This is a genomic window from Paenibacillus sp. FSL M8-0228 (genome assembly GCF_038007385.1).
GTDB classification, from domain to species: domain Bacteria; phylum Bacillota; class Bacilli; order Paenibacillales; family Paenibacillaceae; genus Paenibacillus; species Paenibacillus polymyxa_D.
Window position 1 is genome coordinate 4,803,700 of record NZ_JBBOXA010000001.1, and the last position, 115,343, is coordinate 4,919,042.

The window sequence follows — 115,343 nt, forward strand, 5'->3', positions numbered from 1 at the left end:
CATTCAGGGTGAGCATATCTCCTTACAACGTGGGTATTTCAAGCTGGTCGATGTGAATATCACCTTGCCTGCTGGTCAGCTCACCGCGATCGTCGGGCCGAACGGTTCAGGCAAATCCACGCTTTTGCGGATTATGACCCGGTTGCTCAAGCAGGATCAGGGTCAGGTTTCCGTATTGGGCAAGCCCGTGCAGGAATACAAGCGGCGTGATTTTGCCCAGACGATTACAATGCTACCGCAAATGAAGGATATGCTGCCGTTATTGACGGTCCGCGAGCTGGTCGCTTACGGAAGATCTCCTCATGCCAAGGGCTTGAAGGTACGCTATACCGGACAGGACCAGCAAATCGTGGACCATGTCATGAAGATCACGGGTATCCAGCCCTATGCGGATCGGATGTTCCATACTCTATCGGGAGGTGAACAACAAAAAGCGCGAATTGCAATGGCCTTGGCCCAACAAACGGGTATTCTTTTGCTCGATGAACCGACCACTTTTCTGGATATCGCCCACCAATTTGAAGTTATGGATATGCTGCGGCGTATCAATCACGAGTCCGGCTTGACGATTGTTATGGTACTACATGATTTGCAGCAAGCTGCGGCCTATTGTCATCATATGATTGCGCTTAAAAAGGGACGAATCGCCGTTGTCGGCGAACCCCATGAGATTTTGACGTCTGCTTTTCTTCGCGACATTTATGAAATGAACGCTACCATCAAATTTGAGGATGGCTATCCGGTTATTATACCGACCATACCACATCATTCAGGAGGAATTTAATATGGTTATCGTAACAAATACATCTAAAATCACACCGGGCAATGCACATCTACTCATCGAAAGATTTAACAAAGAAGGAAAAGTTGAAAAAATGGAAGGCTTTCTCGGTCTGGAAGTGCTGCTGACTGAAAACACGGAGGATTATGAGGAAGTAACGATCAGTACACGATGGAAAGAAAAAGAGAACTTCCAAGGCTGGACGAAAAGCGAAGCTTTCCGCGAATCCCATAGCCATCGTCAAATTCCGGACTATATTATTGAAAATAAAATCACGTTCTATGAAGTTAAAATCGTTCGTCATCCCATCGCCAACAGCGATTCCTCTTTGGCAAGTGATTCCGAAGCAGTTTAACCCTGCATTATAGCTAAAAACCAAAAAAGGCGGCTCGGCAGGCAAAGTTAATTGTCCGCCGAGCCGCTTTGTTTATCAGGATTTTGCAAAATCCTCTTATATAAGGATGATGTCGAATCTCTCAGATTGTAGTTGAACAGCGACGTCCAATTTTCAGCGTCTCTCCGTGCCCTAGAACATGAATGCGTTCCTTCGCAATACCCATACGCTCACGCTCCGCTTCGAGACGATCCAGCGCCTCTCTTGGCGTATCATCCGCTAGTTTGAAGGCTCCGTAGTGCATCGGAATCATCTGATCTGCGCCGCAATCTACAAACCCTTGCAATGCCTCCTCCGGTGTCACGTGCTGCGAGGTCATGAACCATTCCGGTTCATACGCGCCAATCGGCATAAAGGTCAGGTCAATGGCAAAGCGCTCGCCAATCTCCTTAAACCCACGAAAATATCCAGTGTCTCCCACAAAATACAACGTCGGTGTATGCTCTGAATCTGTATTCGAATGAGGATGAGATTCCGTGACGGACGTGGCAGAGCCAATCACCTGCTGTTCACTTTGCAGAACGTATCCACCCCAATGCGAAGTGTTCGTATCAAACGGCGTGCGTCGTGTCCAATGCTGGGCTGGAACAAATGTAAATCGTACCCCTCCTACCGTAAAATGCTCCCACCATTGCAGCTCATGACAGTTACGAAAACCTTTGCGGATCATTTTTGCCTTTAACCCTGTGGGTACAAGCATCAGCGTATTTGCACGATATAATTTCCGTAAGGATTCTAAATGTAAATGATCATAGTGTGAATGAGACAGCAGAATGATGTCTAGTGGTGGTACATCCTGGATGCGAATGCCGGGCGGGGCCAACCTTTTATCAAAAGCCATACGCTCTGCCCACACCGGATCGGTGATGATATTCAGCCCAAGATACTGGATGAAAAAGGTGGAATGTCCCACCCAGGTGGCTGTCGCCATCTCCCGATTGCTATGCAGAAACTCCAGCTCCGGGGGATGGTTTGGCACAACGAACGTATAATCCTTTATTTTGCTGCGTCGCTCCTGCCGCCATTGTCTGAATTGCTTGATGGTTTTATCGGTATTTACATGATCCATATTGTTAAAGCGAACTTTGGGCATGATGCAGCTCCCTCCCTGATGAACCCGTTCTCCAAAAAACGCAGCGGTTCAATTTAACTATATATTGTCATTCGAGTGTGAACATAAAATGATGCAACATCCTGATCTATGTAAAGTATAATTCAATCACGTCTGTAAAGGAAATTCTGCGATAATACAGCAAAAACAGACCTCCCGGATCAATCAGGAAGGCCTGTTCCACCTGTTGTTGTCAATCTTGTGGATTTTTAAAGCGTGCCGAATAAATAAACAAAAACACAATCGCCACGACGATAATGATAGGTGACTCATACATAATCGTAAAATGCTCGAAAGCAGCCACTCTAACTCACCCTTTCTTCCCTTCATGTCCGCGCACATATTTTGCATCGAACAGAAACAATCTTAATATCAGGATCAGCGAAGGGATCAGCACCAGCAGACCCGCAACAAACGCCGTAATCAACGCATACGCCATCGTAGAATTTGTAAAGCTGTCGTAGACATTAATGTAGGGATACAGAACATACGGGAGATGCGAGCGGCCGTAGCCATACCAGGCAAATGCAAATTGCAGCATCACCAATATGAACGAAACCCCTAGATGCCGCCGCTGCCATACCAGATAAACTGCTCCCGCAAAGCATATGAAGGATGCGACAAACATCCAGGCTATGTTCAGCATATTGGTAAAATGATCTGGATTTTGTTTGTTAATCTGAAAAAATGCGAGCAGACTCGCAACAATCGTTGGACCGCTCCAAAGCAGTGCATATCCTCGTACGATTTCAAAAGCGACCTTGTCTCCTGCCCTTTTGGCATAATAGGCCAAAAACATCGCCGAGATATACAGTACGCTTACCAACGCCAGAAAAATAACCGCCCACGTGTAGGGATTGCTTAATAGCTGCCCCCATTGCAGGTGCACACCTGTACTGTTCTCCACAATAATGCCGCCTTCCGATATAGCGAGGACCGTCGACAGTGCCGCCGGAATCAGTAACCCTGTCGCACCGTACAACGCCATGTAGACGATATTATTGGTGCCGGAATGCCCATACGTATTGTATGCATAATACACTCCCCGGATGGCGAGAAGTACAATCGCAATACTGCCGGGAACGAGTAACGCCGTACCATAGTAATATGCCGCATCCGGGAAGAACCCGTTTAATCCCACCACAAAAAAGATGAGAAATACGTTTGTTACCTCCCACACCGGGGATAGATACCGTTGAATAATATTGTGGATTTTGTTCTGGTGGCCTGTTAACACACTGTAAAAGCTGAAAAACCCTGCACCAAAATCAATAGATGCTATAAGCAAATATCCGAACAGGAACGTCCACAAAATGGCGATGCCTACAATTTCATAGCTCACTTACCATCAGCCCCTTCCAGGCCGAGCTGTCTTATCTCTTCCACCGCATCCTTATTGCGAAATAGCTTGCTGAGTACCTTAATGGCCGAGAAGCACAACACCAGATACAAAATAACAAACAACACCAGCATCCACCCAACACTCGTAGAAGTGGTTGCTGCTTCGGACACCTTCATATATCCGCGTAAAATCCACGGCTGTCTACCGACCTCCGCGAACATCCATCCGAGCTCAATAGCTACCATCGCCATCGGCCCCACCAGAATGAGCGCCAACAGCAGCCATCTGGGGTATGGTTTGCGACCTGGCAAACGCTTGCGGATCAGATACAACAGCGGAATGACGAGAATCAGCACCCCTGTGGTGATTTTGAGGTCAAACATATAATGGATAGACAGGGGCGGACGCTCATCTACGGGATAATCATTTAATCCCTTGACCTCCGTACTGGGCAGGTTCCCGGCCAACACACTAAGTGCATAAGGCACTTTCAGGGCATATTTGATTTCACCGTTCTTATCCATGTATCCGCCATATACGAAGGGCGCGTGCGTCATCGTATCAAAATGCCATTCGGCGGCGGCCAGCTTCTCCGGCTGATATTTGGCCAGAAATTTACCGGATGCATCTCCAATCATCACTGTACTGATGGCAAACACAATGGTACAGGTGGCAGTGAGCTTCAGCGCCTTTTTAAAATAAGCGTGATTACGTCCCCGCAGCATACTGTAAGCAGCCAGTCCCATCAGCACCCCAGCGCTCAATGTATACGAGGAAGCCAGTACATGAGAAACTTTGGTCGGCGTAGCCGGATTTAGCATGGCCTCGATGGGATGAATATTTGTCATGACTCCATTTTTGAGTGTAAAGCCTTGAGGTTGGTTCATGAACGAGTTCACAGTCGTAATAAAAACCGCTGATGCAGATGAGGCAATCGCTACCGGGATGAGCAGCATCAGGTGAAAATATTTGCTTTTAAACCGATCCCAAGTATACAAATAGATGCCCAGGAATATAGCTTCGATGAAAAAAGCAAACGTCTCCAAAAACAGAGGCAGTGCAATCGCTTGTCCAGCCACCCGCATAAAGGTGGGCCAAAGCAAGCTGAGCTGCAAACCAATGGCGGTACCTGTAACGACACCCACGGCAACGGTAATGACAAACCCTCGCGCCCACCGTCGGGCCAGCAGGGTATAATGCGGATCACCAGTTCGCAGCCCGCGCCATTCTGCTAGTGCAATCATTAAGGGTACGCCGACGCCGATAGATGCAAATACGATATGAACAAACAGGGTAATTCCGGTCAGCATCCGGCTTAGTAATACAGGGTCCAGTGAAGACAAATGGGTTTCACTCCTTCATTTCACATTTTAAACATCGCGGATCACTCTGGATTACCAACTAAGGAGTCAAGCGAGCTATGCTTTTAATTACGGCATATAGCATAATGGCCGCAATTACTATACATACAATAATGAGCGTTCTTTCCTGCTTGCGGAACATAGGAACGCCTCCTTCACTTATCTATTGGCGCATTTTGGTAACCTATTCACAGTTTGGTTCATTCTGTCGAGTTTTAACCCTGCTTCTGCATTGAATGTAGCAGTATTTCTTTTTAGATATTGTTTTATGCATTTCAATACGCTATATTGATATATAGTTAGATAACCTAATTATATGAAAAGAGTGAATGTATGCCACCAAAACAAAGTATGCGGGACACCGTCCAGCAACCTCTTCCCCGTCTGGGTCCAGAACCTTATCTGGAGCTAATGGATCAAACTGCTCTTGCAGAAACGAATCGACAACTCGCCCGTATTGGTCTCTTCTTGCTATGGACGGGTGATAATACGCTCGACGCAATAGATTTGGATCTAGCTGCTTATGGCCTGACAGAGAGTAAGCTAGATTTATTGTTGCTGTTGACACTACACCAATCCCAGGCTCAGATGAGCCCTTCAATGATTGCCGACCGTCTGGGAATTCGTCGTGCATCTGTTACATCTCTCCTAGACTGGACAGAGCAACGAGGCTGGATTATCAGAGAACATAATTCCTCAGATCGACGCAAAATTCATGTGCGCATTACAGAAGGGGGATCTCATCTTGTACAGCAAGTGCTTCCTGTATTTTGGTCTTCCTGTGCTTCTCTAGCGAGTATTTTGGAGCCTGAGGAGCAGGTCGTTTTTTCGCGGATTATAGAAAAAATCCATCATCATATGGAAAACAGATTGGGGGTGGGCAGATAAATTTTTTTTAAACATATAATTAGGTTACCTAATATATTTAATTTCGTGTATTACCAAGCCACTTATTTTATGATCAAGGAGTGTTCAATTGATGAGTAAATTACGAACCAATCATACCGTTATACAGAAAGAAAATGTGGCTCTCCCTTATGCATGGATGACTGTAATCCTATGCTGGTCAGCGGTTGCCGTTATGTCCAGCCTGTATGTGACGATCCCTTTGGTCCCTCTTTTTGCTAAAGTGTTTGGAAAAACGCTTGCCGAAGCAGCCCTACCGGGCAGTATCTTTTCCTTAGGCTTTGCGGCGGGATGTCTTGTTTATGGTGGATTGTCTAACCGCTTTGGACGAAAGCAGGTTATCGTCATCGGACTGCTCGCATTAACGATTATTTCGTTATCCATCAGCTTAACCAGTCAATATTCTGTATTAGTTACACTGCGCTTGCTTCAAGGTTTGGCTGCAGCCACCTTTTCCCCCGTTGCTCTCGCATACGCCGTCGATATGTTTCCGGCCGAAAAACGGGTAACAGCTATCGGCTTTATCAGCACCGGTTTTCTAGTAGCGGGTATTGCTGGTCAGGTATTTAGTATTGTCATTAGCGAACAAATGGGGTGGAATACGGTATTTCGGATGCTAGGCATTTTGTATGCAATTACCTTCCTAATCGTCCTTTTTTTCCTACCTAAAACCCCCTCCCCTCAACGAGATGTTCGCATTTGGGCAGCTTTCAGTCAGTTGGAGACCGTTCTGCGCTCGTATCCTTTATGGTTAAGCTACACGGTTGCTTTTGTTCTCCTGATGTCCTTTGTGAGCATGTATACGGTTTTGGGTAACTATCTTGGCGGCCCTGAATTTGGCCTGAATAGCCGACAGATGCTTTATGTCAGATCCGCTGGTATCATCGGCATGCTCCTTTCACCATTCGCAGGAAAGCTAGCCCAGAAATACGGTGTACACCTTATATTACGTACAGCTCTTATTCTTTCCATTCTGAGTTTGGCGCTGATGGGAATGACACACTCTCTTATGACTATCGTGGTGTTGAGTGTATGCTTTGTCAGCGGCATTGCCCTGAGTGTTCCTTCACTCATAGCAATCGTCGGCCAGCTCGGCGGTGCAGCGAGAGCTATAGCTGTCTCACTATATACCTTCATCCTGTTTGCCGGTACAAGTCTAGCTCCTATGCTCTCCATTCGTTTGATGGGGAATGGCGGCAATCAGATGACTACATTTATGCTGCTGGCGGCAGTTCTGTCTGTGGGATTTATCGCCTCCCTGCTCATTCGCAGCCACCAGAACGATCCGCTGAGGCGGAATGCATAAACAGCATCAAACTATAAACCGAATAAAGATACCTATAGTGCCACTGCGCATTCGGATGCTACTTCCCATCGCCACCGCCCCCGGATTTCTAGAATAAGGCCTATGATTAGGGTAAAAATCCGGGGACCAAAGCGACCGCTACGCTTGTACAGCACCATTCCGCCTACTCCGTTTTCATGTTAATTTTCCGAGTTCGGCTTATATAGCATCCTGTTTTTATTAAAAAACCTCCATATTCATCAGACATGTTTACCTGAATTAGTGTGAGATATGTCATTGTGTTTTCCTCGGAAACGCCAACTTCTCTTTGGAGAGATTCGCAGAATGAGTTACAATACAGATAAGATATATATGGAGAACTTTTGAACAGGAGGCTGTACTGAGCTATGAAAATAACATCTATCGAGCCAACTCCCAGTCCGAACACCATGATGCTGCATCTGGATGAGCGACTGGAAGCGGGTATCCGCAGAACATATACACGGGACAATGAGCGTTCCGCTCCCCCATTTATCCGGAGCATGTTGGACATTGAAGGGGTCAAAAGCGTGTTTCACACAACCGACTTCGTAGCCCTTGACCGCAAAGGGAATGCAGATTGGTCCACCATTCTGGGTCAAGTCCGGGATCAGCTAGGCGAGGAAGGCGCTGACGCCAATTGGGATTTGCCAGAGGAAACCTCTGGAGAAGCATTTGGCGAAGCACAGGTCTTTGTGCAATTTTTTCGCGGCCTTCCTATGCAAATCCGAGTCAAGGCAGGGCAGCAGGAGGAACGAATTTCCTTGTCCGACCGATTCGTGCAGGCCGTTACCCGTGTAGCGAGTGCAACGCTGATTAAGGAACGCAAGCTGAGTGATTACGGCGTCCGCTATGGTGAACTGCCGGACATTGCACGTGAGGTTGAGCAGGAACTGGAGGCAGCCTTTCCACAAGAGCGGCTGGAGCAGATTATCCAACAAGCGATTGCCCACGGTGCAAACAACAGCGAATTCGTGGAGGAACGCCGCGAGTGGAGTGATGCCGAGCTGGAGCAGGCCCTGCAGCACGGGGATTGGCGCACACGCTACGCTGCGCTGGATCGGCTGGAACCGACGCCCGAGCATTTGCCGCTTATCCGGCAAGCGCTGCATGACGATAAAATGCAGCTGCGGCGGCTGGGCGTGGTCTATCTGGGCGATATTCGCTCTCCGGAAGCGATGGAACTGCTAGCCGAGGCGCTGCGCGATCCTTCAGCGGCAGTACGCCGCACCGCAGGCGACACGTTGTCGGACATCGGCGATCCGGTCGCTACCAGTGCAATGATCGGAGCCCTGTCGGATAGCAGCAAGTTGGTACGCTGGCGGGCGGCACGTTTTTTATACGAGGTGGGAACCGAGGATGCGCGTGATGCGTTGGAGAAGGCGGTCGATGATCCCGAATTCGAGGTCAGTCTACAGGCTAAAATGGCGCTGGAACGCATCGAATCAGGCGAACAAGCCGCGGGCACAGTTTGGCAGCAGATGGCCAAGCGGAACTCTTAATTTAAGATTCTACGAGTGATTTTCAAAAAATTGTCGATTGTCAGAAGATGTACAGGTACGATATACTGTAATTCGCTATACAATAAAATATCATGTCATACACCTCATCAACCCTGTTTTATGATGAGGTAGAGGTCGCGGATGTAATCGGTACACCGGAGGAGACGATAAGAGCCGTCTGAGATTCCAGTGGAAAGGTACACCCGCCGAAGTATGCGGAGCTGACTCTTTGTAAATACTCCGAATGCTGGGGCTGCTAACCGAAAGGAGCAGAACTGTCACACGCTGTCCTAACACAGACACGTGTGTTGAGCTATCTTGTTATAGAAGAAGGTATGGTGCGGAATGCATAGACAAAACCGCAGGCGTATTCCCTGCGGTTTTTTGATTTATATACTCCCCCTCCTTCTAGCTCTTGCCCTGACATGAAATACAATTTCATGAAGGAGTGTTTGAACGTGCAACACAGAGCAACATCTGACGGAACCTTGCGTAAAAGTCTCAAAGCCCGCCATATGACGATGATCGCCCTCGGCGGTTCTATCGGAACAGGTCTGTTCCTCGCCAGTGGAGGCGCAGTTGCCGAAGCTGGACCCGGTGGTGCCCTGCTGGCTTATGCAGCAGTTGGCCTCATGGTCTACTTCCTTATGACCAGCCTCGGTGAGTTGGCTACATTTATGCCTGAATCCGGCTCTTTTAACACCTATGCAGGTCGCTTCGTCGATCCGGCTTTTGGTTTCGCCATGGGCTGGAACTTCTGGTACAACTGGGCGGTGACGATTGCTGCCGAATTGGCAGCAGCGACCGTGCTGATCAAATACTGGTTCCCGGAAAGTCACTCTGCCTGGTGGAGTCTGTTATTCCTGGCCGTAATCTTCGCACTGAACGCGTTGACCGTCAAAGGCTACGGTGAGTCTGAATACTGGTTCGCCATGATTAAAATTGTGACTGTGGTCATCTTTTTGACTGTAGGTGTGCTGATGATCTTCGGCATTATGGGTGGTCCTGCGGTCGGCTTTGCCAACTTCACGGTAGGAGACGCCCCGTTCCATGGTGGATTCTTTGCTGTACTGGGTGTATTCATGGCAGCGGGCTTTTCCTTTCAGGGAACGGAGCTGATTGGGGTAGCCGCAGGAGAGAGCGAAAATCCGCGTGAAAATGTGCCGCGCGCCATCCGTCAAATCTTTTGGCGCATCCTGTTCTTTTATATTCTCGCAATTCTCGTGATTGGATTGATCATTCCGTACACCAATCCGAATCTGCTGCGGGGAGATATCAGTGATATCGGGGTCAGCCCGTTCACGCTCGTATTTGAAAAAGCAGGGCTTGCGATTGCTGCCTCTGTTATGAACGCCGTTATTTTGACTTCCGTATTGTCGGCAGGTAACTCGGGTATGTACGCGGCCACTCGGGTACTGTACGCTTTGGCACGAGAAGGTAAAGCCCCGCGTTTCCTCGGACGTATCAATAGACGCGGCATTCCTATGAACGCGCTGCTGATCACGACCGCTGTCGGTATGCTAGCCTTTCTCGCCTCCCTGTATGGAGACGGTGTAGTCTATAACTGGCTGCTGAATGCTTCTGGAATGTGCGGATTTATTACGTGGGTCGGAATTGCAGTCAGCCATTATCGTTTCCGCCGTGCCTTTAATGCACAGGGTCACAGTCTGAGTGAGCTTCCATACAAAGCCCGTTGGTTCCCATTTGGCCCGTTGTTCGCCTTCGCTCTGTGTATCATTGTCATTATCGGGCAAGGGGCGGATGCCTTCACCGGACAGGAGATTGACTGGAAAACGATGATCGCTACGTACATGAGTGTGCCGCTATTCCTTCTGCTGTGGCTCGGCTACAAATGGACCAAACGTACTAAAATCGTGCCATTAAAAGAATGTGATTTGAGCCCGGATGCTTCTTCGGATAAATAATAGAAGACATTAAAAAAAGCCCGTCTCCACATATCAGGGAGAACACGCTGGTAAACCTGGTCCAAGACTGTTTATCCGCATGTTCACCTGTATATGCCCGGAGACGGGCCTTTTCTTTTTCTTTTTCTGTTTATTTGGAAGAAGCAGCTACTTCAGCTGATAAAGACATAGATAAGGCACGACGACTAAAAATACCGTATATGACAGCAATCAGCGTCAACCCTGCTGAAAACAAGTACAAATTAACGATACCCAAATGATCTGCAATCCAGCCCATTAAAAGCAGCGAAATACAAAACGTTAGGCTTGTCAGCGTAGCCTGGGCGGACAGCACCTTAGGCAAATCATGTACAGACACACTCATTTGCATCATCGTACGGCGGGATACGACGGACATTTCCGCAGGTAGTCCCATCAACAGCACGATAAGCAGCGTTAGTGGCGGTAATGTGTTCAGTGCATACCAAGCTGTCAGCAGCCCATAACCTGCCATCCCCGCCAACATGGCGGGCAGCAGTCTGCGCTGCAAATACTTGACGCAGGCGAGGACCACGATACCGCCGCCAATCGCTCCTGCAAAATACGCTGCATTGATGTATCCCCACCATGCCTCACTTTTGTGCAAGACCTGCTGAGCGAAAGCAAGCGTGAACGCGCCTACCCAAACCGAACCCCCTAGAAGGTCAATCATATCCATAAAAATAAGAGCTTTCAGTCTGCGACTGGCTCCGATGAGGCTCCAGCCTTCACGAAGTATTTCCTTTTTACGCTTGGGAGGTAGTGTGGGGCTCTCAGATTCCGGGCCATATAGTGTATCTTCCAACTGTGCAGGAGGCAAGTCATGATGCCCTTGCCCGGGTTCAGTTAGAGCTTCGAAAACTGAGACATCTCCACCTCGCACCCTTGTTCCAGGTTGCAGCAAATAATGAGCTTTGCCCTCTAGTGGATCTCGAATCAGGCTGGTGAAGATCATGGCTATCATATATAATCCGCCAGCAACCAGTAGTGTTTTTTCCGAACCTAGCATGGCTACGAGCACACCACTAAGCCCCCACCCCGCTAATTGCACCGTCTGATCGCTGACCGATACCAGACTGTTTGCCCGCATAAGTCCTTCCCCGGACGCAAGGCGAGGAATCAGCGCATTACGCGCAGGCGTAGTCCATCCGTCCAGAAAGGACATGGCTGCCACCAACGTAAACACAATCACCCATATCGGCTCCGTGCCTGCTGACCACAAGTGGCCCAGCAGAACAGCAAAGAAAGCCAGTTGCCCGAACTGAGAAACGAATAAAATAAAAGGAAGCTGGAATCGGGCCAAAATGAGCGGTGCTAAAAAGCCGCTGATCATCTGTGCCCCCATTCGCAGCAACGGAACGAGCACCGAAGAGAAGATGGAGTCTGTTTCATGAAAAACCAAAGACACAAGTGCCATAATATAAAGAATGTCGGCCGCATTGGACATGGTCTGCGTGCCAAGCAAATAGGTAAAGGAACGCCTGTGCATATAAATAAAATACTCCTTTGTTAATGTAGCTTTTTACAGCAGATGATTAGGTCCATTTCAGGGTTACCCGAAGATTGCCGGTACTTCCAAGGTCCGTAATCTGATAAGAAATGGATTTTAAGCCGAGTTGATATAAGGACTGTAAATCCTCCTTGAGACTTCGCTCTGTTCCCTGATAGGCGAAGGTAAGCGTCGTCCCTCCCTTATTTACAATCTTACGCACCTGTTCCTTGATGTCGGCGGATGATTTAACCAGACCCTTACCATCTTGCAGCGGATATTCGAGGGTATTGTACAGTTTTTGATACACAGCAGCCTTTAATCCTCCGGCAGCTACCAGTGCTGATAAGGTTTCCCGATACGATGTATTCGCCTGAGGATACGGTTTCACCCATGAGTGATCCCGCCGCATTTCGGTATCCGTCAGCAGATAATATGAAGTGCTTACTTCGTTCGCGCGATCTGGGGTTGGATCATCCCATGTCGTATCCATGTGATACCATCGACCATCTAATAAAACAAGATTCCATGCATGCAGCTGTCCCCCTGCTCTACCTTCCACAATCCGATTCGTAATGCCTGCACGTTCCAGCATTTTATAGGCTAGCAGTGAATAACCCTGGCAGACCGTGCTTCCCGTTTTCAGGCCATCGTAGGCTGTGTACTTTTGCTGTGCTTCATCATACTTCAGGCGAACGACGATCCAATCATGGATGGCCTTCACCTTCTCATGATCCGTCATTCCCTTCGTAATAATATCCCCCAGCACCGCTTTAACTGTGCTATCCACATAAGCTGTCTGTTCCTTCGTCTCCCGGTAGCTTAAACGAATCGTAACCTGAGCGGAGGTCGTTGTGCCTGTATAGCTGAATGCGTAGCTTTTGATCGTATAATTCACATACGGATCGCTCTCCATGGCCTGTTGGATGGCCGTCTGTAATTGCTGTTTGAGACCGTTCACTCGCCCTTGATATGTAAAGGTCAGCGTTTCACTCCGCGTAGCCATTGCCTGTAAAAGCTTGTTCTGAAGCTGCTGCGATGATACCGATGGAGCCGGCTTGATCGACGCCGCATACACATTGCTGCCCCACTCCACAGCCTGCGGCAGCAACACAGCCAGCGCTGCACCCGCAACCAGACATTTTACAAGCCTAACCCCGATTTTTCTGTTCATACAGAGCGTTCCTGCCCTTCTTAGCATAGTTATAAACAGCTCTATCTTACCATAAAAACAGTTGCCCCAAGCGCTCTAGTTTTGTCGGTTGCAGACGAGTAATGGGACAGTTAAAAAGACAGGTTGCGACACACATACTCGGCGATATAACAGATGGGAGCAAGGGGCAAACATGTCGTTCGCAGCGAATTTTATCACAGCAATCTAAGTATCCTCATGATATGGTACTGGCATCGGAAGTAAATGATATTGATTCTCATTCTAGATCAGAAAGGCTGAACACCATGCCAGAATGTATTTCACTTCTTCGTACGCCACTAGGTCAGACTGTGCGTTTGCAATCCCTTGACCCTCTTCATCCCTCATTGCGCCGCCGCTTGACAGACATGGGCATCAACGAAGGTTCCATCATACGCTTAAAAAAAATCAGTTTATTGGGCGGCCCGATCGTCATTGAATGCAACGGCCAACTGGTCGGCCTCCGTCAAAATCAAGTGAAACAACTGGAGGTCGTTCCGACATGGACATGATCGCTCTATTTGGCAATCCCAATACAGGAAAAACCTCATTATTCAACAAGCTGACTCGTACGTATGCAGAAGTAGGGAACTGGTCCGGCGTCACCGTGGAAAAGAAAACAGGGCTCCTGCGTGACAAGTCTGCCGTATTGGTGGATTTGCCAGGTGCCTACTCTTTACTCCCTCTTTCGCTGGATGAAGGTGTTGCAACCCGATATTTGCTGGAAGAGCCGCCTGCGGCCCTGATCAATATCGTGGATGCCTCCCAGCTCCAGCGTAATCTCTATCTGACCGTACAACTACTGGAATATGGCCGTCCCCTTGTACTTGGCTTAAACATGACTGACGTAGCTGATGCCACGGGTCTTCGCGTAAACAAGGAATTGTTGGCTGAACAATTGAACGTTCCCATCATTCCTATGGTGGCGCGCACAGGTAGTGGAAGTAAGCAAATGCTCGCATCTCTTCGAGAAGTAAGACATGCATCCAATACTTTTCAACTGGATTACGGCCCAGCCGTCGAAGCGGCTATTCATGATATTTGCAACTTACTGCCGGATGCATCTGTACCGCAACTCCGGTGGGCCGCACTGCAATGTCTGGAAAACAATCCTGTCGTCATGGAATGGATGACGGATGAGGTGCAGCGTGAACAAGTAACTGCGCGTATTCGCCATTGCGAAGAAGACCTGCTCAGTGAAGGCTGTGCCATCACGCCTGCTCAGCATATTCGTTCTGTACGAACAGCATGGATTGCTGATCTGTGTACCAAGGCACTCGACACCTCCAAGCTCAAGCCGCACAGCCTAACGGATAGGCTAGATGCACTATTAACTCACCGGTATCTGGGGATTCCGATCTTTTTGCTGCTGATGTACGCTACCTTCAAGTTCACCTTCGATTGGGCGGGTACGATCCTTTCAGATATGCTGGATGGATTTTTTTCAGGTGCACTCAGCAGTTGGATTTCTGAATTACTCGTTCACTTGAACGCGTCTGCCTTTACGCAAAGTCTAGTCGTGGACGGCATCGTGGCTGGAGTCGGGGGTGTGCTTGTTTTTCTGCCTCAAATTGCTATTTTATTTCTGATTATCTCGGTGATCGAAGACTCCGGGTATATGGCACGGGTCACGATACTAATGGATCGTCTGATGCAAGCCGTGGGCTTGAACGGGAAAAGCTTCATTCCCTTCATCATCGGATTTGGCTGCAATGTCCCTGCGATTATGGCAGCACGCACCATTGAACAGCCCAGAGAGCGTCTCATTACCACGTTGCTGGTGCCCTTTATGTCGTGTTCGGCCCGCCTGCCGGTATATGCGTTGTTTGCGGGTGTGTTTTTCCCAACACATGCGGCAAGCATCATCATGCTGATGTATGTGTTAGGAATCGTCGTTTCACTTATACTTGCCAAAATTTTTTCCAAAGTATCCATTTTGTCGGGTGAGCCCTCCCTCTTCATCGTGGAACTTCCTCCCTATCGAGTGCCGCAGGCTCTTACACTATTCCGCAGCACATGGGAGAAGGTTAAAGGCTTCGTCCGTAAAGCCGGAACCATTATTCTTGCAGGTTCCGTTGGCATCTGGCTCTTGTCCAATTTCGGTCCGCAGGGCTTCGGGGTAGAAATGGATGACAGCCTGCTTGCCACCGTTGGAGGTTGGTTCGCTCCATTACTAGCCCCTCTCGGTTTTGGCACCTGGCAAGCAGGGGCTTCCCTGCTCACAGGCTTTATGGCCAAGGAAGTTGTCGTATCAACGATGAATATTATTTACCACGTTCCTGATATGCAGGGACTTGAACTACAAGTCAGACATGCCTTTACACCGCTTGCCTCTCTTAGCTTTATGGTGTTCATTCTGTTGTATGTTCCGTGTCTGGCTACGGTAGCGGTCATTCGTAAAGAAACCCTTTCGTGGCGTTGGACCGCATTTTCTGTGATCTATCCTTTGGCCGTTGCATATATCATTGCCGTCTTGATCTATCAATGCGGCAGATTATTAGGTTGGGGTTAAAGTCAGGCCCTATAGTAAATAAAAGGAAGTGAATTCCATGATCAATATCATCATTTTATTGGCGATCCTCGGTTATAGTGCGTGGGTGCTGGTACGATTTTTGCGAAAAAGCCGTCAAGGCGCCTGTGCGGGGTGTTCGTCGAGCAAGTCATGTCCGGGTTGTGCAGCCAGCTCTATGCATGAAGATTATGCGAAAATCAAGAAAAGTATTTAATTCCAACTCATCATCACATGAAAAGCGGCTTCGGGGGTTTCTTACACCCGAAGCCGTTTCTTATTTACGCTTAAAGCTCACCGTATTCAGCGATACACTGCCAAATGCTCATTTAGCTCTCGCGTGTGCAAGTAAACTTCACGATACAGCTCGTATAGACCTTCATACTGTGCCACACGGTCCGGGTTCGGCGAATATCTCGCTGCTTCATGCAGAAATGCTTCAGCACACGCTTGCAGAGATTCAAACCAGCCACTACCATAAGCAGCCAGCATGGCCGCCCCCAAGGCAGGTCCCTGCTCGCTTTCCAGCTTGATGATATCCGCGTTAAAAATATCTGCCTGCATTTGCAGCCATGCCTCATTACGCGCACCGCCGCCGATGGAAATCACTTCATTCACCGTTTTGCCCGTCCCTCTAAGAATATCTATAGATTCCTTGAGCGAAAACGTTATTCCTTCCAGTACCGCTCGTGTAAAATGCGCAAGCTTATGTCCCGCATCCATCCCGATAAAGCTGCCTCGAATGGTTGCATCTGGATGAGGTGTACGCTCGCCGACGATATAAGGCGTGAACAGCAGCCCTCGGCTGCCTGGCTCAATAGAGTTCACATCTGCCAATAGTGCATCAAAAGAATGCTGTGGTGCAAAGGTATCCTTAAACCAAGTCAAGCTGTATCCGGCCGCGAGCGTAACCCCCATAATATAATAAGCATCCTGCTCACTATGATTAAAAAAATGCGCCCGCCCCTGCACATCAATATCCTTGCGTTCCTCATAAGAAAGTACAACCCCTGAGGTGCCGATGCTGCATAGGGTGCGGCCTTCACTCAAAATGCCGGCACCAATCGCGCCACATGCGTTGTCCGCACCACCTGCAAAGACCTTCGTTTCAGGCGAAAGCCCGCTCTGCTCCGCAATCTCCGGCAAGAGCGTACCCGTCTGATCAAAGGATTCCACCAGCGGCGGGAACAGCGACAACGGTAGATCAAACGCGGCAGCGATCTCTTCGCTCCACTGCTTGTTCGCAGTATCCAGCAGCAGCGTGCCCGCCGCATCCGAATACTCCGTCGCCAGCTCTCCTGTCAGACAGTAGCGCACATAATCCTTGGGTAGCATAAAATGTGCCGCACGGGCCAGCACGTCTGGCTCATGCTCCTGCACCCACAGCAGCTTGGGCAGCGTGAAGCCTTCCAGCGCGCGATTACGTGCGATATTCAGCAGGTCCGACCCGAGCTGTTCTTCAATACGACGGCATTGTGCTGTCGTACGCGTGTCATTCCACAGAATAGCCGGACGAAGCACTTGGCCTTCCTTGTCAGTCAGCACAAGCCCGTGCATCTGTCCCGAAAAGCTAATACCGTCTACGGCATCTGTGCCGCCGATTCCGGCCTTCTCCACAAGCTGTTTCAGTGATGCTAACGTGCCACTGACCCAGTCCTCAGGATGCTGTTCGCTATATCCTGCCTTCGGCTGATGGAGTGGATAAGACTGGGAGGTTTCATAAGCCACCTGACCCTTGAGGTTAACCAGCACCGTTTTGACCGCGCTGGTACCCAAATCTACGCCGATGACATAGCGTTCCTGCTCCTGATTTAGCTTCTCCTGCATCGGAGTTCCTCCTTCCCTGTTATCGTGTATTCCTTATTTTATATATGCTTAGTCAGCCAAAATGTATTGATTTAATGTTGCTTTCAGATATTCCTGGCGACCGGATACGTTTTTACGTGGTGTTTCGTTCGCCAGAGCATATTCAGCCAGAGAAGCAAGCGTTGCTTTTCCGGATACGATGTCTGCTCCAATACCTTCTTTAAAGCTGCTGTAGCGCTTCTCAATAAAGTCCTCAAACACACGATCCTCAATCAGTTTGGCAGCTACCTTCAGCCCCTTCGCATACGTATCCATACCTGCGATGTGCGCGAGGAACAAGTCTTCTGGCTCAAACGATGCTCTGCGTACCTTGGCATCAAAGTTGATACCACCACGGCCCAAGCCTTCATTTTGCAGCACTTCATACATCGTCAGGGTCGCATCATACAGATCAACCGGGAATTCGTCCGTATCCCAGCCCAGCAGCAAATCTCCCTGATTTGCATCCAGTGATCCCAGCATGCCGTTAATCCGTGCTACACGCACTTCATGATCAAAAGTATGACCCGCCAAGGTGGCATGATTAGCTTCCAGATTAAGCTTGAAATGTTGATCCAGATCATATTTTTGCAGGAAAGCAATCGTCGTCGCAGCATCAAAATCATACTGATGCTTCGTTGGCTCCTTCGGTTTTGGCTCAATCAGGAACTGAGCGTCAAAGCCAATTTCACGCGCATAGTCTACGGCCATATGGAACATACGTCCCAAATTGTCCTGCTCCAGCTTCAAATCCGTGTTCAGCAGTGTTTCGTAGCCTTCACGGCCTCCCCAGAAAACATAGTTATCTGCGCCCAGACGTTTGCCCACTTCCAGTCCTTTTTTAATCTGAGCAGCTGCGTGTGCGTATACATCTGCATTGCAAGTCGAGGCAGCACCATGCAAATAACGTGGATGGCTAAACATGTTCGCCGTGTTCCACAGCAGTTTTTTCCCCGTAGCTTTCATATGGTCCTCAATCAGATCCACGATGGTATCCAGATTGCTGTAAAATTCCTTCAATGACGCGCCTTCCGGTGCAATATCCACATCGTGGAAAGCGAAATAAGGTAAATTCAGCTTATCCAGCAGTTCAAAGGCAGCTTCCACACGTGCCTTCGCCAAATCCAGCCCGGTAAACTTGGACCATGGACGTTCCGCTGTTTCTACACCAAAAGGATCGGAGCCGCCTGCAACCAGTGTATGCCAGTAGGCCATGCTAAAACGTAAATGCTCCTCCATCGTTTTTCCCGCTACAATTTCCTGTGGATTATAAAATTTGAACGCAAAAGGATTGTCGGATTGCTTGCCCTCAAAGTTAATTTTAGATACCTGTTCGAAATAAGCCATTATAAGTTCCTCCTTTATAGTAAACGTTTACAAAAACGATTCTAGCACAGCCAAAAGACTTTGTCTATTGCTTAAACTAAGTTTGTTTTTATGATATAATATCAGGAATTACACCAACAGGAAGTGAATGAACCATGAATGTCACTGGCGATCAGGCGCTTGTCAAAAAGCTGAATAAATCCATTGTGCTGGAGCGTATTCGCCTTCATGCTCCGCTATCCCGGGCACAGTTATCCAGTCAAACTGGATTAAACAAGGCAACCGTTTCCAATCTGGTGGCAGAGCTCATTACCGATGGACTTGTGTATGAGACAGGATTAGGGGAATCCAGCGGCGGGCGTAAGCCTTTAATGCTGCTGTTCAATAGCCGTGCAGGCTTTGTACTCGGTATTGAGGTGAGCGTACAGTACATCAAAGGCGCTCTAACTGATCTGTCAGGTACCATTGAAACTGAGCTTACCCTTTCCCTAAATCAGCATGATCCCGCCTTTGTTATGGAACAGATTCGAAAGCTTGTTCAGGAGCTCATGCAGGCCACTCCTCCATCCCCTCATGGTATCGTCGGCATTGGGCTGGGGGTGCCGGGTATGGTGGATGAAACCGGAACCGTTTTGTTCGCACCCAATCTGGGCTGGGAAGAGGTTCCGCTGCGGCAGCAGCTTGAGGCCGAGCTAGGTCTGCCCGTCGTAGTGGATAACGAAGCTAACGTCGGCGCACAGGGCGAGTTGTACTATGGTATGGACGGCGATCACCGACAGCAGGTGCGGGATCTGGTCTACATCAGTGCAGGGTCCGGGATCGGGGCCGGGATTATCATTGATGGCAAACCGTATCAAGGAGCTTGGGGGTACGCCGGAGAGACGGGTCATATGACTATTGATTGGAACGGACGACTCTGCTCCTGCGGTAGTCGCGGTTGCTGGGAGCTCTATGCTTCAGAGAAGGCGTATGTAGCATCCACATTGAAACTACCTGCACATAATACAGCGGAATTACTGCCGTTTGCTCAGCAAGGTGAAGTAAGTACATTAAGCGTCCTTGATGATATTGGGCGATATTTGGGTGTGGGTATTACCAACATTGTGAACAGCCTCAACCCCGGAATGCTTATCATCGGCGGTCCACTGGCGGAAGCCAGACCTTGGTTGGAGCAAAGTATGCGTGATGTGATTGACGAACGTGCCCTGCCCTATCATCGTCGGCAACTACAGATTCGTTTCTCCACGCTTGGCAGCCGTTCGACGATGCTAGGTGCCGCCTATGCGGCAACCGCTCCTTTTCTCGGGCGAGTACGTGTGTCCTTATAAGTAAAAAGGCACCCATTGCAGTATTAGCTGCGATGGGTGCCTTTTCTTAACCATATAACGATCATAGGACCGTCGTCTGCTGTTAGGTTGGATTAAGCGTTCAACACTTTTTCAAACTTGGTTTTGTTCATACCGGAAATACGTTCTTCCCCGATCAGCGTCAATGGAACGGCACGAATACCCATATCCCAAACCTCTTGCGCATAAGCTTCATTCGTTTCGATGTTGCGTTCTTCGTACTCTACGCCTTTTTCACTCAAGTAGCTCTTTACTTGACGGCAATGCGGGCAGTTTGTAGATGTGTATACGATTGCTTTTTCCATGAATATCACCTCATCATTTATTTTGTTACATCATATTTATTCAAACTTGCGTGGATCATTACAGGGCCAGTGCGCTGTGCTCCAGGCTTTCGATGTATTTCTCGCTGTCCATAGCAGCCATGCAGCCACTACCTGCTGCGGTAATTGCTTGTCTGTAGCGTGTATCCTGTACGTCGCCACAAGCGAATACGCCAGGCACGTTTGTTTCGGAAGTACCCGGATTTACGACGATATAACCGTTCGCATCCGTTGTAATTTGTCCTTCGAGGAAGCCCGTATTCGGATGATGACCAATCGCCACGAATACGCCGCTAACCGTAATAACTTCCTCTTCACCTGTTGCATTATTCAGCACTTTCAAGCCAGTGACTCCGTTCTCGTCCGCAATCACTTCTACAGGAGTACGATTAAGCGCCCATTCAATTTTGTTGTTCGCACGAGCACGATCCTGCATAATTTTGGAGGCGCGCATTTCTTCACGACGATGCACCAACGTTACTTTAGAGGCAAAACGAGTCAGGAAATTGGCTTCTTCCAGTGCAGAGTCTCCGCCGCCGATGACAACAATTTCTTTGCCACGGAAAAAGAAGCCGTCGCATGTTGCGCAAGTGCTTACGCCACGTCCGATATTATCCTGTTCACCGGGAATACCCAGGTACTTGGCAGTCGCTCCTGTGGAAATAATCAGCGTATCAGTAACCAGTTCACCCAAACCCTCTACATCCAAAGTAAATGGACGAGCAGTTGTGTCTACTTTGTTTACCCAGCCTGTGCGGAATTCAGCGCCAAAACGCTCCGCTTGCTTACGCATATTATCCATCAAATCGGGTCCCATGATTCCTTCAGGAAAGCCTGGGAAATTTTCGACTTCTGTAGTCGTGGTTAATTGTCCGCCTGGCTGTGGTCCTTCGATCACCAGTGGGTTCATATTGGCACGTGCCAGATAAATTGCAGCGGTCAAACCGGCAGGACCGGTACCTATAATAATGGACTTGTACATATCTTGGTTCCTCCTAAAATATCATAAGTATTATATAACGAGTTTTCGGAACCGGGCGCTGGGCAGCTGCATATACTTCTAAAAGTAATTCTGCCAGAAGCTTATCCCAAAATGTGGACACCCGGATATTACAAAAACGAATCACTTGTTTTGTAGCTTTTTATGACTTAGACTGATTCTAAATCCTAATTTCATTATGCGGAAATAGCTGTAAACAGTCAAATGAAGTTTTCATGAAGCGAAGCTTAAAGATAAATCAGGTATGGAGGGATTATCCCGATTATGAATGACGTTTTTGTAGGTAGCTTTATTTCTGCCCTGTCCACTGGGCTCGGCGCCGTGCCCATACTGTTTATGCGCAATATCACGCATCGTCTTCGCGATGTTCTGTTGGCTTATGCCGCAGGGATTATGACCTCTGCCTCCGTGTATAACCTGATTCCTGAAGCTATTCAGCATTCCAATTGGTTCGTGCTGACTGCGGGAATCCTGCTCGGCTGCCTCGTATTACTGGTGATGGAGATGTACATTCCCCATGCGGATTTGGAGGACCCAGATTCTAAGACCTTTCACCTGGAGTCCAAATCTTTTCTCATCATCGCAGCTATTACATTGCACAATTTGCCGGAAGGGCTCTCTGTTGGGGTCAGCTATGCGAGTGAGACTCAAAATCTCGGCAATCTGATCGCCTTCTCTATTGGTCTGCAAAATGCCCCGGAAGGCTTCATCGTAGCACTATTCCTTGTGAATCAAAACATCGGCCGTTTCAAGGCATTGGGCATTGCTACCCTCACTGGAGCCGTGGAAATCATAACGAGTCTGATCGGCTTTTATTTGAGCAGCTGGGTGAACGGACTGGTACCTTATGGCCTTGCTTTTGCCGCCGGAGCCATGATGTTTATCGTCTACAAGGAACTGATTCCCGAGAGTCACGGGGATGGCAACCAGCGGATCGCTACATTCTCCTTTATTCTCGGCTTGATTACCATGATTGGCCTAACCGAGTGGCTATAGCGTGCAACACAAAAAGGCTGCCTTCTGCCTGTAATCCAGACAGATGAGCAGCCCTTTTGGCGTGTTCACATGGAGATACCTCATTTTTTTTGGTTCATGGAGCGCAATGCTTCACGATACTGCTCGTCCTCACTTTTGTGAGTCTCCTTCTCTCCATTGGATATTGGGGAACGTCTATCCTTTTCTTCGTCCTTTTTGGCAAAACCACGTAAAGCCGCACGATAATCCTGATCTCCATAAGCATCTTTGATATTCTCGTGATCTTTTTCCACCTTCTTATCCGTCTGGATATCAGGCGCCTTATGTTGTTCCTCCGCATGATGTTCTTCAACGTCGATATCCTTAGGAGGCATATCTTGCGTAGGATCTTTCCATTCACGCGCCTCGGGTTCCACCTGCACAGGATAAGGACGTTTGCTTCTTTGCCGTGAGTCCTCTTCGGTAGAGCGAGTCTTGGAAGAGGACTTGCGCGTCATCTTCGTATTAAATACCAGCAAAAAAATAAAGGCAACCGCAGCTACTACGATAAAAGCAATGGTCATCGGTAGCCTCCTATTCTCTTTCAGCGCTACGGTACCGTCCCGCTATTTCAGCGACCCGTTTGCCCAAAGAGCGGCCTAGTGCAAGATCATCACCCGTTGGAAGATTAGGTGGTCCATTGGGTTCAGTCTCCACCGGACATGTTATCCCTACGCCGTAATAGGAGCCGTATAATGCATTTTCCGTAATATTGGCGGGCAGTCCTACAATAATCATGCCTTGATGAAGCATTGGAGTAATCAAATTCAGAAGTGTGGATTCCAATCCACCATGAATGGTAGCGGTTGTGCAAAACACAGCGCCGATTTTGTCCACCAGCTTGCCCTGCGCCCACAGATACCCCAGCTTATCAATCCAGCTTTTCAGACCGCTGCTGATCGTACCAAAATGCCCCGGACAACCCCATAGGATCGCATCCACACTCACTAGCTCATTCACATCGGCCTCATTTACATGCTTTAACAACACTTCCGTGTGCTCAAGGTGTGCTCCTTCTGCAATTGAGCGTGCGAGACGTTCGGTATGCCCATTTTCACTGTCATATACAATCATGATTCTGGTCGTCGTCATTATGCGCATCATCCTTTGTCAGCAAAATCATCCTTTTCGCATGCGCTCTTAACCTTGCCCAAAATCCATCTGAATATTATGAATCGTTTGACGCATACTTTGAAAATCCAAGAACTAGGGAGGCATGTTAACACATGAATTCACGCGCCATATTAGTCAACTTGCTAGTTATTATCATTATTCTGGCAGGAGGTGGAGCCGCCGCCTATTACTACAATCAATCCGCCAACTACATAAAAACCGATAATGCCCAAGTGAGTGGACAAGCGGTTACCGTTGCCTCTCCAGGCGCTGGCAAGCTTACAGGCTGGAATGCTGAAGTTGGTAAAACCTACACCGCTGGAAGCACACTGGGTAATGTAGAAGGAGGCGGAAGCCGAATTAGCGTTACGATTCCAACCGATGGTACCATCGTGCAGCAATCTGCGGTCAACAACTCAATTGTTGGGGCAGGCACGCCTTTAGCGAAGGCTTTTGATCTAAACAATTTATGGATTACCGCCAATATAGACGAAACGGCTGTACAGGATCTTCAAGTAGGACAAACCGTAGATGTATATATTGATGCTTACCCGGATACGTCCCTGAGCGGTAAACTCGAAAAGATCGGCCTGGCGACCGCATCGACTTTTTCACTACTGCCCACTTCCAACACCACTGCCAACTATACCAAGGTGACGCAGGTCGTGCCTGTCAATATTTCCATTCAAGGTTACAAGGGGCTGGGTATTATCCCGGGAATGAGTGCGACTATCAGAGTTCACAAGTAGGGGGCTGTCATGGATCAAAAAATGTCCGTCGGACGTATTCTGTCCGTGCTGCTGCTAGGCGCCTTCATTTCGATTTTGAATCAAACGCTGCTTAACGTGGCCATTCCACACTTGATGAATGATTTCAATGTGTCTGCCACGACCGTTCAATGGCTATCCACCGGATATATGCTAACCAACGGGATTTTGATTCCTATCACCGCTTTTCTGATTGAGTCATTCGGAACACGTGCGCTATTCATCTCCGCGATGGGGTTATTTACTGCGGGATCTGTCGTCTGCGCTGCCAGTACCGGCTTTGCGCCTATGCTGGTTGGACGCGTTATTCAGGCCAGCGGAGCAGGCATTATCATGCCTGTAGTCATGAACGTGTTCCTGACTGTGTTTCCTCCGGAAAAACGGGGCGCCGCCATGGGTACCATGGGGATCGCCATGATGTTTGCCCCGGCGATTGGACCAACTTTATCCGGCTGGATTGTGGAGCATTACAGCTGGCGACTGCTATTTTTACTCGTTATTCCGCTGGCAATCATTGATATTCTGTTTGCCATACGCTGGCTCAAAAATGTATCCAAGCTAACAAAACCGAACTTTGACCTGTTGGGAACCATCTTTTCCACACTGGGCTTTGGCTTCCTGCTGTATGGCTTTAGTTCAGCTGGGGACAAAGGCTGGGGTAGCAATACAGTAATACTCACACTCGCTGCCGGGATTGTGTTTATTGTATTGTTTATCGTGCGCGAGCTGAACATGCTACAGCCGATGCTGGAGTTCCGTGTGTTTAAATATGATATTTTTACTGTATCAACCTTAGTCGGGGCTACCGTCAACATGACGATGTTTGGCGGTATGCTGCTGCTGCCAATCTATTTGCAAAATATACGCGGCTTTACACCGTTGCAATCCGGTCTGCTGCTGTTGCCGGGTGCACTGCTGATGGGTGTGATGTCACCCATATCAGGGGCAGTATTTGACCGTATAGGCGCAAGGCCGTTGGCGATCATTGGGCTGATCATTACGGCAGTCACGACATGGGAGTTCAGTCTGCTAACCGACGCCACCACCTACGGACATATTATGATCATCTATACGATTCGCAGCTTCGGAATGTCACTGCTGATGATGTCCGTCCAGACGGAAGGGCTAAACCAGTTGCCTCCCCATCTCGGTAGCCATGGTACAGCCATGTCCAATACAGTACGGCAAATTGCCGGGTCTATCGGTACCGCTTGGCTCATTACTGTAATGAGCAGCCGGACCACGATTCATGTAGCGGATTATGCGAATGTCGCTACCACCGCCAATGTTCCTTTAACCGAAGGGGTAGCACAGTTGGGACAAACCCTCGCGCAAACGGCGGGTATTTCAACAGAAAGTGGTTCATCGTTGGCGCTACAACAGGTGTACCGAAATGCTGTTACGGAATCGACGATCCATGGCATTAATGATGCCTTTATCATTGCTACAGGGATTGCGCTGGCAGGGCTATTGTTTTCCTTGTTCTTACGACGGTCTACGCCACGCCGAAGATAGACGTACAGCGTTGCGAGGCTGCAAAAGAAGGAGCATTCACCCCTTGAATTTTTAAGAGGATGAATGCTCCTTCTTGTGATTATTAGCCCTATGACCGTAATAAGCGCAGGCCATTCAAAATAACCAGTAATGTGCTACCTTCATGCCCAATAACCCCAAATGGCAGGGCTATATCTTGCACAAAGTTGCTGATCACAAGCAGCAAAATGACACTTACCGCAAAGATCATATTTTGTTTAACCACCCGCTGCGCCTTGCGGGCCAGTGCTACCGTCGGAGCAATCTCCTCGATTCCATCGTTCATCAGCACAACGTCTGCGACCTCCAGTGCGGCTCCGCTGCCATGCATCCCCATGCCTAGTCCTACGGTTGCCGCTGTCAACGCAGGAGCGTCGTTCACACCGTCGCCGACCATGACGACATGCCCGTACTGCTCCCGCAGCATGCGAATATGGCTGACTTTGTCCTCCGGCATTAAGCCAGCATACACGGCGTCAACTCCGGCCTGCGCCGCGATCACAGCGGCCGTTTCTGGACGGTCCCCGGTTAGCATGACAACCCGGATACCCTGCGCTTGCAGTCGTTTCACGGACTCTTGGGCCTGCGGACGCAGCTCGTCGCGTAGTGCCAGCATTCCGGCAATCCGATCATTCGCGAGGATGATGGATACGGTTTTGCCCTCAGCTTCCAGCCGGGCCCGACTCTCCATCCACTTTGGCTCTGCCAGAGAACCAGGTTCATCCAGTACATTTGTACGCCCAATTTTCCACTTCACCCCACCTATGATGCCTTCCATTCCCCATCCGGTGAGTGCCTGCACTTCTTCGGTTGGAAGAAGATCTCTCTGTCCCAAATCAGCTTCGGCTTTGGCTACAATCGCTCGCGCCAGTGGATGCAAAGAATAGCTTTCAATTGTGGCGACCATATGCAATAACTCATCGGCATCGTATTCTGCGGCGGTAATCCAATCCGTGACGACAGGTGACCCCATCGTTAACGTGCCTGTTTTGTCAAAAGCAACAACAGAAGTCAATGCCATATTCTCCACATGTGCACCACCTTTGAACAGGATGCCCCGTCGGGCACGGTTGGAAATGGCCGATAGCATTACTGGCATAATGGATGATACGAGCGCACAGGGGGAGGCCACGACGAGGAACACCATAGCCTTGTAAAACGCTGCTGCCCACGTCCAGCCTAATGCTATGGGTGCACCGGCAATGACGATCAGCGTGACAGCAACAACAATTCGAGCGTACACCGATTCGAACGTTTTAATAAAACGCTGGGAATCAGGAACTTCGGTCTGAGCCTCTTCCACCATACGAATGATTTTCGAAAATAAAGTGTTCTCTGAGGACTGACTAACCTCCACATATAGCACCCCTTCTCCATTAATGGTGCCCGCATATACCTCGTCACCTTCCACCTTATTTACCGGAATAGATTCACCGGTAATCGATGCCTGATTCACTGCCGAAACGCCCTTAGAGATTCGGCCGTCCGCCGGAATCAGTTCGCCCGGCTTCACCAGCAGCAGGTCGCCTGGCAACAGCTGCTCAATGCCGACCGTTTCGGTCCCCTCGCGAGACAAGCGCAAAGCCGTTTCCGGCTTCAACGCCATAAGCTCAGAAATATCCTTACTACTACGCTCGGTGGTATAGCTCTCCAGCGCACCGCTGAGTGCAAAAATAAAGATCAGCATGGCTCCTTCATTCCAATAGCCAATGGCCGCAGCTCCTAGGGAGGCAGCAATCATGAGCAGGTTAACATCCAGATCATGTTCTCGGATCAGTGTTTCGACTCCTTCCCTGGCTTTGGACCAGCCCCCAAGGGCATAGGACACCACATACAGAATGACCGATAGCCATTGCCACCAATGTGAGACTCCCCATGCCATCAACATCAGCAATCCACTACCTAGAGCAGCTTGCATCTCCTTGTTTTTCAGCATACTTTTAAGCTGAAATTGCGGCTTACGATTCGGACCGGGTCGTCCGCTGCCACTGTTTTTTGAAAGGGTTCGGTTAGAGGGAGACAATGTATCTTGTAATCGTTGAACAGCTTGCATCATGTCACGTTCCTTTCCATATTTTGTTCCTTGTACTAGCATCTCATTGAGAATGATATCCATTGTTAAGTGCCCTAAAATAGCACATGCTGCTTCGGGAAGCCCGAAGCAGCATGTTTAGCAAATGAGAATGATAATCATTTTTGCGTCTATACAATTATTTTGGTTTAGAGAAACTTTTGTTTTATTATATACCTTTTCTTTTCCACTTGTAAACCAGCAATGGTCTAAATAAAAAAAGATACCCGCGCAAACACTGCAGGTATCCTCCATATTTAGAGCATCCGATTCAGGATTTGCAAAAGTCGATTCCAGTCGCTCCAAAGTGTAATATATAGACGAACTAGGCCATTTCGATCTATATTTTGTTCTTTGAAAATCGCTTATTGGATTTTTGCAAAATCCTCTATTACATGAATTTAGGTTATCTTCAGGCTAAAGGAAACTTCCACGCATGGTTGTGTGCAGCCCCAGAAGTGCGCTGACGATCTGCGAGCTGTTGCAGTCCCAAACGCGCAGCTGCAAGGCGTGCGGCGGGAACTGCTGTGTCCGGGCAAATGACCCCCGTCAGCTCATTCTCCCAGATCGAAATCCCATCCAGAGACTGGTTAATTTCATCTATTGCTACCCATAAAGGAAGCTCGGGCTTTACACGTCGAACAGCTTCCATTATGCATTTTATCGTATCACTAGTATTCTCATGACCATCGACACCGGGTGGAATCAACTGATCCTCAGTCCTAATATCATCGGATGGAGTTGGTATGACTTCTAAAATGACCGTATCGGCAAAACGTGTCAGATCTGCAGCTTGAGCCACCTGCTTGATATGTCGTGCACCCACTTTGGATATGTTATTGGGGTTGGCTGACTCCTCCGACCGTGCGGCTTCCTTGTTCCATGTTGGGCTTATGTTAGGCACCAAAGACGGGGCAACTGTCAAAAGCACGCCTACCCGATATGGAATGCACCGAAGACGTCCGCATAAGGTCTGCTCCGCAACGCCGTCAATCCAGTCTCGGGTTGCCCGGAATTCGTCCACGTCAGCCGGATTGCGTACCATAATCTCCAGCTTGGGTTCTCCCCCCTGCCGCACGCTCCGCAACGCCGCACGCAGTAATGCCTCCAGCTGCATATCTTGCAAGCTGCCAATACCCACTGCATTGTTCTGCTCCATTAGGGCAACAGTGAGTGGCGATCCGTTCAGAGACTCGAATAAGCCTTCATACTCTGTTTCCAGCAAGCTGATAATCCGGCGGGACAAATGCTCACACAATCCAGGCAGGCCAGATGCCTGGTTAAAGGTTTTGTACGTGTCAGATGCACGAGAGCCGGGAATAAGGATGGGGTCGGGCTCCCCGTCAGGGGCATGAATCGTCTGTCCAGACTCAGCTACGTCCAGATAGGCATAGCATAATTCCCCAACGCGGCCAGAGGCCTGTGACAAGGGGCCATGCAGAAGACTATAACCGTCGAAACTGCCTATTTCTGATGCTGTCTCTGTACTTATACGACTCATACTTGTAGGAGCATCGGCATAAATCCGTATGAAGGTACGTCTGTATTCATCGCTCCATTTTAGGAGTGTACCCATTGCTTGCCCAATATCGTTGCCGCTATTCAGCATCGTTTCCCCAAGTAATTCGGGATTCGCAGCCATCAAAGCCTCCGCTCGGCTGATTACGCCCTGCTCAGCTAAACCAACCAGCCAGCCCAACGGATCTTCCCCCTGCGTAGCAGATACTTCATGGCTGCCTGCCCTTAGCGTCTCCATAGCCAACCTCTGTGCAGCAGTCTCCATAACCGACTCTGGATCTTTGAGATCCCGGCTGTTTTTGCCGCCCAACAGCTCTGCGAATACATGCATCAGTTTAGCCTCCATGCTATTAATCCATCCTTTCTTCCGTCAGCAAGTTGGCACACACGAATTTGAGTACCCCTCCAAATAAGGAAAACGCTTACTCATAATGGAGCAACCGAATCTTACATGGGCCTTACTTGTAAAGCCCCTACCTTAACGTATTAGGCACGCCACGCATTTATACATCTGGGCACAGCTCCCCTACAACCCACAAGTAATCTCTATACTGCTGGTACAAGACCACTCGAAAAAGGAACCTATAAAATAAACACCCCCGGTTTTCACAGGATGCCTACATCCGATGTTAACCCGGGGGTGTTTATTTTTTACTCGTAAGAACGAACCTTCAATACACGCATCACATTCAATACGGCTAGCAATGTTACACCTACATCGGAAAATACAGCCTCCCACATCGTAGCAATACCGAATGCTCCCAGCGTAAGAAACACAGCTTTGACACCTAGTGCAAAAATGATGTTTTGCCATACGATACGACGTGTGCGCTTGGCGATATGGATGGCCGTAACCAGCCTTGAAGGCTCGTCGTTCATGATTACGATATCTGCCGCCTCAATCGCAGCGTCCGAACCCAAGCCACCCATCGCTACACCGACATCGGCCAGCGCCAGTACGGGTGTATCATTGATTCCATCGCCCACGAACAAAATTTTGTCGCTCGTTTTTTTACTTGCAGACAACTGCTCGATGGCTTCGGCTTTGTGCTGAGGTAACAGCTCTGCCCTTACTTCATCCAAACCCAGCTGTCGTCCTACAGCCTCGGCAACTGTCCGATTGTCACCCGTCAGCATGATGGTTTTCACCACACCCAACTTTTTCAGTGAAGTAACCGTTTGGGCTGCGTCTTCCTTAACCTCATCTGAAATCAGAATGCACCCGGCATACGTTCCGTCTACCGCCACATGTACGACCGTTCCTTCATCCAGCGTCCCTGCTTGCTGCGCCACGTTAAAAGCAACATGTTCCCGCTCCATCAGCTTGGCGTTCCCGGCTGATACCAGACGACCATCTATTTGTGCCTGAATCCCGTGACCGGATATTTCACTATACTGCTGAACCCGTTCTGCTCTGAGTTCTTTACCGTAGGATTCACGCAAAGATGCAGCAATAGGATGTGTCGAATGCAGCTCCGCCAAAGCGGCGGTTTCGAGCAGGGTTTCGTTTGTAAAATCCCCGGCAGGATAAATCCCTGTTACACGGAAAACACCTTTGGTGAGTGTGCCTGTTTTATCAAAAACAGCGTATTTTACATGATTCAGAGCTTCAAGATAATTCCCGCCCTTGATCAGAATACCTGAACGGGAGGCTGCCCCGATTCCCCCAAAGAAGCCCAATGGAATAGATACTACCAGCGCACATGGACAAGAAATAACGAGGAAAACAAGCGCACGGTACACCCAATCTGCAAATTGTGCACCTGGCACAACAAGCGGTGGAACAACCGCCAACAACAGCGCTACAATAACCACTACGGGAGTATAGTATCTGGAAAATTTCGTGATAAACTTTTCAGTCGGCGCTTTTTTGGCACTCGCATTTTGCACTAATTCCAAAATTTTAGAGACCGCGGATTCACTAAACTCTTTGCTAACCTCTACCGTTAGAAGCCCGTTCGTATTGATAAATCCACTCAACACGCTACTTCCCGGCTCCACAGTACGAGGCACCGATTCACCAGTCAACGCAGAGGTATCCACATGCGATTTACCATCTACAACTTTACCGTCCAGCGGGATCTTCTCGCCTGGCTTAATCACAATCAAATCCCCAATGCGAACGTCTTCTGGAGACACTCTCCGTACGGACTCAGCCGTCTTCAGGTTCGCATAGTCCGGTCTAATATCCATCAGATCACTGATGGATTTACGTGAACGGTTAACTGCAACACCTTGAAACAGTTCTCCGATTTGATAAAAGAACATGACAGCTACGCCTTCCGGGTATTCCCCAATCGCAAATGCACCAACAGTAGCCAGCGTCATCAGGAAGTACTCGTCAAAGGCCATTCCACGCACCAGACTGCGTGCAGCCTGCAAGACAACATCACCGCCAACGATGATATATGCCAGTAAAAATAGGGCCAGCTTGCCTACACCTTCGACAGGTAACCACCAGGCAACAGCCGCAACGACCGCACCAATAGCCAAACGCGCAATCATGCGGCGCATACCGTCCGTACCGTGATCATGCGTATGCCCAGCGTGGCTATCATCTCCATGCGAATGTGAATGAGCATGGGTGGATTCACCATGTTTGTGCTCTGCATGGTGGTTGTGATGCTCGTGTGTATGTCCTTCACCTTCATCATTATGCTCATGACCGCATGCACAATCCTCTACGCTATCTGATTGTACTGCACCAGCATGGCTTCGACTGTCTTCATGTAGGTGGCCCCGGGCACTTTTTACCACCATCCGAACATGTGGCTCAAGTCTATGAACCTTCCGTTCCGTCTGGCGAAAAACCTCTTCTTTTTGATCCGAACTTGTGGTCATCGTCAACGTTTTCGTAACAAAATTGACCGAGCAATCCATGACCCCTTCTATTTTACTGACTCCATTTTCAATCTTGAGCGCACAGTTGGCGCAATCCAAACCTTCCAAAATCCATTCATGCCGTTCCGTTCTTTTTAGAGCATCCATAATCATTGGCCTCCAATTAACTATATATGAGCAACTGTTCATATATTATTTATTAAGGTCATTATATTCAGGATCAGGGTCAAAAGTCAATGACATCTAGCCCTTTTTAACAAAAAAATCGACTTCAACGGACAAACGCCAAAAGAGCGCCAATCGCTTGGCGCCCTCTGTTGTTTTATCCCAAAAGATTATTGATGTGATATGTGTTGATGGGTTTGCAAAAAGATCTGCTCCACATGATTATCATCCAGTGAATAAAACACCGTTTTGCCTTCTTTGCGTCGTTTGACAATACGCAGGTTGCGCAAATAACGAAGCTGGTGGGATACCGCAGATTGTCCCATATTGAGCACCTGGGTCAGATCATGAACACACAGTTCTTTTTGTGCCAGGGCATAAATCAGCTTGATTCGTGTCGGGTCACCCAAAGCTTTAAACAGCTCCGACATTTTGTATGCGATGGAATCCTCAACAAGGGAAGATTTTATGCGCTCGATTTCCTGATCTGAACCGTGACAAGCCGGCTCGCAATCCAAAGCTTCCGTTTCAGAATTCATCCTTTTCACCCCGTGTATTTCGACTTGATGCTCCTATTATAGCAAATTCGTAGAGTTTACGAATAGCTTATATTACAGCTTGCCCTGTAACAGAAGACTTCCAAGTCTCAAATGCTTGCCTAACGCTATAGCTTTACAGTACATAAAGCTTAATTCAGCGTCTTTAATACTTCATCACTGTAAGGAATAATTTCTTCTATTTGTTGATCACGTAACTTCACCGCAAACGCTGGATCAACCAGCAAAGCACGTCCAACCGCAACCAGATCAGCTTCCTCTCGTTCTACTTGCCCCACGAGTTGTTCTAATCTTGCCTCTACACTACTGGATTGTTCGGTTTGACGATTATTATTTTTTTCAAAATCACTCAAAAACGCCTTCTCCAAGCCAATGGAGCCTACAGTAATAACTGGCTTACCTGTTATCTTTTTCGTCCAAGCTGCCAGGTTTAGATCGGACCCTTCAAATTCCGGTTCCCAAAAACGGCGGCTTGAGCAATGGAATACATCCACTCCTGCCTTCACTAATGGAGCGAGAAACTGTTCAAGTTCCTGAGGTGTCTGTGCCAGCTTTTCTTCATAGTGGTACATCTTCCACTGGGAGAATCGCAGTATAATTGGGAAATCCGGCCCTACTGCACGACGACAAGCCTCAATGACCTCCACCGCAAACCGAGTACGCTGGACCAGATTGCCTCCATATTGATCGGTACGCTTATTCGTTTTGTCCCAGAAAAACTGATCAATTAAATAGCCATGTGCTCCATGGAGCTCAATACCGTCAAAACCCACTCGCTGGGCATCGGCAGCGGCCTGAGCATAGGCTGCGATAATATCAGCAATCTCGGTCTCGGTCAACGGCTCAACTACCTTTTCACCGGCAGGAGAAATACCGGACGGACCGACAGGCAATGCCTCGGGATTCGGTTGGTTATCCGCACCTATTTGGCGAGCTGTACCCACATGCCAGAGCTGCGGTATAATCTTGCCACCTACCGCATGAACCTCCTCGACTACCTTGGCCCACCCCTTTAATCCCTCACCATAAAAATTAGGAATGCTGGTGTGCTCTACAGCTGCGGGATGATTAATAGCAGTTCCCTCCGTAATAATCAAACCAACCGCATTTTCTGCACGCCGACGATAATACATCACCACGTCAGGCCCTGGGATACCTTGAGGAGAAAAATTTCGTGTCATTGGCGCCATAACAATCCGATTGGGAAGAGTTAAATTACCTGCCTTAAAAGGTTTAAACAGTAATTCTGTGTTCATTACTTTTCCCTCCGCTCTCCACTAGTATTATCGTTTTCACTCTACTGTTATACAATTCCATTTTACACATATGTAAACTTGAGTTCAAGAAGCCACAGTTTTAATTTTAATAAGCAACACAAAAAAAGAAGAAGCGGTTCTAAGTCCGCTCCTTCTTTCCTAATTAGTTTGTACTTGTGTGATTTTTAGTGTGCTACCATGTTGTATTCCATAATCCATACTGAACCACCAACGACGGTCAACAGGATCACTACACCAAGAATCAAGGTCATAACATTCCAACGTGGTCCATTGCTTTCACGGATGTGCATGAAGAAGAAAAGCTGAACCAGAAATTGCAGCACTGCCGCGGCTAAAATAACAACCATGGTCGAAGTGCGGCTCAACATATGATTCATCACCACGAAGAGAGGAATGATGGTCAGTACGATGGACAGAATAAACCCGATAACATAGGATTTCACTGAACCGTGAGAATCATCATGACCATGCGAACCCGCTCCTGATTGATGCTGTGCCATCTACATCACCCCCATCAAATAGACGACTGTCAGCAAGAAGATCCAGACAGCGTCCAAAAAGTGCCAGTACAAGCTCAATGCCGAAACTTTCCCCTTCGTCTCTGGTGTAAGCCCGCGTTTTTTCAACTGGAACATGAGTCCAATCATCCAAACCAGACCTAACGAAACGTGAAGTCCGTGCGTTCCGACTAGAGTGAAGAATGCCGACAAGAACGCACTGGTTCCAAAATTGGCTCCTTCGTGTACCATTTCAACAAACTCGTAAACTTCAAAACCGATAAAACCAAGACCCAGGATCGCTGTTACGATTAACCAGCTGATTAATCCCTTCATGCTTCCTTTGTTCATAGCCAACACAGCCAGACCACTTGTGAAGCTGCTCGTGAGCAAGAGGAACGTTTCAATAATAACGCCCGTCATGTTAAACAGCTCTGCGCCACCTGGTCCTCCGGCCGTGTTATTCCGAAGGACAACGAAGGTTGCGAACAAGGTACTGAACAGGATTACGTCCGTTACGAGGAAGATCCAAAAACCAAGCATCTTCAGCTCTTGCGGATCGTGATGCCCGTGGTCATGATCATGGCTGTGATGTGCTGCAGCTTGTGCCATTATACAGACCCCCTTATTGCCGCTTCCGTGCGTTTTACTTCATCCGCAGGGATATAGTAGTCGCCATCGTAGGAGAAGAACGAACGGCAAATCATACAAATTGCCACACCGATCAGCCCTGGAATATAGAAGAACGACCATCCGAATACGAACCCGAAACCTGCAATGAAAAAGAATACCGACATAATGAATGGAATCGCCGAGTTTTTCGGCATATGAATCGCTTCAATTGGCGGTTGCTTTCTGAAAATACCTTTTGCACGTTTATCTTTTTCTGCCCACCAGTCATCACGTTCTTCTACTTGTGGAATGGTAGCAAAATTGTATTCCGGTGCAGGTGAAGGTATCGACCATTCCAACGTATGGCCACCCCAAGGGTCGCCTGTTGTATCCTTCAGCTTGCGGTAATTCTTGATGCCCAGAAGAATTTGAAGAACCTGGAACAAGAACCCAATCCCCATCAGGAATGCCCCAACGGTCGAAACGAGGTTAAGCGGCTGCCAGCCGGTATCCCAGCCATAAGTGCTCAGACGACGCGTCATACCCATCAGACCGAGAGAATATTGTGGAATAAAACATACATAGAAACCGATGTTCCAGAACCAGAAAGCCCATTTACCAGGCGTTTCAGGCAATGTGAAACCGAACATTTTAGGCCACCAATAGTACAGACCTGCCAAGTAACCAAACACTACACCACCAATCAGAGCGGAGTGAAAGTGAGCGATCAAGAAGTAACTGTTATGGAACTGGAAGTCAGCAGGCGCTACAGACAACATGACGCCCGTCAAACCAGCAATCAAGAAGTTCGGAATAAAAGCAATTGACCACATCATAGGGGTCTTGAATGTAATCTTACCCCGATACATCGTGAACAGCCAGTTAAATACTTTAACCCCTGTCGGTATAGCGATAACCATCGTCGAAATCGCAAAGAATGCATTAACATCTGCGCCTGATCCCATCGTGAAGAAGTGATGCGCCCAGGTGAAGAAGGACAGGATCGCAATCATGAACATAGCGTAAACCATGGATTTGTAGCCAAACAATTTCTTTTTGGAGAATACACTGATGACCTCGGAATAAATACCGAAGGCAGGCAAAACTACAATGTATACCTCAGGGTGACCCCACATCCAGATCAAGTTGATATACATCATCGGGTTACCGCCGAAATCAAGCGTAAAGAAGTGTCCTCCTCCAAAGCGGTCAAGGAACAGCAATGCCAAAGTAACCGTCAGAATCGGGAATGCGAAAATGATAATAACACATGACGAAAATACGGACCACGTAAAGACAGGCATTTTCATCCAAGTCATACCAGGTGCACGCATTTTAATAATGGTCACAATAAAATTGATCCCCGTAGCCAATGAACCTATACCAGAAATCTGAATACCCCAGATATAGAAGTTCTGACCGACGCCAGGACTAAATTGCAGTTCTGAAAGCGGTGGATAACTCAACCACCCTGCATCTGGCGAACCGCCGATAACAAAGGACAAGTTGAACAACATCGCTCCCATAAAGAAAAGCCAAAAGCTCAATGCGTTCAGGAAAGGAAACGCAACGTCGCGCGCACCAATTTGAAGGGGTACGGCGATATTAAACAAACCAAACATCAACGGCATCGCCATAAACAGGATCATGATCGTGCCGTGAGTTGTGAAAATCTGATTGTAATGCTCAGGATGCAGAAGTGTCACATCCGGTGTAGCCAGTTGAACACGCATCAATAATGCATCCACGCCTCCGCGGAATAACATCAAGATGGCCGCAAGAATATACATAATACCGACTTTTTTATGGTCAACAGTAGTCAACCAGTTTTTCCAAAGCCAGCCCCATTTTTTGAAATAAGTGAGCACAAACACGATCCCGATCGTCGCTAATGCGATGGAGACGTCCGCTCCATAGATCATTGGGTCTCCAGTAACGAAGAAAGTGGATGCAAACTCTTTTATTTTGTCAAGCATTGGGGGCCTCCTTCCTTATAATCATTTAATTGTGTCCGCTCATATTCATATGACTCATGTCCATTCCAGCATGATCTTCTGTGCCGGACTTGGTTGAATCTTCTGTGGATGTAGCTCCGCCATGTCCAGCATGGGGGTTAGGAGCCCCTTCCACTACATACTTGTTGACAATCTCTTTGAACAAGCCATCTGGAATCGAAGAATACTCATCAGGCTGGGACAAACCTGGTTTTGCAAGCGCCAAATAGCCGTCTTTCGTCAGCGGCTTAGACTGCTTCTTGATGTCAGCGACCCAGTTTTTATACTCTTCATCCGACTGGACCTCTACATCAAAACGCATTTGTCCAAAATGCTCACCGCTAAAGTTTGCACCCGAACCAAAGTAAGTTCCTTCGTGATCGGCCTGCAAATGCAGTTTCATAGCCATGCCTGACATGGTGTAGATTTGTCCGCCCAATTGCGGAATCCAGAACGAGTTCATCGGTGCGTCAGCAGTCAGTTCAAAACGGACTGGAACACCTTTAGGAATGTGAACTTGGTTAACTGTAGCTATACCTTCCTCTGGGTACATAAAGAGCCATTTCCAGTCCAGTGAAGTCACTTGAATGGTTACTGGCTTTTGCGTACTTGCCAACGGCTTGGAAGGCTCCAGCAAGTAGGTATATCTTGCAGTAATAACCGCAATAATACAGATAACGATAATTGGAATAGCCCACCATGTGGTCTCCAGCTTTTTGCTGTCATCCCAGTGGGGTTGGTACTTCACCTTGTTTGTCGGTGTATCACGATACCGCCAAATGATGAAGAAAGTCAAAATCATGACCGGTACAATTATTAGCGCAGACAATGCCGTTGTAAGAATGATCAGCTCTTTTTGTGCTTGCCCAATGGGTCCTTTCGGATCGAAAACAACGTATTTTCCGCCAGCATAAAAACACGTCCAAATGAGCAATGCTACCGTGAGCACGGTCAAAACCAACGCAATAATCGCTTTTGGTTTTTTGTTCATGTTGTTCCCCTCTCCTTAAATAATAAATTACTCAAAACTTAACGAACTCCTGTAATGTTGCCCCTATATAAGATAGCAGAAAAGCGGCCACTTTTTTTATTGTTAACAGAATTGTCGATTATTTGTCCGATTTTTGTGAAAAATATCTCTAAAAATAAAATTTCTCTTGCAAATTCAAAATATATTATAATTCAAAGATGACATATTAAAAACGTTATTTGTGTATCTTAAAGAAGTTATATTAAAGAAAAAAGCGGGACTCCCTACAGTTATCATCCTACACTGCTCGAAGCCCCACGTTGTTGTTTTCAGTATATATTTGCTTTAAATCATTTTTAATTTTATTAACTGCGACCGTTTTCCTGGTCTTCCTTCTTGCGTGCAATGACAAATGATTTCCCAACGAGAAAAATAAAAATCCCGGCAACAACGCAGCCAATGCCTGTCATTAAATATATATTTCGATCAGTCAAATTTCCTATATCAAGCAAAATAAGGATAATACCTGCAATACAAGCGATCAAAGCGATAACAGATACCGTACGGCTCATCTGCCCGTCAGTTGATCCTGATTTTCTAAAATTTGCAGCCATCCCCTCCACTCCCTTCGGTCCAAAATAATTTTAACGCCCTCGTTCGGTATTTTTGTCAGTATGCACACATCTTGCTTCTTTATTCCCTTTGGTCTCTACATACCTGAAACAACCCTCTGCATATCCTGACTATTATTACCCCGGAAGACCCAGTATTCAAACAAAAGGGAATGAAGACAGATCCGTCTTTGCTATATTTTTTAAAAAAATTGCTCTTCGTTTAACGTCTGGTCTCCAACCAGTTATTACTTACTATATTTCGATACCAATAGTAACTTTCCTTCGGGGTGCGGACCTGTGTGCGAAAATCGACATGAATCATGCCAAATCTCATATTATATCCCTCTGCCCACTCAAAATTGTCCATAAGTGACCATGCCATATATCCTTTGACATGAAGGCCGTCATGAATCGCCCGGTGTACCTGCACCAAATGCTGCTGCATATACGAAATGCGACGGTCATCCTGAACCTTGCCATTCACGACATCATCGTTGATACAAGCCCCATTCTCTGTGATATAAATATCGAGGTTACCGTATTTTTGCAAATAATGCAGTACCTCGTACAGCCCACGCGACTCCACTGGCCAGCCGATATCTGTTACAGGTAGCCCCATATTGATTTCTTCAGATTGAAGAAACCCGGCTTCAGGATTAAAGCGATTAACCGACATACTATAGTAATTAATACCGATCATATCAATAGGCTCGCCAATAATATCCATATCACCATCCTGAATAGGCACGGTAGCTCCCTGCTCCGCGAACCAGTCTACCAAAAACTGAGGATACGAGCCTTGATAAATAGGTTGAAGAAACCAGTCACTGTGCAGGGAAATGGTGCGCGCACAAGCAGCTTTATCTTCCTCAGATGTACTGTAAGGGACAGCCCATGAGACATTGGGAGCGATACCGATCTGGCCACTGGTGCCCAGCTCACGGAAGCGGCGCACAGAAAGACCATGTGCAACTAGCAGATGATGTCCTACATCAATGGCTGTCTGAAGATTTGTCAGACCTGGGGCATGAACACCCAGCATATTGGATAAAAAGGCGATACACCATGGTTCATTGAATGTTAGCCAATGGTGTATTTTACCGTGGAACTCGCGGAACATCGTTTCTGCATACTGGACAAATGCTTGAATCGTGTGACGATTCTCCCATCCTCCAGCATCCTGAAGCGCTTGAGGCAGATCCCAATGGTACAGTGTACAAAACGGTTCAATCCCGTTTTCGTTCAACAAATCGACTACGCGATGATAATAGTCCAATCCTTCTTGATTGACTTCACCGTCACCATTGGGAAATATACGCGGCCAGGACACGGAAAAACGGTATGTACGAATGCCCAGCTCCTTCATTAGGCGGATATCTTCCTCGTAGCGATGATAGCTGTCACAAGCTACATTGCCGTTATCACCGTTGAATACTTTGCCAGGCGTATGGGCAAAGGTATCCCAGATCGACAAGCCTCTCCCATCCTCCTCATAAGCTCCTTCGATTTGATAGGCTGCCGTCGCGGTGCCCCACATAAATTCCTGCGGAAATTGAAAAATGGTCATATTGTCTATTCCTCTCCTTCAATTATAATCGTATGCCCGTTCGTTATTTCCTGTTCTTTGGTAAAAATCCATGACAAAATAAATCCTCCGTGCTCAGGATCAGGCAGAGCCTGACGAGCATCTGCGCTAAATGGATGTGCACTGCGAATCGTGCAGCTTCCTGCTGAGATGGATGTGGCCAGTTCTGCACGGACAAGCCGGGAACCGGACCATTCCATGCCGACCGTCATCCCGCCATGTCCCTTCAATCCACTGACCCGTCCCTCCGGCCATGCCGTTGGCAGGGCAGGCAGTAACGTCAGCTCTCCCGGACGGCTTTGTAGCAGCATTTCTGCGATCCCCGCCGTCGCACCAAAATTACCGTCGATCTGAAAAGGCGGGTGAGCGTCAAATAAATTAGGATAGGTTGATCGCGACAGCAACGTGCGAACATACCGATGTGCGGCGTCGCCATCTTCCAGTCGAGCATACAGGTTAATCAACCAGGCACAGCTCCATCCGGTATGCCCACCACCGTGATCAAGCCGTCGACGCAACGATATGCGAGCCGCCTCAGCTAGCTCCGGGGTATCACGGATGTGAATTTGTCGACCAGGATATAACCCATATAGATGCGAAACATGTCGATGCCCAGGCTCCGCTTCCTCAAAATCGACAAACCATTCCTGTAGCTGACCGTGGCGACCAATTTGATAGGACATTAATCTGTCTCGTGTCTCCTCGCAGCGGTTGCGGAACTCATCGTCTAATTCCAGCAGATCCGCAGCTTGAATGCAGTTCCCCAACAGCTCTCGAATCAGCGTCATATCCATGGTGGAGCCCATAGATATACTGCAATCCTCGCCATCCGACGTTTTGAATTTATTTTCAGGTGATGTGGATGGGTACGTCACAAGCTGACCCTCCGGGCCTTCTACGAGCCAGTCCATGCAAAAGGCTGCCGCCCCCTTCATGAGCGGATAAGCTTGTTCTGCCAAATAGGCTGTATCCAAGGTGAACAGATAGCGCTCCCATAGGTGAGCAGTTAGCCATACACCTCCAAGCGGCCAAAATGCCCAGCTGGCATGGCCCCCTGAAGGTCCGGCGTATCTCCACACATCTACATTGTGATGAGCCGCCCATCCTTGAGCACCATAATGGATGGAGGCTACCCTCCGTCCCGTACGAGCCACTTCTCCAATCATGTGCAGCAAGGGTTCATGGCACTCGGCAAGATTGCATACCTCTGCGGGCCAATAGTTCATCTGAGTATTAATATTGGTTGTATAATTACTGTTCCACGGCGGCTGCACCCGGTCATTCCAGATGCCCTGAAGATTGGCAGGCTGACTCCCCGGACGCGAGCTACCCATGAGCAAATAGCGGCCATACTGAAATAACAGCACTTCCAGCCCCGGGTCGGCCTGACCTTTCTGATAACGTTCTAATCGCAGATCGGTCGGTAGAACGAATTCGTCGGTTAGAGTATCACCTCCCAGTTCTAATGCAACGCGGTCAAACAGCTTTCGATGATCCTGTTCATGGCGTTGCCGCACCTGCTCAGTTCCCAGCGAAATTGCTCCGTCTAAAATGACTTGACATGCTTCTGCTGACTCCGTTGCATCACTATTCGGCATAGCGTGAAATCCCCTAAATCCAGTAGCTGCTGCCAAATACACCGTGATTTTATCCGCGCCTGAGATGATCAGCGCACCATCAGTGTCCTTCGTCAAGGTTCCTCCCTCGGGAATAACCCTCGCCTGAACTGCAAAAGCCATCCCCAAATCATTTTCATAAACGACAGACTGTGGATGATCACCGTGATAATTAGATTCCACATGACTGGGCGCTCGTCCAGTCAATGTCATAAAGTCCCCGGATGGCTCCTCGGATGGATCATCCTCTTTATCGCTATCCCATTTGGATGAATCACCAAAATGTACATCCTCTCCAACCTCGTCTTCACAAGGATGGGGGGAAGTGATGCGCACGGATGCATGGATCTTCCCAAGCTTATTCGCAGTCAGTGACACCATGATGATTCCATCTGGCGCACTGGCGATAACTTCACGGGTATAGCGGACTCCATCACTCTGAAAAGTGACGGCTGCGGTTCCGGTCAGCAAATCCAGTTTCCGTTCATAATGTGCAATTTCCCCTAGGCCCTCCTGCGTAATCCACAAATCTCCCAAAGGCTGATAGGCTTCCGTATCGCGACCTAGCATATTCGTATTAATCAGTTGTTCCGCTTCCTTGTATTTTCCATCTGCAATCAACTTTCTGGCAGGCTGCAAATATCGCAATACATCATACTGAACGCCATCTCTGGGAAACCCGGACCAGAGCGTATCCTCGTTTAATTGCAAATGCTCCTCTCTGATTCCGCCAAATACCATAGCTCCCAGCCTTCCATTGCCGACTGGCAATGCTTCCTCCCATACCTCAGCAGGCTGGCGATACCATAAACGCAGGGACTGTGGCCTTTCGCCTTTCGTCATATCAAACCCTCCCCCATCAAGATCAAACAGAGCGCTAATCCCGTATGGACCTTAAGGACAAGCGCTCTGTCATTCCGGCATTCAAAATTTCGTTAAAAGCAGTCAGCTATTTAGAAGCCTTACCGCTCCATAACTCCACTCTGTCCTTCACCAGTTGCGTGTATTGCTGTTCCATTTGGACAGCTCCGGCGGCATCCAGTTCTTTAATCATGTTGTCGTATACCGTATCAAAATTGGAAGCTGGTGCTAAAATAGCTTCGGGTATACGTTTGCGGATAATGTCGGTCGTTTTTTTGAATGTAACGTTATAGTTGGATTCATTGTCTGTTGTCAGGTTATAGGCTGCGCCCCAAGGCTTTACATCAAATTCTTTCTTGTCTGGGAACAGATCTTTCCACGTTTTTACGCCATATGCTTTAAGGGATTCTTTCTCCGGCTTCGAATAAGCCGCGATAATTTGCTCCGGGAATTTGGCAGTATAGTAGTTACCCGTAGGGTCCTTCACGCCGTCACCATAGTGTCCGCTGATGAGCGTGTACAAATCTATACCCGTGGATTTGCTGAAGTTGGTTGCATTGTTCGTTTTTTGCTCCAGCACATCAGCCGGAATGATGCGTTTGCCATCTTTGATCTCATAATGCTTGCCCTCGATCCCCCAGTTCACTAGCACCTGTCCTTCATCGGAAGCTAAATAATCAAGGAATTTTATAGCCCGCACCGGGTCCTTGCAATTTTCCGTAATACCTACACCATAACCGGACACGAAGCCCATATCCTGAAAGGAACGATCCTTGTATTCCTCCGAAAGTGTAACTGGAAAATGCGCGTAGCTGGCATCAGCCTTACCTGACGCTTTTAATGCATTTTCAGCATCCTGATACCCCCACTCCTGGTCAATCAGACCGAGGACACGGCCGCTGGCAATTTTGGATTTGTATTGATCACTTTTTTGCACAAACGAATCTTTATCGAGCAGCCCTTCATTGTACATGTGGTTCAACCAACGAAAATATTCCTTTTCTTCTGGACGTTTGTAATGAAGTTTGGCTTCAAATGTTTTGGGATCAATAAAATATTCACCATCATCCGGCGCTCCAGTCGTCTGGAAGGCAGGATTCGTTACGGTAATCATAATTCTCCAGTCATCTGCATCCAGCGTGAGTGGGATTGTTTTTTTGCCATTGATCGTCGGATGCTTGGCAGTATAGGTTTTGAGTACGTTTTCATAATCCTGTAGCGTTCTTACCTTTGGATAACCTAACTCCTTGAGCACCTTATGCTGAATTTCAAATCCCCCTGTTGCGTCAAAACTTTCCTGTCCCACACCTGCATACGTAGGAAGGACATAGATGGATTGATCCTTATTACTGTATTTCAAACGATCCATATAGGGTCCATATAGCTTTTTGAGATTAGGTGCGTGATCGTTGATCAGATCTGTCAGATCAATCATGGCCCCCGCATCCACAAGCTTATTAATATTCGCTTTAGGAGAAACCAAGTCCGGGTATTCTCCACTTGCTGCCATCAAAGCAATTCGGTCATCTCCACCTCCACCGCTGACATCAAATTCCGCATTCAAGGTTACACCTGTTTTCTTGGTGATTTCCTTGCCTATTTCATCCTTCATTCCGTTCCATTGTGGGCTTGTATCTGCTCCGAAGAAGCTAAACGTAATCGGGTCTGTACCGCTGGATGTGCTCTCCTTCGCTGCTTTATCGCTTCCCCCACAACCTGCGAGTGCGGTAAGTGACACCGCGAGCAAGGGAATCAGTGCAAATCTGGACCAGTGTTTTTTCATGTATAAATCCTCCTATATTCTTATGATGACTTCTCCTGCAAATAACTACTATTTACTGCCAGAATCCTGGCTTTTATGATTTCACTGCCCCCAGCGTCATACCGCCTACAAAATACTTTTGCAAGAACGGATACACCATCAGGATGGGGAGCGTAACCGTAATCGTGATTGCCATTTTGATCGACTCTGGTGAAATTTGAGCCATTTGTTTAGCCATGTCATTGCTATTCGTCATACTGGAGCCGCCTTGCTGCGTACTTTGCAGTATTTTCATCAGCTCATACTGTAACGTCGTCCATTGCGACGCCCCACCGTTGTATAAATACGTATCAAACCAAGCATTCCACTGACCTACTGCCAGAAAAAGAGCAATCGTTGCCAATACTGGTTTGCACAGCGGCAAAATAATTCTCCAGTAAATCGTAAAATCATTCGCTCCATCGAGTTTGGCAGACTCCTGCAACGCATACGGCAAACCATCCATAAAGGAACGAATGACAAACACGTTAAATGCACTGATTAAGCCTGGAAAAATGTACACCCAAAACGAGCCCAGAAGATGCAAATCCCGCATTAAAATAAACACGGGCACCATCCCGCCGGAAAAATACATCGTCAACGCCAAAAACGTAGAAATAAACTTACGAGCACGAAACTCGACCCGACTCAATGTAAAAGCAAGCATAGATGCGCAGATCAATCCGAGTACCGTCCCGACCAAAGTACGAAGAATAGATATTTGCAGTCCCTGAAGAAGGCCATCGTACTGGAAAATCGTTTTGTAATTTTCGAGCGTAAATTGGCGGGGCCATATATAAATACCACCACGAACCGTGTCCGTTGAATTGTTCAGGGAAATCGCAAGTACGTTCAGAAACGGGTACAGCGTCAACACCACGATCAGAGCCATGAGGATATAGTTGAACAGGTCAAACAGCTTCTCAGACCGGGTAGCATTAAATGCCTTATTCGTCATTTCGCTTCTCCCTCCCTACATGATGCTTTCTTTGGTCAGTTTTTTGAATATACCGTTCGCCGTAAACAACAGCAGAATGCTAACCAGCGAGTTGAAAATACCAATTGCCGTCCCGTAAGAGAAGCGCCCCAAATTAATCCCGTAATTGAGCGCGTACAGATCCAGCACCTCGGAATAATCCGTCACAAGACTATTGCCAAGCAAGAACTGCTTTTCAAAACCATTGCTCACCAGATGTCCAATCGCCATAATGAACAGAATGGCAATCGTCGAGCGGATACCCGGCAGTGTAATATGCCACATCTGTCTCCAACGACTCGCTCCATCCACGCGCGATGCTTCATACTGTTCTTGATCAATTCCGGTGATTGCAGCTAAATAAATAATCGTATTCCAACCTGTCTCTTTCCATATGTCGGAAGCGGTTACAATGTACCAGAACCAGCTCCCCTTTGCCATGAACTGAATCGGTTCATCCACAATATGAAGCGCTACCAATACATCGTTGACAATGCCTCCGTCAATGGACAGCATCTTGGTGACCAAGCCGGCCACAACTACCCAGGATACAAAATGCGGGAGGTAGGATATTGTCTGCACAAACCGTTTGAACAGCATACCACGCAGCTCATTTAACAGAATTGCAAAGAAGATCGGTACGACAAAACCAAATACAATCCCCATCAGGCTCATCGCTAGCGTATTGCGTAATACCAGATAAAATCGTTCATCCTGAAATAGCTCAATAAAGTTATCCAGCCCTACCCATTTCTGGTCCGTAAAAGATTTGGCTGGCTTATAATTTTGAAACGCCATCGTCCAGCCCCAAAGCGGAAGATAGCTGAAAACAAACACCCATATGACGAAAGGAATGGACATAAAATAAAGATACTTTTGCTGCTTCACACTGTCCCACAAGCCTTTTTTACCACGGTCAGGCTTCGGGCCGCGAGCCTTGCGTGGTCTTCCCCTATTGGATTCAGGAATCAAAGCACTATTGTTGGAAGCGGTTTCAGTTGAAGATCCCATAACAAGCTCCTCCTCATCTCTAGATACTATTATCATACTTTGCTGGCTTGGAAGCGGATACCCGACGAATTAGGAGAAAAATCAGTTCAAAATTAGATATATGGGATGAAAAAAATTACATTCGTGCCACTACGCATGCGGATGGTGCTTCCCATCGCTGTTGTCCCCGGATTTCTTGAATAAGCACACAAAGGTAGAAAGCCGGGGACAGTTTATGCTTGCGATGCGAGCTTTCCTGCAGAAAGCTTTAAGGCGACCGCTTCGCTTGTCCAGCACATTCCGCCTGTTCCGTTCTAATGTAAATTCCCTGAAAGAAGTCTTGTAAAAAACAAAAGATCAGCAATGTAAGCTGATCAGAGGTAAAGGGTAAAGGATAAAGCATAATGCAAAAAGGATAATGCATACTGCACCACAGGTGGTGGATGGTATATACACACTGTCGCAATTAACCTAATGATTGATTGAAGGAAAAAAAGCTTTCTGGCATCAATGTGCCAGAAAGCTTTTTTGATTTATTTTACTGTGATGGTCCCGTAGTACATGTACATACCGCAATTGTACTCATATACGCCTGGTTTCAAGTCCTGGACGGTAAAATAATTATTTTCGTGATCCAGGTAAACGTCCATTCCGATCTTCAACGACTGCACTTCATCAATGCAAGTGAAGGATGTCATTTTCTTGAAATTGATTTTGGTTGGAACGCCGGCTTTCACTTCAATATTTTTAGGATAGAAACCGTCCCCTTTTACACCCACTGTAACAATCTCATATTTAGTTTTGTCTGGCTCTTCCTGAGCTTGTTTAGGTTGAATGACCGGAAACGACGACACGCTCCCCTGAAAATAAAACAAGACAAACCCGCCCATGCTCAGGGCTACAAAACCAATCAGCATCAAATGCCAATGCTTAGAGATTAGTGTTTTCATTCATATCAGCCTCTCCAGTTGAATGTCTGCATGTGACGCATCAACTCTAACCAGTATATAAAAGTTAATCAAAATTTTAAATACCTCATTTCACAGGCTCGGATGATCCAGCTCATACAGATTACGGTAACGAGACTGCTCCTGCCACAGCTGCTCATGACTGCCGCGCATGGAAATGGTGCCCTGCTCCATAAAGATCACCTCGTCCATATGCTCCATTCCTGTGAGATGATGCGTGATCCAGATCAATGTTTTGCCCTTCAGCACACGAAACATCGTCTGCATGAGCTCATGCTCTGTCAGCGGGTCAAGCCCCACTGTCGGCTCATCCAGCAAAACAATCGGGTGATTTTGCAGCAAAATCCGCGCCAGTGCAATTCGCTGTTTTTCTCCACCGGAAAAACGAAGGCCCGTCTCATGCATTCGGGTATCGTAGCCCTCCGGCAAAGAATCAATTAGAGTTCCAAGCCCTACCTGCTTCGTCACTGCACGCACCTCATCCAGCGTAGCATCGGGTCGTCCCAGCCGAATATTGTTCGCTACCGTTGTATCGAATAAATACGGCTGCTGGTTCAGCACCGCAAATAGATTGGAGTATGCTCCACCTGTGTATACGGGAATCCCTGCGACAGTGACGCTCCCTTCATCAGGCTGCAATGCTCCCTGAATCAGATTCAGTAGCGTGGACTTGCCCGCACCACTGCGACCAAGCAATGCAACCTTGCCCCCCTGCGGTACGTGCAAGGAGATACCACGCACGCTCCATTCCTGCGTTGCCGCATAGCGGTAGCTTACGTTGTTCAGCAGCAGGTCTCCTCCGTGGCCCAATCCCAGAGCGGCAGCCTGCTCATCTATAGTGTCAGCTGTGCCGCCTGCTGCTGGGTGTCCTGCATCCACAGTAACCGGAAGCGATGATGACACAGGTGTAGGTGTGTCTTTCTCCGAATCCTTCAACCGTCGAAGGGAATCCTGATACTCCGGTGCATGCACCACTGCTTCTCCAGCGCGAACGAAGGCATCCAGCAACGGAAAAGCCACAAGGGCAAAGGATGCCAGGCATGTGGCTTCTATACGATTCTGTGCTACTAGGCCTCCGGCCCACACAGTCATAATCACAATCCCACCGCCTACAACGCATTGTGCCATCCAATGAGAACGCCACTCGCCCCGGCGAAGTGAATTTTCCATCACGGCAGCCCTATTGTGCCGTTGTGTAAAGGTACTCAGGAAATGCCCAGTCCGTCCGCTCAGCACCAGATCACTCATGCCGAACAGAGCATCCGTCAGGTCCTGATAGGCTTTACTCCGTTCCTGCTTGAACATTCGCCGTTTGGCGAGTGAGGTCCATAGTGAGATAGCTGGGGCAATAAAAAGCAAAAATCCTCCATATAGCGCCATAAGCAAGGCAAAGGTTCCGTCCATCCGTCCGAGCGCCGAGATGCCTGCTGCATAAATCAGCAAAGCCGATAGCGCAGGCAGAACTAGCTTCAGATAGATGTTTTGAAGCTGCTCAATATCCTCTGCCAGCAACCCCAATAAATCCCCTGTACGGAATTTGCTGCGGATCATCAGCGCCTGCGGTTCTACTGCCCGATATAAGCGTACCCGCATACGGGACACCAGACGCAGTGCGGCATCATGTCCTACCAAGCGTTCCAGGTACTGAATAACCGCTTTACTAAAACCAAATGTTCGCACAAGCACAATTGGAACGTACACCATTAATATATTTTCCGGTTTTAAGGCCGAACGGGTAATCAGATGACCGGACGTAAAAAGCAACGCGCCCGCACATCCAATGGCCAGCGCGCCCAAAAGAGCAGCTAGCAGAAAGGCCCAAAAATATTGTCTCAGATACGTCACAAACCAGCCTTGTCTGCTATTATCCGTTACTCTCATATCGTCCGTTCCCTCCTTCCGACATCCCCGTCAGCAATCGGTAATATGCCCCCTTACGGGCAATCAATTGCTGATGGGAACCTACTTCTTCCAGACGACCTTGATTCATCATCCAGACACAGTCCATATCTGGCATCCAATGTAGCCGGTGGGTGGCAAGAAACACTCTTTTGTGTTTCAAAACCGATAAAATCGTCTGTTTTAGCTCCCACTCTGTCTCAATATCCAGATGCGCCGTAGGCTCATCCAATAAAATGACCGGACGGTTACTGAGCAACGCCCGCGCCAATGCAATCCGCTGCGCCTGTCCTCCGCTCAACGTCCTACCCGCTTCACCAATGGACTCATTCATTCCACCCGGAAGACCGTCTACCAGTTCACGCAGTCCAACCGCGTCAACCGCCCACTCCACCTGCTGGTTGGATGCCTCCGGTTCATAAAAACGAATATTATCTGCCAGAGAAGCGCTAAACAGGTATGAATGCTGTGGAATATACGCAATATGCCGTTGCCATTCAGCTTTTGCATCCCCAGCCAATCTGCATCCATTCAGGAGCAGTTCGCCCGAAGTGGGATCAGCAAAACCGCCAAGCAGGCTAAGCAGCGTCGTTTTACCTGCACCGCTAGCTCCAACGATGCCGATCATGTTCATGTGCGGTTCAACATTGGCAGACACATGTTCAAGCCGAGCCGAACCGTCTTCATTAAGGAGGCACACATCGGACAGCTCAAGAATGTCCTGTCCCGTGATGTCCAATCCTTTATCGTTAGCTGCCTGTTTATTCGGCTCGGTCGCGTCATCTTCTTTACTGAGAATGGAGCGGATTGCTCCCCAAGCCTCCTTACCATCCAGTGAAGCATGATAGTCTGATCCCAACTGGCGTATGGGCATAAAATATTCTGGGGCCAGAATAAGCACCGCAAGCGCTGCCTCCAAACCCACCGAGCCACTAATCAGGCGCAAACCCAAGCCTACCGCAACAAAAGCGACCGATAGCATACTAAAAAAATCGAGGGCAAATGAGGAAAGAAACGCTACCCGCAGCGTGCGCATTGTTGCCGTGCGGTATTGGTCGCTGACCTTCCCAACCGTTTCCCCATGCTCTTGGCTACGACCCAAAAACCTTAGTGTCTGAAGTCCACGCAGCGAATCCGTGAAATGATGAGATAACAGACGATAGGAACGCCACTGCTTGTCTGCCTGCTTCCGCGCTGCCAAGCCGAGCAAAATAAAGAAGCCTACCAGGATCGGCATCGTAGTCGTCAAAATCACACCTGAAATGACATCCAATGTGAAAACATACACAAGTACAAGTATAGTGACAGCCATCATGTCAATCATTCGAGGAATGGACAGTTCCAAATACGTGCGAAAACGATCCATGCCGTCCAGCGCCAGCGTCACCAACTTGCCGCTACCTTCCTGCGCTGCAAAACCCGGCCCCCGTTCGAACAAACGTGCAAGCAGACGCTCCCGTAAGGAAGCGCCTGAAGCTTCAGCAAAACGGCCTGCTGTCCGGCGTTGCAGCCAGATCGCCGTATGCCTCGTTGCAAAAGCAGCGAAAAACAACGCCAGCGACGGCCAAGCCATCACCAGCGGATTTTGTTCAAACAAAATCGTAACAGCCTTTGCCAAGAAGACTGCTTGTGCAATCACCGCGGCCCCCTGGAGCAGGGAAAGGGCAGCCAGTAGCAGCATCACTGGCCGAATGCCCTTTAATTCAAACCATGCCTTATCCATTAGTATTCCAAATGATCCTTCTCACTGAGACGCTTATGGAAAACAAAATAGCTCCACGCCTGATAAGCCAGCACAAAGGGTAAAAGCGTTGCTGCAACAATCGTCATGGCTTTCAGGGTGTAATGACTGGAGCTTGCATTATAAATCGTCAAATCAAAAGCACTGTTAATCGAGCTCACCATAAATCTTGGGAACAAACCGACGAATAACGAAACGAAGGTCAGCAAAATCACTGCACCTGTCATCCCGAAGGCCCATCCTTCACGGCGCTGCTTCAGGAAGTACCACGTCAGCACATAGGCGACAATTCCGACTGCTACCGCAGCATACATAAAGGGACCGCGACGCGCAAATAAATCCGTTGCAAAATAAGTCCATACCACCATGCCCGCAAGTAAAATGCCCAATACCGGAAGAAATTTGGATGCCATCACGCGAGCACGATCCCGTACTTCTCCAATCGTCCGCAGAGAAATAAACGTCAGTCCGTGCATTAGGCACATTCCGACCACTGTCAGTCCAATCCATACGGTATATCCATTGAATACATCGGAAAATCCAGCTTTCAAATCCATGTTTTGCTGAATAGGTACACCTTTCACCAAAGCCGCAAAAGCCATACCGAACAGCATCGGCGGTAGAAAGCTGCCAATCAGAATGCAGGCATCCCACGTTCCTGTCCACCATTTTCCTTCAGCCTTTCCGCGGAACTCAAAAGAAACTCCACGCAAGATCAAACCTAGCAAAATAAACACAAATACGAGATAATATCCGCTGAACATAGTCGCATAAAAATGCGGAAAAGCGGCAAACATTGCACCTGCTGCTGTAATCAGCCACACTTCGTTGGCATCCCAGAATGGACCAATCGTATTGATCATCAAACGTTTTTGTTGGTCGTTACGCGGCACCAATCCTGTGGCCATTCCTACGCCAAAATCAAAGCCCTCCAGAAAAAAGAAGCCGGTAAACAGCACAGCGATCAATAAGAACCATAAATCATTTAGCGACAATGGTGTCACCCCCTTGAGCAAAAGGATCATGAATTACCGTTTGCTGATGTGGCTCAATATCTGGACCTTTACGAGCCGTACGGTAAAACAGAAACGCCAGCACACCTGTTAAAATTAAATACAATGTAGTAAATGAGATGAACGAGAATAGCACTTCTCCTGCCACAACGGTAGGCGAAACAGAATCTTTCGTTTGAAGCAAACCAAATACCGTCCACGGTTGGCGACCTATTTCAGTCATGATCCAACCTGAAGTATTCCCAATGAATGGAAGGGATATCCCCCATATCATCAGACGGAAGAACCAGCGATGTGAACCTTCCAGCTTTTTACGGAACGTCAGGTAAGCCCCGTATAAGGCGAGTGCAATCATGCCACATCCAGCCGCAATCATAATGCGGAAGCTCCAAAACGTGGTACGTACTGGCGGGATATAATCGCCCGGACCATACGTTTTTTCATATTGGGCTTGCAGCTCATTCATACCAGGCACAGAGCCGGTAAATTTACTATAGGATAGAAAACTCAAAGCAAAAGGAACTTTAATCTCAAAGGTATTTCCCTTGTTTCCAGGATCAATCCATGCGATAACGGTCCAAGGAGCGGGGTCACCACTGTTCTCCCATAATCCCTCACTGGCAGCCATCTTCATCGGTTGTGTTTTCACCAAATATTGAGCCTGTCCATGACCAAACAAAGGAATAGCAATGGCACTGATTAAGGCAACAATAATACTCAATTTAAAAGAAGGTTTAAAAAAGTCCATATTCTTTTTGTGCATCAGCTTCCATGCACTGATACCCGCGATCAGAAATGCTCCTGTCGCAAAAGCAGCAAACAATGTATGTGGGAATTCCCATAACAGTTGTTCATTCGTTAGCAGAGCAGCAAAATCTTTCATTTCTGCACGTCCATTTTGAATCTCATATCCTACTGGACGCTGCATGAATGAATTAGCAGCTAGAATCCACAATGCCGATAACATCGTACCGATAGATACCAACCACATACAGATTAAATGGACCGTTTTGGACAATCTTTCCCAACCGAATACCCATAATCCGATAAAGGTCGATTCCAGGAAAAATGCAAGCAGCGCTTCAATCGCCAGCGGCGTACCAAATACATCACCCACAAAACGGGAAAAGTCCGACCAGTTCATCCCGAACTGAAATTCTTGCAAAATCCCGGTGACTACGCCCAGTGCAAAGTTAATCAGCAGAAACGTTCCCCAGAATTGAGCCATTTTCTTGTACAAGTCATTTTTCTTAATAACATACATAGTCTCCATAATTGCCACCAATAACGACAATCCAATGGAGATCGGCACATAAACAAAGTGAAGAATCGTTGTGGTTGCAAACTGCAACCGTGCCAAATCCAATACGTCCATGATGTTGCTCCTCCCCCTGTACTTCTCTTAACATTGATTTATAGTGTCTGTAATCTGAAGTCTTCTACATTTGTGACAGTATTCACATTCTTACATATGCAGCGGTCACCTTTTAGAAAATGACTCACTCAACTACCTTCACCATGGTGTCATGATCCGGCTTCAGATTATCCCCATTATATAGAATAAATTTAAATGAAATAGAATCGAAAATGTGAACATCGTGTCAAAGCTGTGTCATAACGATGGCGATTTGATGAAAACAGCCTAAATCCCATAATAAATGTGACATTTCCTATTGATCTATCTTTTTTTCATCATGCAAAAAAAGCCTCTCTTCGTTCGGAGGTTGTACCTCCGACATCTGCAAGAGAGACTTCATAGCGTTATACCTAGGATTCTATCAACAGCCATCTGTTCCTCCGTTCTTTTGAACCCGATTTCGATAGGAGGAAGGTGACATTCCAGCATACTTTTTAAATTTACTATGAAAATAATCTGCGTTCGCATACCCTACGCGTTCCGCCACCTGGTGTACCTTAATTCCTTGTGCAAGCAACTCCCTTGCTCGCTCAATCCTCACCTTATCCAGGTAGGCATTAAAGGCCTCGCCAGTATGACTTTTGAACAATTTGCCCAAATAGCCACTATTGTAATTAAACATATCTGCCAGTAACTCCAATCGCAAATTTTCATCATAATGACTATGAATAAAGTCAATCATTTGTTTCATGATGATGTCCTTGCCACCGGGATCAGTCTGTCCAATCCATTGCAACACATGCTCCAGCGAGTGATCCACCAGCTCGCCCAATGTGGAATAAGCATATACATCGGTTATAAAGCTGGAGTGCTCCTCCAGCACGGTTCGGCTGTGATCCTGTCCGGCTGCATACTTGTTCAACGCCAGTGTGAATGTTTGGGCGAACGCCGCCTTGATTGCGGATTCTGTACGATAAATCCGTGGAAATTGGCCTTCCATTTCCTTAATGACACGGGTTGCAGCTTCACTATTAGCCATATCTAGCGCATAGTACAGCTTTTCTGCATAACGTAGGGGATCATCTGTGGCACTATCAGACGTTCCACTCATTTCAGTCTCGACTGTCTCCAATTTGTGTAGGTCTCCGGAAAGCATGACTCTTTCTGCCCGGAACAAAAACGTACGCTCTAACAATCGTAGTGCCTGCTCAAAAGATCTGGGAATGTCGCTAAGACTGGCTACAGGATCACCGGCAGCCACATAAATTTCCGTAGCCCACGCCTTTAGCTCCTGTCGCCAAGCAGCTAGTAACTGAACAGCATCTCTCTCCGTTTTTAACGTGGCGGGAAGCAAAAGACCCATATATATTCCAGCCTCAAACACGATACCTCTGCCTTGCTCATGGCACATTTCTGTTAGTCGCTGCTTTGCTGCCGACTGCCGGGCTTGCCGATCCCAGTCAGGTATACGTAAATCCAGCAGAATAACCTGATAGCTACTCCAGTCCAAGTCTGGTAACGCTGGCTGTTGTCCATATTTTCCGTTACCGCTTTGATGTTCAGCCTGCTTGGATGCTCTGTGCAGAGAATCGCTGCTTTCTACAGCATTACGAGTATACTCTCGATGAACCGGAAACAATAGAGCTTCGATCCAATTACGCTCATGAGAAGGCGGACTTCCCCATTTGCCGACTTCTTTCTCATCCTCAATGTTTTGCCGTACCCGCTTCAACTCTGTCGTCATTTCTTCCTCATCAACTGGCTTCAGTAGATAGCCATCTACTCCGAAGCCCATGGCTTGCCGTGCATAATCAAAGTCTGCATATCCGCTTAATATGAGAAAATGATACGGCTCCCCGTTCTTTTCACGTATACTACGTATAACCTCCAGTCCACTCATCCCGGGCATACGAATATCTACAATGACTAGCTCCGGCCGATGCTCTCCGAACTTATCCAGAGCCTCGCGTCCATTCCCTGCCGTATCGACAATACGGAAGCCACAATCCCCCCAGTCAATAATGGAGGACAATCCTTCACGAATCGCTGGCTCGTCATCTACAATCATCGCTTTATACATTCGACTCTTCCTCCCTTGGTATGGAAAAGTATACGGTTGTTCCTACTTGTAATGCGCTTTCAATATGCAATCCATAACGTTCACCATACATCAATGTCAGACGTTGATGTACATTACGCAGGCCAATACTGCTCCCTTCTGGCTCATCCGTCCCCCTGATCCGAGCTAGCAGACGGGTCAGTTGCCCAGCTTCCATGCCGATCCCGTCATCTTCTACTTTAATTTTCAACTTTCTTTGTTCTATTGCAATATTTACCTTCACGGTAACCGGCTCTTCCTTATTTTCCAGTCCATGAATGACCGCATTTTCCACCAGCGGTTGTATGATTAAGGGAGGAATCGACATGTCCGTCGCATCTTCTTCCAAATTCACTTCATAGATCAAGCGATTTCCAAATCTGAACTGCTGAATTTGCAAATAGGATCGCACCATATCCAGCTCCTGTAGTACCGTCGTTTTACCACTGCCAATCTCCAGATTCCGGCGCATCAGCCTGCCAAGCAAACGCACCGTCGTTGCAATTTCCGCTTCCCCATTCAGATGTGCTTTCATTCGAATAGATTCTAATGCATTAAACAGAAAGTGTGGATTAATTTGGCTGGCCATCATTTTTAACTTGATATCCTTTTGTGCCAATTCCAGCCTGTTATTGTGCTCACTCGTCTCATAGACCTGCGCCATGAGTTGGCGAATACTACTCACCATATAGTTGAAACGGCGGGATAAATCCCCGATCTCGTCCCTTCCCTCCACACTCGATACCACATGAAAATCGCCCGCGGCTACCTTACCCAGCTCATAGCTCAACCGCTGTAGGCGTTTGGTAATCAGCCAGGAAATGATGGTGATCAGAATCAGTGCCATAACCAGCACTGCAAGAACACATAAAGCACCAATCAGGCTGATTCGATTGGCTCCCTGTACAATATGCTCCGTTGAAAACACTGAAATAATCGTAAATCCGCTCACACTGGAGGCGGGCAGCAGCTCATCCACGATGATGTTGGAGGGCATTCCGTTGATTTTCGCTTCATATATCCCCTTACCCGCACGCTGGACATCAAAGCCCAAATGTAAATCGCCCAACGTCTGCCCCACCGACTGCGGACGAGTAGCTGCGACCACAATCCCGTTACGATCCGCAATCAATGTTTCAAAAGGCTCCTTGCTCAGCATATGATTCAACTCGGTCTGGCTCAGCGATATCATCAGAACTCCCTTGGTATTGTATTCGGGAAATGGAATTTGCCGTACCAGGCTTAAGCGATTAACCGGGTTATCCTCCTTATCCTGAATGTAAAACCAGTTAATCGCCGTCCCCTTCAAAGCCGTCTGGAACCACTGCTGCCGCTCAATGTTAGAGTCCACTGGAATAAACTCCAGATTATTGACAAGCGTCGGATTGTACGAATAGAACCGAATGGTAGCAACCTCTCTATATTGCTGAGTGTACTCATTAAAATCCTTGTATTGATGATACGCATTCATCAGCTCTACCATACCCGGATACCGTCGGTTTGCCATTTCCCTCAGCCTTTTATCGAACATCAACCCATTTGAAATATCCGTTGGCACACGTAGTAAATTTGCCGTCTGGCTTTTGATCTTTTCCACATTGTTTACCGTCTGGGCAATTGCACTATTCAATGCCTGCTCTCGCAAATAAAAAGTTACGCAGCCGCCAACCACCAGCACCGGAATCATGACAATTAGTACGTAGGAGAACAGCAGCTTATTCCGCATACGCATATTACTCATCAGAAGCCATACTCCACGATTCATGCCATCCCTCCCACAAGATAAGCGCTTACATTTTTTGCGTGTTTTCACATCCTCCATCTCGACCTATATGTATGTATCCAGTTTAATGCTTCGTAACCTCTATATCTATGTTTTTTGCAAAATTTAAAAAATGTGGCGAACAGAGTCACCACACTTTACGATTCCTAAACTATTTACGTACAAAAGGTTCGATATGCACTCCCTGCGGTAGCTTGTGCGGATCTTCCGGGTTGATACGGTCATAGAACATAATACCATCCAAATGGTCCATTTCATGCTGTACAACAATCGCTGCATAACCTTTGAACGTCAATAGCTCCTGTGTTCCGTCTGGTAAAGTGGCCTTAATACGAATTTTTTCGTAACGCGGTACATATCCGGCTACGTACCGATCTACCGACAAGCACCCCTCACCCTGCTCCAAATAAATCATGGACGTGGAGTGGCTGACTAACTTCGGATTAAACAACGCATACTCTACCGTTTTGTCTCCATCTTCATAATAAATAGCGCACATTCTTTTGTTCAAACCTACCTGGTTTGCAGATAACCCCACACCCGGGCGCAGTTCATAGCGGGTAGCCAGCTCTTCATTTTGGCTATTTTTCAGATAATCCAGCATCCATTGCATCTGTTGAAGATCCTCTTCAGATAGTGGCAAGCATACCGGATCAACCTTCGTACGCAAAATAGACTCCCCTTCACGCACGATATCCTTCGTGAGAAGCATGTCCATCGATTGATTACTCATTCGTCAGCCTCGATTCATTAAAATAAATATATTTTCATGTGATGTACTGCCATGTAATATGTGATGCGGTGCAAAAACTGTGGGATTTCCCGGTTTTCTGCAAGTTTTATCCCATAAATTATATCTATTCATGAAATGAATTGTCAAAATAAAGCGACGTTTTTTTGGGGGGGAAATTGGCGCAATAAAGACCTCTACGGGGGCGTCCTACTCTTTTAGATTAAGTCATTAAATATACACTGCCTTTATTATTTATCACATTAAATGATTTTGTCTCTATATAAAAGCCTCCTAAATCATTTCAATGATCAGGAGGCTTTTGAAAATAATTTTTCTTACTATTAAGATGGCTGCTCCAACGCACTTGGAGCTTCACTAAACAGCTTCGCCTTTGGATTCGGGTGTGTCCAGGTATTATAATATTGCGAGTTCTTGCCGTAGGAATTGTCAATGACAACGTGCGGCATATCAAGCAGGCAGGCCAGAATGTGACCGTGTAGCCGTGAAGTGCGAACCTCGCGATAAGAACTGAACAGCGTAACCGCCTTGTTCATGAGATGGTCGGTGTACTTGTACCAGAATGTACGGGTAGGCAACGGGCCGCCGATTTTCTTATTCAGTCGGTAAAACTTTTGGAAATAGACGATCCCCTTCACTTCCAGCGGAGTGAATAAAGTATCCCAGTCCAGACGGTGTGAGGCATCAGCCTCGTCATCGAATTTTTTTTGGCCCCCCACCGTTTCAATATCCGTACGCAGGAAGTACAGTACGTCCTTCACGGTTTCCGTAGTCGGCTTCAATGGCCAGAGCTGGTGAGCCATATCAGGACATAGTGTGATACTGCACTGGTTCAGCTTGTCCTTAGCCCACTGATAAGAGCGAGTATCCCGCACAAACATATGTAGATCCGGGTGAGCATTAAACAGGGCAGCGACCTCATTAGCCTTCTGTTCAGATTGAAAGTGGATCGTTTGCGGCATAATCACAATTCGGTGGTTAGGGAAATCGCGAACGATGCGTTCCCGCAAATTTTGGTGATTTGAATAGAGATCGCCGAAGTTGCCGCCGCCGTGGCACACGATAATCCAGTCACCCGGAATTTGAAGCTGATCGGGAATATCCATGGCGCTATAACGAGCACGGACACGGATGCCATTATCCTTGAAGAACGCCTCGGTGCCTTTCATGATGAGTACATCCCCACCGTTATTATAGACGGGATAGTCGACATAAATGATATTCGAACCTTGGGGGACTACGTCGAGAATGACGCTCAGCTTATTTTTCAGTTTAGCCATGGGATGCAAATTCGGCATCTTTCAGTTCTCCCTTCCTGCGCTTCTTTTGTATAGTTTGAATGACAAATGTAATATCACTTTTATCAAAAATGATCCGTGATAGCGGAACATTGAAAAACATGGGGAACGAGAACAGTGAGAACGCCAACCGAACACAAGCGCCTACAAGCAAAGCAATCGCAATGCCATCCAGACCGAAGATCGGTGTACAAATAAAAAACAGACCGACGGTGATCGCATAGGCTACAATTTGCCGGAACAATACCAGTCCCGGACGCCCCAGCGCGTTAAAGGCCGAAGCCAGAATCCATGAGCCGCCACCAATGATACATTCCAGTGACAGCAGGTAGAACGTTAGCGATGCTTCCAGAAAAGCGGGGCCGTACAGCAAACCCAGCATGTATCGTCCAATGAAGAGAGCAGGCACAATGACGATTAGCATCGCAGCCATAGAGATGCGAAAAGCACGTCCTACCGTTTCGACAATCTTGCTGTGCTCCATTCCCGTAACCTTTGGAAAGGTAACGTTAGTGACGGCATTTTGCACTACATTGAACACACGAGACAAGGCGTAGACGACAGAGTACAGGCCGAACGCTTTGGGTGATAGCAGTGCCACAATAACGATTTTGTCCGTTTGTGTGGACAGCGTCCCCATCAACTCCATCCCGTAAACCCTCGCTCCATAGCTATAATAAGGACGAAGCACTTGGCGGCTGGTAAATGGGCGGAAAGTACGCAAATTCATATACTTGCGCAAACGGAGGAACGCCCACACTAGTGCAAGGAAACTCGCGGCAAAATTCACTGCTCCAGCCAGTTGCACATTGAGCAAGCCCATCAGCCACAGTGTCACCAGACCGATGAAATTCAGTAGTGGGTAGTAAAACAACAGGCCGTTATATACGCTAAATCGATCCAGCCCTTGCGACAATGCTGTCGTCAGCGCTGTAAGCACTGCCAGCGGTATGGCTGCCGCACAATAAAGCTGGGACAGTTGGATGATGTCCGCACCATAACCATTCAGCCACAGCGGCATGCATATCCAGGCCACAGCTCCCGCCAACAAGCTGGCAGGCAACTGAATCCAGAGCGACAACGCCAGCAATTCTTCCGTCGTGCCTGTTTTCTTCTTGATGTTATAAATTAACGACGTTGGTAACCCGAAGCTCAACACACTGCCGATCAGCGTAGGCCAGAACAGAACTGCCGCCAGTTCTCCTTTCCCCTCTACTCCGAGCATACGTGCGGTCAGGATGGAAGTCAGGGTCGTAACGATTAGCACAAAAAAATTGTTAAAGCTCGTGCGCATGATCGTTTTGGCGAGACTGTCACCCGTGAATACTTTCCTTGCTGCTGTCCATGTGCTCATGTTACGTCCAACTCCTGTTCCTTATTAAGCCTCTCGTCTCTATGCTCGCATCGCGTCTTTTGACGCACCTCCATCAGCCTACCGTTTTTTTGGAATTGCGTTCAGGCAACTGCCCCCCGCCAACAAGCTCCTTTGGACTTGAAAAGATCGCTTTCAACGCTCTTCTATAGCCTTGAATGGCAGTATGATTTTTCTTGGGCTTTTCTCTCAAAATCTGATACAACGTCGTCCAGTATAGCGCTGCATAACCAATCGGCCCAGATCCCTCATCACGCAGTAAATGAATATGATTCATCACCCGCATATAAGTAACCTGCTCCATATTGTCGCGTGAGGACGGCGATTCGTGATGAAGCAGCGTAAGCGCCGGGTTAATGTACAATGGGCCGCTTTTCATTGCGATGCGCGAAAGTAACAGATCCTCGCCTACGCTATAGCTTTGCAACCAAGGTACCGGCTCTAGACTGCGAATCGCCTCACGGCGAAATGACATATTACAGCCATGAAAAAACTGGGTTCTAAACGTCTTCTTGGCCTTATGCCAGTTATACATCGAGCCGGACTGACCGCTGAGGGACAACCTCCCTTTGGACAAAGACTGCTGGAATGACAGCAAGCATCGAATCGTTCCCATGAAGCTGTTACTCATTCCCTGTGCAATACCGCCGACACCAGCAGCCTGCGGGTAAACCTCATAGGTACGCATCAACTCATTTAAATAGTTGCTCGGCAACTCAACATCATCGTCAAGGAACAAAATAATGTCACCCTGCGCAAGTTCAGCTGTCTTTACACGAGATAACCATAATCCCGGCTGCTCCTTACGATGATATCGGTAGGTAATTCCCGCTCCGCCCAACTGACGCTCATAGCGTTCCAGCACATGCTTCGGCAGTTCTCCGTCGTCAATAATCCATAGCTCGGTTTCACATGCCTCCGGTGCTCCCCCAATGGCAATTGAATTGATGCATCGGGTCAGATCGTCAACCCGATTTCGGGTGCACAGAGCAATGGACAAGCTTAACATCATACTCCCCCTTTATCCTGTCAATGTGTAAAAAAACAGATTACTGAACCGCCGGGCCTAAATATTCGTTATATTTTTGCTTGCGCGGGTTCAGAATGAACAACACCCCCTGCTTGTATCCATCTGCGGCATTAAAATTGCGACGCAGCGTTTCTTTGAGCATCAAGTAGGATAAGGTCCATAAAAGGGCTCCATACTGAATCACTCCAGCCTTTTTCAAAGCAAGAAAATAATAGTGGTTAATCGCTGTAGCCTTGGCTACTTTGCCCGCCTTATCGCGCGAGCTTGGAGATTCATGATGAATAATGGTTAAGTCAGGATTGATAACCAATTTGCCGTAACGGCTCGCTAACTGGCACATGTACAAATCATCAGCCACGGCATAACTGGTCATCCACGGATACGGCTTCATGTCCCGAAGCGCATCCCTCCGAAATGACATATTGCAGCCATGGAAAAATTCTGTATCGAAAACCTCTGTTGCTTCGCCCCATCGCAGCAAAGAACCTGCCAGACTACTAGGCGAGAGCTTGCCGAGGGATGAAGACATCTGAAATGTCAAAACGCCCAGCAGCTTTCCTGCCCGGCTCGAATGTAATCCCTTTGCAATCCCTCCAACACCCACAATCGTTTTATCCTGATCATAGGTATCGAGCAAGCGCCGGATATAGAGTTTATCGTCCAGTTCTGCATCGTCGTCAAAATACAGCACAATATCATACCGCACAAGGGACAAGGCCTCATAGCGAGATAACCAAACGCCGGGACGACTTTTTTTATAATATTTCAAAACGCTTTGAGGCAATCCGGATACCATGTGACGGTACTGCTCGATCTGTTGGTCGGAAATATCGCCGTCATCAACAATCAGCAGTTCTACAGCCGTATGCTCCAATTGCTGCTGTACTGCAATAGATTGTATACAGCGTGTCAGGTCTTCGATCCGGTTGCGGGTACAAATGATGATGGAGACATCGGACATGCCATTACCTCCTGTGTGTGTATCCAGATGCTTTGGAAGAGATATTCAAAGTTTTTCCAATTGCTGGATTATATATGTTTATTGTATCTTTGACAGCGTTTTAGTGTATATACCTCTTTTGTATACTTTTTCAGTCTCCAAAAGGGTAGACAATCCTCTAAAAAGAGTAAAAAAATAGGATTGGCTTCTAGTGCCAATCCTTATTTACCCTTGGAAGTCCAGAAACAACGTCGCATTCACATACCGACGTGCCATGGACAAAAAATAACTATTTTGCACCGCTACTGCTGCCACCAGCAAAGTATTACGCACTGCTTCACACTGGTTAGGGGTCAAATGCTGTAAACGACTGGTGTATTGATCAGCCGCCTGAACCAGCAACTCCTCTGTCGCACCTTCCTGACGCTGCTGTACTGTAACGGAATCTCCGTTATCCTTTACATAGCCTGCACCAGCAACATCGAGCAGTTGGTCTCCGTTCGCATCCAGCTCCTCAAACAAAGTTGAGTAGGCAGCGTACAAATCGACCGGCTGAATCAGATCGTCCGTATCATCTTCGGGCTGTTGGAACAGGATATGAAATAGCTGACGAATGGATTCAAAATCAAGACATGATTTTAAATCTTCTACAATGAGCAATATAGCTGCCTGGTTGACCGAGTATTTTTTGCCGATCTTCGGAGCGCCGAGAAATTCCTTGAAGTCGCGTTTGACCCAATTTTGCATAGATGCTAGTGACACATGGCTGTACTCGACTAGTTGTCCCAGGGAAACAATCTCTTGCAGCGAAAAGGCTGCGCTGTGCTTACCCTTGATGATTTTATCTAGCACAGGTGTCACATCGGTGTATAAAAATGTCGGCATCGCGCTCCCGGAGCGGGCGAGATGGCTATGAGTGCGCCTCCAGGCGTCCTGCAGAACGGCCAAAGGCTGCAATTCGCGGCGACCTTCCATGGCCAGCAGCAAATGGGCCATATCACGACGAGTAAGGGTAAAAGACTCCATCTGCTTTCCTCCCTTTATTACATTTCAAGTTCATTTGAACTCATCATACGCCCTCAAACTAGGCTTGTAAAGTGAAGCAATGAGACGTGCGGGTTCTATTATGCCTTATTTTCTGTGTAAATTGGAGGTAGGCGACCTGCTACGATTCCATATGAACCTTGTATATTTTCTTTTAAGTTCTTAAAATAAGTTCAAGTGAACTTAAAATGGAGTTCCTTAAAAAAATTGAACGAAAAAGGGATGAGTGAAAATTATATGGGTATAGGTGTCAGTCTATTTTTGTTTGCGGTGTTGATTTTATTTAGTGCTTTCTTCGTGGCTACCGAGTTTGCGATTATTAAAATCCGTTCCAGCCGGGTCGATCAGCTGGTTGTGGAGAACCGTAAAAACGCACTGGCGCTACAAAAGGTCGTCAATAATCTGGACGGCTACCTGTCCGCCTGTCAGCTTGGTATTACGATTACAGCGTTGGGACTCGGCTGGCTCGGTGAACCGACCGTAGTCAAATTGCTGGAGCCTCTCTTTCAACAGCTCAACATCAATGGGGATTTTTCACATATCCTGGCCTTTATTATTTCATTCGTCATTGTAACTTACCTGCACGTGGTGATCGGCGAACTGGCTCCCAAAACATTGGCGATCCGCAAAGCGGAAGCTGTCAGTTTGTTAACCTCTCCAGTCATCGTGTGGTTTAACCGGATTATGTATCCGTTTATTTGGCTCCTTAACGGCTCGGCCAATCGTCTGGTTCGTCTGTTTGGTCTTCAACCGGCTAGTGAGCATGAAGAAGCGCACTCTCAGGAAGAAATTCAGATCATTTTGTCCGAAAGCGTGGAAAGTGGTAAGATCAATAACACCGAATATGGCTACGTAAATCGTATCTTTGCTTTTGACGAGACCGTTGCCAAAGAAATTATGGTGCCACGTACAGATATGGTATGCTTGTTTACGAATCGCTCGCTAAAAGAAAACATGCTGACTATTCACGAAGAGCAGTATACCCGTTTTCCGGTGGCGACAGATAGCAAGGATCAGATCATTGGTATGATTAATACCAAACAGCTATTCCTTGAGTATGATCGCAATCCCGAGCTTGTTTTCGACAGCCTGATTCAACCGATCTTGACCGTTCCGGAAGTTATCCCCGTCAACACACTGCTGAAACGTATGCAGAAGGAGCAGGTTCATATCGCTCTCCTGGTCGATGAATACGGTGGAACCTCCGGTCTCATTACCATCGAGGACATTTTGGAGGAGATTGTTGGCGAAATTCGGGACGAATTTGATAAGGATGAACGGAAGGAAATCGAGAAACTGACGGAGAACAGTTATTTGATGGATGGTAAAGTGATGCTTTCCGATCTGAGTGATCTGACTGGCTTGACATTGGACGATGAAGACGTGGATACTGTCGGAGGGTGGGTGTATAGCCGGGTTCCGGAACCTAGACAGGGCAAGGAATTCATAGAAGAAGATGTGAAATTTATCATTCGTGAAATGGGTAAAAATCGTATTCGTCGGGTGGAGATTATTTTACACTACACATCCCCCGCATCTGAATTGGAAGCAGAATCGGACACTTCTTCCCGGGAATGAACCGTGTGACCTGAGCGTTTATCTTTGCACTTGACACTTGTGTTCACTCCTACTGAAATGACATATCTCCAGGGCAAACGGCTTAGGTCGTTTGCCCTGCACGCGTGTAAGGAGGAGCTAGTAAAGTGGATATTTTATCTTCTATTATTATGGGAATTATTGAAGGGCTGACAGAGTTTTTGCCGGTCTCTTCGACGGGTCACATGATCCTCACGGCTGATCTTCTAGGATTAAACACAGAGAATGATACGGTCAAAACGTTTGAGGTTATCGTGCAATTAGGTGCTGTGCTGGCAGTCGTCGTATTATACTGGCGCAGATTCCTGAGCCTGTTTGATTTCAGACGCAAAATCTCGAGTCAGCCACGTCTAAACCTGTTACATATTATTTTAGCCATGATCCCAGCTGGGCTAATTGGCGTACTGTTCCGTGATGTAATTAAGCAATACCTGTTTGGTCCTGAAACGGTTCTCTATAGTTTAGTCATCGGAGGCCTGTTGATGATTGCGGCCGAGAAATTTCATCCGCCCATTAGATCACATACGTTGGATGAGATCACGTACAAACAGGCTTTTACCATCGGTCTGTTCCAAGTCCTAGCTCTATGGCCAGGCTTCTCCCGTTCAGGCTCAACCATGTCTGGGGGCCTATTCGCACGTGTAAGTCATACGGCAGCCGCGGAATTTACATTCCTCGTATCGGTTCCGGTCATGCTGGGTGCATCGGGTATTGATATGATTAAAAGTATGGATCATCTGTCTATGAGTGATTTTCCGGTGTTCGCAGCAGGCTTTATTACTTCCTTTATCGTCGGGATGCTGGCGATCAAAACATTCCTCGGTCTGCTCAAACGCTTGAGCCTGACTACGTTCGCCATTTACCGCTTCGTGCTGGCGGCTGTGTTCTTTTTCATTATTTTATAAGCTATTGTTTGGTACCAATAACCAATAACTAAAAAGGGATATCCATAGGATCTGAATGATCAGCCTTGGATATCCCTTTTACTATTTTGCAGAAAGGATAGATCGTACTGAACGATCCCTATCATGCGTTCTGATTATTGTTTGGATTCCAGCGTAGTCAAATATTCCGAGATTTGAGCTGGCGTTTTAGCGTATTTGCTGTGCAAATGAGCAATTTTTTCGCCATTTCGGAACACGAGCAGACTCGGAATGCCGCGCACTTGATTTTCGTCGGCAATCGGCTGGAATTTCTCCGCATCAAGCGCAAAGAAACGCTTATCCGCGTTTTCTTCAATAATGCCGTCCATAAATTTATCCAGTGTCTTGCAATCCGGACACCAGGTTGTATCAAATTTCACGACGGTCAGACCGTCACCGTTAATTAAATCCTGATATTGCTGCTGAGATTCGATGCGTTCCATTCGTTAGTCCCTCCTAGGTTGTATTTACAAAACATCTCCATATTCACATATGGAATTATATAAACGGAAGCTTATTCTTATATTGTAATGGTTCTTTTATAAATTGCAACTGGGATGGGTACATGTTTGACACTTGTCCCATCATTGCCCGGATCAGCGGTATTGCGTATCATAACGATTGGCTCGGCTAATTTGCTGTAGCGCCTGCCGCTCTTGTTGAGTTAGCGGTGCAATATCCGCAGCAGAAATATTATGCTCCAATTGTCCCAAAGAGCTTGCACCCGGGATCACAGCAGCGACAGTCGGATGTGAAAGGCTATAACGGATCGCTGTCTGACCCATACTACGATCCGCCCCTGCAAATACCTTTAATTGCTTACGCACGTCCAGCAGCTCTGCTTCTTCGTAGTCTAGGTATCCCTTCGCTGCCTTTTCTTCCCCCTTATCAGCCAATACACCGCTCGCTACGGGTCCACGTGCAATCACGCTGATTCCCCGCTCCTGAAGCAAAGACAGTACCTCTTCCTCTGCACGTCGGTCCAGTAAACTATACTGATTCATAACACTAACGATATTCGATCGTTCCACATATTCACGGATGACGTGCGGGCGAATGGAGGAAATACCATAATAACGGATGACGCCCTCCCGCTGCAGTTGCTCGAAAGCCTCAATGGTTTCGTCGATCGGATCGTCAATCGTCCCTCCGTGCAGCTGATACAGGTCGATATAGTCCGTTCCCAGGCGGCGGAGACTTTCTTTCACGGCTGACAGGATATATTTCTTGGACGGGTCCCATTCCCAGCCCTCCTGCCCTGGTATGCGCCGGTTCCCAACCTTGGTCGCCAGGATAACATCCTGCCGCCGTCCACGGATCGCTGCCCCCACAATTTCTTCATTGCGTCCATGCTGGTACAAATCAGCCGTATCCAACAGATTTACGCCTTTATCCAACGCTTCATGAATCAAGTAAACAGCTTGCTGCTCCTCCGTACCGACCGACATACATCCCAGGCCAATCTCACCTACCAGCAAATCTGATGATCCTAGGCGGTTTCTTTTCATTTATGCTCCCCTCACTTCCAATAACGTATAACTTTAAATTTTCAATATTTCTCTATTGAATCAATTTCATAAATGATTAAACTAACGAAATGTATACTTCATATAGACAAATTAAACCATTTTGATCTATATGTACTCTTTATTAAAGCTACTGAAGGTATTATGAAATTGATTCTATTATACAAAAAAACAACCCCAAAGGCATAGAGACTCCACGCTCTCCAATCCTTTGAGGTTGTTGTATACGACTCGTAATTAATTCGTAATTAATTCGTACTATCCGAATAGCCATTGAACGGCCTTAGGAAATTGACGCTGAAAACAATCCACACGATGTACCGCATCCTGATCCAGCTCAAGAAGCACATCTTTTGCATCCAGTCCCTGTGTCCGCAGCAACTCGTGTGCCTGGAGGGTGAGCGGAACCATATCTTTTTGTACATTCGTCTTCCCTTCACCTTCACGGGTCCCGACAGATATATAAAAGCGCTGTGTCCCATCCCTCACAGTTGCACATGATGCAGATTGCATATAATCAATCATACCCGGATACCAATACGAGCCTGAGATGGAACCGCTGCGTCCGAATACGTCCTTATACTTGAAGGCGGCATACATGGAAATTAATCCGCCCAATGAGGCGCCGATAATGCCCGTATGCTCCGTTCCAGTATGCACTGGATATTTTGCCTCGACGTATGGCATTACTTTTGTAACCACAAACGCCAGATAGGCATCTCCACCACCACCAAAAGTAGGTCTTCCTTCTACTAAAGCAGCTGCCTTCCAAGGCGTATAATCATCCAGCCGATTTACGGGCTGAATACCCACCAGCACCACACGGGGCAGCTCCCCCGTAGAAAAACCTCTTTCCAGCTCATCTAATCCGCTTAGAAATAAAGAGCTACCATCCTGCACATACAGCACAGGATACAGCTCATTATGATTCACGGAGACGGGAGGTGTATAGACGTGCACAAGATACCCATCTAATGAAATTTCATCTACATGACCTTTCATCCTACACAGTCCCCCATGATGTAAATGTATGCATTACAATGCAGCATCTATTTCCTTGATCATTTCAGATACAGATTCCAGACCGTTACCTGACAGGTACCAGTAGTTAGGATCAAGGTATATAATATGACCGTTTTTAAATGCATTGGTTTTCTTCACCAGTTCATTCTCCATGGTTTGTTTACCTGTAACCTGCTCCTTGCCTTCTTCGACCACCACTGCTCCACGGTCAACGACAAAAATATAATCCGGATTTTTTTGCTGTACATATTCAAAAGAAACTTTTTGTCCATGCGTGGATACTTTAATGCCAGGATCTACAGGGGTTACGCCAAAAGCATCATGAATGATACCGAAACGGGATTGTGAGCCATATGCGCTCAGGCTTCCTTCATTTGTCAGTACGATCAAGCCTTTAGCCTTGCTCGCTACAGCCTTATCATGTACAGCCTTGATGGAGCTATCAATCACAGCCAGTTCCTGTTTGGCAGCATCCTCTTTGTCGAAGATTTGCCCCAATGTTTCAACATTTTTCTTAAAGGAATGGATATAATCCTTGGTGTCTACAGCCATCGAAATGGTGGGTGCAATTTTGCTCAACTCTTTATATGCATCAGCTTGTCTGCCGCCGATGATGATCAGTTCAGGAGACAGATCACTGATTTTCTCGTAATCCGGTTCAAACAGCGTGCCCGCACTTGCATATTTGGAATCTTTATATTTGCTCAAATACGTAGGAAGATCCTGCTGCGCCACTGCCGCAACGTCAACACCCAGCTTATCGAGCGTATCCAATGAACCAAAATCAAAGACAACGAGATTTTTGGGGTTAACTTTGACTTGGACCGGGTTTTCATCCAGTGCGTGTTTGACCGAGATGGTTTTGGATTCCGTGGTTGCAGTCGAGGAGCCCTCACCTGTCGCTTCCGGTGTTACCGGAGCCGCTTTACCACAAGCCGACACGATCAGTACCAATGCAAGCATCAGCGTTAAAAACATCATATTTTTCTTCATTTAACATTCCCCCTAAGTGAAATAAACGCAAATTTTATGGTCACCAATCTGTTGAATCGGAATATCCATATCGTACAAGTCCTTTAATACCTGACTATCAATCATCTCGTCTGCCGTTCCTTGTTTTAGCAACCTGCCATCCTTCATTCCTACAATATAGTCTGAATAGCAGGATGCAAAATTAATGTCGTGCAGCACGACTAGAATCGTTTTGCCGAGATCATCAACTAAACCACGCAACGTCTTCATAATCTGAACCGAATGCTTCATATCCAGATTGTTCAGTGGCTCATCCAGGAGGATGTATTCTGTGTCCTGAGCCAAAATCATGGCAATAAAAGCCCGTTGTCGCTGTCCCCCACTAAGCAAATCAATATGCTTGTCCTTCATATCCTCCAGTCCCATGTAAGCCATAGATTGCTCCACCATTTTGCGATCCTCGCTGTTCAATCTGCCCTTGGAATACGGAAAACGACCGAAACTGACTAGTTCCTTCACGGTTAAGCGGATGTTGACATCGTTGGTCTGTTTTAAAATCGATATCTTCCGAGCTAGCTCCTCACTTTTCGTCAGGCTCACGGCCTGCCCGTCAATGAGGATTTCTCCCTCATCACTGTCAGTCAGGCGACTGATCATCGACAACAAGGTGCTTTTTCCAGCGCCGTTAGGTCCAATAAAGGAGGTAATCGTGCCTTTAGGTACAGTGACAGATACCTGATCCACCACATTTTTATTCCCGTAGCGTTTGGTTACGTTTTTGACTTCTACCATGACTTATTCTCCCGCAGCAAAAGGTACAGGAAGTACACCCCCCCGATAAAGTTAATAATGACGCTGACTGTTGTCGATAAGTCGAATACTCTTTCTGCCAGCAGTTGGCATCCTGCCAACGCAATAACACTGACACAGATAGAGGCCGGAATAATATAACGATGCTGATAGGTTTTCATCACCTGATAAGCCACATTGGCCACAATTAATCCGAGAAACGTAATCGGCCCGACAAGCGCTGTAGAAATGGAAATGAGAATCGCTACGATAATTAGCAGCCTTTTGATAATAAAACCATAAGGGAGACCTAAATTAATCGCATGCTCTCGTCCGAGCGACAGCACGTCCAGATACTTGATGAATCTCCACGCATAAGCAAATACGAGCACAAGCACGAATACAGAAAGCCACAGCAGCTCAGTGTTTACATTACTGAAGCTGGCAAAGCTCTTGTCCTGGATTTTCGCAAATTCGTTCGGATCAATCAGTACCTCCATAAAGGTAGATAAACTGTTAAACAGCGTGCCGAATACCAGACCAATCAGCAAAAGTACATAAATCCCGCGTCCATCTTTGCGGAAAATTAATTTGTATAGCATTCCTGCGAACAGCACCATCAGCCCCACCGACAGCAAAAAGTTCAATTCTTTGCTGGTCGAAATGAAGGGTACGGAGCCAAATGCAAAAATAATCGTCGTCTGAATCAGCATATACAGTGAATCCAGTCCGATAATACCCGGAGTCAAAATCTTATTATTCGTAACCGTCTGGAAAATAACGGTTGCAAAAGCAATGGAGCCACCTGTCAGAATGAAAGCTGCGATCTTTTTCAATCGTCGTGGCAGCGCGTAATGCCAGGTATGCGGAAGATCTATAAACACGAAAGCAGCAATCAACACAAGCGCGGCAGCGGCTAATATGCCGATTTTTAATTTAGGATTCATAGGCCCTTCTCCTCAGCAGCAAATACAAGAACAACGCGCTCCCGATCACACCCACCGTAAGCCCTACAGAAATTTCATACGGATAAATGATCACCCGTCCCAGAATGTCGCAAAACAGCACAAAGACGGCGCCCAAGATCGCTGTATGGGCCAGGCTTTTTTTCAGATTATCCCCCATATACATACTGACGAGATTAGGTACAACCAGCCCCAAAAAGGGAATTGTCCCGACCGTTAAGATGACAACAGAGGAAACCAAAGCCACGATCACTAACCCGACATTGACGGTGCGCTTGTAATGTACGCCCAAATTCGCCGCAAAATCCTCGCCCATGCCTGCAATTGTGAAACGATTCGCATATATGTACGTCAGCGCAACCAAAGGAACACTAAGATATAGCATCTCATAGCGACCACTCATGATTAGAGAAAAATCCCCCTGCATCCACGAAGAAATGCCCTGGATCAGATTGTATTTGTAAGCAAAAAAGGTCGTTACCGAATTTAAAATACCTCCAAACATCAAGCCGACAAGCGGGATAAATACCGGGTCCTTGAAACGGATTTTATCCAGTATTTTCATGAAAATCAGTGTTCCCCCTAGAGCAAATCCGAAAGCCGTCAGCATCTTCGTCCAAAATCCCGCTGCTCCAAACACCATAATAGCCATCAGCACACCCAATCGTGCCGCATCCATCGTCCCTGCAGTGGTGGGAGAAACAAATCGGTTCCGGGTAAGCTGCTGCATGATCAATCCACAGATACTCATACTCGCCCCTGCGATAATGATACTGATCAATCGTGGGAATCTGCTAATCAGGAGTACCTGCGCCTGATCGTTGGTTAAGTGGAACAAATCAAGTGGAGTTACATCATGAACACCAATAAAAACCGAGGCGAAAGCCAGTACCAGAAAAGCCAGTATTAAATAGCGCAATTTCATCTCTAACTAAGGGAGCCTGTCCAATAACCTGTACCAAGCTTCGGCCCTGTCCTCCCCTCCAATAATGATAATGATTATCAAAATCAACTAGCATAAATTATATCAGTGATATTGTATCTGTCAAATTTTTTGCAATGAATAAACCATATCAAGAAAGGTGTTAGCAAAACCTGAATAGTCTAAAGAGCGAATGAGCAAATAAGAGCAATATCCTGTAAAATAGAGGTGGAAGATTTTGGGGCCCTCTTTTCCATTTTTACTGTAAGCAGTTCTTGGAATTCGGGTTTCATTAATTTGATAGACCAAAAAAACAGGAGGAGAATGATGAATCACATATTAATCGTCGAGGATGATACCGCCTTGAGTAATGGTATTGTTCTTGCTCTCAAAGAACCTAACAACGTATTTACGCAAACATATGACATTACTGCTGCAAAAGAACAATTGAACATCACTGCTTTTGACCTAGTGATACTTGATGTAAACTTGCCGGATGGGAATGGACTCGACCTCTTAACCCATATACGTAAAACAAAAGCTTTACCAGTCATTGTTCTGACTGCGAATGATATGGAAACAGATATTGTCACTGGTCTTGAGCTGGGTGCTGATGACTACATCACCAAACCCTTCAGTCTGATGATACTGAGAGCAAGAGTTGGTGTTCAGCTTAAGAAATCCAAATACTCGCTTGCAGACTCCATTCAGCTAGGTGATTTTTCTTTCTCATTTGAAAGGATGGAATTTATTAGAAATGATATACCGATTGAACTAAGTAAAACGGAGCAAAAATTGTTGCGCATTCTAATCAACAATCGAGGAAATACCGTTTCGCGTGATCATTTAATAGACAGCATCTGGACTGACGGGGCTGAATATGTAGGTGAAAATGCCTTGTCGGTTACGATAAAAAGGCTACGTGACAAGCTCGAGGATCATCCTTCTTCCCCACAATATATTAAAACGGTGTATGGGCTGGGCTACACATGGGCGTTGAAATGACAACACTCCTATATATATGTATTGGAATTGCCGTTGTTGCTGTATGCACCGCTGTGGGTGCTATTATGCTGTATCGCAGGAGCATCCATAAAACAATGAAAACCATTGAGAACATGCTGGATGCCGCGATAAATGGCAGCTTCTCAGAGGATGTCTTTGATGAATCCGTTCTTTCTTCAATAGAAGCTAAATTCGTGAGATTTCTTTCCATTTGTTCCGTGTCCTCCAAAAGTCTGCTTGCTGAAAAGAATAAAATAAATGAGCTGATTTCCGATATTTCACACCAAACGAAAACACCATTGGCCAACATCCTGCTTTATTCCCAACTACTTAGCGAATACGAACTATCACAGGATACCTCCACTTGTGTGAAAGCTCTATCAACACAGGCCGAAAAGCTTAATTTCCTAATCCAGGCATTGTTGAAAACATCGCGGCTTGAAACGGGGATTATCACGGTAGCGCCAAGGCAAGAATCTGTTCATAAGCTCCTTGATGCTGCACTGGAGCAAATAACGCCAAAAGCAGATGCCAAAGGGATTTCAGTTATTAGGGAGGACACCGTTATTCATGCTTATTTTGACCTAAAGTGGACCAGTGAAGCTGTCTATAACATTATGGATAACGCTATAAAATATACAGAGACAGGCGGAAGCATGGATATAAAAGTGATGGCATACGAATTGTTTTGTCGAATTGATATTACTGATAGCGGCATAGGCATTGCAGAAGAAGAACAAGGGAAGATCTTTACCCGCTTTTATCGCTCCCCTACTGTTAACTCGCAGGAGGGTGTCGGGATTGGACTGTTTTTAGCTAGAGAAATCATCGCTGCGGAGGGTGGGTACATCAAAGTACGGTCACACTACGGCCGTGGTTCTACCTTCTCTATTTTTCTTTCTATGGATACTTAATTCTTTCAATACCGTTAGATTTCAGAAAGATTGTAGAAAGATTAGTGTGTTAGTGTCTGTACTGTAGATGACTACGATACAGACATTTTTTTGTGGAGGAGAATGTATATGGCTCTATTAAAAACTCAGGCATTAAGGAAGCATTACGGGAACGGAGATACTGCTGTTCATGCCTTAGACGACGTGAATCTGGAGGTGGAAAGCGGAGAATTTGTCGCTATTGTCGGTACGTCCGGGAGCGGAAAATCTACCCTTCTCCATATGCTGGGTGGACTTGATCGTCCGACAAGTGGAAACGTTACGATTGACGGCAAGGATATTTCTACACTAAAAGACGAAGAATTGACTATTTTTCGCAGACGAAAGATTGGCTTTGTTTTTCAAAATTACAACCTGGTGCCTGTCTTGAATGTCTACGAAAATATTGTGCTTCCTATTGAACTGGACGGTAAAGAACCAGACAAAGCCCACGTAGATAAAATTGTACATACCTTGGGCCTTGACCATAAAATGAATAATCTGCCAAACAATCTTTCCGGTGGACAACAGCAACGTGTAGCTATTGCCAGAGCACTGGCAGCCAAGCCCGCCATTATCTTGGCAGATGAACCCACCGGAAATCTGGACAGTAAAACCAGTTTGGATGTAATGGGATTGATTAAGGTATCCAGCCAGCAGTTCGCCCAAACGATGGTGATGATTACCCACAACGAAGAAATCGCGCAGATGGCAGACCGCATCATCCGCATTGAGGACGGTAAAATAGTAGGTGGTGCGACCCGATGATCAAAGTAAAAAACAGTAAGGCGGTTCGTAATTTATCAGATAAAAGTTTAAAAGCGAATAAAATCCGCAATATTATTGCGATTATCGCTATTGCCTTAACCACTTTGTTATTTACATCTCTGTTTACTATGGGAATTGGCGCGATGGAAAGTTTCCAGCAGGCAACGATACGACAGGTTGGTGGGAAAGCGCATGCTTTTATCAAATATATCAACGATGAGGAATTTAATCAGATCAAAGACCACCCTCTTATTAAAGAGATAGCATATAGCCGCTTGTTGAGTGAAAAAGTGACAAACGAGCAATTTTTAAAGCGTCGTGCGGAGTTCTGGTATCATGACGATGTAGGGCTGAAGCTAGGATTGATTGAGCTAGAAAAAGGCCACAAACCAGTGGCAGAAAATGAGGTTATCGCGGACTCTAAGACCCTACAGTTACTGGGTACTCCCCTGAAAGAGGGCGCCCCATTGACCTTGAAGCTTGAGGTTCACGGCAAAATGGTACAGCGTGAATTTATCCTCTCCGGCTGGTGGAAGAGTGACCCCGCCGCCACGATAGCCAGAGGTCAAATTTATGCTTCTAAAGCTTATGTAGATGCCCATGCCGAAGAATTACGCTACACATATAAGCAGGACCATGATATGACCGGAGCCATCAATGCAGATATCATGTTTGATAACAGCTCGAACATGCAAGAAAATCTTAATAAAGTGATTACAGAAAGCGGTTATTCCCTGGACAAAAATGCACCAAACTATATTAACGGTAATATTAACTGGGCGTATCTTTCCAACACTTTTAGTTCGAACCCTGAAGCCGTCTTTCCCCTAGCAACTGGTCTGTTACTGATCATGCTTACTGGCTACTTGATCATCTATAATATTTTCCAAATCTCGGTGATGCGTGATATTCGTTTCTACGGTCTTTTAAAAACCATCGGCACAACCAGCAGGCAAATCAGCAGAATCATCCGCAGACAGGCATTATTTCTTTCCTTGATCGGAGTTCCCGTCGGCTTGCTCGGGGGTTTTGGGGTCGGCAAATCGCTTACCCCTCTGCTGCTTATGAACACTTCTATGCACGCAAATGCTGAGGTAACCATATCCCCCAGCCCATGGATTTTTATCGGCTCCGCTCTGTTTGCAGTCATAACAGTTATGATCAGTGCATATAAGCCTAGCAGAATTGCGGCAACTGTGTCTCCGATTGAGGCAGTAAGATACGTAGACGGAGCTACCAAAAAGGATAAGAAAAAACTAAAAAAATCAACTAACGGTGCTAAAATGCCGCTGATGGCTCGAGTCAACTTAGGGCGCAATAAGAGGCGGACTACTTTGGTGCTGCTTAGCCTTTCTCTAGGTCTAGTGCTACTGAATACTACTTTTACATTATCCCAAAGTCTGGATATGAATAAGTATGTGTCTAAAAGCCATGACACTGACTTTCTAATTGCACATGCTGATTATTTTCAAGAACATTTCACAGGCCATGACAATGCAACAACGGAAAGCTATATTAAGGCCGTACAGGCACAACCCGGTTTTGAAGAAGGTGGACGATTGTACAGTGGCAGCAATCTATTCGCTATCGAGCATAAAGATAACAAAGAGGGGAAGGGGGAAATCGTCACTCCTGACGCTCGCGGCAACTTATCTGCAATAATGTATGGGCTTGAAGATCTCCCCCTTCACCGACTACAATTAATTGATGGTGAACTTGATTATGGCAAGCTAGCTTCGGGAAAGTACATTCTGGAAGGAGTCTGGTTAGACGATTACGAAAATCCTGAAATGAAACGATCCGTATACAAAGTAGGTGAAAAGGTTACTCTTCATAACTATATAGACACAGCAAATGCCCAAGAGTATACTAGCCATAAATTCACAGTTCTAGGTCATGTTGGCATAAAATCATCCAATTCTGGTGTAGACGTTGCTAGTTATACTGACTTCTATCTCCCGGCGGATATCTACAAAACGCTTGTCAAGAAGCCTGTAGTGATGAGTTACGCCTTCAATGTATCCGACAGTAAAGAAAAAACGATGGAGAGCTTTTTAACGAATTATACCGAAGCAAAGGAGCCCGTTATGGACTATCGGTCCAAATCCACCGTAATTGCCGAGCTTTCAGGTATGCAAAAAACAACCCTGATGATCGGTGGTACGCTCAGTATTATTATTGGTGTGATTGGCATTCTTAATTTTGCAAACGCACTTCTAACTAGTATTCTGACCCGGCATCAGGAATTTGCTATACTACAAAGCATTGGCATGACCAGCAAACAATTAAAAACAATGCTTGTTTATGAGGGTCTGTACTATGTCCTCGGCACCAGCATATGCTCCATCTTATTAGGAAGCCTACTTTCCGTCTTGATTGCGAAACCCTTGAGTGCCCAAATATGGTTTATGAGTTATAAATTTATTATCTGGCCGCTGATCCTCGTGTTGCCTGTTCTGCTCGTGCTTGGGATCTGTCTTCCCCTTGCTATTTATTCTCTGAGCGACAGGAAAACTATCGTAGAACGACTGCGAACAGAAGAATAAATCCCCCTGTAAAGAAAATGACCTGGTTAAAACTTTTGGCTGGGTCATTATCGTATGCTTTAAAACCAACTATCGCTGGCTATATAAGGCCTTTTGGTGAAAGACCTACTTACCGTAGCTGCTTCCCCATACCCTACTCTGCATTCCATAGGCATTGTGGAAGAGGAATATGGTAAAATCTTCGCGGCTCCACCTCTTCCATTTTTCTTTCCATAGGCAGGTTATTCTTTCAACATTGTTAGATTTCAGAAAGATTGTTGAAAGATTATTATGATACGGTCTGTATAGTATAGCAAGGAGATACAGACTATTTCTTGGAGGGAAACAAAAGTGACTTTATTGAAAACTCAGGCATTAAGGAAGCATTACGGGAACGGAGATACTGCTGTTCATGCCTTAGACGGCGTGAATCTGGAGGTAGAAAGCGGTGAATTTGTCGCTATTGTTGGTACGTCCGGGAGCGGCAAATCCACCCTTCTCCATATGCTGGGTGGACTGGATCGTCCGACAAGCGGAAGTGTTACGATTGACGGCAAGGATATTTCTTCACTGAAAGACGAAGAATTAACTATTTTCCGCAGACGAAAGATTGGCTTCGTGTTTCAAAATTATAACCTGGTGCCCGTCTTAAATGTCTATGAAAATATTGTGCTCCCCATTGAACTGGATGGTAAAGAACCCGACAAAACCCACATAGATAAAATAGTACATACCTTGGGCCTTGACCACAAAATGAATAATCTGCCAAACAATCTTTCCGGTGGACAACAGCAGCGTGTAGCCATTGCCAGAGCACTAGCAGCCAAGCCCGCCATTATCTTGGCAGATGAACCCACCGGAAATCTGGACAGTAAAACCAGTTTGGATGTAATGGGATTGATTAAGGTATCCAGCCAACAGTTCGCCCAAACAATGGTGATGATTACCCACAACGAGGAAATTGCGCAAATGGCCGATCGGATCATTCGTATTGAGGACGGTAAAATAGTTGGTGGTAAAGGCAAATGATCAAGGTAAAGAACAAAAAAGTAATCCGTAATTTATCAGACAAGAGCTTGAAAACGAACAAAACTCGCAATATTATTGCGATTATCGCTATTGCCTTGTCCACTTTGTTATTTACATCTGTGTTTACTATGGGGATTGGCGCGATGGAAAGTTTCCAGCAGGCAACGATGCGACAGGCCGGTGGGGAAGCGCATGCTTCTCTCAAATTTATCAACGATGAGGAATTTAATCACATCAAAGACCACCCTCTTATTAAGGAGATAGCATATTGCCGCTCGTTAAGTCAAAAGGTAACAAACGAGCAATTTTTAAAGCGCAAAACAGAGTTCTGGTATCGTGACGATCTAGGGCTAAAGCTAGGATTGGTTGAGCTAGAAAAAGGCCACAAACCGGTGGCAGAAAATGAGGTTATCGCGGACTCTAGCACCTTACAGTTACTGGGTATTCCCCTGAAAGAGGGCGTTCCGTTGACCTTGAAGCTTGAGGTTCACGGCAAAACGGTGCAGCGTGAATTTATCCTCGCCGGCTGGTGGAAGAGTGACCTCGCCGCCGGGATGGACGTAGGCACAATCTATGCTTCTAAAGCTTATGTGGATGCCCATGCTGAAGAATTAATTAACACATATAAGGGCAGATATCATGTTCGATAACAGCTCGAACATCCAGGGAAAACTTGATCAAGTGATTACAGAAAGCGGTTATTCCCTAGACCAAAATGCACCGAACTACATTGCAAGTTCTGTGAACTGGACATATTTTTCCAACACTTTCAGTTCAAACCCTGAAGTCGTCTTTATCTTAGCTGGTGGTCTGTTACTGATCATGCTTACTGGCTATTTGATCATCTATAATATTTTCCAAATCTCGGTGATGCGTGATATTCGTTTCTACGGTCTTCTAAAAACCATCGGCACAAGCAGTAGCCAACTCCGTAGGCTCATTCATAGACAGGCATTATTTCTTTCCTTGGTCGGAGTTCCCATCGGCTTACTTGTGGGTTTTGGGGTCGGAAAATCGCTTCTCCCTCTGCTTATGAACACTTTTGGGCACGCTGAGGTAACCCTATCCCCCAACCTATGGATTTTTATCAGCTCCGCTTTGTTTGCAGCCATTACAGTTATCATCAGTATTTATAAGCCTATTAGGATTGCAGCGACTGTATCTCCAATCGAGGCAGTAAGATACGTAGATGGAGCTATCAAAAAGGGTAAGAAAAAACTGAAAAAATCAACTAACGGTGCTAAAATGCCGCTGATGGCTCAAGCCAACTTAGGGCGCAATAAGAAACGGACTACTTTAGTGCTGATTGGCCTTTCTCTAAGTCTGGCGCTACTGAATATTACTTTTACATTATCCCAAAGTCTGGATATGGATAAATATGTGTCTAGAAGCATTGACGCTGACTTTGTGATTGCACATGCAGGTTATTTTCAAGAACATTTCACAGGTCCTGACAATGCAACAACGGAAAGTTATATCCAGGCCGTACAAGCACAACCTGGTTTTGAAGAAGGTGGACGATTGTACAGTGGCAGCAATTTACTCACTGCTGATTGTAAAGAGACCTTAAAGGGAGACGGCACCGACGCTCGTGGCAACATATCAGCAGCAGCATATGGTCTCGAAGAGTTTCCTCTTCACCGACTACAATTAATTGACGGTGAGCTTGATTATGGCAAGCTGGCTTCGGGTAAATATATCCTGGAAAATGTCATACTGGATAACGATGGTAATCCCAAAATGAAATATTCGGCATATAAGATAGGTGAAAAGGTTGTCCTTCATAACTATATGGACACAGCAAAAGTCCAGGAGTATACTAGCCCTGAATTCACAGTCCTCGGTCATGCCGCCCGAAAAGGAATTAATAATGGTGTAATAGGTGCTAATGTTGAATTCTTTCTTCCGGCGGATATCTACAAAACACTTGTGAAGAAGCCTACGGTGATGAGTTATGATTTTAATGTATCCAACAGTAAAGAAAAAACGATGGAGAGCTTCTTAAAGAACTATACCGGAGTAAAGGAGCGAACGATGCACTATCGATCCAAATCTACCGTAATTACCGCGTTATTAGGTATGCGAAATACTATTTTGATGATTGGCGGTATGCTCAGCGTTATTATCGGTTTGATTGGTACTCTTAATTTTGCAAACGCGCTTCTAACTAGCATTCTGACCCGCCATCAAGAATTTGCTATACTACAAAGCATCGGCATGAGTAATAAACAATTAAAAACAATGCTTGTATATGAGGGGATGTACTATGTACTCGGCACCAGCATATGCTCCATCTTATTAGGAAGCCTATTTTCCGTCTTGATTGCGAGACCCTTGAGTACTCAAATATGGTTTATGAGTTATAAATTTATTATCTGGCCCCTGATCCTCGTGCTGCCTGTTCTGCTCGTGCTTGGGATCTGTCTTCCTCTCGCTATTTATTTTCTGAGCAACAAGAAAACTATGGTAGAACGACTGCGGACGGCAGAATAAATCTCCCCCTAGTCAAGAAACGAAATGACCTAGCAAAAACTTCTGGCTAGGTCATTTCTTAGTTGCTCAACTGTATAATTAGTGCCCGTTTCCTAACCTCCCTGAATTTATTAAAATAATGAGAAAAAACATAGGACCTTGGTGAAAGAGCAACTGTGGACATCCATCAAGGAGAATAAACTGACTACGGCACAGAATTGGATCACCCACGAAACTCTTAAATCGTCTTCATAATCGCCCTATGAAGGTATCTATTCGATCGTCTACATGGACGCAGATTTACTATAAAGTCAAGAAAGACGAGGAAATTATAAGTATATCTATAGAACGCAAAAAAGAAGAAATGTAAACACTTCTCCTTTTCCGCCCTTAATCGTTTAAAAAGCAAAAATTGCTACCACCAACAGGTGGTATTACAATCACAATGACCATCTTGTGTTTGGCAATCTGAGGTACAACTACCAGTACAGTCTTTTTGTACTATCATATCAAAATCATTGGCTACCAAAATCTCGAGATTTTCCATGTAATCACCTCCCTTCACTATTAAGATACATTAGTATGTACTCCTGATTCTTTTAATGTAAAAATCAGCTACTTTTTCGACATAATTAAATAGAGTGGACTACTGCTAGAATGGATACCCAAAGTAGAGGATTTCAATCAGGTTTTCGGTACAACCGTTATACTGATTTAGAGAGGTTCTCATCAACAGGCAAAAACACCTATTGCTAACATCCTCCTTTACTCACAACTGCTTAGCGAATATGATTTGCTGGAGGATTGCTCCTCTTGTATAAAAGCTCTATCCACACAAGCCGAAAAACTTCATTTCCTTATACATGCAATGCTGAAAACCTCGCAACTTGAAACGGGGATTATCGCGGTTTCGCCAAGGCAGATGCTAAAGGGATATCAATTGTTAAGAAGGTGAAATCTTTACCAGTTTCTATCACTCCCCCACTGCTAACACCGCAGGAGGGGTCGGGAATGGGCTGTTTTTAGCTAGAGAGATTATCGCTGCGGAGAGTGGTTACATCGAGGTACGGTACGGTCACAACTACGGCTTGTGCGTTATTTTCTCTATACTTCTTCCTATGGACACTTAATTCTTTCAATATTGTTAGATTTCAGAAAGATTGTAGAAAGATTAGTGTGTTAGTGTCTGTACTGTAGATGACTACGATACAGACATTTTTTTGTGGAGGAGAATGTATATGGCTCTATTAAAAACTCAGGCATTAAGGAAGCATTACGGGAACGGAGATACTGCTGTTCATGCCTTAGACGGCGTGAATCTGGAGGTGGAAAGCGGAGAATTTGTCGCTATTGTCGGTACGTCCGGGAGCGGCAAATCTACCCTTCTCCATATGTTGGGTGGACTTGATCGTCCAACCAGTGGAAATGTCTCGATTGATGGCAAGGATATCTTCTCTCTCAAAGATGAAGAGTTGACCATTTTCCGAAGACGAAAGATTGGCTTCATATTTCAAAATTACAATTTGGTACCTGTCCTAAATGTCTATGAGAATATTGTATTGCCCATTCAACTGGACGGTAAAGAACCACACAAAGCCCATGTAGATAAAATTGTACACACTTTGGGTCTTAACCATAAACTAAACAATTTGCCGAGTAATCTATCGGGCGGGCAACAGCAGCGTGTAGCCATTGCAAGGGCGCTGGCGGCAAAACCCGCCATTATTCTGGCAGATGAGCCCACTGGAAATCTGGATAGCAAAACAAGTTTGGATGTGATGGGACTTATCAAGGTATCCAGCCAGCAGTTCCACCAAACGATCGTAATGATTACCCATAATGAAGAAATTGCACAAACAGCGGACCGGGTCATTCGCATTGAAGACGGTAAAATTATCGGCGGTGACAGTAAATGATCAAATTAAATAACAAACAAATTATCCGTAATTTATCAGACAAGAGTTTGAAAACGAACAAAAATCGAAACATTATCGCCGTCATTGCCATAGCCCTAACTGCATTGTTATTTACAACACTGGTTACGATGGGGCTTGGCGCAGTGGAAAGCCTTCAACAAGCAACCATGCGTCAGGCTGGTGGAGGGGGTCAGGCTGTACTCAAATATATCAATGATGAGGAGTTTAATCATGTTAAGAATCATCCGCTGATCAAGGAGATAGCCTATAATCGCTTATTAAGCGATAAAGTTACAAATCAAGGATTATTAAAACGTCATACAGAGTTCTGGTTCTATGATGATATAGGGATGAAGCTTGGCTTTATTGAGCTTAAAGAAGGTCACAAGCCTATGGCTGAAAATGAAATAATCGCTGACTCCAAAACTCTGCAATTAATGGGTGTCCCCTTAAAGATAGGTGCACCCGTAACATTAAAGCTTGAAATTCGGGGCAAAGAACTACAACGTCAATTTGTCCTATCCGGCTGGTGGAAAAGTGATCCTGTGTTTAATGCAGGGCAAATATTGGCCTCCAAAGCTTATATAGATGCCCATACCCAAGAATTACAAAGCACCTATAAAAAAGATTATAGTCAGACAGGAGTAATCAGTGCATATCTCATGTTTGATAACAGCTTTGACTTGCAAGGAAAACTCAACAAAGTTATTACCGAAAGCGGATATTCCCTTGACAAAAATGCACCAAATTACATTGCAAGTAATGTGAACTGGTCGTACCTTTCTACGAATTTCAGTATGGATATAGGAACCATTATTGCACTTGCTTCCGGTCTGGTCCTGGTCATATTTACTGGATATTTGATCATTTATAACATTTTTCAAATCTCAGTAATACAAGATATCCGCTTTTATGGACTCTTAAAAACAATAGGTACAAGTGGAAAACAAATCCGATGTATCATTCGTAGACAAGCATCAATTCTTTCCGTGATAGGGATTCCTATTGGGCTGATAGGTGGCTTTTTTGTTGGTAAATCACTTTTACCTTTTATTGTTAATACTACTAATTATGCTGACTCGGGCATTACAGTATCGCCCAACCCATGGATTTTTATAGGGTCGGCCTTATTTACACTTGTGACCGTGTTTATAAGCACCTTCAAACCCGCCAGAATTGCATCCTCTGTATCGCCCATTGAGGCTGTAAGATATACGGATGGTAACACCAAGGATAAGAGCAAGCTAAAGAAATCAACCAAAGGTGCAAAAATACATCTTATGGCTCGTTCCAATTTGGGCCGCAATAAAAAGCGTACGTTCCTGGTAGTTATTAGTCTTTCCTTGAGTCTGGGGTTACTAAACACAGCCTTCACCCTCTCCCAAAGCATAGACATGGACAAGTTTTTATCCAAATTTAACGATACTGATTTTCTAATTGCTCATGCTGAATATTTTCAAGAGGATTTTACTGGTTTTGAAACCAAACTTACAGAGAACCTCATTAAGGCTGTACAGGCTCAGCCCGGTTTTGAAGAGGGTGGCCGCTTATATGGTGATACAAAGGTGTTCACTATTGAAAATATAAAGGGCGCCACAAAAAGTGACGATAATACAGATGCTCGCGATAACTTCATTTCAGAAGTGTACGGACTAGAAGATTTACCGCTGCACCAATTACAATTGATTGATGGTGAACTTGATGAGGAAAAACTGAATTCTGGTAAGTACATCCTAGAAGGAGTCGTGCTAGACGATAATAGCAACCCAATGATAGAATACGCCAACTATCAAATAGGTGACAAAGTGACTTTCCATAGTTATGTGGGTTCAGCAAATACGTCACTGGATAAAATAAATACAACACATGAATTTATAGTACTTGGTCATGTAGGTATCAAATCTACCAATTCTGATCGAAACTCAAACTATAACTTCTATCTCCCGGCGGAAGTATATAAGTCGCTTACGAAACACCCCACTTTAATGAGCTATGCATTCAATGTGTCTTCGAATCATGAAGAGACCATGCAAAGCTTTTTGAACAAGTATACCGAAACTACAGAACCAATGATGAACTATCAGTCCAAAATTACATCAAAAAACGCGTTGGCAGGTATGCAAACTACTGTTGTGATGATTGGCGGCACGCTCAGCTTGATTATAGGCTTAATTGGTCTCCTTAACTTTATAAATGCGATTCTAACCAGCATACTAACTCGCCGCAAAGAATTTGCTATGCTTCAGAGCATAGGCATGACTAAAAAGCAACTCCGAGGAATGCTGATCTACGAAGGATTGTACTATGTACTTGGCACTAGCATATTTTCCATATTATTAGGAATCCTATTTTCTATTTCGATTGTGAAACCCCTAAGTAGTATGATTTGGTTTTTGAGCTATCACTTTATAATATGGCCACTTTTCTCCTCTTTACCTGTACTACTTGTACTAGGAATATGTATTCCTCTAGTGTTCTATTCCTTAAACGATAAGCAGAGTATCGTGGAAAAACTGCGAGAGTCGGAGTAGATCCATTATTCGTATCTCGTTTGGTAGGACAGAGTAGTTATATTTAGACCAGCCAAAATTCCCTGGTTGGTCTTATTTGTCTTCCTCCTACGTAAGTATTATGAAACAATCCCCCTCATAGTTAAGATTAAGGTTGTCTATATATAAAAAAAGAGGAAGTATCTCAGATTGTCGAGAACCCCCATCTTTTTGAGACGCGGGTTTCTTTTTCTTTACATCATAAGGGTCTGGTATCTGGAAAAACGGGGGTTACCCCTGTTTTTCCAGGCGATCCAGGTGGATCGCCATCTTCTTCATGTTCTGCACAGCTGCCGTCATGAGCGCTTGTTCCCTGACGTTCGGAAGTCCGCGCAAACGGCAATAGCGAAACCCATGGTGTTCTTTGGCATCCGCGAAGCTTCGCTCAATCGTCTCTTTTCGTTTGCGGTACAGCTGTTTCCCCGATGCACTCAGCCGGTTGCTCCGTCCCCACTCTTTTCTGTCTTCCCAGACATGCCGAGTCACCACTTTGCGGGGGGTTCGAGACTGTGTACACTGGCCCAGTAGTGGGCAATGCTGGCACTGAGCTGGATCAGTCGCATACTGTCCGATCCGTCGTTCGGTAGGGCATTTCCTATTGGGCTGGGCGTCTATACACATTGCGTTTGGTATCGTATTCAAACTTCCATTTCGGAAACAGGCCTTGTCTGGGATGGAATCTTCGGTGAGCAATCACAGCAAAAATCTTTCGGTTTTGCAAACCTCGGCAAATCGCCGTCGTTAAATAACCGGAATCGAGTGCAACAGCTTCTACTTGAAAACCAAAACGCGCTCTCTGGCGGTCCAAACGGGACAAATAGGGGACGGAATCAGGTACATTCCCTGGTGCACATGCACATCCGTAATCACATTGTACTTCATATCCACCGTACGGTGGTCCAGATAAAAAAAGCCTTCGGGCTTGCCATCACGGACCATATAGTCTTTGGTATTCTGCATTACTTGCTCTTTGATGAACTGGTGTTTGTTGGCATTAGCTTTGCGTGTGTGGAATCGGTGATGAGAACACGCCCGCCCACCATTCGGTGAGAGATCGCCTGCAGCACCATTTCATCGAAGATATCTTGAAAGATTGTGGTGTCTTAGAAGCGTGTGCGGCGGTTCCAGCTTATCGTCGTATGGTCTGGAACTTTATCGGTTAAGCCAGCCCCAGAAACCAGCGATAAGCCAGGTTCGTTTGAATTTCTCGCTCGAGTTACCTTTCTGAGCGAATGCCATAGAAATAACCGAGAAAAATCATTTTAAACAACACGGTAGGATCAATGGCAGGGCGCCTATTGTTGCACAATATAACGGACTTACCTTCTCATGAATAAAGGAGAAGTCTATGTATTTATCCACTTTGCAAAGCAAATGATCTTGGGGCACCAGTTCTTCCAGAGAAACTAATTCAAAGGATTGTTGTTTGTCTCGATGAAATCGCAGCATACGAGCACCGTCCGTTCTATACGAAGTTATTTATTATATAACATTAACGCGGTGTCGTTTTAAATATCATCAACATAAATAGGCTGTCGAGACTTTCTCGACAGCCTGAAGTATCTCTACCTCTTCTTTTCTTCGATTAAACAATAAATCCAATTGGAAAAAAACAAGTTTTACAGTCTATTAATACCATGTGGTAGTATTTGAAGTACAATTATTAGTGCCTTCAATACAATCTGCATCGCATTGGCCGGTACAAGCTTTTTGTACTTCCATATCAAACTCTTTAGCTACTAAAGTTTCAAGCTTTTCCATGATAACCTCACCTCCCTTCACTCTTAAGATACCATTTCAAATGCCTCCTAAATCTGTATTGTAAAAATCAGCACTTTTTCTTGCATAATTGGTTTTTAGCTTCATTTCGATATAAGAAGATCGAAGTTTTCTAATATATGTTCATACTTTTTCACAGTTGAATAATGTATTCTTTGCATTGCGCAAAATACAGGTGATGATTGATAATAACTTTCAGTTTGTATTTTATTTATAATTTTACACATTTTAGTACGACAATTATTATACATAGCACAACTTGTACAAGTTCCTTGATCTTTTTGATTAATGATATCTAAATCAGATAAACGCTGCTCGACCATACCTGAGACTACATCCCCCATAGAGAATTCTTCGTGACCTACTGCAAGAATACAAGGATAGATATCCCCTGTACTAGATATATGAAAGCTTGTGTGACAGCCGTCGCAGACTCCTCTCGGTCGGAAATACTCATTTTTGAAATTGTACAAGAAATATTGTGCTTTGTTGAAATCTCTATTAACCATGTATGAAAAAATTTCTTCAAGATTTTTCTGATAAACTTTCATTAGTTCTTTGTTCCAGTTCATATCGCTTTCATCTAATGCAAAGGTGACATTGGAGTAACCTCTTTCAGAAAGATACATATAATTGTCAGCTAAATAGGTAACATTATTGGATGTTACTGTCATCCTTACGCGAAAAAATTTTGATTGAGTCTTGATGTAATCTAGGGTTCCAATCACCCTATTAAAACTACCATTTCCATTCTTGTATATCCTATTAAGATCATGACTTTCTTGCTGCCCATCCAAACTAACGGTTAATTGGATATTTTTCAAAACATAGTCAAGTATGTTCTGGTCATGGATGGTGCCGTTCGTTGTCATCATAAAAGTAATGGGGTCAGAAATTCTTTGTTTTAATTCTTCTACAAAATACTGAATTATTGGATAGTTAAGCAGCGGCTCGCCACCATGTAGTGCTATACGTACTCTATCTTTATTCTCAATAGAGGTTGTAGAGAGCATTTTTTCTGTAAATTCAATTGCTTTAGTTGCCGTTTTCTGATCCATTGTTTTTGGAGTCTTATTAACGTAGCAATATTTGCAGCTCAAGTTGCAATTTTCGGTCACCCAATAGGTGAATTTCATGACATCATTCTCCTTTATTAAATTATTCAATATTCCAAACTAATTCTTGAAGTTGCTTCTTTTGTTTTTGACATATGGTATCAAATAATTCTTGATTTTGATGTAAATAATAAATGTTACTTATGCAGTGATGGCAAAATAAATTAACATTGCAGTTCTTGCAAGGCTCAAATTCCCATGGTCTAACAAGACTAATTGGATCGTAATCTGCCCTTTGATTGCCTTTAGCCATTAATTCAATTAAATGATCATCAAACACATTTCCTAGAACAAAATCTTCTGATTCCATCAGTCCTCCACAGGGATAAATCTTTCCGTTTCCTCCTATAAAAATTTCTTTTTTCCCTGGTGAACAAAGTCGGCATGTAACATCTTGGGAGGTTAGATCATCTATAAAGGGTTTCTCAGGAAAAATTTCATCAATGTTTTCTCCTGCTCTTCCAGCCGTTGTTAAGATACGTACAATGGGTTCAACCTTCAAGTTCTCACACAATTCAAGGAACTTTTCCCTTCCTCTATCAAGGGTGTAATTAGTGATCGTCATCGATAAAGCAATTTTTCGTAATCCCTTACACTGGAGCAACTTGATGCTTTGGATCACTCTTTTAAAGACGCCTCTGCCTCTAATTTTCGTACAAGTTTCTTCATCATATCCATCTACACTGAAAGATACTTTATCTACATACTTAAGGAGCTGTTCAGCGTTTTTTTCAGAAATAAAAAGACCATTCGTCGATAGCAGAATAACACCATCAAACTTACGTCTTAGGTAAGCCAAAATATCCAAAATATCCATACGCAGCATAGGTTCGCCACCTGTCACATTAATGGCCTGGGGCTGAAGGATGACGATTTGATCAATAACCTCTTTTACTTTTTCTGTTGTTAAAGCATCGATGAATTTTAAATCAGCTCCAGCGCTGCAATGTTTACATTTTAGGTTGCATTTATTTGTCAAAGCCAGATATACGACATCTAAGGGCTCTTTATAAATATGGGTGAGCTGATCTTCAGTTAGGATACATTGAATATTTACTAATCCATGAAAAAGGTTCGATAAATTTTGGGCAACTTCAGCGTGCGGTGAACCTTCAGTGGGGGTTAGAAATAACTCCGTTTCTCCTGCATTTACCATATCCTTCAAGACATTGAAATAGGATTTGGATGTCTTTAGAAAATGACCTGTTTTTGTATTAGCGATAATAACTTGATGATTATGAAATAACTCATGCAAATAAGGATTAAAAACATACTTCATGACTAATTCTCCTCTCATGCAATTTACTTCCCAACATTAAATACATCATTAATTACTAAGAAAATCATTTATATGTCATATTCCAATGTTTTAATGACAAAATAAACGAGGAATCAGTTGACTTAAACCTACGGAATGTAGTTTATGACAAGAAAATGGTGCTTAGTGTCATGAACAGGGGAATGGGAGATTTAATCTATAGAATGAATAACAGTATATTTCGAAAAAATGAACACTCACATGTATATTTTTTTGTAAGTCACACTGGAGGCGATACAAAGTCAATGTTTACTAAATATAAGTGGATTGTTACAGAGGTATCTAATTTTAAGCTTTTTGTTTTTTTAATTTTAGCTTTCCAAGCCGCAGACGCAATACTCAGCATGATTATTCCGCAATACATCAGTAAAATTGTTGACTCTGGATTAATCTCCAAAGATATCTCCTTAATTGTAAAACTTATAGGAATAGCAACAGGCTTATTTATCCTTTCTCACCTATGTAGTTTACTTTGTGAATTCATTTTTGCCGAATTAGGAAAAAGAATCTCTTATGCTATGAAAAAAAAATTATTAGAAAAATTTTTCGTTTTGCCAGGTGAGACCATTACTTCAAACAACGATAAGCTATTATCCCTGTTTATTAATGACATCGGAATCATCGAAAGATTAGTATCCAATGGTATCCCCATGCTAATATCAAACCTACTTTTTCTCATTGTTATTTGTATTGTATTGCTTTTTTTTAACTACAAATTATTCACACTCGTACTTTTGATTATGCTTTTGACAATGCTAAGTCAAGTATTTTTCAATAAAAAAATTACTCAAAAGACAAAAGACGTTATGAATGCTTATGATGATTCTATTTCTTATATTAGGCATACACTTGGATCACTTCTGTATTCTATTGGAATGGATATAAAAGACTATATTTTGGGAAAGTACATGCCTTTGGAGGGAAAATCACTTGAAGCTAATAGACAGAGGGCAAATACAATTATCGTAGCTTCCACTGTCCCTTCTGTTATTACTTCTGTGGGAAGTGTAATTCTTTTAGGTCTTGGTGCAATTTTAGTAATGGAAGGCCAAACAAGTATGGGGATACTAACGGTGTTTGTCTATTATTCAAATCAGATTATAGGTCCTATAAAAAGTGTGACCAACTATGTGGCTGGTTGGAAGCAAGCCAAAGTGTCTATTGAAAGAATTGAGTCCATTATGAAAGCAGACGAGGTTAAATAAAATGAATATAGAATTTAAAAATGTCAGTTATAGCTATAACGGTTTGGAAAAAGCACTATCCGATGTCTCGTTCTCTATTCATGGAAATCATATTTTTTGTCTTTCAGGACGCAACGGAGCTGGAAAAAGCACACTATTAAAATTACTCACCAAGATTAATTGTAATTATACAGGTGATATCTTAGTGAACGAAAAGGAAATGAGAGAATGGAAACGTAAAGATATTATCAGCAAAATAGGCATATGCTTCCAGGAACCCGTCATGTATGTAGATACGATCTTTAACAATATAACTTTGGGGCAACCAGGCATCCCTATAAGGCAACTGAATTCATATATTGAATTATTGGATACCAAGAAATTTATCGAAGAAAGTAAAAAAGATCAAATAATCGGTAAAAACTTTTCTTTATCAGGAGGGCAACAGCAATTAATTTCGATACTGCGGAATATCTATACTAATAAAGAAGTATTAATTTTTGATGAACCCACTTCAAATTTAGATGGTGTTGTAAAAAAGAACTTTATTGATCTATTAGATGATCTAAAGTACAACCATACCATTATATTAATTACACATGATAGTGAACTAGGGAGTAAATATGAACAAATATTGTTGTAATGCAGGAGCAGGACGTAGCTGCATAAGCGTCTACGCCCTTTCACGAATTCGATTCCTATTCTAAGTCCCATAAAATAATATTGACGCAAAACCGGTCTTCCACGGTCCTTATATCCAGGATTCCTGAGTTTTCTTTTACAATCTGCTTGACACTTTTCAATCCAAAACCGTGATTTTTTCTATTCTTTTTATTACTTATAAAATTACTATTTACAAACAGCGGATTAAACGTATTGGAAATCTCTATATAAAGTTGCTTTGCATGATATTTTATTTTTATATCCATTGTTTTCTTACCTTCAGTTACCTTGTCACAGCCCTCTATTGCATTATCCAGCAAATTACCAAATACAACGGCTATAATATTATTATTTAGAGAAAATTTTTCTGGAAGAAAACTATCAATGCTCACTACAATGCTTTTTTTAGTAGCCAAATTTATTTTCTCGGTGAGTACGTAATTAAGTACATTGTTCGGTGAATATTTCTGAGTTTCAGTACATTTAATATCTGAGAGAATTTCTTCTATAAACCCCTCTGCTGCCTCAACATTATTTTCTTTCAGCAATCCTTTTAAGGTCAACAGTTCATTTCTCATATCATGCCTGATTCTCCGAATTTCTTTTTGCGATTTCTCCAGATTATCATAGTGTTTATTTTCTGCTTTAAGATTGAAGTTTAATAATTCCTGCTCTATCATTTCGCCGTACATTCGGCTTAATTGTTCATAAATAATTAACATGATGATATTGATTGATAAAACACCAATCATAGAAATTACACTTAACCACTCATTTGGGTTCTTACCTGATCTTAAAATCAAATCAAAATGACTGCACAACATGCAAAGAGTTATGATAGGAACTGCAAACAAACACATGTATAAATAATGCAGAGTAGTTTCTCTTTTATAAACATCTATTTTAAAAAGTAAAGGGACCCATAAAAAAAAGAAAAATTTACTGATTTCTGAGAGGAGAGCACCCGCTTCGTAATAATAAGATACATTATCTGATGTAAGGAGTACATTTGGAAAACAAGCATTCATGATGGCGCAACATACTCCTACAGATAAGATTTCAATTGCAATTACAACTGTACCCCAACACAGTTTTGTTGTTATATGATTTTTTGGGTAAAAACAAAGTATAGTGAACACTGGAACAACATTTAGCATAACATCAAATGTTGTTTTCAAAAAGTACATACCGACTACTGTCAGACCTATTAATGCAATCGTAAACAGCCAGATTTTCTCCGTCGAAAGTCCCTTTTTAGTAAATAAAACTTTATTCAGAAATCTACTTATAATGAAAATATCAAAAGAATTTAGTATAAAATCAAACATGACTCTTTCCAATTAGAATCTCTTCCTCATATAATTCATCATTTTTTGTTTAAAATCTTTTTTATACTTTCTACTGATCGGTAGTTCCAAATAAGTTTCCTGAATTTCACCATTTACGATCCGTTTCATCATAATATTTTCGCATTTTATTCCCACAACGTATTTCAGGTTAATGATATACGAAGCATGAATCTGAGTGAAAGCCATCGGATCAAGTTGAGCAAGTATTTGTGAAGTTGTCTGATTACACTTATATTCTTTTGTCTCTGTATAAATATGAGCAGCCCTTCCACTTTTCTCAAAGTACATAATTTCATCTTCGTTTATAATGAGCTTATTTCGTTCATAGCTAAACTCAAAATAACTATGTGAACTATGTAAATAGTGATCAGCTCTTTGAAGAACCTCAAAAAGGGTTTCTTTATTCACAGGTTTCAGTATGTAATCAAAGGTTTGTACTTTAAATACATCTGGCATGTATTCGTCATAATTGGTTACAAAGATAATTACAGCTTTATTGTCAAACTCTCTTACCTTTTTGGCTAAACTAATGCCATCCATATCCGCCATCTCAATATCAAGCAGATAAATATTGTATTCCGTTTTATTCTTAGCTACATATTGCAGCAACTTTTGCCCACTTCCAAAAGTATCTACTTCTACTTTAGTAAAGGGATATTCTAACGTAAACCTCTCCACCCGGGCCAGTTCTACATTTGTATCATCACACAGAGCAATGTTTAACATCCAATCACATCCCTACATACATTAATTATTCTTAATTGTAAAGTATCGTGTATAAGTTAACTTATGAACTTCACATCAATGAATTAATTCTCAGTTGCAAGGAACAATATGATTTTCGGTCATGCCCAGCACAATTCCAATCCCCTCTTTACTGGGTTTATTATGGAGGTTCAAAGTTAACCTTATTTATTATATAGCGCTTACTAATTACATATATAGTATACCATTTCAAGTTTTCTATAATCAAATCTTTTTTCTAAATAAATACATTTTTTATATTTTTATTTAAATACTAAAAATATAGATTTCAAACAGCTTAATTTGATTAAACATCTAGCTCCTCCAAGTATTTCAACAATGCAGCGAGAGAACATACATTTAATATATGTATATTGTGATAATCGTTTAAGGTATGATTCAACTCTTTTTCTAAGCTATTCCAAAAATCATCAAAATTTTTAAAAGTTATTCCCGTCAACTCACAAATAAAAGGAACTTTATATAAAGTATGGATGTCAATTTCAAGATTAGTGGTTTCATAAATCGCCTTTTCTATATACCTGCCAAATTTTTTTACTAAGTTACTATCCATGTCAGCATCAAGGATAGGTTTAAATTCAGCTACTGTCACCTCATATTCCAAAGCACTGCGTTCAAGAATATCATTAACCTCTGAAAACGTGATATCTTTATTATAAATGTCAGAGTTCTTCACCTCAGAAGAGATCAGTTGCATACTTCTCCCCACACAAAGAGCATTCGCTTTAGAAGTACCTTTAAAAAAGGCAAACCGTTCGGCAAGTGTATAGACAAAAATTGGGGCATCATCAAATACAGCTTGAATTTCTTTGTTTTTTGAATATAAAAATGACTCAATTGAACAAAACATTTGCCCATTTACACCAATGACAGTAGGCAGACTAGCTGGATAACTACTCTGACTACCATTTTTTACAGATACAAAAATAAGTTTATTTTGATCTACTAACTGCTGTGTAATTTGGCTAAGTTGCTGATAGTATCCTTCTGAAGTAACCGAAATGCTTATGCAAATATATTTAATATTCAGATTAAGGCATTTCTTCAACGCCATCTGCAAGAGTCTAGTACTCGTTTTCCCTTCTTCATTTGCTATTTTTATGATGTAAAATTGAGCCTCACTAAAAACTTGCATAATCGTATCTGCCACAGATGTTCCATGCCCATGGTCATCCTGAAAATCATTATCCTCGATAATTTCGTTTCCTGAAAATTGAAATCTCACTCCATCTATAACATGTTTACTTAAACTACGATTCGTCATGTCCATTCCAGTATCAATTATGACTACTTGTTTGTTGTTAAACATAGTCTTCACCTATCCTATCAAATTTGTAGAATGCTATATATAAATTAGCACTTTAGTTTGATATAGAATGTGTAAGTGATAAAATAACCAATTTCATGCTATAAAAAGCAAATTTTCGATAAAAATGTATTAAAATTTTAATGTTGACCATTTATAATTACGAGTTACTAGAGTATAGCAAGACGCAAAATGACACAATATGCGCTGATTATTACAGTAATATTTCTACATAGATCAACTGTAGTAACCTTATTCATAGATTAACTACAGCTTAAGAATACAGGCGTTCTGGAAGCAATTAATCTCAATAGTCTGTTAAGGCTCCGTATAAATATTTTAAGAAGGTGATAATCAAAATAATTATATGTCCGAAAAATTAGTTAATCACGTAAAAAAAATAATTTGGAGGTTTCTTATGATAAAAAAACAAAAATTTCTACCGTTCAAAATAGCTTTTATATTTTGTATGTGTTTGACAAGCTTTTTCATTGCTAATGATACTAACTATGCTGCAGAACATAATAATTTTACGACTATAGAACAAAATAAAAATATTCCGACTGTTGAAGAATACGAGAATAATGTAAAAGATTTACCTAGACTTAATGCGAATGAAACCATGGACAAATTCAACTCGGGAGAAGGTTTTTACTTTTATATTGGTAGACCTAGCTGCTCCTATTGTCGTGAATTCTCTCCCATTTTAAAAGAATTTTCTACGCGGATATCACAACCAATCTATTACTACAATATGGATGGTGGGGACTGGGGACCTGTCACTTGGCAATTTCTTAGAGATCATATCGATTTACAAGGGACTCCGACTTTAGCCTATATTAAAGATGGAAAGGTTGTTGTTCAACAAGTGGGCACAGGACCAAATGTAGATGAATTGCTAACTATTTTTGCCAATTGTCCTCAGTAACCTTTCGCATTTCAAAACGATCCAAATCATTGAAACTTTGACTCGCAAGATGGAATTCTTTGAAAAAAGCGTCCTTCTTGCGAGTCTTCTATACTTTAAAATTTAATCGCAATTCCCACTCTTCCCGTAGAAGCCCCATTCGGATCGAATCATAATACTCTCCATTATAATATCTGCACTTGCGAAGCCTGGCTTCGAGGGTCATACCCAGCTTCTCTCCAACCTTCATCATCCGATGGTTTCCTGACCATGTTGTAAAGCCTACTCTTACTAGAGGCAATGTATTAAACAAATGCGTGATCCATAGTCGGAGTACCCTCGTACCATACCCACCGCTCCAATACTGCGAATCAAAGATACCTATCCCCATCTCAAGCCATAGGGACGGCTTATGCTCCCAATAGTAGCTAACCGATCCAATGACCTTACCCTCCACTTCAATGATCCAAAAGTCATCTTGCCCGATTCGCTTTTCCTTCTCTTTTAAATACTCCTCAAAAGAAAGTGGCTTATGTTCATAATAAGGTGCATCCCACTGCTTCCATTCCGGTGCTTCTTCCTTAAAAGTTAACGTCCAAAGGGCATATAGGTCTTCTTCTCTAACGGGCCTAATCGTTAAATCCTTATCCGTATACATTGAGTACACTCCTTTTATAATAAAATTCATTCTATCTACTTTGGGCTATATTGAGCTTTATTGTATCTGCTTTTGCATTATTTCGAATTTCTATTATTGTCCGTCATGAAACTGTATTGTAGCAAGACCGTAATTTAAGTTGACAAACAATCAAAAATAATATATCTTAATATCAAGATAATAAATATAAAGAAAAGTTTTTCGACTGTTTATTTTGTTTAGAAAAACCTAATCATATAAAAACCAAGGAGGATAATGACATGAAACTATTAGGATTGCATCACGTTTCGGCGATTACAGCAGCAGCGGCTAAAAATGTTGATTTTTACACTCAGGTAATGGGACTTCGGTTGATCAAGAAAACGGTGAACCAAGATGATGTTAGTGTGTATCACCTTTTTTACGGAGATGAGCGTGGAACTGCGGGTACAGAAGTCACTTTCTTTGAAATTCCACATGCGGGACAAACTCGTACAGGAAATAACAGCATTTCAGCTCTCTCCCTACGGGTACCAAATGACAAGGCACTGGATTACTGGAAAAACCGCTTCGAGCAGCTGGATGTAAAACATGGCGAAATTACGGATCAAGCGGGGCGCCTGGCACTTTCGTTTGAGGATTTTGAAGGACAACGCTTCTTCCTCGTTTCAGATGAGCATGATCACGGAATGCGCGGCGGCACGCCTTGGGAGAAAAGCCCTGTCCCTGCCGAATACGGCATTGTAGGACTTGGGCCGGTTCATCTGACCATTCCCAAAGCGGAGAATACTATTCTCATCCTTGAACAGGTTATGGGCTTCCGTAAAAAGGGCTCCTATCCTTCCCCTGTTGCTGGACAAGCGGATGTGGTCATCTATGAAACGGGTGAAGGCGGTACAGGAACTGAGGTGCATCTGGAAGAGCGCAACGATCTGCCACAAGAGCGACCAGGACGCGGCAGTGTGCACCATGTAGCTTTCCGTGTTGAAACCGAGGAAGAGCTCAAACAATGGGTAGACCGTATTGGGCAGCTGCAGATTTCCAACTCTGGTTTTGTAGATCGCTTTTATTTCCGTTCCTTGTACTTCCGTGAGCCGAACGGCATTCTGTTTGAATTGGCTACCGATGGACCGGGGTTTGACACCGATGAGGAATTGGAGTTTCTGGGCGAATCCCTATCACTGCCTCCATTTTTGGAGCCGCGCCGTGCTTCGATTGAGGCTAATCTCAAACCACTCAACACCAAACAAGAATAAGGTATATTTGCTCTAAAATCACACAAAGCCGGGACTCCTACATCATGTAGAGGTTCCCGGCTTTTTTTCGTGCAACCGTCCTGCTTTCACCTAAAAAAACATGTCATCTGCAAGCTTTTCAGCTTTAACTGGTAAGCGAAATGCCCTTTTTAGTTAGCTTACAGCTTTTTATCATCCACACTGTTCAGCCATGCTTCGATTTCTCCGATTACTGAGGCAATGCAACCATCTTGGAATGGCGAGATGAGTCCAGCCAGCTCAACCAATCCGGTAAAGGATCGACTTCCCCCAGCACGACACAGCTTCAAATAATCTTCCCACGCTGCTGTCCGGTCGATACTCATGCGTTTCCAGAATTGGAACGCGCACAGTTGCGCGAGTGTATAGTCAATGTAGTAGAACGGAGATTGGAAAATATGCCCCTGTTTGTGCCAGAATCCGCCCTGCTCGAGATATTCGTTGCCTTCATAATCCAGATGCGGTTTATACTTACGTTCAATGGAGCGCCATGCGCTTTTACGTTCGGCTGGGGTCCAATCCGGATGTTCGTATACGGCATGCTGGAATTCATCCACGGCTACGCCGTAAGGCACGAACAGCAACGATGAAGATAGATGTTCAAAGTGATATTTGTCCGTATCTTCCTCGAAGAACAGATTCATCCAGGGCCATGCGAAAAACTCCATACTCATAGAGTGGATCTCAGCCGCCTCCATGGTTGGCCAATGGTACTCGGGAATTTCAAAATGTCGGCTTTCATAGACCTGGAAGGCATGACCTGCTTCATGCGTCAATACGTCGATATCACCGGACGTACCATTGAAATTGGAGAAAATAAACGGCGTGCCATATTCGCTCAAAAATGTACAATAGCCTCCACTTTGTTTTCCCTTTTTGCTGATCAAATCCATTAATCCACGTTCGATCATAAAGCTGAAAAATTCATGTGTTTCCGCTGAAAGCTCCTCATACATACGTGCTCCATTACGAATGATCCACTCCGGGTCACCTTTTGGCGTAGGATTGCCTGACAAGAAGTTGAAGCCTTCGTCGTAATAGCGAAGCTGATCTACTCCAATCCGTTCGCGCTGGCGCTCCTTCAGCTTGGTTGCCAAAGGAACGATGTGCTTCAGCACCTGCTCGCGGAAATTGGCTACCATCTCGGCATTGTAATCTGTACGTCCTAAGCGGGCATAGCCCAATTCTACGAAGTTGTCATAGCCCAGCTTGTGTGCCATGCGCGTACGTACCTTGACCAATTCATCATAAATTCGATCCAGCTCGTCCTCATGCTCACTCATAAATTGATATTTAGCCTCGGAGGCCTGTTTGCGTGTCTCCCGGTTGGTAGCCATTTCAAATGGCAGGAGCTGTGACAATGTGCGTTCTTCCCCCTCGAACGGGATCTTCGCTGAAGCAATCAATTGAGCATATTCCGAGGTCAGCTTATTCTCCTGCTGCAAATCCTCAATAATATCCGGATGGAACGACTTGAGGGCTACCTCGGCAATACTGAAAAGCTGGCTGCCCCATTGATTCTCCAACTCGTTGCGGAATGGAGAATCCACCAATGCCCGGTAGTAATCGGTTACATACTCCTGAATAACCGGCATGAAATCATCAGCGTACTCTTGCTCCGCTTTGTAAAAGGCGTCCTCCGTATTAATGGAGTGCCGAACTTCCACCAATTGCAATTGCGTTTCCACATTACTGCGTAGCTTATTAATCGCATGAATCACTTCATTTTGACGTTCTACGCTGTCCGCTTCACGAAACTGCTGCAACAGCGTTTTAAACCGCTGTTCAATTTCAGGTTGCTCTGGTCGGCTGTAAGCCATTTGGCTGAATAATGTCATTGCTTCGGTTCCTCCTTAAATGTAATAAATCTGATGCCTATTATACAGTACGATTAGACCAAACTGGAAGCCGAAATTCCAATAAAATACAACCTCAAAAGCCGCAATACTATGTATTGCGGCTTTTGAGCCTAATCTAACTTATATATCATAGATGTCGCTGCCTAAAGCAACCTAAATATATATACAGCCTGGTGGGGATTTATAAGTCTCCCTAATGTCGCAGACCTTCATGCTTTATTGGTTTTGCAAACGATGTGCCGCATGCAGGGTTGGACCGACGAATTCATTCAGCTTGAAGCTACCTTCAATGGCCTGTGTAATGAATTTCTTGGCCTGATCCACTGCTTCACGTACAGTCAGCCCTTGTGCCAAACCAGCCGTTACCGCTGCCGAAGTGGTGCAGCCTGCACCGTGGGTAAAGTTTGTTTTTACAACATCGGCTTCAAACCAGTCAAAAGTGATTCCGTCATATAGCAGATCCATCGCTTTACCTGCACGAATTTTGCCACGGTCCTTGATCAGTACATGCTTAGCTCCACGCTCATGGATAATCGCAGCCGCTTCCTGCATCTGCTCCAGTGTCGTGATCGGTCCATTCTTCGCCAGTTGCGAAGCCTCGAACAAGTTCGGTGTTACCAGGTCAGCGCCAGGGATCAACAATTCCAGCATCGCTTCTGTATTTTCCGGCTGAAGCACTTCATCCGTGCCTTTGCAGACCATGACCGGGTCAATTACGATCCGCTTCAGATCATGCTTTTTCAAATGGCTGGCTACCAGCTCGATAATTTCAACGGAACCAAGCATGCCGGTTTTCATCGCATCAAAGCCGATACCTTCCAATACAGTACGCAGCTGCGCTTCTACCACATCCAACGCAACAGGATATACAAGATGGTCCCAGGTTTTAGGCCCCATCGCTACTACGGTTGTCAATACGGTCATACCATATACGCCAAGCTCCTGAAAGGTTTTCAGGTCTGCCTGAATACCCGCTCCACCGCTTGTGTCGGAGCCGGCTATCGTTAATGTTTTGGGAATCGTCATTTGTTCATGCTCTCCTTCACTTTCTGTGCTGCATTTATCCTAATCCCGCTTGCGAAACTTGTCAACGCGCAAAACGATCCTCTCTATGCTAAAAGTCACAAGCGACGGCAGCAGCTAAAAAACGAGAACATCCCCTTTTGAAACGGGAATATCCTCGCAATAACGTGTTATATGAAGAATTTGAATGAAATTTAGAATTATAAATATCCGCCGGTACTGTGATCATAGGCATGATTCTTTTCATTTGCACGTACGCCCAGGCATAGGCTTTGATACAATTGCTGCTGTTCCGGTGTAGCAAAATTCCGATGCTGCTCAAATAAAGCCATACAACCAATGATATGTTCGGTATAGCTATTATCAACAGACAGTTGCAAGCAATGCAGTGTTTGTCCCACTCCCTCGGGGTAATCGCCTTTTCGGAAATAATATTCTGCAAACACCTTACAAAAGGATGCAAAACGAAATGCATTAAAGTGCTTGCGATAATGAGTATCCCATCGTTCCGGTGCAAGCTCCCAGAAGTTCTTGAGTTGCTGACTAAACAGTCCCAGTTCGGCATCCACGAAATAACCGAACCGGTTCGCCGATTCGAGCAAGGTGTTCAAGCCTTCCAATGTCTCATCCGGATGCTCGCGCAGATAAGTAATATATTCATAGATTGCAGAAGTGTTGCCCATTTTAATTTCAATACAAAGTCGGTTGCCCTGTGCATATACACGATGCAGGTTGACCACTTTCCAGCCTTCTTCGTCTAAACCCTCAAACCAGCTCAAATCTGCATAACCTTCAATCCATTGCTTGGATTCCTCATATCTACCCTGAAACTCATAGCAACTGGCCTTGAGCAGATGCCCCTGAGCATAGTAATAAACGAGCGGCTTAAGCAGCTCCAGGTGCTCATCTCCGAAACGGTTCCGATTGCGATACAATGCCTGCGCCAGCTCTCTTAGCTCGTCCGCATACATTTCCATCTCGGACCATTGCATTTTTAAAGCAAACACTTGAGATAGCATATGTAAGCCTTCCAATGCGTAAATTTCCGGTAGACGACTACGGTACAAATGGAATTGTACAGCAGCCTTCAAGTTCCGTTGGTTATCCTTAATCTGAATCTGGAATATACGGAAATAGCTGATCGCCAATCGTTCAGAGTGGGTATACTTCTCACTTTCGATGACACAATCATACAGAAGCATGGAAGCTTCATATCTGCCATCCTCAAACATCGCTTCTGCGGTCTCAAAAATGGCAGGAACGTTCGATAAATCGTCCATCAAATAGCCAAGTACACTGCGTATACACTCCAGCTTGTTCAACTCTGAACAACGCAGGAGAAACGGACGCAACCTCCTCCAGTGCGGCAAGGAATGAATAAAACATTCATCAACATACATCTCGAACAAAGATCCTTCTTCCAATCCCATGGCCTCGGTAATCAGATCAAGCTGATTGACTGAGATCGGCCGTGGCGGGTTCCGATTAAGTATACCGCTAAGTGTACCCGGATTTACCTTGGAAGCATCTGCAAAACATTGCATTGAAATGCCTTCAGTTTGAATATACTTTTCTATTTCTGCGCGGATCGTGGTGTTTTTTTCCAAAGGGACACCCCCTCAAACGAATGATGGTGACTTTTTCATTACCTTTTAAACCAAAATTTGTTTAATCAAAGTATATGTCTATTTATACGAGAGGTCAATAACTTTAAACACGACTCAGGACATATAAAATCACGAGTTTTGTACGATTTTAAATCTGTTTTATGAAAAAAGACCGTCCTCTGAGGGACAGTCTATTTCTATTATTTTGATGCTGTGGACTTATAGGACAAAAACTAGTTAGCAGTTCTACCGTGAACGTCCGAAATCGACGGCAAACTTAGCGTACCCTTCTACCGTTAACCCTTCATAAAGCAACTCCGAATAGGCATTAGCGGCATCCGTTGCTTGCGGCGAGGTCAGGAACGTCACATGCGGACGCCCTGACCATGGGGCGAGGGACCAATGGCCGTCAGCTTTTGGCGTCAACGTCTCCATATGCCGCACGTATTCGGTCAGCACATGACGATTCTCATCCGGTGAAGCAAGTATAATTCGCTCTCCACCCGGATTGACCAGCGCAGAGGAAAACGCGCGATAGTTATTCGTAACAACCAGATAATTTCGCTGCATATCCATCGGTTCGCCATCAAAAGACATCTGAATGATTCTGTGTGCATCTGGGTCCTTTAGGCCCCCGTCAGCATCATATCTGGCTGGCTGTGTTACATCAATCTGATACCTGATGCCGTCGATGATATCGAAATTAAAGCTTGGAAAATCAGAATTAATCAGCTCTTGCTCTTGTTCTGCTGAAGGATCAATTTGCCGGAATTGACCAGCAGACCACTCCAGCCATTCCCGAATTTCCGTTCCGGTCAGTCGAACGACATGCAGCGTATTCGGAAAATTGTACAGATCGGCGATATGCTTGATCGCCAACGTCCCCGCCGGAATATCGGTATAGTACGTTGGGCCATATCTGCCGCCTGTTTTAAAAGGAGCTGCTGCCGACAGAACGGGCAATCCTTCGTACTCGCTCCCTTGCATCTGCTGCTTCGCATACCACATTTGCGCATCATTCACGAGCTGAACCGAAGCATCATCCATCACCTGAGCAAAAAAGCTGTTCACCGCCACCGTCGTCTGACCTACAGGTGCACGAATATACTCCAGTGTTCCGGCGTGCTCTTCTGCTACCGACTGCTGAATGGCAGTATCCGGTTGTACTAGCGCCTCCTTGCGTATCGGATCATACACCGTTCGGACCTCGGCAGCAGATGCAACCACCTGCCACTTTCCTCCACTAAAGGTCAGCTCCAGATCAATGATACCCAGATGATCCCCCCAAAAGCCCGGCTCCACGGCTGGAATATCATGGATGGCACCTCGCTCTAGATCAACACCTGTTTTCCCCATAAACGAAGGTCCAGGGAATACTTTATGGGCATGACCAAACACAATGGCGTCGATCCCTTCCACCCTGCTCAGATGCAGCACCGCATTCTCCATATAAGGTGTTTCGAGAATATCTTCGAAGCCAGCATGGGGCATGGCAATGATCAGATCGGCTCCCGCCGCCTTCATTTGCGGAATAAACCGTCTTGCCGTTTCCAGCATATCTTTGACAATGATTTTCCCCTCCAGCCACGCCTTGTCCCATTGCATAATTTGCGGAGGGACAAAGCCGATGACCCCCACCTTCAATAGATGCTTACTGCCTGCTTCATCCTCTACCGTCTTATCCAGCAATAGATAAGGTGTAAAATAATTTCGTTCTTGTTCTCCTGCTATATAAATGTTGGCATTCACATAAGGAAATTTCGCTCCTTGAAGGCAAGTCTGCAAATATTCCAGTCCATAGTTAAATTCATGATTCCCGATATTGCCCACCTCGTACCCAAGCAGATTCATGGCTTTATAGGCGGGATGCACCGCGCTTGGGTCTTGTTGAAGACGTTGTACAGCATAATCCCCCATCGGATTCCCTTGAATCACATCTCCGTTATCCAGCAGCAGGTGATTGGGCACCTCTGCCCGGGCCGTTTGAATCAGGCTGGCAGTTTGCGCCAGACCGTAATGCAGCGTTTCCTGATCTGTATAATAGTCATAATTCCACAAGCTGACATGCAGATCGGTTGTAACCATAATGCGGAACTTCACCCTCACAGGACCTACATTTTCATGGCCTGCCTTTTCGTTAATATCCAAAATATCCAATCTTGTTCTCTCCCTCAGCTTCGGTCATAGAGCTTGAACAAGTCTAACAGAGCACTGTTAAGAGAATGTTAATATGATAAATTTTACATCATTTTTACCAAAGTCAGGAGTGGTTTTTACCCTAGCAGCGGGACTAGCTGTTAAGATTTGGTTTGTCACAGCATTTACAGGTTTTTAATTTTATTTCGTTATTACTATGTTTAGGGGGAAATTATTTTGTTCAAAAAAGCACTGACCTTGTGCATGACCTTCACACTGGCAGCGGGTCTGGCCGCTTGTGGCTCCAATGCAAGCAATAACAACAGCGTGTCCACTCCGGGTACAGATGGCTCTAAAAACGAAAGCACAGCCTATGTTCCTAAGGAGTTAAAGGTACAGTTCGTTCCTTCTCAAAATGCAGATACGCTCGAAGCCAAAGCCAAACCGCTCGAAAATCTACTGGGTGACAAGCTTGGAATCCCGGTGAAAGTAACGGTATCTCCTGACTACAATACAATCGTGGAAGCCATGTCTTCCAAACAGGTAGATGTAGGATTCCTTCCGCCAAATGCTTATGTACTGGCACACGATAACCGTAAAGCAGCCGATTTGCTGTTGCAAGCTCAACGCTACGGCATTGAAGATGCTACAGGCAAGGACACGACTGAAAAAGTAAACTTTTATAAAGCCATGATCGTAGTGAAAAAGGATTCTCCGATTCAAAGTCTAGCTGATCTGAAAGGCAAGAAGGTTGGCTGGCAAAATGTAACCTCCTCCGCAGGCTACGTGTACCCTGCAGCAGAGCTGAAAAAAGCTGGCGTGGACCCGGACACGGATGTGCAGGGTGTGACAATCAAAGGCCACGATGCTGCTATTCTGGCGTTGTTGAACGGTCAGGTTGATGCGGTAGCTGTTTTCCAGGATGCACGTAACACGGTGAAGAAGGAAATCCCGGATGTATTTGAAAAAACTCGCGTCATTCATTACACAGCTAAAATTCCAAATGACACCGTCAGCGTACGTTCTGATATGGATCAAGCGTGGAGAGACAAGATCAGCCAAGCCTTTATTGACATTGCCAAAGACCCAGCAGGCGGCGAAATCATTAAAGAGATTTACACCCATGTAGGTTATGAAAAGGGCGACGATAAAAACTTCGACTCCGTGCGTGAATACGCCGAAGCTGTTGGTCAAGCAGTTAAGTAACCGGAGCAAGCAAGGTACTGTAATGAAGTAACAGCTACGAAACAGGCTTTACGAATGACAGGGCAGCACCGTCCATGTATTCATGGCGGTGTTGTTTTCATTCCACCCCATCGGGGGAGAAAGTTGGGAGCATATGATCGAATTCCGTAACGTATCGAAAACATACCCGAACGGCACCAAAGGGTTGAACAATATTAATTTGACGATTCAGGAGGGAGAAATGGTCGTCATCGTCGGCTTATCCGGTGCAGGTAAGTCTACCCTGCTGCGTTCCATTAACCGACTGCATGACATTACGTCCGGCGATATTGTCGTGGGTGGCAGGTCCGTCACGTCTGCTGGAAGCAGCGAGCTGCGGCGCATTCGCCGTGACATCGGCATGATCTTTCAAAGTTTCAATCTGGTTAAGCGTTCGACGGTGCTCCGCAATGTACTTTCCGGCCGTGTCGGCTATCATTCGACGCTGCGAACCATTCTCGGCCTCTTCCCGAAGGAGGATATCGAACTGGCACTAACAGCGCTGGAGCGCGTGAACATCCGCGAAAAAGCCTACAGCCGGGCAGATGAACTGTCCGGTGGCCAACAGCAGCGCGTATCCATCGCCCGCGCTCTGGCGCAAGAGGCTAAAATCATTCTGGCGGACGAGCCTGTCGCGTCGCTGGATCCGCTGACCACCCGCCAGGTGATGGATGACCTCCAGCGGATCAACCGTGAAATGCAGATTACGACCATCGTCAATCTGCATTTCATTGATCTCGCGCGCGAATATGCAACGCGGATCATCGGATTGCGCGCCGGAGAAGTGGTCTTTGACGGCACACCGAAGGAGGCTACGGATGAGGCCTTTGCGGAGATCTACGGCCGGGCCATCAAGCATGATGAGCTGCTGGGAGTGGGATCATGAAGCCCGACTCTACTGCCCAGCCGCTCTCTTCGACGCAACCGTCACCGCATGCTGGACCGCCGCAGCCAAGTAAGCCGCCCGCAGGGCCACCTTTGCCAGGACGCTATAAGCGTTACGCCACCTGGATGATCTTTATCGTAGTGCTGGTAGCCTGCTCCATTCATACGGATGCCACGCCTTACCAATTGATCGTTGGCTTACCGGAGATGGGCAAATTGCTGGAGGAAATGTTTCCTCCTGATTGGAGTTACTTGCCTACCATCTGGAAACCGATGCTGGAAACGATCCAGATCGCTATTGTCGGCACGACACTGGGAGCCATATTGGCGATCCCTGTCGCGTTGCTGTGTGCCTATAATGTAATGCCGCGCAAGCTGATTTCGCTGCCGATGCGCACGATCCTGAATCTAGTACGGACGATTCCCGATTTGCTGTTCGCCTCGATCTTTGTGGCGGTATTCGGCATCGGGCCGTTTGCAGGGATGCTCGCCCTGCTCTTCTTCTCCTTTGGCATTATAGCCAAGCTGACCTTTGAGGCGATTGAAGCCATTGATCCCGGACCACTGGAGGCCATGACTGCTGTTGGGGCGAGCCGCATCCAAGTCATCGCCTTTGGTGTGGTTCCGCAGGCTCTGCCTTATTTTGTGTCGTACTTGCTGTATACCTTTGAGGTCAATGTGCGCGCGGCTTCCGTTCTGGGCCTGGTTGGCGCTGGCGGTATCGGTCTGTTGCTTGACCGTTCTCTGGGGCTGTTCCGATATGATCGGGCAAGCATCATTATTCTACTGACCCTCGTCATCGTCCTTGCGATTGATTACGGCAGTAACCTGCTACGGAGGAAATTATTATGAATGATCCTACGCTTCGCAGACCTATTGGCTCCCGCCTGCGCCTATGGGCGATAGCTATTCTGCTAATCATCATTTATATTTGGGCTTTTCGCGGGATGCAGTTTGAAGGATTACAGGGAACGGCCAAAAGTGTCTCTGTCGCTATATTGGACGGCTTCCTTCATCCCGACTGGTCGTTCGTCTACATTCCTGAGGGAGAGGATTTACTGCGCGGGTTACTGGATACGCTGGTCATTTCAGTGCTCGGAACCTTCGTGTCCGCATTTGTCTGTCTTCCGTTCGCCTTTTGGGCGTCCAGCAATATGACCCGTCTGCGTCCCTTGTCAGGTAGCGGAAAATTTGTGCTTAGTGTCATCCGGGTATTTCCCGAAATGATCGTCGCCATCTTGTTTATCAAAGCCGTTGGACCCGGTTCATTTGCGGGTGTGCTTGCCCTCGGCATTCACTCCATAGGCATGCTGGCGAAGCTTTTCTCGGAAACGATCGAAAGTGTCGATCACGGGCCCCAGGAAGCTTTGATCGCGTGCGGTGCCAACCGTTGGCAGGTGATTTTCTTCGCCGTGCTACCGCAGGTGATTCCACAGTTTCTTTCGTATTCGCTTTATCGTTTTGAAATTAACATCCGTTCCGCTACCACGCTCGGTCTGGTCGGTGCAGGCGGTATCGGTACTCCACTACTATTTGCACTCCAAATGCGCAACTGGAACCGTGTAGGCGTTATCTTGCTCGGTATTGTAGTCCTGATCATTTTGACGGATCTGATTTCCGGCTGGCTGCGCAAACGGATCGTATAATTAGAATTCTAAACACCCAAAAAGCCTCTCCTGTGTAAAAAGGGACACGTTATGCTCCCATTCACTCGGAAGAGGCTTTTGCCGTTCAACATCTCTCTGCCAATTCATCTATGATCCGTCGGACTTCCTCTGCCGTATTGTAAAAATGCGGAGCCACACGGATAACATCCTTTCGTGCTGAAACGATCATATTTTGGCTTCTCAATCGCCTCTCTACAGCCGACACGTCGGCTACTTCAACAGCGAGCAGGCTTGGTAATGTGCCTCCCCTGTAAGGTACACGTATGTGTAACCCTTTGCGCCGTCCATGTTCAACGGAAAAATCCAACAACTCACTCATATAGGCCTGAATACTCGTGACTCCAATCTCCAGCAGCAGCTTTAAGGCCGCATTGGCGGCAAAAATGCTAATGAAAGAAGGCAATCCCGTCTCAAAGCGTCGGGCTCCCGCCGCCGGAACCGGGTGAGCAATATCAAACCGGGAAGCGGGCTCCTGCCCAAGCCAGCCCGTAAGACGGGGCTTGAAGCGGTCTATTCGATCCTTGCTTACATAAAGAAAAGCCACGCCCGGAATTCCAAGCATATATTTGCGTGCTCCAGCGACCAGAATATCTACGCCCATTGCCTTTACATCCACTGGAATAATCCCTACAGACTGATAGGCATCCACAAACAGCAACGCCTGATTTCGGTGAGCTATATCTGCAATGGATTTTAAATCCTGCTGAAATCCGTTGGTATAGTTCACTTGTGACACCATAACGAGCGCAGTTTTCTCCGTAACATGCTCCTCATACTGTTCTATTATCACTTCTCCCTCGATGGAGGGGATACAACAGATGTGATCACGGAACATCTCCTGTGCCTGCCAGATGTGTCCCACTGTTGGGAAGTCGGTGTCCGCATACACAATGCCTTCTTTTCCCGATACATAAGGAAGGGCTGTGGCCACCCCGGCAATCGCCTCAGAGGCTGAGGATAGGACCGCAATTTCGTCAGGCTCCGCCCCAATGAGCTTGGCAAAATGCCCTCTGACCTCCTCCAAACGTGCCATAGACAGCTCGCCGTTATGACCGTGTTGCAGCAAACTTCGATGATATTCCTCAATGGCAGCGGAAACCGGCCTCGATACGGCCCCTTGGGAACAGCTCCCTACATGGATATGTGAGGACAGCACTGGAAACAGCTGACGGTAGGACTGAAACGGATGTTTCATTTTTCCCTTCGCTCCTCCTGGGCACACCAACGTGCCTTGATATGATCATTTTATTATCCATATCAGCCACCTTAGAACAAGGGCCTCTCTTCCCATCTTCTCGCCGTTAACAGACGATAGATGCAAAGAGAGGCCCTGAGGGATCATATACAAAATCATAAATTAATGCACGCGTTTGCGTCCAAACCAGCTTTTAAGCACCAAGGTTGCCAGAGCAAGTAACAATAATAACGAGGCCACCGCAAAAGATGCCGAGAACTGATATTCGTTATACAAAATTTCCACATGCAGCGGCAGTGTGTTCGTCTCTCCCCGGATATGTCCAGAGACAACGGAGACCGCACCAAACTCACCCATGGCTCGTGCATTACACAAAATGATGCCATACAGCAGACCCCACTTGATGTTCGGCAGCGTCACTTTCCAGAAAATACGCCAACCGCGCGCGCCCAGCGTGACCGCTGCTTCTTCCTCTTGCTGTCCCTGATCTTCCATCATTGGAATGAGTTCTCGCGCCACAAATGGAAAGGTGATGAACAGCGTCGCTAAAATAATACCAGGCAAAGCAAATATAATTTTAATATCATGCTCGTCCAGCCACGGTCCAAGCCAGCCCTGTGCACCAAACACTAATACATACATCAGTCCTCCGACGACAGGAGAGATGGCAAAGGGTAAATCAATCAAGGTGACCAGCAAGCCTTTGCCGCGAAATTGAAATTTCGTGATCAGCCAAGCGGCAGCTACACCAAATACCGTATTCAGCGGTACAGTGATCGCTGCCACCAGCAGCGTCAACCGCAATGCAGACATGGCATCTGGGTCTCGTAGCGCTTCGACGTATACGCCCCATCCTTGCTTGAGCGCTTCGGTAAGCACGACGATTAGCGGCAATACCAGTACCCAGAGCAAAGCTAAAAAAGCAGCACCAATCAGCGTCCACTTCACCCAAGGGGCTTCGGTTGTGACCCTGTTGGGCGGTGCAGATGAAGGCACTGGTGCAGAAGCAAGCTCCTGCCCAGTTATTGCTTGTGACATGGTGTATCCCTCCTTAGAACGCGGGTATTATGCGCAGCCCTGCATATTAACGTTAAACAATTATATTAACAGTTGCGTTTAGGCAGTTACGTTAAACTGCACGGCGCCGTGACCAGCGCTGAATGCTGTTAATCACGAATAACAGCACGAATGAAATCACCAACAGCATCAATGCTACCGCCGTAGCTCCTGCATAGTCATTTTGCTCCAGCTTGGACATTATGAGCAGTGGAGCAATTTCCGTCTTCATCGGCATATTGCCAGAAATGAAGACGACAGAGCCGTACTCGCCAATGCCACGGGCAAAGGCGAGCGCAAAACCCGTCAGCAGCGGTGGTACCAGCTCCGGCACAATAACGCTGCAGAAGATACGCCATCTGCCAGCTCCCAGCGTAGCAGCGACCTCCTCCTCGTCCTTGTCCAGTTCCTCCAGCACCGGCTGAACTGTCCGTACGACAAACGGAATGCCAATAAACATCAATGCTAGCGTAATCCCCGTCTGTGAGTACGCCATCCTCCATCCAAGCGGTTCGAACAACGAACCGATCCAGCCGTTCTGCGCATATAGGGCAGTTAGAGCAACCCCCGCTACCGCAGTAGGCAAAGCAAAGGGCAGATCAATCATCGCATCAAAAATTCGTTTCCCCGGAAATTCATAACGCACCAGCACCCAGGCTATCAATAAACCGAGAAACAGGTCGATCAGCGCCGCAGCCGCGGCACACAAAAAGCTAACCTTGTAGGAAGCCAGCACCCTGACATCAGTCGCCACGTCCCAAAATTTCTCCCACGTCAGTCCAGTTGAATTCAGAAGCAGTGCCGATAAAGGCACCAGCACCACCAGACTGAGATACAGCACACTATAACCCATTGTTAACCCGAACCCGGGAAGTACGCGTTTTCGAGTGGCTTGCACTTGACTCATGTTCTGTCCATCCCTCTCTGAATTCATTCACTATGACACTCGCGGCTACCAATCCAATCGTCTACACAGTCCACCTATTTTATGAACTGCCGGGTACATAAATCTGGTCAAAAATGCCTTTGTCGCTGAAATGCTTCTGCTGCGTCTCCTTCCATGTCCCGAATACATCCTTCAAGGTTACGAGCTCCAATTTAGGAAATTGATCCTTGAACTTTGCCGTCACACTCTCCAATGTTGGGCGATAATAATTTTCAGCAGCAATGGTCTGCCCTTCTTCACTGTACAAATATTTCAGGTACGCGTCCGCTACCTCGCGTGTACCTTTTTTATCTACCACCTTATCGACTATTGCTACCGGAGGTTCAGCTAATATACTGATCGATGGATATACGATATCGAATTTATCCGCACCCAGCTCCTTCACCGAGAGCAGTGCTTCATTTTCCCATGCAATCAGCACATCGCCAATTCCACGCTCTACGAAAGTCGTTGTCGCTCCACGTGCTCCGCTATCCAATACCGGCACATGCTTATACAGCTCCTGTACAAACTGCTGGGCCTTGGCTTCATCATTATTGTTCTTCTTGAGCGCATAAGCCCAGGCTGCAAGATAGTTCCAACGTGCTCCACCCGAAGTTTTAGGATTCGGTGTAATGACTTGCACATCGCCACGGATTAAATCGTCCCAGTCCTTAATCCCTTTCGGGTTCCCTTTGCGTACCAATAACACGATGGTTGAAGTGTACGGGGCGCTGTTATGCTCATATTTACTTTGCCATCCCTCTTGAACGAGTCCTTTTTCCTGTAGCGCATCAATATCATAGCCCAGAGCCAGAGTGACCACGTCCGCATCCAGCCCGTCCTGCACAGAACGACTTTGCTTGCCAGATCCTCCGTGAGATTGCTTAATCGTAACCTTCTGTCCTTTCTCCTTCTCCCAATGGGCGGCAAATGCTTTATTATATGCCTCATACAGCTCACGGGTCGGATCATAAGAAACATTGAGCAACTCCACGGCAGCAGAGCTACCATCTACCTCCGTCCCTCCCTTGCTTGCCCCGCAAGCGCTTAGCATCATCGTTAAAACCAAAGATAGTCCGAGAATAAGTCCACTTTTCCATTGCCTCTTCATCAAGACACCCCGAATTCTATGTAATTTGTATTCATTTACGCCTGTTATTTACAGACATAATTAAAAAAAGAGCGGAGAATTCCCTGATGCAGCCCTGTTAGGTCAAACCTGTCGTGTGGACAGTGTCTGCCTGCTGTTCCTAGAGGTTCTCCGCCAAAATGGCGAGATCAAACTTTAATTCTTTAATTCCTACCTGTTTAATGAGTTATACGGATATAATACGAGAGTTTAGGAGTGATGTCAAACCTTTTTTTGGTATGCATTATCTGTACTTTTCTTTCTTTAAGGGGGGCAGTCAGAAACATTGTATATGTTTCCGACCGTTTAGAGGTCATTTACACACGGGGTACGACTTAGTTGGCAACCGTTTCAAGATTAATCGAAAAGACTCCAAAAAGCTTCGGATTGTCCGTAGCCCTTCTCAACCACAGTTCACCTGATCCCACCATGACTCCCTGATAATTAACAAACAAATCATCTGTCTTTTGATTCACAAGCGCCTCGCGAATCGCGTCCGTAAAAATCTGATCATACTTGGCAATAAAATCTTTCTTATTCGGAATCGTTAACGACTTTTCACTATCATTAACACGCAGAGGGTACAAAATATAATCGGCCACTTTCTCCTTGTCATTGTCGGCAACTGCCTTCTGCAGCGCTTTGAACGTGTTCAAAAACGCTTTAGGATCTTGAATACCTGCTACCTCAAATGGATTTTGCGATGGATTGGAGGCTGCCGGAGAAGAAGAAGTATCCGATGAAGCAGCTGGAGCCGAAGGAGCTAACTTTTGTGCATCAGTATCGCTGTTTTCTGCACTCTCGCTCTCTTTCGCTGCTTTGTCATTTTGGGCTGAACCGCTACGATTACCACCGGCTCCATTCTCGATCACGCTTGTACTGCTTCCAGTATCAATGGTTTCAGCATTCTTATCCTGACCACAGCCAGTAAGTGCCACAAAAGTAAGTGTAAGTAAAATAGCTGTGAGTGACAGCCTCCGTGACATCTTTTGATTACCGAATTCATGGTTTATGGGCACAACGGGTCATCCTTTCTGCTTTCTGCTCTGACCTATTCTGTTCATTAAGTCTTCAACCGTTCTATTGTAACATAAGTAGACTAATGACCGCATGTCGTGCCCTTTCTGGAAGGAGCTTACAGTGTGATATAGGCGAAGGTTTTAACGCTTCCTTGCGATCCATCGTCCGTACTTACTTTCAAAATCAGCTCTTTTAAGGAGTCATTTGCTGCTTCATCCTGCCCTTCTGGCTTTACAAACAGCAGATCATGGCGTTCTCCTGGCTGCAACGTTCGACTGGAAAATCCGCTCGTTGTACCTTGCAAGTCCGATCCATTCGAACTGTTGAGCTTGTATTGTATGGGCTGCTTTCCAACATTCTTGATACTGATGTACAGCTTGCGCCCCTCTTCAAATTTAAAGTTCGTTCCGCCTTGTCCTTCAAAATGCATTCTTTGATCATGTACGATACGCTTCGCTGCGCTCCCATTCTCACTCTGTGCACTTAACGGAGCAGCCGAGTGCGCCTGACTCACCGATGATGTACTATGCATGGTAGTCGATATATTGGCAAGAGTGACATAACCCACGATTGCTCCGGCAACCCCAACCCAAACCCATTTCTCCACCATTTGATTTCCTCCTTCGTAAAAAAAGCCGAACTCATATCTATTATGAGTCCGGCTGTCATTTTTTTCAAACTTGATCAAAGGCACCCAAACGCAAGCGCTCCATCATATATTTCGTATTCCGTAATCATAGCTTATACGTTCAACGTGTTATGGGACTTTTTCTTTTTCTTATCCAATACAATATACGTCACAAATATAATTAGATAAGCCGCAATCAGCAAAGTGGAGAACAAATACATTGTTTTATAAGAGGTTAATCCAGCAACCATCCCCAGAACCAAAGAGCCTCCTCCAATGCCCAAATCGAAGAAATTATAAAAGGAGCCTACAGCGTCCTCTCGCTCATCTTCTCCGACCACACTGATTGCCCAAGCCTGCAAAGCTGGGAAAATAGCTCCAAAGCTCAAACCATACATCACAGCAGCAACCAAAAAT

Annotated in this window: 95 protein-coding genes, 2 pseudogenes and 1 riboswitch (2 of these 98 only partly in view); of the genes and pseudogenes, 31 read left to right on the forward strand and 66 right to left on the reverse strand. The window is 45.7% G+C overall.

All coding sequences use genetic code 11. The features are described 5' to 3' along the window. On the forward strand, positions 1-784 hold the 3' portion of the coding sequence (locus MKY98_RS21840) for an ABC transporter ATP-binding protein (protein ID WP_069012157.1). The gene continues 8 nt to the left of window position 1, outside the view; the window shows 784 of its 792 coding nt (coding positions 9-792); its start codon lies beyond the left edge, outside the window; the stop codon is at positions 782-784. A 1-nt stretch (position 785) separates the two neighbouring features. Further along, positions 786-1,136, forward strand: a complete 351-nt coding sequence (gene isdG / locus MKY98_RS21845) for a heme oxygenase (RefSeq protein WP_029519194.1) — start codon at positions 786-788, stop codon at positions 1,134-1,136. Between the two features lie 121 nt (positions 1,137-1,257). Here isdG and MKY98_RS21850 read toward each other — a convergent pair whose 3' ends face one another. The 4 genes from MKY98_RS21850 to MKY98_RS21860 form a co-directional block, all read right to left on the reverse strand. Further along, entirely contained in the window at positions 1,258-2,268 is a 1,011-nt protein-coding gene (locus MKY98_RS21850) for an MBL fold metallo-hydrolase (RefSeq protein WP_029519196.1), read from the reverse strand. Between the two features lie 211 nt (positions 2,269-2,479). After that, positions 2,480-2,590 (reverse strand): cytochrome bd oxidase small subunit CydS, encoded by a 111-nt coding sequence (gene cydS, locus MKY98_RS27100; protein WP_007432143.1) that lies wholly within the window; start codon positions 2,588-2,590, stop codon positions 2,480-2,482. Positions 2,591-2,596: 6 nt separating this feature from the next. Next, positions 2,597-3,628: a cytochrome d ubiquinol oxidase subunit II gene (locus MKY98_RS21855; protein WP_029519198.1), complete on the reverse strand. Its 1,032-nt coding sequence runs from the start codon at positions 3,626-3,628 to the stop codon at positions 2,597-2,599. After that, positions 3,625-4,971, reverse strand: a complete 1,347-nt coding sequence (locus MKY98_RS21860) for a cytochrome ubiquinol oxidase subunit I (RefSeq protein WP_069012158.1) — start codon at positions 4,969-4,971, stop codon at positions 3,625-3,627. Before MKY98_RS21860 ends, MKY98_RS21855 begins: the two co-directional genes overlap by 4 nt. 351 nt (positions 4,972-5,322) lie before the next feature. Here MKY98_RS21860 and MKY98_RS21865 point away from each other — a divergent pair, with 351 nt between their 5' ends. The 4 genes from MKY98_RS21865 to MKY98_RS21880 all read left to right on the forward strand — a co-directional run bounded on the left by MKY98_RS21865 (position 5,323) and on the right by MKY98_RS21880 (position 10,646). Further along, the gene (locus MKY98_RS21865) at positions 5,323-5,877 is read left to right on the forward strand and encodes a MarR family winged helix-turn-helix transcriptional regulator (RefSeq protein WP_029519201.1); all 555 of its coding nucleotides are present in this window, start codon (positions 5,323-5,325) and stop codon (positions 5,875-5,877) included. A 91-nt stretch (positions 5,878-5,968) separates the two neighbouring features. Then, positions 5,969-7,201, forward strand: coding sequence for an MFS transporter (locus tag MKY98_RS21870; RefSeq protein WP_069012159.1), 1,233 nt, complete (start codon positions 5,969-5,971; stop codon positions 7,199-7,201). A 386-nt stretch (positions 7,202-7,587) separates the two neighbouring features. Then, entirely contained in the window at positions 7,588-8,721 is a 1,134-nt protein-coding gene (locus MKY98_RS21875; RefSeq protein WP_069012160.1) for a virulence factor, read from the forward strand. A gap of 121 nt (positions 8,722-8,842) precedes the next feature. Beyond that, positions 8,843-9,045, forward strand: a riboswitch (Lysine riboswitch). Between the two features lie 134 nt (positions 9,046-9,179). Then, positions 9,180-10,646: an amino acid permease gene (locus MKY98_RS21880; RefSeq protein WP_029519205.1), complete on the forward strand. Its 1,467-nt coding sequence runs from the start codon at positions 9,180-9,182 to the stop codon at positions 10,644-10,646. Positions 10,647-10,776: 130 nt separating this feature from the next. Here the strand turns inward: MKY98_RS21880 and MKY98_RS21885 are convergent, their stop codons facing one another. After that, positions 10,777-12,153, reverse strand: coding sequence for an MFS transporter (locus MKY98_RS21885; protein WP_029519207.1), 1,377 nt, complete (start codon positions 12,151-12,153; stop codon positions 10,777-10,779). 46 nt (positions 12,154-12,199) lie between these two features. After that, complete coding sequence (locus tag MKY98_RS21890; protein ID WP_069012161.1) at positions 12,200-13,327, reverse strand: transglutaminase domain-containing protein; 1,128 nt, start codon at positions 13,325-13,327, stop codon at positions 12,200-12,202. Positions 13,328-13,428: 101 nt separating this feature from the next. Here MKY98_RS21890 and MKY98_RS21895 point away from each other — a divergent pair, with 101 nt between their 5' ends. From MKY98_RS21895 to MKY98_RS21905, 3 genes are read left to right on the forward strand one after another with little or no spacing between them, the layout of a single operon-like run. Beyond that, positions 13,429-13,857 (forward strand): FeoA family protein, encoded by a 429-nt coding sequence (locus MKY98_RS21895; protein WP_239645267.1) that lies wholly within the window; start codon positions 13,429-13,431, stop codon positions 13,855-13,857. Further along, positions 13,848-15,857: a ferrous iron transport protein B gene (gene feoB / locus MKY98_RS21900; protein WP_029519211.1), complete on the forward strand. Its 2,010-nt coding sequence runs from the start codon at positions 13,848-13,850 to the stop codon at positions 15,855-15,857. The genes MKY98_RS21895 and feoB overlap by 10 nt, the downstream gene beginning before the upstream one ends. Positions 15,858-15,894: 37 nt before the next feature. Beyond that, positions 15,895-16,071: a FeoB-associated Cys-rich membrane protein gene (locus MKY98_RS21905; protein WP_080658679.1), complete on the forward strand. Its 177-nt coding sequence runs from the start codon at positions 15,895-15,897 to the stop codon at positions 16,069-16,071. An 86-nt stretch (positions 16,072-16,157) separates the two neighbouring features. On the opposite strand, the gene xylB is transcribed toward MKY98_RS21905, so the two are convergent. Further along, complete coding sequence (xylB, locus tag MKY98_RS21910; RefSeq protein WP_069012162.1) at positions 16,158-17,681, reverse strand: xylulokinase; 1,524 nt, start codon at positions 17,679-17,681, stop codon at positions 16,158-16,160. A gap of 48 nt (positions 17,682-17,729) precedes the next feature. After that, positions 17,730-19,046, reverse strand: coding sequence for a xylose isomerase (xylA, locus tag MKY98_RS21915; protein ID WP_039273722.1), 1,317 nt, complete (start codon positions 19,044-19,046; stop codon positions 17,730-17,732). 134 nt (positions 19,047-19,180) lie between these two features. Here xylA and MKY98_RS21920 point away from each other — a divergent pair, with 134 nt between their 5' ends. Next, positions 19,181-20,353: an ROK family transcriptional regulator gene (locus MKY98_RS21920; RefSeq protein WP_069012163.1), complete on the forward strand. Its 1,173-nt coding sequence runs from the start codon at positions 19,181-19,183 to the stop codon at positions 20,351-20,353. A gap of 92 nt (positions 20,354-20,445) precedes the next feature. Here MKY98_RS21920 and MKY98_RS21925 read toward each other — a convergent pair whose 3' ends face one another. Further along, positions 20,446-20,676, reverse strand: a complete 231-nt coding sequence (locus MKY98_RS21925; protein ID WP_069012164.1) for a glutaredoxin family protein — start codon at positions 20,674-20,676, stop codon at positions 20,446-20,448. Between the two features lie 58 nt (positions 20,677-20,734). Continuing rightward, a complete protein-coding gene (gene trxB, locus MKY98_RS21930) occupies positions 20,735-21,676 on the reverse strand; it encodes a thioredoxin-disulfide reductase (RefSeq protein WP_069012165.1) in 942 nt (313 codons plus the stop codon). 282 nt (positions 21,677-21,958) lie between these two features. Between trxB and MKY98_RS21935 the strand changes: the two genes are divergently transcribed. After that, entirely contained in the window at positions 21,959-22,690 is a 732-nt protein-coding gene (locus tag MKY98_RS21935; RefSeq protein ID WP_069012166.1) for a ZIP family metal transporter, read from the forward strand. A gap of 80 nt (positions 22,691-22,770) precedes the next feature. On the opposite strand, the gene MKY98_RS21940 is transcribed toward MKY98_RS21935, so the two are convergent. Both MKY98_RS21940 and MKY98_RS21945 read right to left on the reverse strand, forming a co-directional pair. Next, positions 22,771-23,232: a hypothetical protein gene (locus tag MKY98_RS21940; protein WP_069012167.1), complete on the reverse strand. Its 462-nt coding sequence runs from the start codon at positions 23,230-23,232 to the stop codon at positions 22,771-22,773. 10 nt (positions 23,233-23,242) lie between these two features. Beyond that, positions 23,243-23,800: an NAD(P)H-dependent oxidoreductase gene (locus MKY98_RS21945; protein ID WP_069012168.1), complete on the reverse strand. Its 558-nt coding sequence runs from the start codon at positions 23,798-23,800 to the stop codon at positions 23,243-23,245. 134 nt (positions 23,801-23,934) lie between these two features. On the opposite strand from MKY98_RS21945, the gene MKY98_RS21950 reads away from it, so the two are divergent. Together MKY98_RS21950 and MKY98_RS21955 are read left to right on the forward strand one after the other, a co-directional pair. After that, positions 23,935-24,570 carry an HlyD family secretion protein gene (locus tag MKY98_RS21950; protein ID WP_025724158.1) on the forward strand — a complete coding sequence of 212 codons (636 nt, stop codon included), beginning with the start codon at positions 23,935-23,937 and terminating at the stop codon, positions 24,568-24,570. A gap of 9 nt (positions 24,571-24,579) precedes the next feature. After that, the gene (locus MKY98_RS21955; RefSeq protein ID WP_069012169.1) at positions 24,580-26,103 is read left to right on the forward strand and encodes a DHA2 family efflux MFS transporter permease subunit; all 1,524 of its coding nucleotides are present in this window, start codon (positions 24,580-24,582) and stop codon (positions 26,101-26,103) included. Between the two features lie 88 nt (positions 26,104-26,191). On the opposite strand, the gene MKY98_RS21960 is transcribed toward MKY98_RS21955, so the two are convergent. The 28 genes from MKY98_RS21960 to MKY98_RS22095 all read right to left on the reverse strand — a co-directional run bounded on the left by MKY98_RS21960 (position 26,192) and on the right by MKY98_RS22095 (position 64,342). Continuing rightward, positions 26,192-28,174 (reverse strand): heavy metal translocating P-type ATPase, encoded by a 1,983-nt coding sequence (locus tag MKY98_RS21960; protein ID WP_049817084.1) that lies wholly within the window; start codon positions 28,172-28,174, stop codon positions 26,192-26,194. A 430-nt stretch (positions 28,175-28,604) separates the two neighbouring features. Continuing rightward, positions 28,605-30,056: a PEP-utilizing protein gene (locus MKY98_RS21965; RefSeq protein ID WP_069012756.1), complete on the reverse strand. Its 1,452-nt coding sequence runs from the start codon at positions 30,054-30,056 to the stop codon at positions 28,605-28,607. 305 nt (positions 30,057-30,361) lie between these two features. Beyond that, positions 30,362-32,698, reverse strand: a complete 2,337-nt coding sequence (locus MKY98_RS21970) for a heavy metal translocating P-type ATPase (protein WP_208332610.1) — start codon at positions 32,696-32,698, stop codon at positions 30,362-30,364. Between the two features lie 188 nt (positions 32,699-32,886). Continuing rightward, complete coding sequence (locus tag MKY98_RS21975; protein ID WP_007432172.1) at positions 32,887-33,255, reverse strand: ArsR/SmtB family transcription factor; 369 nt, start codon at positions 33,253-33,255, stop codon at positions 32,887-32,889. Positions 33,256-33,404: 149 nt separating this feature from the next. After that, complete coding sequence (locus MKY98_RS21980) at positions 33,405-34,529, reverse strand: NADH:flavin oxidoreductase (RefSeq protein WP_069011661.1); 1,125 nt, start codon at positions 34,527-34,529, stop codon at positions 33,405-33,407. Between the two features lie 185 nt (positions 34,530-34,714). Beyond that, positions 34,715-35,050 carry a cytochrome o ubiquinol oxidase subunit IV gene (gene cyoD, locus MKY98_RS21985; RefSeq protein WP_029519230.1) on the reverse strand — a complete coding sequence of 112 codons (336 nt, stop codon included), beginning with the start codon at positions 35,048-35,050 and terminating at the stop codon, positions 34,715-34,717. Beyond that, on the reverse strand, positions 35,051-35,659 hold the full coding sequence (gene cyoC / locus MKY98_RS21990; protein ID WP_013373104.1) for a cytochrome o ubiquinol oxidase subunit III: 609 nt from the start codon (positions 35,657-35,659) through the stop codon (positions 35,051-35,053). It abuts the gene before it with no gap. After that, positions 35,659-37,635, reverse strand: a complete 1,977-nt coding sequence (locus MKY98_RS21995; protein WP_025723659.1) for a cbb3-type cytochrome c oxidase subunit I — start codon at positions 37,633-37,635, stop codon at positions 35,659-35,661. Before MKY98_RS21995 ends, cyoC begins: the two co-directional genes overlap by 1 nt. Positions 37,636-37,660: 25 nt before the next feature. Further along, positions 37,661-38,644, reverse strand: coding sequence for a ubiquinol oxidase subunit II (cyoA, locus tag MKY98_RS22000; protein ID WP_029519232.1), 984 nt, complete (start codon positions 38,642-38,644; stop codon positions 37,661-37,663). A gap of 344 nt (positions 38,645-38,988) precedes the next feature. Beyond that, on the reverse strand, positions 38,989-39,237 hold the full coding sequence (locus MKY98_RS22005) for a hypothetical protein (RefSeq protein WP_029519233.1): 249 nt from the start codon (positions 39,235-39,237) through the stop codon (positions 38,989-38,991). Positions 39,238-39,457: 220 nt separating this feature from the next. Further along, complete coding sequence (locus MKY98_RS22010; RefSeq protein ID WP_069011659.1) at positions 39,458-40,804, reverse strand: GH1 family beta-glucosidase; 1,347 nt, start codon at positions 40,802-40,804, stop codon at positions 39,458-39,460. Between the two features lie 5 nt (positions 40,805-40,809). Then, positions 40,810-43,281 (reverse strand): glycoside hydrolase family 95 protein, encoded by a 2,472-nt coding sequence (locus MKY98_RS22015; protein WP_069011658.1) that lies wholly within the window; start codon positions 43,279-43,281, stop codon positions 40,810-40,812. A gap of 106 nt (positions 43,282-43,387) precedes the next feature. Next, positions 43,388-45,082, reverse strand: coding sequence for an ABC transporter substrate-binding protein (locus MKY98_RS22020; RefSeq protein ID WP_039273751.1), 1,695 nt, complete (start codon positions 45,080-45,082; stop codon positions 43,388-43,390). Positions 45,083-45,155: 73 nt separating this feature from the next. Next, entirely contained in the window at positions 45,156-46,058 is a 903-nt protein-coding gene (locus MKY98_RS22025) for a carbohydrate ABC transporter permease (protein WP_029519239.1), read from the reverse strand. Positions 46,059-46,073: 15 nt separating this feature from the next. After that, positions 46,074-47,087 carry an ABC transporter permease gene (locus MKY98_RS22030; protein WP_029519240.1) on the reverse strand — a complete coding sequence of 338 codons (1,014 nt, stop codon included), beginning with the start codon at positions 47,085-47,087 and terminating at the stop codon, positions 46,074-46,076. 512 nt (positions 47,088-47,599) lie between these two features. Continuing rightward, a complete protein-coding gene (locus tag MKY98_RS22035) occupies positions 47,600-48,016 on the reverse strand; it encodes a cupredoxin domain-containing protein (protein ID WP_029519241.1) in 417 nt (138 codons plus the stop codon). Positions 48,017-48,106: 90 nt separating this feature from the next. Continuing rightward, complete coding sequence (gene cydC, locus MKY98_RS22040) at positions 48,107-49,915, reverse strand: thiol reductant ABC exporter subunit CydC (protein ID WP_069011657.1); 1,809 nt, start codon at positions 49,913-49,915, stop codon at positions 48,107-48,109. Then, positions 49,899-51,656 carry a thiol reductant ABC exporter subunit CydD gene (gene cydD / locus MKY98_RS22045; protein WP_069011656.1) on the reverse strand — a complete coding sequence of 586 codons (1,758 nt, stop codon included), beginning with the start codon at positions 51,654-51,656 and terminating at the stop codon, positions 49,899-49,901. The genes cydC and cydD overlap by 17 nt, the downstream gene beginning before the upstream one ends. Next, a complete protein-coding gene (gene cydB / locus MKY98_RS22050; RefSeq protein ID WP_080710733.1) occupies positions 51,656-52,669 on the reverse strand; it encodes a cytochrome d ubiquinol oxidase subunit II in 1,014 nt (337 codons plus the stop codon). Before cydB ends, cydD begins: the two co-directional genes overlap by 1 nt. Then, positions 52,656-54,062 carry a cytochrome ubiquinol oxidase subunit I gene (locus tag MKY98_RS22055; protein ID WP_069011655.1) on the reverse strand — a complete coding sequence of 469 codons (1,407 nt, stop codon included), beginning with the start codon at positions 54,060-54,062 and terminating at the stop codon, positions 52,656-52,658. Before MKY98_RS22055 ends, cydB begins: the two co-directional genes overlap by 14 nt. A 403-nt stretch (positions 54,063-54,465) precedes the next feature. Beyond that, a complete protein-coding gene (locus tag MKY98_RS22060) occupies positions 54,466-56,124 on the reverse strand; it encodes a response regulator transcription factor (protein WP_069011654.1) in 1,659 nt (552 codons plus the stop codon). Further along, positions 56,117-57,907, reverse strand: a complete 1,791-nt coding sequence (locus tag MKY98_RS22065; RefSeq protein ID WP_039273772.1) for a cache domain-containing sensor histidine kinase — start codon at positions 57,905-57,907, stop codon at positions 56,117-56,119. Before MKY98_RS22065 ends, MKY98_RS22060 begins: the two co-directional genes overlap by 8 nt. A 169-nt stretch (positions 57,908-58,076) precedes the next feature. After that, a complete protein-coding gene (gene def / locus MKY98_RS22070; protein WP_023990342.1) occupies positions 58,077-58,658 on the reverse strand; it encodes a peptide deformylase in 582 nt (193 codons plus the stop codon). Between the two features lie 341 nt (positions 58,659-58,999). Further along, the gene (locus MKY98_RS22075; RefSeq protein ID WP_069011653.1) at positions 59,000-59,974 is read right to left on the reverse strand and encodes a polysaccharide pyruvyl transferase family protein; all 975 of its coding nucleotides are present in this window, start codon (positions 59,972-59,974) and stop codon (positions 59,000-59,002) included. Next, entirely contained in the window at positions 59,949-61,328 is a 1,380-nt protein-coding gene (locus MKY98_RS22080; protein ID WP_029519252.1) for a lipopolysaccharide biosynthesis protein, read from the reverse strand. Before MKY98_RS22080 ends, MKY98_RS22075 begins: the two co-directional genes overlap by 26 nt. Before the next feature lie 73 nt (positions 61,329-61,401). Beyond that, complete coding sequence (locus MKY98_RS22085) at positions 61,402-62,355, reverse strand: glycosyltransferase family 2 protein (protein ID WP_069011652.1); 954 nt, start codon at positions 62,353-62,355, stop codon at positions 61,402-61,404. A 40-nt stretch (positions 62,356-62,395) separates the two neighbouring features. After that, positions 62,396-63,337: a glycosyltransferase family 2 protein gene (locus tag MKY98_RS22090; protein WP_029519255.1), complete on the reverse strand. Its 942-nt coding sequence runs from the start codon at positions 63,335-63,337 to the stop codon at positions 62,396-62,398. Between the two features lie 204 nt (positions 63,338-63,541). Continuing rightward, positions 63,542-64,342: a DUF1836 domain-containing protein gene (locus tag MKY98_RS22095; protein WP_039273781.1), complete on the reverse strand. Its 801-nt coding sequence runs from the start codon at positions 64,340-64,342 to the stop codon at positions 63,542-63,544. Between the two features lie 225 nt (positions 64,343-64,567). Here MKY98_RS22095 and MKY98_RS22100 point away from each other — a divergent pair, with 225 nt between their 5' ends. Both MKY98_RS22100 and bacA read left to right on the forward strand, forming a co-directional pair. Further along, positions 64,568-65,938: a hemolysin family protein gene (locus MKY98_RS22100; RefSeq protein WP_029519258.1), complete on the forward strand. Its 1,371-nt coding sequence runs from the start codon at positions 64,568-64,570 to the stop codon at positions 65,936-65,938. Positions 65,939-66,063: 125 nt separating this feature from the next. After that, entirely contained in the window at positions 66,064-66,861 is a 798-nt protein-coding gene (gene bacA / locus MKY98_RS22105) for an undecaprenyl-diphosphate phosphatase (protein WP_029519259.1), read from the forward strand. Positions 66,862-66,995: 134 nt separating this feature from the next. Here bacA and MKY98_RS22110 read toward each other — a convergent pair whose 3' ends face one another. The 7 genes from MKY98_RS22110 to MKY98_RS22140 all read right to left on the reverse strand — a co-directional run bounded on the left by MKY98_RS22110 (position 66,996) and on the right by MKY98_RS22140 (position 73,079). Continuing rightward, positions 66,996-67,322 (reverse strand): thioredoxin family protein, encoded by a 327-nt coding sequence (locus MKY98_RS22110; RefSeq protein ID WP_025721930.1) that lies wholly within the window; start codon positions 67,320-67,322, stop codon positions 66,996-66,998. A 153-nt stretch (positions 67,323-67,475) separates the two neighbouring features. Further along, the gene (locus MKY98_RS22115; RefSeq protein ID WP_069011651.1) at positions 67,476-68,387 is read right to left on the reverse strand and encodes an aldo/keto reductase; all 912 of its coding nucleotides are present in this window, start codon (positions 68,385-68,387) and stop codon (positions 67,476-67,478) included. Positions 68,388-68,663: 276 nt separating this feature from the next. Beyond that, positions 68,664-69,407: an alpha/beta hydrolase gene (locus MKY98_RS22120; RefSeq protein WP_069011650.1), complete on the reverse strand. Its 744-nt coding sequence runs from the start codon at positions 69,405-69,407 to the stop codon at positions 68,664-68,666. Between the two features lie 33 nt (positions 69,408-69,440). Continuing rightward, on the reverse strand, positions 69,441-70,421 hold the full coding sequence (locus MKY98_RS22125) for a siderophore ABC transporter substrate-binding protein (RefSeq protein ID WP_069011649.1): 981 nt from the start codon (positions 70,419-70,421) through the stop codon (positions 69,441-69,443). A 12-nt stretch (positions 70,422-70,433) separates the two neighbouring features. Further along, entirely contained in the window at positions 70,434-71,192 is a 759-nt protein-coding gene (locus MKY98_RS22130; RefSeq protein WP_029519266.1) for an iron ABC transporter ATP-binding protein, read from the reverse strand. Then, entirely contained in the window at positions 71,186-72,136 is a 951-nt protein-coding gene (locus tag MKY98_RS22135; protein WP_069011647.1) for an iron chelate uptake ABC transporter family permease subunit, read from the reverse strand. The genes MKY98_RS22130 and MKY98_RS22135 overlap by 7 nt, the downstream gene beginning before the upstream one ends. Continuing rightward, positions 72,126-73,079, reverse strand: a complete 954-nt coding sequence (locus MKY98_RS22140; protein ID WP_029519270.1) for an ABC transporter permease — start codon at positions 73,077-73,079, stop codon at positions 72,126-72,128. Before MKY98_RS22140 ends, MKY98_RS22135 begins: the two co-directional genes overlap by 11 nt. Positions 73,080-73,403: 324 nt before the next feature. Between MKY98_RS22140 and MKY98_RS22145 the strand changes: the two genes are divergently transcribed. The 8 genes and pseudogenes from MKY98_RS22145 to MKY98_RS22180 all read left to right on the forward strand — a co-directional run bounded on the left by MKY98_RS22145 (position 73,404) and on the right by MKY98_RS22180 (position 86,254). Then, on the forward strand, positions 73,404-74,081 hold the full coding sequence (locus MKY98_RS22145; protein ID WP_069011646.1) for a response regulator transcription factor: 678 nt from the start codon (positions 73,404-73,406) through the stop codon (positions 74,079-74,081). Further along, the gene (locus MKY98_RS22150; RefSeq protein WP_069011662.1) at positions 74,078-74,995 is read left to right on the forward strand and encodes a sensor histidine kinase; all 918 of its coding nucleotides are present in this window, start codon (positions 74,078-74,080) and stop codon (positions 74,993-74,995) included. The genes MKY98_RS22145 and MKY98_RS22150 overlap by 4 nt, the downstream gene beginning before the upstream one ends. A 108-nt stretch (positions 74,996-75,103) precedes the next feature. Then, complete coding sequence (locus MKY98_RS22155) at positions 75,104-75,781, forward strand: ABC transporter ATP-binding protein (RefSeq protein ID WP_208332608.1); 678 nt, start codon at positions 75,104-75,106, stop codon at positions 75,779-75,781. Next, positions 75,778-78,327 (forward strand): ABC transporter permease, encoded by a 2,550-nt coding sequence (locus MKY98_RS22160; RefSeq protein ID WP_208332606.1) that lies wholly within the window; start codon positions 75,778-75,780, stop codon positions 78,325-78,327. Before MKY98_RS22155 ends, MKY98_RS22160 begins: the two co-directional genes overlap by 4 nt. 330 nt (positions 78,328-78,657) lie before the next feature. Further along, positions 78,658-79,335: an ABC transporter ATP-binding protein gene (locus MKY98_RS22165; protein ID WP_208332604.1), complete on the forward strand. Its 678-nt coding sequence runs from the start codon at positions 78,658-78,660 to the stop codon at positions 79,333-79,335. Beyond that, a pseudogene (locus tag MKY98_RS22170) lies at positions 79,332-81,828 on the forward strand (FtsX-like permease family protein). The gene MKY98_RS22165 and the pseudogene MKY98_RS22170 overlap by 4 nt, the downstream one beginning before the upstream one ends. Positions 81,829-83,045: 1,217 nt before the next feature. Continuing rightward, the gene (locus MKY98_RS22175; RefSeq protein ID WP_208332602.1) at positions 83,046-83,723 is read left to right on the forward strand and encodes an ABC transporter ATP-binding protein; all 678 of its coding nucleotides are present in this window, start codon (positions 83,046-83,048) and stop codon (positions 83,721-83,723) included. After that, a complete protein-coding gene (locus MKY98_RS22180) occupies positions 83,720-86,254 on the forward strand; it encodes an ABC transporter permease (RefSeq protein WP_208332601.1) in 2,535 nt (844 codons plus the stop codon). Before MKY98_RS22175 ends, MKY98_RS22180 begins: the two co-directional genes overlap by 4 nt. Before the next feature lie 249 nt (positions 86,255-86,503). Here the strand turns inward: MKY98_RS22180 and MKY98_RS22185 are convergent. From MKY98_RS22185 to MKY98_RS22200, 4 genes and pseudogenes are all read right to left on the reverse strand, one after another. Further along, a pseudogene (locus tag MKY98_RS22185) lies at positions 86,504-87,721 on the reverse strand (transposase). A 180-nt stretch (positions 87,722-87,901) separates the two neighbouring features. After that, complete coding sequence (locus tag MKY98_RS22190; RefSeq protein WP_016820357.1) at positions 87,902-88,033, reverse strand: hypothetical protein; 132 nt, start codon at positions 88,031-88,033, stop codon at positions 87,902-87,904. Positions 88,034-88,134: 101 nt separating this feature from the next. After that, the gene (locus MKY98_RS22195) at positions 88,135-89,187 is read right to left on the reverse strand and encodes a radical SAM/SPASM domain-containing protein (protein ID WP_069011979.1); all 1,053 of its coding nucleotides are present in this window, start codon (positions 89,185-89,187) and stop codon (positions 88,135-88,137) included. A gap of 22 nt (positions 89,188-89,209) precedes the next feature. Next, a complete protein-coding gene (locus MKY98_RS22200; RefSeq protein WP_069011976.1) occupies positions 89,210-90,445 on the reverse strand; it encodes a radical SAM/SPASM domain-containing protein in 1,236 nt (411 codons plus the stop codon). A gap of 284 nt (positions 90,446-90,729) precedes the next feature. Here MKY98_RS22200 and MKY98_RS22205 point away from each other — a divergent pair, with 284 nt between their 5' ends. Together MKY98_RS22205 and MKY98_RS22210 are read left to right on the forward strand one after the other, a co-directional pair. Then, the gene (locus MKY98_RS22205; protein WP_069011974.1) at positions 90,730-91,689 is read left to right on the forward strand and encodes an ABC transporter transmembrane domain-containing protein; all 960 of its coding nucleotides are present in this window, start codon (positions 90,730-90,732) and stop codon (positions 91,687-91,689) included. A 1-nt stretch (position 91,690) separates the two neighbouring features. Continuing rightward, the gene (locus MKY98_RS22210; RefSeq protein ID WP_069011972.1) at positions 91,691-92,311 is read left to right on the forward strand and encodes an ATP-binding cassette domain-containing protein; all 621 of its coding nucleotides are present in this window, start codon (positions 91,691-91,693) and stop codon (positions 92,309-92,311) included. Between the two features lie 55 nt (positions 92,312-92,366). On the opposite strand, the gene MKY98_RS22215 is transcribed toward MKY98_RS22210, so the two are convergent. The 3 genes from MKY98_RS22215 to MKY98_RS22225 form a co-directional block, all read right to left on the reverse strand. Continuing rightward, on the reverse strand, positions 92,367-93,671 hold the full coding sequence (locus tag MKY98_RS22215) for a sensor histidine kinase (RefSeq protein WP_069011968.1): 1,305 nt from the start codon (positions 93,669-93,671) through the stop codon (positions 92,367-92,369). Then, the gene (locus tag MKY98_RS22220) at positions 93,672-94,406 is read right to left on the reverse strand and encodes a LytR/AlgR family response regulator transcription factor (protein ID WP_016820363.1); all 735 of its coding nucleotides are present in this window, start codon (positions 94,404-94,406) and stop codon (positions 93,672-93,674) included. Between the two features lie 325 nt (positions 94,407-94,731). Continuing rightward, on the reverse strand, positions 94,732-95,754 hold the full coding sequence (locus tag MKY98_RS22225; protein WP_069011966.1) for a S8 family serine peptidase: 1,023 nt from the start codon (positions 95,752-95,754) through the stop codon (positions 94,732-94,734). A gap of 415 nt (positions 95,755-96,169) precedes the next feature. On the opposite strand from MKY98_RS22225, the gene traF reads away from it, so the two are divergent. Continuing rightward, on the forward strand, positions 96,170-96,679 hold the full coding sequence (traF, locus tag MKY98_RS22230; RefSeq protein WP_069011964.1) for a conjugal transfer protein TraF: 510 nt from the start codon (positions 96,170-96,172) through the stop codon (positions 96,677-96,679). 88 nt (positions 96,680-96,767) lie between these two features. On the opposite strand, the gene MKY98_RS22235 is transcribed toward traF, so the two are convergent. Then, positions 96,768-97,316, reverse strand: a complete 549-nt coding sequence (locus MKY98_RS22235) for a GNAT family N-acetyltransferase (protein ID WP_069011962.1) — start codon at positions 97,314-97,316, stop codon at positions 96,768-96,770. Positions 97,317-97,576: 260 nt separating this feature from the next. Between MKY98_RS22235 and MKY98_RS22240 the strand changes: the two genes are divergently transcribed. Next, complete coding sequence (locus MKY98_RS22240; RefSeq protein ID WP_069011960.1) at positions 97,577-98,551, forward strand: ring-cleaving dioxygenase; 975 nt, start codon at positions 97,577-97,579, stop codon at positions 98,549-98,551. A gap of 158 nt (positions 98,552-98,709) precedes the next feature. On the opposite strand, the gene MKY98_RS22245 is transcribed toward MKY98_RS22240, so the two are convergent. From MKY98_RS22245 to MKY98_RS22260, 4 genes are all read right to left on the reverse strand, one after another. Further along, a complete protein-coding gene (locus tag MKY98_RS22245; RefSeq protein WP_069011958.1) occupies positions 98,710-100,407 on the reverse strand; it encodes a M3 family oligoendopeptidase in 1,698 nt (565 codons plus the stop codon). Between the two features lie 237 nt (positions 100,408-100,644). Next, positions 100,645-101,454 (reverse strand): bifunctional hydroxymethylpyrimidine kinase/phosphomethylpyrimidine kinase, encoded by an 810-nt coding sequence (gene thiD / locus MKY98_RS22250; protein WP_029519291.1) that lies wholly within the window; start codon positions 101,452-101,454, stop codon positions 100,645-100,647. A gap of 197 nt (positions 101,455-101,651) precedes the next feature. Further along, positions 101,652-103,058: a DNA-binding protein gene (locus MKY98_RS22255; RefSeq protein WP_069011956.1), complete on the reverse strand. Its 1,407-nt coding sequence runs from the start codon at positions 103,056-103,058 to the stop codon at positions 101,652-101,654. Between the two features lie 246 nt (positions 103,059-103,304). Then, positions 103,305-105,215, reverse strand: a complete 1,911-nt coding sequence (locus MKY98_RS22260) for a bifunctional 2',3'-cyclic-nucleotide 2'-phosphodiesterase/3'-nucleotidase (protein WP_069011954.1) — start codon at positions 105,213-105,215, stop codon at positions 103,305-103,307. Between the two features lie 216 nt (positions 105,216-105,431). On the opposite strand from MKY98_RS22260, the gene MKY98_RS22265 reads away from it, so the two are divergent. The 4 genes from MKY98_RS22265 to phnE (MKY98_RS22280) all read left to right on the forward strand — a co-directional run bounded on the left by MKY98_RS22265 (position 105,432) and on the right by phnE (MKY98_RS22280) (position 108,949). Then, complete coding sequence (locus MKY98_RS22265) at positions 105,432-106,400, forward strand: phosphate/phosphite/phosphonate ABC transporter substrate-binding protein (RefSeq protein ID WP_069011952.1); 969 nt, start codon at positions 105,432-105,434, stop codon at positions 106,398-106,400. A gap of 133 nt (positions 106,401-106,533) precedes the next feature. Beyond that, on the forward strand, positions 106,534-107,304 hold the full coding sequence (phnC, locus tag MKY98_RS22270; protein ID WP_069011950.1) for a phosphonate ABC transporter ATP-binding protein: 771 nt from the start codon (positions 106,534-106,536) through the stop codon (positions 107,302-107,304). Then, on the forward strand, positions 107,301-108,155 hold the full coding sequence (gene phnE, locus MKY98_RS22275) for a phosphonate ABC transporter, permease protein PhnE (protein ID WP_029519297.1): 855 nt from the start codon (positions 107,301-107,303) through the stop codon (positions 108,153-108,155). The genes phnC and phnE (MKY98_RS22275) overlap by 4 nt, the downstream gene beginning before the upstream one ends. Next, positions 108,152-108,949 (forward strand): phosphonate ABC transporter, permease protein PhnE, encoded by a 798-nt coding sequence (phnE, locus tag MKY98_RS22280; RefSeq protein ID WP_013312028.1) that lies wholly within the window; start codon positions 108,152-108,154, stop codon positions 108,947-108,949. The genes phnE (MKY98_RS22275) and phnE (MKY98_RS22280) overlap by 4 nt, the downstream gene beginning before the upstream one ends. A gap of 85 nt (positions 108,950-109,034) precedes the next feature. On the opposite strand, the gene MKY98_RS22285 is transcribed toward phnE (MKY98_RS22280), so the two are convergent. The 7 genes from MKY98_RS22285 to MKY98_RS22315 all read right to left on the reverse strand — a co-directional run. After that, the gene (locus MKY98_RS22285; RefSeq protein WP_069011949.1) at positions 109,035-110,165 is read right to left on the reverse strand and encodes an aminotransferase class V-fold PLP-dependent enzyme; all 1,131 of its coding nucleotides are present in this window, start codon (positions 110,163-110,165) and stop codon (positions 109,035-109,037) included. Positions 110,166-110,327: 162 nt separating this feature from the next. Further along, a complete protein-coding gene (cysW, locus tag MKY98_RS22290) occupies positions 110,328-111,203 on the reverse strand; it encodes a sulfate ABC transporter permease subunit CysW (protein ID WP_069011947.1) in 876 nt (291 codons plus the stop codon). 91 nt (positions 111,204-111,294) lie between these two features. After that, entirely contained in the window at positions 111,295-112,128 is an 834-nt protein-coding gene (gene cysT, locus MKY98_RS22295) for a sulfate ABC transporter permease subunit CysT (RefSeq protein ID WP_069011945.1), read from the reverse strand. A gap of 79 nt (positions 112,129-112,207) precedes the next feature. Further along, positions 112,208-113,260 carry a sulfate ABC transporter substrate-binding protein gene (locus tag MKY98_RS22300; protein WP_069011943.1) on the reverse strand — a complete coding sequence of 351 codons (1,053 nt, stop codon included), beginning with the start codon at positions 113,258-113,260 and terminating at the stop codon, positions 112,208-112,210. A 353-nt stretch (positions 113,261-113,613) separates the two neighbouring features. Beyond that, complete coding sequence (locus MKY98_RS22305; protein ID WP_029519308.1) at positions 113,614-114,297, reverse strand: hypothetical protein; 684 nt, start codon at positions 114,295-114,297, stop codon at positions 113,614-113,616. 116 nt (positions 114,298-114,413) lie between these two features. Continuing rightward, positions 114,414-114,908 (reverse strand): hypothetical protein, encoded by a 495-nt coding sequence (locus MKY98_RS22310; RefSeq protein ID WP_029519310.1) that lies wholly within the window; start codon positions 114,906-114,908, stop codon positions 114,414-114,416. A 131-nt stretch (positions 114,909-115,039) separates the two neighbouring features. Beyond that, on the reverse strand, positions 115,040-115,343 hold the final stretch of the coding sequence (locus MKY98_RS22315; protein WP_069011941.1) for an MFS transporter. It continues 893 nt past the right edge of the window; the window shows 304 of its 1,197 coding nt (coding positions 894-1,197); the start codon falls outside the window, past its right edge; it ends in the stop codon at positions 115,040-115,042.

What these genes read in the sequence shown, in the direction of transcription:
- MKY98_RS22075 (WP_069011653.1), bottom strand. Translation starts at nt 59,974, where the DNA reads ATGCCGAATTTGCATCCCATGGCTAAACTGAAAAATAAGCTGAGCGTC.
- MKY98_RS22140 (WP_029519270.1), bottom strand. Translation starts at nt 73,079, where the DNA reads ATGAAATTGCGCTATTTAATACTGGCTTTTCTGGTACTGGCTTTCGCC.
- MKY98_RS22190 (WP_016820357.1), bottom strand. Translation starts at nt 88,033, where the DNA reads ATGGAAAAGCTTGAAACTTTAGTAGCTAAAGAGTTTGATATGGAAGTA.
- MKY98_RS22025 (WP_029519239.1), bottom strand. Translation starts at nt 46,058, where the DNA reads ATGACGAATAAGGCATTTAATGCTACCCGGTCTGAGAAGCTGTTTGAC.
- MKY98_RS22110 (WP_025721930.1), bottom strand. Translation starts at nt 67,322, where the DNA reads ATGGAACGCATCGAATCTCAGCAGCAATATCAGGATTTAATTAACGGT.
- MKY98_RS22015 (WP_069011658.1), bottom strand. Translation starts at nt 43,281, where the DNA reads ATGACGAAAGGCGAAAGGCCACAGTCCCTGCGTTTATGGTATCGCCAG.
- traF (WP_069011964.1), top strand. Translation starts at nt 96,170, where the DNA reads ATGATAAAAAAACAAAAATTTCTACCGTTCAAAATAGCTTTTATATTT.
- feoB (WP_029519211.1), top strand. Translation starts at nt 13,848, where the DNA reads ATGGACATGATCGCTCTATTTGGCAATCCCAATACAGGAAAAACCTCA.
- MKY98_RS22080 (WP_029519252.1), bottom strand. Translation starts at nt 61,328, where the DNA reads ATGAGCACATGGACAGCAGCAAGGAAAGTATTCACGGGTGACAGTCTC.
- phnE (WP_029519297.1), top strand. Translation starts at nt 107,301, where the DNA reads ATGAAGCCCGACTCTACTGCCCAGCCGCTCTCTTCGACGCAACCGTCA.
- MKY98_RS21905 (WP_080658679.1), top strand. Translation starts at nt 15,895, where the DNA reads ATGATCAATATCATCATTTTATTGGCGATCCTCGGTTATAGTGCGTGG.
- phnC (WP_069011950.1), top strand. Translation starts at nt 106,534, where the DNA reads ATGATCGAATTCCGTAACGTATCGAAAACATACCCGAACGGCACCAAA.
- MKY98_RS22150 (WP_069011662.1), top strand. Translation starts at nt 74,078, where the DNA reads ATGACAACACTCCTATATATATGTATTGGAATTGCCGTTGTTGCTGTA.
- MKY98_RS21965 (WP_069012756.1), bottom strand. Translation starts at nt 30,056, where the DNA reads ATGGAGGCTAAACTGATGCATGTATTCGCAGAGCTGTTGGGCGGCAAA.
- MKY98_RS22030 (WP_029519240.1), bottom strand. Translation starts at nt 47,087, where the DNA reads ATGGGATCTTCAACTGAAACCGCTTCCAACAATAGTGCTTTGATTCCT.
- MKY98_RS21920 (WP_069012163.1), top strand. Translation starts at nt 19,181, where the DNA reads ATGAATGTCACTGGCGATCAGGCGCTTGTCAAAAAGCTGAATAAATCC.
- MKY98_RS21925 (WP_069012164.1), bottom strand. Translation starts at nt 20,676, where the DNA reads ATGGAAAAAGCAATCGTATACACATCTACAAACTGCCCGCATTGCCGT.
- MKY98_RS21960 (WP_049817084.1), bottom strand. Translation starts at nt 28,174, where the DNA reads ATGCAAGCTGTTCAACGATTACAAGATACATTGTCTCCCTCTAACCGA.
- MKY98_RS22240 (WP_069011960.1), top strand. Translation starts at nt 97,577, where the DNA reads ATGAAACTATTAGGATTGCATCACGTTTCGGCGATTACAGCAGCAGCG.
- MKY98_RS21895 (WP_239645267.1), top strand. Translation starts at nt 13,429, where the DNA reads ATGGGACAGTTAAAAAGACAGGTTGCGACACACATACTCGGCGATATA.
- MKY98_RS21980 (WP_069011661.1), bottom strand. Translation starts at nt 34,529, where the DNA reads ATGAACACAGAATTACTGTTTAAACCTTTTAAGGCAGGTAATTTAACT.
- MKY98_RS21940 (WP_069012167.1), bottom strand. Translation starts at nt 23,232, where the DNA reads ATGACCATTGCTTTTATCGTAGTAGCTGCGGTTGCCTTTATTTTTTTG.
- MKY98_RS22095 (WP_039273781.1), bottom strand. Translation starts at nt 64,342, where the DNA reads ATGGAGTCTTTTACCCTTACTCGTCGTGATATGGCCCATTTGCTGCTG.
- cydC (WP_069011657.1), bottom strand. Translation starts at nt 49,915, where the DNA reads ATGAGAGTAACGGATAATAGCAGACAAGGCTGGTTTGTGACGTATCTG.
- MKY98_RS22120 (WP_069011650.1), bottom strand. Translation starts at nt 69,407, where the DNA reads ATGAAAGGTCATGTAGATGAAATTTCATTAGATGGGTATCTTGTGCAC.
- trxB (WP_069012165.1), bottom strand. Translation starts at nt 21,676, where the DNA reads ATGTACAAGTCCATTATTATAGGTACCGGTCCTGCCGGTTTGACCGCT.
- cyoD (WP_029519230.1), bottom strand. Translation starts at nt 35,050, where the DNA reads ATGGCACAGCATCAATCAGGAGCGGGTTCGCATGGTCATGATGATTCT.
- MKY98_RS22200 (WP_069011976.1), bottom strand. Translation starts at nt 90,445, where the DNA reads ATGAAGTATGTTTTTAATCCTTATTTGCATGAGTTATTTCATAATCAT.
- MKY98_RS22020 (WP_039273751.1), bottom strand. Translation starts at nt 45,082, where the DNA reads ATGAAAAAACACTGGTCCAGATTTGCACTGATTCCCTTGCTCGCGGTG.
- MKY98_RS22125 (WP_069011649.1), bottom strand. Translation starts at nt 70,421, where the DNA reads ATGAAGAAAAATATGATGTTTTTAACGCTGATGCTTGCATTGGTACTG.
- MKY98_RS22310 (WP_029519310.1), bottom strand. Translation starts at nt 114,908, where the DNA reads ATGGTGGAGAAATGGGTTTGGGTTGGGGTTGCCGGAGCAATCGTGGGT.
- cysW (WP_069011947.1), bottom strand. Translation starts at nt 111,203, where the DNA reads ATGTCACAAGCAATAACTGGGCAGGAGCTTGCTTCTGCACCAGTGCCT.
- cyoA (WP_029519232.1), bottom strand. Translation starts at nt 38,644, where the DNA reads ATGAACAAAAAACCAAAAGCGATTATTGCGTTGGTTTTGACCGTGCTC.
- MKY98_RS22130 (WP_029519266.1), bottom strand. Translation starts at nt 71,192, where the DNA reads ATGGTAGAAGTCAAAAACGTAACCAAACGCTACGGGAATAAAAATGTG.
- MKY98_RS22135 (WP_069011647.1), bottom strand. Translation starts at nt 72,136, where the DNA reads ATGAATCCTAAATTAAAAATCGGCATATTAGCCGCTGCCGCGCTTGTG.
- MKY98_RS22065 (WP_039273772.1), bottom strand. Translation starts at nt 57,907, where the DNA reads ATGAATCGTGGAGTATGGCTTCTGATGAGTAATATGCGTATGCGGAAT.
- MKY98_RS22300 (WP_069011943.1), bottom strand. Translation starts at nt 113,260, where the DNA reads ATGAAGAGGCAATGGAAAAGTGGACTTATTCTCGGACTATCTTTGGTT.
- MKY98_RS21950 (WP_025724158.1), top strand. Translation starts at nt 23,935, where the DNA reads ATGAATTCACGCGCCATATTAGTCAACTTGCTAGTTATTATCATTATT.
- MKY98_RS22225 (WP_069011966.1), bottom strand. Translation starts at nt 95,754, where the DNA reads ATGTTTAACAACAAACAAGTAGTCATAATTGATACTGGAATGGACATG.
- MKY98_RS22195 (WP_069011979.1), bottom strand. Translation starts at nt 89,187, where the DNA reads ATGAAATTCACCTATTGGGTGACCGAAAATTGCAACTTGAGCTGCAAA.
- MKY98_RS22035 (WP_029519241.1), bottom strand. Translation starts at nt 48,016, where the DNA reads ATGAAAACACTAATCTCTAAGCATTGGCATTTGATGCTGATTGGTTTT.
- MKY98_RS21875 (WP_069012160.1), top strand. Translation starts at nt 7,588, where the DNA reads ATGAAAATAACATCTATCGAGCCAACTCCCAGTCCGAACACCATGATG.
- MKY98_RS22220 (WP_016820363.1), bottom strand. Translation starts at nt 94,406, where the DNA reads ATGTTAAACATTGCTCTGTGTGATGATACAAATGTAGAACTGGCCCGG.
- MKY98_RS22010 (WP_069011659.1), bottom strand. Translation starts at nt 40,804, where the DNA reads ATGACCATTTTTCAATTTCCGCAGGAATTTATGTGGGGCACCGCGACG.
- MKY98_RS21995 (WP_025723659.1), bottom strand. Translation starts at nt 37,635, where the DNA reads ATGCTTGACAAAATAAAAGAGTTTGCATCCACTTTCTTCGTTACTGGA.
- MKY98_RS22085 (WP_069011652.1), bottom strand. Translation starts at nt 62,355, where the DNA reads ATGTTAAGCTTGTCCATTGCTCTGTGCACCCGAAATCGGGTTGACGAT.
- MKY98_RS22245 (WP_069011958.1), bottom strand. Translation starts at nt 100,407, where the DNA reads ATGACATTATTCAGCCAAATGGCTTACAGCCGACCAGAGCAACCTGAA.
- MKY98_RS22285 (WP_069011949.1), bottom strand. Translation starts at nt 110,165, where the DNA reads ATGAAACATCCGTTTCAGTCCTACCGTCAGCTGTTTCCAGTGCTGTCC.
- phnE (WP_013312028.1), top strand. Translation starts at nt 108,152, where the DNA reads ATGAATGATCCTACGCTTCGCAGACCTATTGGCTCCCGCCTGCGCCTA.
- MKY98_RS21850 (WP_029519196.1), bottom strand. Translation starts at nt 2,268, where the DNA reads ATGCCCAAAGTTCGCTTTAACAATATGGATCATGTAAATACCGATAAA.
- MKY98_RS21975 (WP_007432172.1), bottom strand. Translation starts at nt 33,255, where the DNA reads ATGAATTCTGAAACGGAAGCTTTGGATTGCGAGCCGGCTTGTCACGGT.
- xylB (WP_069012162.1), bottom strand. Translation starts at nt 17,681, where the DNA reads ATGCAGGAGAAGCTAAATCAGGAGCAGGAACGCTATGTCATCGGCGTA.
- MKY98_RS22055 (WP_069011655.1), bottom strand. Translation starts at nt 54,062, where the DNA reads ATGGACGTATTGGATTTGGCACGGTTGCAGTTTGCAACCACAACGATT.
- MKY98_RS22210 (WP_069011972.1), top strand. Translation starts at nt 91,691, where the DNA reads ATGAATATAGAATTTAAAAATGTCAGTTATAGCTATAACGGTTTGGAA.
- MKY98_RS21885 (WP_029519207.1), bottom strand. Translation starts at nt 12,153, where the DNA reads ATGCACAGGCGTTCCTTTACCTATTTGCTTGGCACGCAGACCATGTCC.
- MKY98_RS22235 (WP_069011962.1), bottom strand. Translation starts at nt 97,316, where the DNA reads ATGTATACGGATAAGGATTTAACGATTAGGCCCGTTAGAGAAGAAGAC.
- MKY98_RS22160 (WP_208332606.1), top strand. Translation starts at nt 75,778, where the DNA reads ATGATCAAAGTAAAAAACAGTAAGGCGGTTCGTAATTTATCAGATAAA.
- thiD (WP_029519291.1), bottom strand. Translation starts at nt 101,454, where the DNA reads ATGACGATTCCCAAAACATTAACGATAGCCGGCTCCGACACAAGCGGT.
- MKY98_RS22155 (WP_208332608.1), top strand. Translation starts at nt 75,104, where the DNA reads ATGGCTCTATTAAAAACTCAGGCATTAAGGAAGCATTACGGGAACGGA.
- MKY98_RS21890 (WP_069012161.1), bottom strand. Translation starts at nt 13,327, where the DNA reads ATGAACAGAAAAATCGGGGTTAGGCTTGTAAAATGTCTGGTTGCGGGT.
- MKY98_RS22060 (WP_069011654.1), bottom strand. Translation starts at nt 56,124, where the DNA reads ATGTATAAAGCGATGATTGTAGATGACGAGCCAGCGATTCGTGAAGGA.
- MKY98_RS21865 (WP_029519201.1), top strand. Translation starts at nt 5,323, where the DNA reads ATGCCACCAAAACAAAGTATGCGGGACACCGTCCAGCAACCTCTTCCC.
- MKY98_RS21955 (WP_069012169.1), top strand. Translation starts at nt 24,580, where the DNA reads ATGGATCAAAAAATGTCCGTCGGACGTATTCTGTCCGTGCTGCTGCTA.
- MKY98_RS21935 (WP_069012166.1), top strand. Translation starts at nt 21,959, where the DNA reads ATGAATGACGTTTTTGTAGGTAGCTTTATTTCTGCCCTGTCCACTGGG.
- MKY98_RS22205 (WP_069011974.1), top strand. Translation starts at nt 90,730, where the DNA reads ATGTTTACTAAATATAAGTGGATTGTTACAGAGGTATCTAATTTTAAG.
- isdG (WP_029519194.1), top strand. Translation starts at nt 786, where the DNA reads ATGGTTATCGTAACAAATACATCTAAAATCACACCGGGCAATGCACAT.
- MKY98_RS22005 (WP_029519233.1), bottom strand. Translation starts at nt 39,237, where the DNA reads ATGGCTGCAAATTTTAGAAAATCAGGATCAACTGACGGGCAGATGAGC.
- cysT (WP_069011945.1), bottom strand. Translation starts at nt 112,128, where the DNA reads ATGAGTCAAGTGCAAGCCACTCGAAAACGCGTACTTCCCGGGTTCGGG.
- MKY98_RS22175 (WP_208332602.1), top strand. Translation starts at nt 83,046, where the DNA reads ATGGCTCTATTAAAAACTCAGGCATTAAGGAAGCATTACGGGAACGGA.
- cyoC (WP_013373104.1), bottom strand. Translation starts at nt 35,659, where the DNA reads ATGGCACAAGCTGCAGCACATCACAGCCATGATCATGACCACGGGCAT.
- MKY98_RS22090 (WP_029519255.1), bottom strand. Translation starts at nt 63,337, where the DNA reads ATGTCCGATGTCTCCATCATCATTTGTACCCGCAACCGGATCGAAGAC.
- MKY98_RS22145 (WP_069011646.1), top strand. Translation starts at nt 73,404, where the DNA reads ATGAATCACATATTAATCGTCGAGGATGATACCGCCTTGAGTAATGGT.
- cydD (WP_069011656.1), bottom strand. Translation starts at nt 51,656, where the DNA reads ATGGATAAGGCATGGTTTGAATTAAAGGGCATTCGGCCAGTGATGCTG.
- MKY98_RS21870 (WP_069012159.1), top strand. Translation starts at nt 5,969, where the DNA reads ATGAGTAAATTACGAACCAATCATACCGTTATACAGAAAGAAAATGTG.
- MKY98_RS22115 (WP_069011651.1), bottom strand. Translation starts at nt 68,387, where the DNA reads ATGAAAAGAAACCGCCTAGGATCATCAGATTTGCTGGTAGGTGAGATT.
- MKY98_RS21945 (WP_069012168.1), bottom strand. Translation starts at nt 23,800, where the DNA reads ATGACGACGACCAGAATCATGATTGTATATGACAGTGAAAATGGGCAT.
- xylA (WP_039273722.1), bottom strand. Translation starts at nt 19,046, where the DNA reads ATGGCTTATTTCGAACAGGTATCTAAAATTAACTTTGAGGGCAAGCAA.
- MKY98_RS22180 (WP_208332601.1), top strand. Translation starts at nt 83,720, where the DNA reads ATGATCAAATTAAATAACAAACAAATTATCCGTAATTTATCAGACAAG.
- MKY98_RS21970 (WP_208332610.1), bottom strand. Translation starts at nt 32,698, where the DNA reads ATGGATGCTCTAAAAAGAACGGAACGGCATGAATGGATTTTGGAAGGT.
- def (WP_023990342.1), bottom strand. Translation starts at nt 58,658, where the DNA reads ATGAGTAATCAATCGATGGACATGCTTCTCACGAAGGATATCGTGCGT.